This is a genomic window from Nonomuraea sp. B208 (assembly GCF_057536035.1).
Map to the genome: position 1 here is coordinate 611,868 of NZ_BAAJOU010000021.1, position 110,778 is coordinate 722,645.

General features: G+C 69.9%; 114 protein-coding genes and 4 tRNA genes (2 of these 118 running past the window's edge). 64 read left to right on the forward strand and 54 right to left on the reverse strand.

Annotation, left to right across the window (positions count from 1 at the left end; all coding sequences use genetic code 11):
- The 3 genes in view from AC27IY_RS19875 to AC27IY_RS19885 are tightly spaced (at most 50 nt apart) and all read right to left on the reverse strand, a layout consistent with a single transcriptional unit that may run on beyond the window.
- Positions 1–518, reverse strand: partial view of a histidine kinase gene (locus tag AC27IY_RS19875; RefSeq protein ID WP_487178795.1) — the 5' portion only. It extends 265 nt beyond the left edge of the window; only the first 518 of its 783 coding nucleotides appear in the window; the start codon lies at positions 516–518; the stop codon falls past the left edge of the window.
- On the reverse strand, positions 479–808 hold the full coding sequence (locus tag AC27IY_RS19880; RefSeq protein WP_487178796.1) for an AraC-like ligand-binding domain-containing protein: 330 nt from the start codon (positions 806–808) through the stop codon (positions 479–481). The genes AC27IY_RS19875 and AC27IY_RS19880 overlap by 40 nt, the downstream gene beginning before the upstream one ends.
- Positions 809–858: 50 nt before the next feature.
- Positions 859–2,139: an MFS transporter gene (locus AC27IY_RS19885; protein ID WP_487178797.1), complete on the reverse strand. Its 1,281-nt coding sequence runs from the start codon at positions 2,137–2,139 to the stop codon at positions 859–861.
- A gap of 102 nt (positions 2,140–2,241) precedes the next feature.
- Here AC27IY_RS19885 and AC27IY_RS19890 point away from each other — a divergent pair, with 102 nt between their 5' ends.
- Positions 2,242–2,769 carry a CGNR zinc finger domain-containing protein gene (locus tag AC27IY_RS19890; RefSeq protein WP_423477245.1) on the forward strand — a complete coding sequence of 176 codons (528 nt, stop codon included), beginning with the start codon at positions 2,242–2,244 and terminating at the stop codon, positions 2,767–2,769.
- Positions 2,770–2,804: 35 nt separating this feature from the next.
- Here the strand turns inward: AC27IY_RS19890 and AC27IY_RS19895 are convergent, their stop codons facing one another.
- The 5 genes from AC27IY_RS19895 to AC27IY_RS19915 form a co-directional block, all read right to left on the reverse strand.
- Positions 2,805–3,356, reverse strand: coding sequence for a TetR/AcrR family transcriptional regulator (locus AC27IY_RS19895; RefSeq protein ID WP_487178798.1), 552 nt, complete (start codon positions 3,354–3,356; stop codon positions 2,805–2,807).
- 508 nt (positions 3,357–3,864) lie between these two features.
- Entirely contained in the window at positions 3,865–4,155 is a 291-nt protein-coding gene (locus AC27IY_RS19900) for an antibiotic biosynthesis monooxygenase (RefSeq protein ID WP_423451741.1), read from the reverse strand.
- A gap of 25 nt (positions 4,156–4,180) precedes the next feature.
- Positions 4,181–5,131 (reverse strand): saccharopine dehydrogenase family protein, encoded by a 951-nt coding sequence (locus tag AC27IY_RS19905; RefSeq protein WP_487178799.1) that lies wholly within the window; start codon positions 5,129–5,131, stop codon positions 4,181–4,183.
- 133 nt (positions 5,132–5,264) lie between these two features.
- The gene (locus AC27IY_RS19910) at positions 5,265–5,738 is read right to left on the reverse strand and encodes a hypothetical protein (RefSeq protein WP_487178800.1); all 474 of its coding nucleotides are present in this window, start codon (positions 5,736–5,738) and stop codon (positions 5,265–5,267) included.
- Between the two features lie 870 nt (positions 5,739–6,608).
- Positions 6,609–6,809, reverse strand: a complete 201-nt coding sequence (locus tag AC27IY_RS19915) for a hypothetical protein (protein ID WP_487178801.1) — start codon at positions 6,807–6,809, stop codon at positions 6,609–6,611.
- Between AC27IY_RS19915 and AC27IY_RS19920 the strand changes: the two genes are divergently transcribed.
- Entirely contained in the window at positions 6,810–6,947 is a 138-nt protein-coding gene (locus tag AC27IY_RS19920) for a hypothetical protein (RefSeq protein WP_487178802.1), read from the forward strand.
- 60 nt (positions 6,948–7,007) lie between these two features.
- Here AC27IY_RS19920 and AC27IY_RS19925 read toward each other — a convergent pair whose 3' ends face one another.
- From AC27IY_RS19925 to AC27IY_RS19935, 3 genes are read right to left on the reverse strand one after another with little or no spacing between them, the layout of a single operon-like run.
- Complete coding sequence (locus AC27IY_RS19925; protein WP_423477239.1) at positions 7,008–7,214, reverse strand: 4-oxalocrotonate tautomerase family protein; 207 nt, start codon at positions 7,212–7,214, stop codon at positions 7,008–7,010.
- Between the two features lie 26 nt (positions 7,215–7,240).
- The gene (locus tag AC27IY_RS19930; protein WP_487178804.1) at positions 7,241–7,591 is read right to left on the reverse strand and encodes a hypothetical protein; all 351 of its coding nucleotides are present in this window, start codon (positions 7,589–7,591) and stop codon (positions 7,241–7,243) included.
- A complete protein-coding gene (locus AC27IY_RS19935) occupies positions 7,591–8,322 on the reverse strand; it encodes an SDR family oxidoreductase (RefSeq protein ID WP_487178805.1) in 732 nt (243 codons plus the stop codon). The genes AC27IY_RS19930 and AC27IY_RS19935 overlap by 1 nt, the downstream gene beginning before the upstream one ends.
- Before the next feature lie 109 nt (positions 8,323–8,431).
- Here AC27IY_RS19935 and AC27IY_RS19940 point away from each other — a divergent pair, with 109 nt between their 5' ends.
- Complete coding sequence (locus AC27IY_RS19940) at positions 8,432–9,136, forward strand: TetR/AcrR family transcriptional regulator (RefSeq protein WP_487178806.1); 705 nt, start codon at positions 8,432–8,434, stop codon at positions 9,134–9,136.
- A 1,198-nt stretch (positions 9,137–10,334) separates the two neighbouring features.
- Here the strand turns inward: AC27IY_RS19940 and AC27IY_RS19945 are convergent.
- Entirely contained in the window at positions 10,335–10,709 is a 375-nt protein-coding gene (locus AC27IY_RS19945; protein WP_423451732.1) for an Imm51 family immunity protein, read from the reverse strand.
- 33 nt (positions 10,710–10,742) lie between these two features.
- Complete coding sequence (locus AC27IY_RS19950) at positions 10,743–11,156, reverse strand: VOC family protein (RefSeq protein WP_150935602.1); 414 nt, start codon at positions 11,154–11,156, stop codon at positions 10,743–10,745.
- Between the two features lie 556 nt (positions 11,157–11,712).
- Between AC27IY_RS19950 and AC27IY_RS19955 the strand changes: the two genes are divergently transcribed.
- The 3 genes from AC27IY_RS19955 (at position 11,713) to AC27IY_RS19965 (ending at position 14,700) form a co-directional block, all read left to right on the forward strand.
- Positions 11,713–11,919, forward strand: coding sequence for a cold-shock protein (locus tag AC27IY_RS19955; RefSeq protein WP_364193616.1), 207 nt, complete (start codon positions 11,713–11,715; stop codon positions 11,917–11,919).
- 354 nt (positions 11,920–12,273) lie between these two features.
- Entirely contained in the window at positions 12,274–13,701 is a 1,428-nt protein-coding gene (locus tag AC27IY_RS19960; RefSeq protein ID WP_423451731.1) for a DEAD/DEAH box helicase, read from the forward strand.
- 543 nt (positions 13,702–14,244) lie between these two features.
- The gene (locus AC27IY_RS19965; RefSeq protein WP_487178807.1) at positions 14,245–14,700 is read left to right on the forward strand and encodes a tyrosine-type recombinase/integrase; all 456 of its coding nucleotides are present in this window, start codon (positions 14,245–14,247) and stop codon (positions 14,698–14,700) included.
- A gap of 296 nt (positions 14,701–14,996) precedes the next feature.
- On the opposite strand, the gene AC27IY_RS19970 is transcribed toward AC27IY_RS19965, so the two are convergent.
- Positions 14,997–16,139, reverse strand: a complete 1,143-nt coding sequence (locus AC27IY_RS19970; protein ID WP_487178808.1) for a hypothetical protein — start codon at positions 16,137–16,139, stop codon at positions 14,997–14,999.
- 446 nt (positions 16,140–16,585) lie between these two features.
- Between AC27IY_RS19970 and AC27IY_RS19975 the strand changes: the two genes are divergently transcribed.
- The 3 genes from AC27IY_RS19975 to AC27IY_RS19985 all read left to right on the forward strand — a co-directional run bounded on the left by AC27IY_RS19975 (position 16,586) and on the right by AC27IY_RS19985 (position 19,197).
- Positions 16,586–16,930, forward strand: a complete 345-nt coding sequence (locus tag AC27IY_RS19975; protein WP_487178809.1) for a hypothetical protein — start codon at positions 16,586–16,588, stop codon at positions 16,928–16,930.
- 524 nt (positions 16,931–17,454) lie between these two features.
- The gene (locus tag AC27IY_RS19980) at positions 17,455–18,681 is read left to right on the forward strand and encodes a GDSL-type esterase/lipase family protein (protein ID WP_423451728.1); all 1,227 of its coding nucleotides are present in this window, start codon (positions 17,455–17,457) and stop codon (positions 18,679–18,681) included.
- Positions 18,682–18,990: 309 nt separating this feature from the next.
- Positions 18,991–19,197 (forward strand): hypothetical protein, encoded by a 207-nt coding sequence (locus AC27IY_RS19985; protein WP_487178810.1) that lies wholly within the window; start codon positions 18,991–18,993, stop codon positions 19,195–19,197.
- A 30-nt stretch (positions 19,198–19,227) separates the two neighbouring features.
- Here the strand turns inward: AC27IY_RS19985 and AC27IY_RS19990 are convergent, their stop codons facing one another.
- Positions 19,228–20,319 (reverse strand): baeRF10 domain-containing protein, encoded by a 1,092-nt coding sequence (locus AC27IY_RS19990; RefSeq protein ID WP_487178811.1) that lies wholly within the window; start codon positions 20,317–20,319, stop codon positions 19,228–19,230.
- Positions 20,320–20,553: 234 nt separating this feature from the next.
- Here AC27IY_RS19990 and AC27IY_RS19995 point away from each other — a divergent pair, with 234 nt between their 5' ends.
- From AC27IY_RS19995 to cutA, 6 genes are all read left to right on the forward strand, one after another.
- Positions 20,554–20,958: a hypothetical protein gene (locus tag AC27IY_RS19995; RefSeq protein WP_487178812.1), complete on the forward strand. Its 405-nt coding sequence runs from the start codon at positions 20,554–20,556 to the stop codon at positions 20,956–20,958.
- A 364-nt stretch (positions 20,959–21,322) separates the two neighbouring features.
- Positions 21,323–21,778, forward strand: coding sequence for a DUF4383 domain-containing protein (locus AC27IY_RS20000; RefSeq protein ID WP_371252620.1), 456 nt, complete (start codon positions 21,323–21,325; stop codon positions 21,776–21,778).
- Positions 21,779–22,466: 688 nt separating this feature from the next.
- Complete coding sequence (locus tag AC27IY_RS20005) at positions 22,467–22,703, forward strand: site-specific integrase (protein WP_487178813.1); 237 nt, start codon at positions 22,467–22,469, stop codon at positions 22,701–22,703.
- Between the two features lie 709 nt (positions 22,704–23,412).
- Positions 23,413–24,144, forward strand: a complete 732-nt coding sequence (locus AC27IY_RS20010; protein ID WP_487178814.1) for a hypothetical protein — start codon at positions 23,413–23,415, stop codon at positions 24,142–24,144.
- A 382-nt stretch (positions 24,145–24,526) separates the two neighbouring features.
- A complete protein-coding gene (locus AC27IY_RS20015; protein ID WP_487178815.1) occupies positions 24,527–25,138 on the forward strand; it encodes a GtrA family protein in 612 nt (203 codons plus the stop codon).
- A gap of 366 nt (positions 25,139–25,504) precedes the next feature.
- Positions 25,505–25,843, forward strand: a complete 339-nt coding sequence (cutA, locus tag AC27IY_RS20020; protein ID WP_487178816.1) for a divalent-cation tolerance protein CutA — start codon at positions 25,505–25,507, stop codon at positions 25,841–25,843.
- Here cutA and AC27IY_RS20025 read toward each other — a convergent pair.
- Positions 25,803–27,275, reverse strand: coding sequence for a helix-turn-helix domain-containing protein (locus AC27IY_RS20025; protein ID WP_487178817.1), 1,473 nt, complete (start codon positions 27,273–27,275; stop codon positions 25,803–25,805). The genes cutA and AC27IY_RS20025 overlap by 41 nt on opposite strands.
- A 376-nt stretch (positions 27,276–27,651) precedes the next feature.
- Here AC27IY_RS20025 and AC27IY_RS20030 point away from each other — a divergent pair, with 376 nt between their 5' ends.
- The 9 genes from AC27IY_RS20030 (at position 27,652) to AC27IY_RS20070 (ending at position 34,433) form a co-directional block, all read left to right on the forward strand.
- Positions 27,652–27,885, forward strand: coding sequence for a hypothetical protein (locus AC27IY_RS20030; RefSeq protein WP_487178818.1), 234 nt, complete (start codon positions 27,652–27,654; stop codon positions 27,883–27,885).
- Positions 27,886–28,031: 146 nt separating this feature from the next.
- A complete protein-coding gene (locus AC27IY_RS20035; RefSeq protein WP_487178819.1) occupies positions 28,032–28,763 on the forward strand; it encodes a GntR family transcriptional regulator in 732 nt (243 codons plus the stop codon).
- A 127-nt stretch (positions 28,764–28,890) separates the two neighbouring features.
- Positions 28,891–29,307, forward strand: a complete 417-nt coding sequence (locus AC27IY_RS20040; RefSeq protein ID WP_487178820.1) for a plasmid replication, integration and excision activator — start codon at positions 28,891–28,893, stop codon at positions 29,305–29,307.
- Positions 29,304–29,603 carry a hypothetical protein gene (locus tag AC27IY_RS20045; protein WP_487178821.1) on the forward strand — a complete coding sequence of 100 codons (300 nt, stop codon included), beginning with the start codon at positions 29,304–29,306 and terminating at the stop codon, positions 29,601–29,603. Before AC27IY_RS20040 ends, AC27IY_RS20045 begins: the two co-directional genes overlap by 4 nt.
- Before the next feature lie 82 nt (positions 29,604–29,685).
- A complete protein-coding gene (locus AC27IY_RS20050; protein ID WP_487178822.1) occupies positions 29,686–31,104 on the forward strand; it encodes an FtsK/SpoIIIE domain-containing protein in 1,419 nt (472 codons plus the stop codon).
- Positions 31,101–31,250, forward strand: coding sequence for a hypothetical protein (locus tag AC27IY_RS20055; RefSeq protein WP_487178823.1), 150 nt, complete (start codon positions 31,101–31,103; stop codon positions 31,248–31,250). Before AC27IY_RS20050 ends, AC27IY_RS20055 begins: the two co-directional genes overlap by 4 nt.
- Positions 31,247–32,863: a replication initiator gene (locus tag AC27IY_RS20060; protein WP_487178824.1), complete on the forward strand. Its 1,617-nt coding sequence runs from the start codon at positions 31,247–31,249 to the stop codon at positions 32,861–32,863. Before AC27IY_RS20055 ends, AC27IY_RS20060 begins: the two co-directional genes overlap by 4 nt.
- Positions 32,860–33,051 (forward strand): helix-turn-helix transcriptional regulator, encoded by a 192-nt coding sequence (locus AC27IY_RS20065; protein WP_487178825.1) that lies wholly within the window; start codon positions 32,860–32,862, stop codon positions 33,049–33,051. The genes AC27IY_RS20060 and AC27IY_RS20065 overlap by 4 nt, the downstream gene beginning before the upstream one ends.
- Positions 33,048–34,433 carry a tyrosine-type recombinase/integrase gene (locus AC27IY_RS20070; protein WP_487178826.1) on the forward strand — a complete coding sequence of 462 codons (1,386 nt, stop codon included), beginning with the start codon at positions 33,048–33,050 and terminating at the stop codon, positions 34,431–34,433. Before AC27IY_RS20065 ends, AC27IY_RS20070 begins: the two co-directional genes overlap by 4 nt.
- Positions 34,434–34,670: 237 nt before the next feature.
- On the opposite strand, the gene AC27IY_RS20075 is transcribed toward AC27IY_RS20070, so the two are convergent.
- Both AC27IY_RS20075 and AC27IY_RS20080 read right to left on the reverse strand, forming a co-directional pair.
- Positions 34,671–34,746, reverse strand: a tRNA-Lys gene (locus tag AC27IY_RS20075).
- Positions 34,747–34,810: 64 nt separating this feature from the next.
- Positions 34,811–35,965, reverse strand: a complete 1,155-nt coding sequence (locus AC27IY_RS20080) for an acyl-CoA dehydrogenase family protein (RefSeq protein WP_487178827.1) — start codon at positions 35,963–35,965, stop codon at positions 34,811–34,813.
- Positions 35,966–36,075: 110 nt separating this feature from the next.
- Here AC27IY_RS20080 and AC27IY_RS20085 point away from each other — a divergent pair, with 110 nt between their 5' ends.
- On the forward strand, positions 36,076–36,414 hold the full coding sequence (locus tag AC27IY_RS20085) for a PspC domain-containing protein (RefSeq protein ID WP_487178828.1): 339 nt from the start codon (positions 36,076–36,078) through the stop codon (positions 36,412–36,414).
- On the opposite strand, the gene AC27IY_RS20090 is transcribed toward AC27IY_RS20085, so the two are convergent.
- Both AC27IY_RS20090 and AC27IY_RS20095 read right to left on the reverse strand, forming a co-directional pair.
- On the reverse strand, positions 36,415–37,716 hold the full coding sequence (locus AC27IY_RS20090; protein WP_487178829.1) for an MFS transporter: 1,302 nt from the start codon (positions 37,714–37,716) through the stop codon (positions 36,415–36,417).
- Between the two features lie 134 nt (positions 37,717–37,850).
- Positions 37,851–38,201: a metallopeptidase family protein gene (locus AC27IY_RS20095; RefSeq protein ID WP_423451718.1), complete on the reverse strand. Its 351-nt coding sequence runs from the start codon at positions 38,199–38,201 to the stop codon at positions 37,851–37,853.
- 33 nt (positions 38,202–38,234) lie between these two features.
- Between AC27IY_RS20095 and AC27IY_RS20100 the strand changes: the two genes are divergently transcribed.
- The 8 genes from AC27IY_RS20100 to AC27IY_RS20135 all read left to right on the forward strand — a co-directional run bounded on the left by AC27IY_RS20100 (position 38,235) and on the right by AC27IY_RS20135 (position 43,857).
- The gene (locus AC27IY_RS20100) at positions 38,235–39,794 is read left to right on the forward strand and encodes a metallophosphoesterase family protein (protein WP_487178830.1); all 1,560 of its coding nucleotides are present in this window, start codon (positions 38,235–38,237) and stop codon (positions 39,792–39,794) included.
- Between the two features lie 2 nt (positions 39,795–39,796).
- Positions 39,797–39,869 (forward strand) — tRNA-Glu (locus tag AC27IY_RS20105).
- 101 nt (positions 39,870–39,970) lie between these two features.
- Positions 39,971–40,045, forward strand: a tRNA-Asp gene (locus AC27IY_RS20110).
- A 5-nt stretch (positions 40,046–40,050) separates the two neighbouring features.
- A tRNA-Phe gene (locus AC27IY_RS20115) sits at positions 40,051–40,127 on the forward strand.
- 221 nt (positions 40,128–40,348) lie between these two features.
- On the forward strand, positions 40,349–40,495 hold the full coding sequence (locus tag AC27IY_RS20120; protein ID WP_487178831.1) for a hypothetical protein: 147 nt from the start codon (positions 40,349–40,351) through the stop codon (positions 40,493–40,495).
- Between the two features lie 43 nt (positions 40,496–40,538).
- A complete protein-coding gene (locus AC27IY_RS20125; RefSeq protein WP_487178832.1) occupies positions 40,539–40,826 on the forward strand; it encodes a hypothetical protein in 288 nt (95 codons plus the stop codon).
- 38 nt (positions 40,827–40,864) lie between these two features.
- Positions 40,865–42,166, forward strand: a complete 1,302-nt coding sequence (locus AC27IY_RS20130) for a leucine-rich repeat domain-containing protein (protein WP_487178833.1) — start codon at positions 40,865–40,867, stop codon at positions 42,164–42,166.
- 449 nt (positions 42,167–42,615) lie between these two features.
- Complete coding sequence (locus AC27IY_RS20135) at positions 42,616–43,857, forward strand: IS256 family transposase (protein ID WP_487178834.1); 1,242 nt, start codon at positions 42,616–42,618, stop codon at positions 43,855–43,857.
- Positions 43,858–44,230: 373 nt separating this feature from the next.
- Here AC27IY_RS20135 and AC27IY_RS20140 read toward each other — a convergent pair whose 3' ends face one another.
- Positions 44,231–45,181: an ankyrin repeat domain-containing protein gene (locus tag AC27IY_RS20140; protein WP_487178835.1), complete on the reverse strand. Its 951-nt coding sequence runs from the start codon at positions 45,179–45,181 to the stop codon at positions 44,231–44,233.
- Positions 45,182–45,480: 299 nt separating this feature from the next.
- Positions 45,481–45,813 carry a hypothetical protein gene (locus AC27IY_RS20145; RefSeq protein ID WP_487178836.1) on the reverse strand — a complete coding sequence of 111 codons (333 nt, stop codon included), beginning with the start codon at positions 45,811–45,813 and terminating at the stop codon, positions 45,481–45,483.
- 619 nt (positions 45,814–46,432) lie between these two features.
- On the opposite strand from AC27IY_RS20145, the gene AC27IY_RS20150 reads away from it, so the two are divergent.
- Positions 46,433–46,909 carry a hypothetical protein gene (locus tag AC27IY_RS20150; protein ID WP_487178837.1) on the forward strand — a complete coding sequence of 159 codons (477 nt, stop codon included), beginning with the start codon at positions 46,433–46,435 and terminating at the stop codon, positions 46,907–46,909.
- 201 nt (positions 46,910–47,110) lie between these two features.
- On the opposite strand, the gene AC27IY_RS20155 is transcribed toward AC27IY_RS20150, so the two are convergent.
- The 5 genes from AC27IY_RS20155 to AC27IY_RS20175 all read right to left on the reverse strand — a co-directional run bounded on the left by AC27IY_RS20155 (position 47,111) and on the right by AC27IY_RS20175 (position 54,942).
- Entirely contained in the window at positions 47,111–48,373 is a 1,263-nt protein-coding gene (locus AC27IY_RS20155) for an MFS transporter (protein WP_487178838.1), read from the reverse strand.
- 98 nt (positions 48,374–48,471) lie between these two features.
- Complete coding sequence (locus tag AC27IY_RS20160) at positions 48,472–49,113, reverse strand: M15 family metallopeptidase (RefSeq protein ID WP_487178839.1); 642 nt, start codon at positions 49,111–49,113, stop codon at positions 48,472–48,474.
- A gap of 80 nt (positions 49,114–49,193) precedes the next feature.
- A complete protein-coding gene (locus AC27IY_RS20165; RefSeq protein ID WP_487178840.1) occupies positions 49,194–50,756 on the reverse strand; it encodes a DUF8189 domain-containing protein in 1,563 nt (520 codons plus the stop codon).
- 93 nt (positions 50,757–50,849) lie between these two features.
- Entirely contained in the window at positions 50,850–53,864 is a 3,015-nt protein-coding gene (locus tag AC27IY_RS20170) for an AfsR/SARP family transcriptional regulator (RefSeq protein WP_487178841.1), read from the reverse strand.
- 73 nt (positions 53,865–53,937) lie between these two features.
- Positions 53,938–54,942, reverse strand: coding sequence for a GlxA family transcriptional regulator (locus AC27IY_RS20175; protein WP_423451703.1), 1,005 nt, complete (start codon positions 54,940–54,942; stop codon positions 53,938–53,940).
- A 127-nt stretch (positions 54,943–55,069) separates the two neighbouring features.
- On the opposite strand from AC27IY_RS20175, the gene AC27IY_RS20180 reads away from it, so the two are divergent.
- From AC27IY_RS20180 to AC27IY_RS20225, 10 genes are all read left to right on the forward strand, one after another.
- Positions 55,070–55,954 (forward strand): NAD(P)-dependent oxidoreductase, encoded by an 885-nt coding sequence (locus AC27IY_RS20180; RefSeq protein ID WP_487178842.1) that lies wholly within the window; start codon positions 55,070–55,072, stop codon positions 55,952–55,954.
- Complete coding sequence (locus tag AC27IY_RS20185) at positions 55,951–56,574, forward strand: maleylpyruvate isomerase N-terminal domain-containing protein (RefSeq protein WP_487178843.1); 624 nt, start codon at positions 55,951–55,953, stop codon at positions 56,572–56,574. Before AC27IY_RS20180 ends, AC27IY_RS20185 begins: the two co-directional genes overlap by 4 nt.
- A 3-nt stretch (positions 56,575–56,577) precedes the next feature.
- The gene (locus AC27IY_RS20190) at positions 56,578–57,183 is read left to right on the forward strand and encodes a phosphotransferase-like protein (RefSeq protein WP_487178844.1); all 606 of its coding nucleotides are present in this window, start codon (positions 56,578–56,580) and stop codon (positions 57,181–57,183) included.
- Positions 57,184–57,276: 93 nt separating this feature from the next.
- Entirely contained in the window at positions 57,277–57,711 is a 435-nt protein-coding gene (locus AC27IY_RS20195; protein ID WP_423451699.1) for a nitroreductase/quinone reductase family protein, read from the forward strand.
- A gap of 89 nt (positions 57,712–57,800) precedes the next feature.
- Positions 57,801–59,462, forward strand: a complete 1,662-nt coding sequence (locus AC27IY_RS20200) for a hypothetical protein (protein WP_487178845.1) — start codon at positions 57,801–57,803, stop codon at positions 59,460–59,462.
- Between the two features lie 109 nt (positions 59,463–59,571).
- Positions 59,572–60,471: an ABC transporter ATP-binding protein gene (locus AC27IY_RS20205; RefSeq protein WP_344212945.1), complete on the forward strand. Its 900-nt coding sequence runs from the start codon at positions 59,572–59,574 to the stop codon at positions 60,469–60,471.
- Positions 60,472–60,495: 24 nt separating this feature from the next.
- Positions 60,496–61,191: an ABC transporter permease gene (locus AC27IY_RS20210; RefSeq protein WP_344212943.1), complete on the forward strand. Its 696-nt coding sequence runs from the start codon at positions 60,496–60,498 to the stop codon at positions 61,189–61,191.
- A gap of 3 nt (positions 61,192–61,194) precedes the next feature.
- The gene (locus tag AC27IY_RS20215; protein ID WP_423451694.1) at positions 61,195–62,352 is read left to right on the forward strand and encodes a sensor histidine kinase; all 1,158 of its coding nucleotides are present in this window, start codon (positions 61,195–61,197) and stop codon (positions 62,350–62,352) included.
- Positions 62,345–62,989, forward strand: a complete 645-nt coding sequence (locus AC27IY_RS20220) for a response regulator (protein ID WP_020544254.1) — start codon at positions 62,345–62,347, stop codon at positions 62,987–62,989. The genes AC27IY_RS20215 and AC27IY_RS20220 overlap by 8 nt, the downstream gene beginning before the upstream one ends.
- 25 nt (positions 62,990–63,014) lie before the next feature.
- The gene (locus tag AC27IY_RS20225) at positions 63,015–64,052 is read left to right on the forward strand and encodes a P1 family peptidase (protein WP_487178846.1); all 1,038 of its coding nucleotides are present in this window, start codon (positions 63,015–63,017) and stop codon (positions 64,050–64,052) included.
- Here AC27IY_RS20225 and AC27IY_RS20230 read toward each other — a convergent pair.
- A complete protein-coding gene (locus tag AC27IY_RS20230) occupies positions 64,024–66,069 on the reverse strand; it encodes a cellulose binding domain-containing protein (protein ID WP_487178847.1) in 2,046 nt (681 codons plus the stop codon). The genes AC27IY_RS20225 and AC27IY_RS20230 overlap by 29 nt on opposite strands.
- A 134-nt stretch (positions 66,070–66,203) precedes the next feature.
- Here AC27IY_RS20230 and AC27IY_RS20235 point away from each other — a divergent pair, with 134 nt between their 5' ends.
- Positions 66,204–66,794 carry a class I SAM-dependent methyltransferase gene (locus tag AC27IY_RS20235; RefSeq protein WP_423451691.1) on the forward strand — a complete coding sequence of 197 codons (591 nt, stop codon included), beginning with the start codon at positions 66,204–66,206 and terminating at the stop codon, positions 66,792–66,794.
- 17 nt (positions 66,795–66,811) lie between these two features.
- Here the strand turns inward: AC27IY_RS20235 and AC27IY_RS20240 are convergent, their stop codons facing one another.
- The 4 genes from AC27IY_RS20240 to AC27IY_RS20255 all read right to left on the reverse strand — a co-directional run bounded on the left by AC27IY_RS20240 (position 66,812) and on the right by AC27IY_RS20255 (position 70,590).
- Positions 66,812–67,612, reverse strand: coding sequence for a hypothetical protein (locus AC27IY_RS20240; protein WP_487178848.1), 801 nt, complete (start codon positions 67,610–67,612; stop codon positions 66,812–66,814).
- Positions 67,613–67,696: 84 nt separating this feature from the next.
- Positions 67,697–68,185, reverse strand: a complete 489-nt coding sequence (locus tag AC27IY_RS20245) for a hypothetical protein (RefSeq protein WP_344212931.1) — start codon at positions 68,183–68,185, stop codon at positions 67,697–67,699.
- Positions 68,186–68,290: 105 nt separating this feature from the next.
- Positions 68,291–69,733 (reverse strand): hypothetical protein, encoded by a 1,443-nt coding sequence (locus tag AC27IY_RS20250; protein WP_487178849.1) that lies wholly within the window; start codon positions 69,731–69,733, stop codon positions 68,291–68,293.
- A 152-nt stretch (positions 69,734–69,885) separates the two neighbouring features.
- On the reverse strand, positions 69,886–70,590 hold the full coding sequence (locus tag AC27IY_RS20255; RefSeq protein WP_487178850.1) for a Clp protease N-terminal domain-containing protein: 705 nt from the start codon (positions 70,588–70,590) through the stop codon (positions 69,886–69,888).
- Between the two features lie 106 nt (positions 70,591–70,696).
- Between AC27IY_RS20255 and AC27IY_RS20260 the strand changes: the two genes are divergently transcribed.
- On the forward strand, positions 70,697–71,440 hold the full coding sequence (locus AC27IY_RS20260) for an SDR family NAD(P)-dependent oxidoreductase (protein ID WP_487178851.1): 744 nt from the start codon (positions 70,697–70,699) through the stop codon (positions 71,438–71,440).
- Positions 71,437–72,354 (forward strand): RNA polymerase sigma-70 factor, encoded by a 918-nt coding sequence (locus tag AC27IY_RS20265; protein ID WP_364464103.1) that lies wholly within the window; start codon positions 71,437–71,439, stop codon positions 72,352–72,354. The genes AC27IY_RS20260 and AC27IY_RS20265 overlap by 4 nt, the downstream gene beginning before the upstream one ends.
- Positions 72,355–72,423: 69 nt before the next feature.
- On the opposite strand, the gene lpdA is transcribed toward AC27IY_RS20265, so the two are convergent.
- On the reverse strand, positions 72,424–73,803 hold the full coding sequence (gene lpdA / locus AC27IY_RS20270) for a dihydrolipoyl dehydrogenase (protein ID WP_344212923.1): 1,380 nt from the start codon (positions 73,801–73,803) through the stop codon (positions 72,424–72,426).
- A gap of 39 nt (positions 73,804–73,842) precedes the next feature.
- Positions 73,843–74,217 (reverse strand): tautomerase family protein, encoded by a 375-nt coding sequence (locus AC27IY_RS20275; protein ID WP_423451686.1) that lies wholly within the window; start codon positions 74,215–74,217, stop codon positions 73,843–73,845.
- A gap of 19 nt (positions 74,218–74,236) precedes the next feature.
- Here AC27IY_RS20275 and AC27IY_RS20280 point away from each other — a divergent pair, with 19 nt between their 5' ends.
- The 3 genes from AC27IY_RS20280 (at position 74,237) to AC27IY_RS20290 (ending at position 76,657) form a co-directional block, all read left to right on the forward strand.
- Complete coding sequence (locus tag AC27IY_RS20280; protein ID WP_344212919.1) at positions 74,237–74,887, forward strand: response regulator; 651 nt, start codon at positions 74,237–74,239, stop codon at positions 74,885–74,887.
- Positions 74,888–74,893: 6 nt separating this feature from the next.
- Entirely contained in the window at positions 74,894–75,946 is a 1,053-nt protein-coding gene (locus AC27IY_RS20285; RefSeq protein ID WP_344212917.1) for a quinone-dependent dihydroorotate dehydrogenase, read from the forward strand.
- A 150-nt stretch (positions 75,947–76,096) separates the two neighbouring features.
- Positions 76,097–76,657: a GNAT family N-acetyltransferase gene (locus AC27IY_RS20290; RefSeq protein ID WP_423477193.1), complete on the forward strand. Its 561-nt coding sequence runs from the start codon at positions 76,097–76,099 to the stop codon at positions 76,655–76,657.
- Positions 76,658–76,663: 6 nt separating this feature from the next.
- Here the strand turns inward: AC27IY_RS20290 and AC27IY_RS20295 are convergent, their stop codons facing one another.
- The 4 genes from AC27IY_RS20295 to AC27IY_RS20310 all read right to left on the reverse strand — a co-directional run bounded on the left by AC27IY_RS20295 (position 76,664) and on the right by AC27IY_RS20310 (position 80,583).
- Entirely contained in the window at positions 76,664–78,259 is a 1,596-nt protein-coding gene (locus AC27IY_RS20295; protein WP_487178852.1) for a beta-N-acetylhexosaminidase, read from the reverse strand.
- Positions 78,256–79,107, reverse strand: a complete 852-nt coding sequence (locus AC27IY_RS20300) for an N-acetylmuramoyl-L-alanine amidase (protein WP_423451683.1) — start codon at positions 79,105–79,107, stop codon at positions 78,256–78,258. Before AC27IY_RS20300 ends, AC27IY_RS20295 begins: the two co-directional genes overlap by 4 nt.
- A 58-nt stretch (positions 79,108–79,165) precedes the next feature.
- A complete protein-coding gene (locus AC27IY_RS20305) occupies positions 79,166–79,414 on the reverse strand; it encodes a hypothetical protein (protein WP_091081786.1) in 249 nt (82 codons plus the stop codon).
- A 119-nt stretch (positions 79,415–79,533) separates the two neighbouring features.
- Entirely contained in the window at positions 79,534–80,583 is a 1,050-nt protein-coding gene (locus AC27IY_RS20310) for a LacI family DNA-binding transcriptional regulator (RefSeq protein ID WP_364463959.1), read from the reverse strand.
- A 199-nt stretch (positions 80,584–80,782) separates the two neighbouring features.
- On the opposite strand from AC27IY_RS20310, the gene AC27IY_RS20315 reads away from it, so the two are divergent.
- Positions 80,783–81,379 carry a TetR/AcrR family transcriptional regulator gene (locus AC27IY_RS20315; protein ID WP_364463956.1) on the forward strand — a complete coding sequence of 199 codons (597 nt, stop codon included), beginning with the start codon at positions 80,783–80,785 and terminating at the stop codon, positions 81,377–81,379.
- A 133-nt stretch (positions 81,380–81,512) separates the two neighbouring features.
- Here the strand turns inward: AC27IY_RS20315 and bldC are convergent, their stop codons facing one another.
- A complete protein-coding gene (bldC, locus tag AC27IY_RS20320; RefSeq protein WP_013133571.1) occupies positions 81,513–81,716 on the reverse strand; it encodes a developmental transcriptional regulator BldC in 204 nt (67 codons plus the stop codon).
- Between the two features lie 323 nt (positions 81,717–82,039).
- The gene (locus AC27IY_RS20325) at positions 82,040–82,906 is read right to left on the reverse strand and encodes a DUF8083 family protein (protein ID WP_329589124.1); all 867 of its coding nucleotides are present in this window, start codon (positions 82,904–82,906) and stop codon (positions 82,040–82,042) included.
- Positions 82,907–83,016: 110 nt separating this feature from the next.
- Here AC27IY_RS20325 and AC27IY_RS20330 point away from each other — a divergent pair, with 110 nt between their 5' ends.
- Both AC27IY_RS20330 and AC27IY_RS20335 read left to right on the forward strand, forming a co-directional pair.
- Positions 83,017–84,096 carry a Leu/Phe/Val dehydrogenase gene (locus AC27IY_RS20330; protein ID WP_371252627.1) on the forward strand — a complete coding sequence of 360 codons (1,080 nt, stop codon included), beginning with the start codon at positions 83,017–83,019 and terminating at the stop codon, positions 84,094–84,096.
- Between the two features lie 150 nt (positions 84,097–84,246).
- Positions 84,247–84,468 carry a DUF3073 domain-containing protein gene (locus AC27IY_RS20335; RefSeq protein ID WP_329589128.1) on the forward strand — a complete coding sequence of 74 codons (222 nt, stop codon included), beginning with the start codon at positions 84,247–84,249 and terminating at the stop codon, positions 84,466–84,468.
- Between the two features lie 95 nt (positions 84,469–84,563).
- Here AC27IY_RS20335 and AC27IY_RS20340 read toward each other — a convergent pair whose 3' ends face one another.
- On the reverse strand, positions 84,564–85,430 hold the full coding sequence (locus AC27IY_RS20340) for an alpha/beta fold hydrolase (protein WP_487178853.1): 867 nt from the start codon (positions 85,428–85,430) through the stop codon (positions 84,564–84,566).
- A gap of 86 nt (positions 85,431–85,516) precedes the next feature.
- On the opposite strand from AC27IY_RS20340, the gene AC27IY_RS20345 reads away from it, so the two are divergent.
- Positions 85,517–86,062 carry a CGNR zinc finger domain-containing protein gene (locus AC27IY_RS20345; RefSeq protein WP_487178854.1) on the forward strand — a complete coding sequence of 182 codons (546 nt, stop codon included), beginning with the start codon at positions 85,517–85,519 and terminating at the stop codon, positions 86,060–86,062.
- Positions 86,063–86,168: 106 nt separating this feature from the next.
- Here AC27IY_RS20345 and purM read toward each other — a convergent pair whose 3' ends face one another.
- From purM to AC27IY_RS20360, 3 genes are read right to left on the reverse strand one after another with little or no spacing between them, the layout of a single operon-like run.
- A complete protein-coding gene (purM, locus tag AC27IY_RS20350; RefSeq protein WP_487178855.1) occupies positions 86,169–87,209 on the reverse strand; it encodes a phosphoribosylformylglycinamidine cyclo-ligase in 1,041 nt (346 codons plus the stop codon).
- Positions 87,206–88,642, reverse strand: a complete 1,437-nt coding sequence (purF, locus tag AC27IY_RS20355) for an amidophosphoribosyltransferase (RefSeq protein WP_371252596.1) — start codon at positions 88,640–88,642, stop codon at positions 87,206–87,208. The genes purM and purF overlap by 4 nt, the downstream gene beginning before the upstream one ends.
- Positions 88,643–88,693: 51 nt before the next feature.
- Complete coding sequence (locus tag AC27IY_RS20360) at positions 88,694–89,440, reverse strand: SDR family NAD(P)-dependent oxidoreductase (RefSeq protein WP_487178856.1); 747 nt, start codon at positions 89,438–89,440, stop codon at positions 88,694–88,696.
- 102 nt (positions 89,441–89,542) lie between these two features.
- On the opposite strand from AC27IY_RS20360, the gene AC27IY_RS20365 reads away from it, so the two are divergent.
- Positions 89,543–90,214 carry an alpha/beta fold hydrolase gene (locus tag AC27IY_RS20365; RefSeq protein WP_423451678.1) on the forward strand — a complete coding sequence of 224 codons (672 nt, stop codon included), beginning with the start codon at positions 89,543–89,545 and terminating at the stop codon, positions 90,212–90,214.
- A gap of 9 nt (positions 90,215–90,223) precedes the next feature.
- Here the strand turns inward: AC27IY_RS20365 and AC27IY_RS20370 are convergent, their stop codons facing one another.
- Positions 90,224–90,649 (reverse strand): MarR family winged helix-turn-helix transcriptional regulator, encoded by a 426-nt coding sequence (locus AC27IY_RS20370; protein ID WP_487178858.1) that lies wholly within the window; start codon positions 90,647–90,649, stop codon positions 90,224–90,226.
- A gap of 142 nt (positions 90,650–90,791) precedes the next feature.
- Between AC27IY_RS20370 and AC27IY_RS20375 the strand changes: the two genes are divergently transcribed.
- Positions 90,792–91,664, forward strand: a complete 873-nt coding sequence (locus AC27IY_RS20375; protein WP_449950331.1) for a DUF4190 domain-containing protein — start codon at positions 90,792–90,794, stop codon at positions 91,662–91,664.
- Here AC27IY_RS20375 and AC27IY_RS20380 read toward each other — a convergent pair.
- Positions 91,661–92,104 (reverse strand): sterol carrier family protein, encoded by a 444-nt coding sequence (locus AC27IY_RS20380; protein ID WP_423451676.1) that lies wholly within the window; start codon positions 92,102–92,104, stop codon positions 91,661–91,663. The two genes, AC27IY_RS20375 and AC27IY_RS20380, sit on opposite strands and share 4 nt — an antisense overlap.
- Positions 92,105–92,230: 126 nt before the next feature.
- Between AC27IY_RS20380 and AC27IY_RS20385 the strand changes: the two genes are divergently transcribed.
- From AC27IY_RS20385 to AC27IY_RS20400, 4 genes are all read left to right on the forward strand, one after another.
- Positions 92,231–94,279 (forward strand): PhoX family protein, encoded by a 2,049-nt coding sequence (locus tag AC27IY_RS20385; protein ID WP_423477518.1) that lies wholly within the window; start codon positions 92,231–92,233, stop codon positions 94,277–94,279.
- A 35-nt stretch (positions 94,280–94,314) separates the two neighbouring features.
- Positions 94,315–96,195: an ABC transporter ATP-binding protein gene (locus AC27IY_RS20390; RefSeq protein WP_487178859.1), complete on the forward strand. Its 1,881-nt coding sequence runs from the start codon at positions 94,315–94,317 to the stop codon at positions 96,193–96,195.
- Positions 96,196–96,886: 691 nt separating this feature from the next.
- A complete protein-coding gene (locus tag AC27IY_RS20395) occupies positions 96,887–97,183 on the forward strand; it encodes a hypothetical protein (RefSeq protein ID WP_449950335.1) in 297 nt (98 codons plus the stop codon).
- A gap of 51 nt (positions 97,184–97,234) precedes the next feature.
- Entirely contained in the window at positions 97,235–97,639 is a 405-nt protein-coding gene (locus tag AC27IY_RS20400; RefSeq protein ID WP_487178860.1) for a hypothetical protein, read from the forward strand.
- 312 nt (positions 97,640–97,951) lie between these two features.
- Here the strand turns inward: AC27IY_RS20400 and AC27IY_RS20405 are convergent, their stop codons facing one another.
- Entirely contained in the window at positions 97,952–99,373 is a 1,422-nt protein-coding gene (locus AC27IY_RS20405; RefSeq protein ID WP_487178862.1) for an MFS transporter, read from the reverse strand.
- A gap of 73 nt (positions 99,374–99,446) precedes the next feature.
- Between AC27IY_RS20405 and AC27IY_RS20410 the strand changes: the two genes are divergently transcribed.
- Entirely contained in the window at positions 99,447–100,106 is a 660-nt protein-coding gene (locus AC27IY_RS20410) for a TetR/AcrR family transcriptional regulator (RefSeq protein WP_423452202.1), read from the forward strand.
- On the forward strand, positions 100,103–100,849 hold the full coding sequence (locus AC27IY_RS20415) for a methylenetetrahydrofolate reductase (RefSeq protein ID WP_487178864.1): 747 nt from the start codon (positions 100,103–100,105) through the stop codon (positions 100,847–100,849). The genes AC27IY_RS20410 and AC27IY_RS20415 overlap by 4 nt, the downstream gene beginning before the upstream one ends.
- On the opposite strand, the gene AC27IY_RS20420 is transcribed toward AC27IY_RS20415, so the two are convergent.
- The 3 genes from AC27IY_RS20420 to AC27IY_RS20430 are packed head-to-tail and all read right to left on the reverse strand — an operon-like array spanning position 100,810 to position 105,056.
- A complete protein-coding gene (locus AC27IY_RS20420; protein ID WP_423477179.1) occupies positions 100,810–102,291 on the reverse strand; it encodes an MFS transporter in 1,482 nt (493 codons plus the stop codon). The genes AC27IY_RS20415 and AC27IY_RS20420 overlap by 40 nt on opposite strands.
- Before the next feature lie 44 nt (positions 102,292–102,335).
- Positions 102,336–102,998 (reverse strand): Crp/Fnr family transcriptional regulator, encoded by a 663-nt coding sequence (locus AC27IY_RS20425; RefSeq protein ID WP_344212873.1) that lies wholly within the window; start codon positions 102,996–102,998, stop codon positions 102,336–102,338.
- A 33-nt stretch (positions 102,999–103,031) separates the two neighbouring features.
- Positions 103,032–105,056, reverse strand: a complete 2,025-nt coding sequence (locus AC27IY_RS20430) for an adenylate/guanylate cyclase domain-containing protein (RefSeq protein WP_487178865.1) — start codon at positions 105,054–105,056, stop codon at positions 103,032–103,034.
- A 195-nt stretch (positions 105,057–105,251) separates the two neighbouring features.
- On the opposite strand from AC27IY_RS20430, the gene AC27IY_RS20435 reads away from it, so the two are divergent.
- Positions 105,252–106,133 carry a collagen-like domain-containing protein gene (locus AC27IY_RS20435; RefSeq protein WP_423477178.1) on the forward strand — a complete coding sequence of 294 codons (882 nt, stop codon included), beginning with the start codon at positions 105,252–105,254 and terminating at the stop codon, positions 106,131–106,133.
- Positions 106,134–106,197: 64 nt separating this feature from the next.
- On the opposite strand, the gene purL is transcribed toward AC27IY_RS20435, so the two are convergent.
- The 4 genes from purL to purS all read right to left on the reverse strand — a co-directional run bounded on the left by purL (position 106,198) and on the right by purS (position 110,092).
- The gene (gene purL, locus AC27IY_RS20440) at positions 106,198–108,447 is read right to left on the reverse strand and encodes a phosphoribosylformylglycinamidine synthase subunit PurL (protein ID WP_487178866.1); all 2,250 of its coding nucleotides are present in this window, start codon (positions 108,445–108,447) and stop codon (positions 106,198–106,200) included.
- Positions 108,444–109,124, reverse strand: a complete 681-nt coding sequence (purQ, locus tag AC27IY_RS20445) for a phosphoribosylformylglycinamidine synthase subunit PurQ (protein WP_344212865.1) — start codon at positions 109,122–109,124, stop codon at positions 108,444–108,446. Before purQ ends, purL begins: the two co-directional genes overlap by 4 nt.
- Positions 109,125–109,238: 114 nt before the next feature.
- Complete coding sequence (locus AC27IY_RS20450; RefSeq protein ID WP_344214053.1) at positions 109,239–109,625, reverse strand: ATP-binding protein; 387 nt, start codon at positions 109,623–109,625, stop codon at positions 109,239–109,241.
- A 218-nt stretch (positions 109,626–109,843) separates the two neighbouring features.
- Positions 109,844–110,092, reverse strand: coding sequence for a phosphoribosylformylglycinamidine synthase subunit PurS (purS, locus tag AC27IY_RS20455; protein ID WP_020544216.1), 249 nt, complete (start codon positions 110,090–110,092; stop codon positions 109,844–109,846).
- Between the two features lie 225 nt (positions 110,093–110,317).
- On the opposite strand from purS, the gene pdhA reads away from it, so the two are divergent.
- Positions 110,318–110,778 carry the 5' end (the start) of a pyruvate dehydrogenase (acetyl-transferring) E1 component subunit alpha gene (gene pdhA / locus AC27IY_RS20460; protein WP_423451668.1) on the forward strand. It continues 637 nt past the right edge of the window, so 461 of the gene's 1,098 nt are visible here — the first part of the coding sequence; the start codon lies at positions 110,318–110,320; the stop codon falls past the right edge of the window.

Below are 110,778 nucleotides of genomic sequence, written 5' to 3' on the forward strand. Positions count from 1 at the left end.
TCCGCCTTCCGCAGGCACGGTTGCCGGAGCCGGATCACCACGCCGACCAGCCCGGCGGCGATGAACCAGCCGAGCAGCAGGCCCGTGCTTCCGACGAACTCGTGGCCGGGGTGGCCGGAGACGGCGGCCGGGCTCATCGCCGGGCCGGCGCCGAGGAAGACCACGCCGGCCAGCGCGGCGAGCAGCTGATGTCCGGCCCGTGCCGCGGCGAACACTGACACCAGAACCGGGAGAGCGGCCGACAGACCGGCTGGGGCATGGAGCACGTGCGCCAGCATGCAGGCGGTGGTGACGAGTAGCGGCACCAGGGGAGCCCGGCGCCAGGCCACGAGCGCGAGCGAACCGACTACGACGGCGGCGAGGTCGAGAGCGTCCCAACCGGGCGCACAGAACAGGTCGGCCACCAGCGGAACGGCCACCGCAACGGGAAGCAGGCACTCCCCGGCGAACTGCCACCCCCGCCTCAGATGGGTCAGGTTCACGGGTTCACGCGCCTTCCCGGCGATCGTCCCGGCCACGGACGTCGGCTCACCACATGTCCACGCGTACTCTGCACCGACTTAGTGACCAGGATCACCTCCGGATCCGACCGGCGGATGAGCTTGTCCGTTCTTCGCGTGTGGACAGATGAACAAGTCACGCGGCTGATCTGCACAGGACCGAGGTCGAGCAGATGCATGGAGCCCCGGAACCTCGCGGGATCGCGGGTGTACAGATTCGCCGGCATGAGAACCCGGGAGACCGATTCGGTCCAGTACTCGAATCGGTCCGCCTCTGGAAGGTGACTGGTACGGATCACGGTATGCACGGGACCTGCGTTTCAAATCTCTGGATGGACGCGTGTCATGAATGACGTCGTCATGCAGATCGGTTCGCCCGGGCACGATCCGGGTCGTCGTGGTCGTCAGGTGGCGTCGAAGCGGCCGTCGTAGGGCGAGTCGTAGGGCGATAGGCGAGGCCCGCCACGAGCGCGGCCAGCATGGAGACCACCGCCGCGGTGAGGAATGCGGGGCCTGCGTTGTTGTCGGGGCCGGTCAAGCGGCCGGCGACGGCGGTGCCCAGGCCGTACCCGGTCCACATGAAGGTGTTCAGCCATGCGAAGACCTCCGTCCGGTATCGAGCAGGGGTGTGCTCCGCGAGCAGGGCGGGATGTACCGCGTCTCGCGGTCCCGTCAGGAGCCCGATCGCAGTGATCAGCACGGCGAGGGCGAGGAACCCCGAGACATGGGCTCCGGCCAGCATGCTCGCGCTGTCGGCCAGAGACAGCCCGATGAGGAGCAGCTTGGCCGGGACGCCCCAGTCACGGGCCCCGTAGCCCAGCGCGCCGATGAGCGCACCGACCGACAGCAGCCCCATCAGCACGCCGGCCGCGGACGGCGAGTTCAACGCCGTGGCCGCGGCCACCGTGGCGATGCGCAGGCTGCCGAAGGAGAAGGTGCCGAAAGCGGCCAGAACCAGCAGCACCAGAGTCGGGCGGTGGGCGAGCGGTCCGGCCAGGCGACTCAGCCGGCGTCCGGGGATCTGGGGCGACGAGGCAGATGCGGACCGTGCGGACACCGATGCGCGTACAGCTGGGAACAGGAGTAGAAATGCGGTCCCGACCAGCAGGAAGGCACCCGCTGCGGCCACCACGCCGGACGCTGGCATACGCAGCATCAGCAGTGGGACGAGCAACGGGCCGACGATGAACATCACCTCGTTGACGGCGTTGTCCACCGCATAGGCGGCCTGCACCGCGTCAGGCGGGACGACCTCCGGCCAGAGGCCCCTGACGACGGCCGTGACGGGCGGGGTGGTCGCGCCCAGGAGGACCGCCGTGCCGACCATCGCGGCGGACCCGGCTTGGTGGGCCACCAGCAGAAGACCGTAGGACACCGCGTGGGCAGCGAGGTAGACCGTGAGGACCCTGCGCCTGCCGTAGCGGTCAACGAGCCGGCCGCCGAGCGGCGCGGACATGGCGAGCGCCAGGGCATGTCCGGTGAGGACGAACCCGGCTGCCGTGTATGAGCCGAGTCGATCAAGGGCTGCCAGGAGCAGCGCGAGACTGAGCACCGGCGTGCTCAGCTTGACCGTCAGCGCGACGACAAGCAGGTAGGGCACACCTGAGTGGGACAGGAGGCGGCGGTAGGAGGTGACCACGAAGGCTCCGTTACCATCAAAACGTGTTTAGCACATAACGAACCATGAGGGGTGGTTACTGGTCAAGTGGAAATAGCCTGTAACGTCGTACGTCATGCTCCGGTGATCGCCGAGCTGGTCAATGTGGCCACCTCCCCCTGGCGGGGCGGTACCGAGACGCCATGCCTGGAGGGCGATGAGCTGGTGAGGGCATTCGCCGCCATGGTCGGCGAGCGCACCCGGAAAGCGGTGCTGGACGATCTCGACGCGGATGTCCGTCTCGGGGAACTCGCCAGGGAACTACGCGAGGTGCTGGTGGCCGATCAAGCCGCGGATCAGGCGGCGCTCATCAACGCCATGATTCGTAGGTACGGCGCCCAACCGTACCTGGTCGAGGATGCCGGCCAGCCGTTCCACCTGCATTTCCACGGGGCGGGCGGCACCGCCGTGGAAGCGTTGGGAGGCGAGTTCGCCACCGCGCTGGCCCTGATCGTGGACGGCTACGGTCCGGACCGGTTCGGGCAATGCGCAGCTCACCGGTGTGACGCCGTCTATATCGACCTCACCCGCAACGGATCGCGGCGCTACTGCAGTAGCGCGTGCACGGCACGCGCCAAGACCGCCGCCTACCGAAGCCGCCGGCATGCCTGAGTCCGGCCATGGGACGGGCTATGGCCTCGCCGGGCTCAGGACCCGTCCACCAGGAGCTCGGCGAGTGCGCCCAGCAACTGCCGCACCTCGGACAGCGACGGCCGGGGATACGCCTCGCCGGAGACGAGCAGGTTGTGCACCGCTCCGGTCACCAGGAACCCGATCGCGTGCTCGTCCACCCGAGCCCCGATCCTGTCCAGGCGCTTCTCGGCGGCGATGTAGCGGGTGACGGTGGTCGGCAGGGCGTCGACGAACCCGCTGCCCATGGCCGAGTCGTGGAAGCCCCGTTCCTGTACGGGCACCCCGGCGGCCAGCTTGATCACTTCGGCGGCCGGGCCCAGCAGCACCTCGGCGAACCGTCCCAGGTTTTCCGCCACGGTGCCCGTGCCGGCCCGCGCCACGATCTCCTCCAGGCTTGCCGTGAGGTCCCGGAACTGCCGGTCCACGACCGCGAGAACGAGCGCTTCCCGGCTGTCGAAGATCTTGTACAGCATGCCGAGGGAGCATCCCGCCTCCTGGGCCAGCGCCCGCATGGTGAGCGCGTCGGCCCCGTCACGACGGACGAGCCGGGCGGCGTGGTCGATCATCGAAGCGTGCAGCGCCGCCGTCGCGGCGGCCCCACGTCGGGCCGGTGCTATGACCCCTCCAGTGTCGCGACTGCATCGGGACCCCGAAGCCTACCATGAACGATTGTTCATGATAGCTGGCGGCGTTTCCCGAGCGAGCCCGGCGCGTGCGCGGTGACCAGCCACTGCGCACCCGGCAGCAGCACGCCCGCGGAGCTCTCGTACGGCTTCAGCGCGGCCTCCAGCCTGGCCCGCCAGCCGCTGGCAGGTCTCCGTGAAGCCCTGATTCTCGCCCTGCTTCGGAGGTTTGCCCACGCGGAAAGCTTCTTCACCGCGAAGGCGGTACCCTCAGCGAGCCGTTCTCGGTGACGCCGGATTCATGCGCCCGCGGACTTGCACGACCTGCTGGATTCCCTTCCGCGCTTCCCGCAGCGTCACCGGATGCTCTGGGTGGCCGCTGTCGCCTGCCGCGTCCCATTGGGACTATGGGGTCCCCTGAGGTGACATGGCCGGCGTCGGCTGCGGATCGTCAGTGCTCGTCGAGGATCTCGAAGTCTTCTGCGCCGGCCTCCCGGGTCAGCGCGAAGGCGGCGGCGGCTTCAGGGCTGCCGGCCGCTGCCTGCCGGGCCGTCGCCAGGCTGGCGGCCGAGTCCCAGCGCCAGATGCCGGCCCAGTGCTCATCGTCGACTCTGCCCAGCCACGCCTCCTCCAGCCCTGGCGCTGCGGCTCTGGTCGCGGCGACGAGGGCGGCGTGCCGGGCCCGCAACTGTTCGGCGTCGGCGGGATCGATCTGGAACCGGGTGACCGTGATAAGAGGCATGACCGTACCTGTTCTGTAGTGGGCTTCAGTGGTTGGGCTCGGGGGTCGGCGGATACCAGGGATGGAGCCTGATCGGCAGAGCTGCGAGGTCCGATAGATCCAGTACGTGGTGGAGGTGATGGACCCCGCGCGGTAGGTGGGCGGCCTTCAGAGCGGCGATGGCCGCTATCGCGGCGGTGGCATGCGCCTGTACCCGGCCGCCGAGCGTATGGGTGCGGCCGTCGGCGCTGCGCGCCAGGGCCAACCATCGTTGATCGCCTGGGAGGTGCCAGGAAGGCGCCGCGTGAGCGGCCGCGGGAAGACGCGTCAGGGCGGCCAGGGCGGCGGTCGCCAGACGGGACGTGAGCCCGAAGTACGTACGGACGGGCACGCCGAGGTCGCGGTGGAGGACGTGCTGGTCGCTGTAGTCGACCCGAAGCAGCCGGCGCACCCCGTACACGGGCAGGTGGAAGCGCCGGGGACGGCTGTAGTTGCGGACCCTTTCGCCCGTCGCCGGATCGGCGAAGTCCTGACCGAGCAACTGGTACGCCCAGGCGGTGGAAGCCTTGCCGTAGCGCTCACCGGCGCCGAGCAACAAAGCGATGTCGATGGGCTGGGCCGGCGCTTCGTGCTGGACAGCGGCAGCGAGCAGGTTGGTCAAACCTGGGGCCAAGCCCACGCTGAGCAGGATGGGGGCGGACGGCTTGAGGCGTTCGACGGCGGATGTGTATTCCACGCTCGCCGTGATGTCCACGAAAGCCGCGCCATGGCGGGTGACCTGGTCCGCCAGGGCGGCATCTTCTGTGCCGGCGCAGTTGAGCACCACGTCCACGTCCTTCAACACGCGATCGAGGCCGTGGGGATGACCGGCGTCAATCAGCAGATCGGCGCGCTTCGGATCACGTCCTGCGGCCAGGACGTGCGCAGCCATCTCCCGGAGATAAGCGACCGCTTGGGAGCCGACGGCACCGTAGCCGCCCAGGACTATGACCTTCATACGGGTCTCGTCCTGGCTCGTTCGTGAAAGGTCCGGGACCACAGGCTCCCGACGTGGCCTTGCGGGCTGGGCGCTGCCATCAACGGCCTGCCCGCGATCCGGTGCGCATGCCGCCATGCTCTGGTGCCGTTGCTCACGAGGTCACCGCCTGGCCACGCTCGCGCAACAGGCGCACGAGCAGCAGCGCCGTCACGGCGGCGGGGAGGACGTGCAGCACACCGGTGGCCTGGAAGAGCAGGTCGAACGGCTGCCCAGGCGTCACGTAGCCCCCTTGGAGGAGCGGGGAGAGCACGTGGGTGTACAGGCCCTCGAAGAGCCCGAACGAAAGCACGAAACCGACCAGGGACACCGACCAGTGGATCCACCAAGCCACCCGGGCGACAGCATCATCGCCGGCCGGGCGCCGGGCCCAAGCGTATGCGGCCACGTCCAGAGCCAGCAGCAGCGCGGCGGCGAGGACGGCGTGATAACGCCCAGGGGTGCCGTAGATGACGGCGCCGTACACGTGATGAACGGTGGTGATCAGCGCGTTGGCGCTGCACCACGCCAGCACCTGCACGTTCGTCCTGGACGTGGAGACGGTGGGGCTTTTGCGATCAGTGGTCATGTGGCCTCCAACGGGAATCGGGTGCTGGACGCGGCATCCTCGGCCGGTGGGCCTGGCAGATCACTCAGGACGCGAGGGCGTGCCGCGACGAGGTGCGTCGGCTGTTGCGGATGCGCAGGCCCGCCTAGGCATTGAGGCGGTTGCTCGAAGCGTTCACGCCATCGTGAACAACTGTCCACGACAGTAGCATGAACATGCGTTCACAACAAGAGCGCAACGCCTCGGCGCCATCCAGGCCCCTCTTCAGGCACGGCCGCGCGCGATGCTCGACCCGATATCCGTGCCCGTGATGGGTTGCGTCCACGGAAGTGGTGTACGAGTTTGGCCTGGTCATAGGCGTGTTGCCGTGAAATGAGAACGGCCATCGAGTGATGACCTCTGGGAATGCCTCACAGACATCGCCTGCAGGAAGGCCGATCCACGCGTATATCCCGCGAGGCGGAGCCGACCAATCGGCCTTCGTCCGTGCCCGTTGCTGTCACAGCTCCAGCGGCGGCAGTCCCCGCATTTCTCGGTAGCGCCGCCGCTCTTCGGTCAAACCGGCCGACCCGTTGGGGCCAGCATGGGCACGTGTACGGCTGATCGCGAGGCGGTAGCCGGAGGAAGTCTCCGCCCTGTTCCGCCATCACGGACAAAACCCATCGCTTGGTTGGTCGCCGGGCGCGACAGTCGGCGGCGATCTCTCGGGAGGCGACGAGGGAAGATTCGGCCCGTCCGAGCAGCCGGATACAACGTGATGACGTGTTCGAGACAGCGGTCATGACGTCCCCGGGCTCTTTCGTCAACGCCCTCGAACCCGGACCGCGTCACCTGACCCGCGGCGAGCGCGTCGTTGAGCGGCACGTTCGCCGCCATGGTGACCACGCAGCATCACCACCGACAGCGCGAACCCGACCGCGACCGCCGGACGACGCTCCAGATTCCCCTCGCCGCGCCCTGGCGGGCGAAGTCGGCGAAGTCGCGCGGCTCGCGGCCCAGCGCGCGCTGGACCCCGTCGCCGAGCGAGGCGTCGCGGCCGTCGAGCACTGTCGTGAACAGGTAGGTCAGGAAGCCGGCGACGTCCTCGGGCACGTGCTGCACGTACGCGTCGACCGGGATCTGCGTGTAGTCGATCTCGCGCCCGGCGGCCGCGGCAATCTCGTCAGCAGCCTGGGCCCGGTCAGCTCGTGGACCTGCCCCGCCCGGCTCGAACCCGCCCGTGCCAGGTGAGAGAACGGGCGGGCGAGGCCCGGCAGTAGGTCCGGGGGTGCGGCCCTACCACCGGACGGGTCAGCTACGGCCGAGCATCTCGGCGGTCAGGACGTTGCCGCCCACGCCCCAGCCGCCGTCCGGGACCTCCTCCAGGAGGACCAGGGTGGTGGCGCGGGCTCGTTCTCCGTAGACCGCGGCGTAGGCGTCTGTGACGGCGTCGATGAGCTTCTTCTTGGACTCGGGGGTCAGGGTGTCGGCGGGCACCTTGAGGTTGGCGAATGGCATGGTGATGACCTTCCTGTAGTGGTGATTCAGAGCGAGGCGGTTGAGGACAGCAGGTCCTCGATGCCTACACGTCGGTAGAACTCGGTGCGGATGCGGTTGGCGACGATCGGGACGACCTCGCTGCCCTTCTTGCCGGGATCGAGATGGCTGCGGAACGGACGGCCGCCGGCGGGGAGATCGACAATGGGGACGATCTTGTCGGCGATCGACTGCACGTCCAGCTCGGACGCCGGCAACGTGAGGTCTTCGTCGGCGGCGAGCCGTTGCAGGGCAGTGACGGCGGGGGCGTTGCGGTCGGCGGTCCGCCTCATGCCGGCCACGACGGCGTGCCCCGTGCCGGGCCCCGCCCCTGAGCCGACCGCTAGCACGGCGGTCATCAGATGATTCCGCCGTTGGCGCGCACGACCTGGCCGTTGATCCAGTGCCCGGCCGGGCTCGCCAGGAAGGCGACGACCTCGGCGATGTCCTGCGGGGTGCCGAGGCGCTCCAGCGGTGGCTGCTTGGCGAGCCGTTCGACCGTCGCCTCGTCCTTGCCGTCGAGGAACAGTTCGGTGGCGGTCGGGCCGGGCGCGACGGCGTTGACCGTGATGTCCCGTCCGCGCAGCTCTCGGGCGAGCACCAGTGTCATCGCCTCGACGGCGCCCTTGCTGGCGGCGTACGCGCCGTAGCCGGGAAACTGCAGGCCGACCACGGAGGTGGACAGGTTGACGATCGCGCCCCCGGCGCGCACGCGGCGTGCGGCCTCCCTGGCCATGACGAAGGTGCCGCGGATGTTGGTGCGGTGCAGGGCGTCCAACTCGTCGAGGTCGAGGTCGGCGATCGGGGACAGCGACAGCCGCCCCGCCGAATTGACGACCACGTCGATCCCGCCGATGGATTCCGCCACGTCGAACATCTGCGCGACGGCGTCCTCGTCGGCCACGTCGGCCTGGACCGCGATCGCCCGGCCGCCGGATGCCGTGATCTCCTCGGCCACCTGCACCGCGGCGTACTCCGATCCGTGGAAACCCACCGCGACCGCGTAGCCCCGTGCCCCCAGCGCCACCGCGATCGCCTTGCCTATTCCACGGGAGCCGCCGCCGACGACGGCCACACGCTGATCATTCATGGAAGACCCCTTGATCTTATCGCCGATATGGGTGCGCCGTATCGGCGTTACGCCCCGACGGTAGCACAGCTCCGTAACCTCGCTAGCTTTTGCCGCTATCATTGATTGCATGCCAGAGGACGGCTCGCTTCGCGCGGCGATGATCGAGGCGGCGGAGCGGCAGCTCGCGTCGTCCTCCGACCACGAGGTCGCCACACGGGCGGTCTGCGAGGCCGTCGGCGTGAGCCAGCCCGTGCTCTACCGGCTGTTCGGCGACAAGCGGGGCCTGCTGGACGCCGTCGCCGACCACGGCTACGAGCGCTACGCCGCGCTCAAGGCCGCCCAGGAGCAGACCGGCGACCCGGTGGCCGACCTGCACGCCGGCTGGGACGGCCACATGGCCTTCGCACAGGCGAACCCGGCCCTCTATCAGCTGATGTTCACCCCGAGGCCGTGGTCGCGCTCAACAGCTCGAGAGCGCGTGATAGACCTGCTGGTGGCGGCACTCACGCGGTGTGCGGCGGTGGGCGCGCTCAAGGTCGAGCCGCACACCGCCGCCCGGCTCATCCTGTCGGCGAACGTCGGGACCGCCCTCGACCACATCGCCAGACCCGCCCCGTTCGGCGACCCCGCGCTGTCCCACCGCATGAGGGACGCCGTGTTCTCACACGTACTGGCTGAACCGGCCGCCGCGAACGACGCTGACCCGCTGCACACTGCGGCGCTGCGCCTGCACGCACAGCTCGATCTCACCGGGACGCAGGCACTGGAACCGGCCGAGGCCGCCCTTCTGCGGCGATGGCTCGAACGCATCACGCACCCCGCCCGAAGCTGACGGCCACCCGGCCCAGCCGTCCCCGGCCGCGCGTGCATCCAGGTCCCGGGGGGCGCTGTGGCCTTCGTGGGATGGGCGGCGTGGCGCCGCGGCATCTTCCGGTGAATGTCAAGGCACGGGACAACTCGGCGCTCGGCATCCGGCGGCTTCCAGCGGCCTGCGGCTGCCTACGAGGTTCCGGCCTTACAACGGCGAAACCCCAGCTCAGCGGCGTTGGTCGCCTCGATCCACAGCCACCTGCTGATGGAGGCCGCCGTCGAGATGGATGGCACCGGTCAGGAACAGCAAGCCGCACAGACAGAAGCCTAGGGAATCGCCTGGATGAAGATCGGCGATGAGATCCCGGCCGTGCTCATCGCCTACGCGCAGACCCTGACTACCCATCTGCCCGCCGTACGCCGGGCCTGCGCACCGGCCTCGTGACCACGGCATCCGCCCAGCCTGTGGATGCCGAAAATCTTCCGAGCAGATCAAAGCCCTGCCTGGTGATCACATGCCTTGATTCTTGAGGTGTGAGGTCTACGCTGCCGCGGCATGATGATCTGTCGTGCTGCTGCGTCTGGTCTGTTTCAGTGAGTGTTTGAGATCGGTGATCTTCGTCAGTCGCAGACGATTCTGGCCTGTCGCCGAGCGGGGCCCGTGCGGGTGGGACGGCGGGCCATACCGGCGATGGCGGCCCAGCGGATGACGGCCTCGGAGATCTTCGGGTCTCGTTCGTAGTCGCGGGACAGACGGCGACAAGCGGTAAGCCAGGCCAGCGTCCTCTCTACTCACTGAGGCAGTCATCAATTCGATGACCGCATGAGTCACTGCGCCTGGACGGCTCGTGGACACCGAACGCCGCGACCGAGAGCAACCCGTTCGCCGGCAAGGCCAACAGCGCCCGCCTGCACCAACGACATCAGCCACGGTGACCTGGTCCGCAGCAACCCCGACCAGACCAAGACCGTCGACCCCTGCAACCTGCCGCTCCTCTACCAGGGCCGCAGCCCCAGCTCCGGCGGCGACCATGGTCTCCTGCCCTACCGCCCGGGCCTGCTGACCCTGCAGCGCCAAGGCATGACACAGGTCCCGCCCGTACGTCCTGACGTACCAACGCCGGGACCGGGCGGATCCGAAGCGGGCGGGCTCGGCTTCGCCGCCGAGCCCGCCTCGCTCTTCCGCAGTTCAGAGCGCCTGCCATTCAGCGGCAGGCGAGTCAGTCGTCGAACTCGAAACCGTTCGCCTCGGCGGCCGCCACGAGCCGCCGCACGCGGTCGGCGTCCGTCGCGATGGTCGCCATCAGGATGCCGAGTTCCTCCAGCGCGCCGCGGTCCTTTCCGTACGCGCAGAACATGTCGCCTTCGGGGTCGTACGAGAATCGGCCTTCCAGAGCGGGAGCCTCGGTGCCGACGAGCACCTGCGCGACGCCCTCCCAGAAGTATCCGTTCGGCTCATGGCCGAGATCTTCGATCACGTCGTCGACCCGCGTGGTTCCTGCCTCCAGCAACAGTGAGTACTCTCCCGGGGTCGGCTCGATCAGCCTCAATGGATGCACCGGCGCATGCTGCCACTGGTCGATCCACAGCCGCAAGGGGCTTCAGGCCCGCTGGGGCCGCCGGCGGAGTCACTCGGCGTACGGCTGGTCCTGTCCCTGGGCGCTGTAGCCGAGGCTCCAGATGTAGCCGTCCGGGTCGGCGAAGGTGCCGCCGTACCCGCCCCACGGCAGCGCGCCGGCAGGCTTGAGGATCGTGGCACCGGCCTTCTCGGCCTCTGCCATGATCTCGTCGACCCGCGCCTCGCTGCGGACGACGTAAGTGAGGACAAGCCCGCCGAAGCCGCTGCCGTCCCGGCTCGTTCCCACCATGTCGGCCAGGCCGTCGCGGCCGTAGAAGCCGACGGGCGAGGCTCCGTCCGATTCGAAGAACACCGAGACGCCGAAGTCGTTCTTGATCTTCCAGCCGAGCCCCTCGGTGTAGAACCGCTTGGCCCTGTCCATGTCACGGACAGCGAGGAGAATTGAGCTGACGTGCGCTTTCATGCCTTGGCTCCCTTGTGCTTCAGGGTTGTGCTCATGAAGCTCACGCTACGAGGGGTTCCGGGCCCGGCGCTTCTCGATTCGTGACCGGTGTCTGCCGGGTATCGGCGGCCCACCGGTGCCGCCCGGCGGGTGCCGCTCGGCCGCCGGCGCCGGCGTGCCTCATCGAGCGGCTCCCTCAGCCACGGCGAGCAACTCGTCCATCGCCTTCCGGCTGGGCAGTGAGGGGCTGGCGTCGGACGAATCTGGACTCGGCTCGATGAACCCAACGAAAACCTCGCCACGGCTCCGCATGGAGCGACCCCCTCGCAGGTCAAGGCAGCAGCAATGGCGCGGATGATGTCGGCGTTGGCGGGGGCATGCGCGGCACGACGGCACATGTGCTAGATTGGGGTCAGTTGCAGTTGTGGTACCCATAAAGACTTGTGTGCACCTGACGGTATGTAGCCTCAGGTGCATTTTTTGTTCTCCGGTCATCTCCGGGTGTGTGGTCCTATCGCGGCGACGCGGAATCCGTTCGATGCGGATTCCGGCTTTGCACCCATCGAAGGAGATCAACATGGCTTCTGGCACCGTGAAGTGGTTCAACTCGGAAAAGGGCTTCGGCTTCATCGAGCAGGACGGCGGCGGCGCCGACGTCTTCGCGCACTACTCCAACATCGTCGCCAACGGCGGCTACCGTGAGCTGCGCGAGGGCCAGAAGGTGGCCTTCGACGTCACGCAGGGCCAGAAGGGCCCGCAGGCCGAGAACATCGTTCCCGCCTGACACTGCGCACCACGTAGCCGGGGCCCGCGCCGCAGGGCGCGGTCCCCGGCGCGTTGCTTTTGTGGCATCCATCGTGCCGTGATGACTTCACGACCCGAGAAGCACAGCGTGTCTGTTCTTCCGCCGCACACCGGATGCACCACCGATGGCTCCGGTTCGGGCATAGGCCCGCTCCAGTTCTACGGCGCGGCATCACAGCCGCGTTCTTCCCGGCGAAAGCCGACCATTTCGACGTACGAGCCCAGGCTGTTTCCGCCGGTTCGACTCGTCTTTCTTCGGCTCGTGCTAGCTGTTCTTGTGCCGCTCATCGCGCGGAGGATCGCCTGACACGTGCCGCATCGAGGAAGGTTCTGCATGAACCACGCAACTCGCGCGCACGATCGCAACTCTTCGCCCCGTAAGGGCGGCTCCGCCCGAAGCAGGGGCGGCCGATTCAGCTCTCCGGCTCAGGGTCGTTCAGGCGCCTCCAGCCGGTCCGGCAACGGGCGGCGTCCCGCCGCGCTCCAGGGAGAGTTCGCGCTGCCGGTCACCGTAACCCCGGCCCTGCCGGCAGCCGCGACCTTCGCTGAGCTGAGCATGCCGCCCGCACTGCTGAAGGTGCTCACCGGCCTGGGCTTGAACGAACCTTTCCCGATCCAGGCGGCCACGCTGCCGAACTCCCTGGCCGGCCGGGACGTCCTGGGGCGGGGGCGCACCGGGTCGGGCAAGACACTCGCCTTCGGCCTGGCCCTGCTCGTCCGCACCTCCGGACAGCGGGCACAATCGCGGCGGCCGCTTGCCCTGATCCTCGTCCCCACCAGGGAGCTGGCCCAGCAGGTCACCGATGCGCTCACGCCGTACGCCCAAGCACTGAAGCTGCGGCTGGCCACGGTCGTCGGCGGCATGTCGATCAGCCGCCAGGCCCATGCGCTGCGCAACGGTGCCGAGGTCGTCATCGCGACCCCGGGACGGCTCAGGGATCTCATCGAGCGCGGCGACTGCAGCCTGGACCAGGTCGGCATCACCGTGCTGGATGAGGCCGACCAGATGGCCGACATGGGCTTCATGCCGCAGATCACCCACCTGCTCGACCAGGTGCGCCCGGACGGCCAGCGGATGCTGTTCTCCGCCACCTTGGACCGCAACGTCGATCTGCTGGTCCGCCGCTACCTGAGCGACCCGGTGGTCCATTCGGTCGACCCTTCGGCGGGCGCGGTCACCACGATGGAGCACCACGTGCTGCACGTTCAGGGTGCCGACAAGCAGGCCACCACTGTGGAGATCGCTGCTCGCGACGGTCGGGTGATCATGTTCCTGGACACCAAGCACGCTGTGGACCGGCTCACCGAACAGCTGCTGAACAGCGGAGTGCGCGCCGCCGCGCTGCACGGAGGCAAGTCCCAGCCCCAGCGCACCCGCACCCTCGCCCAGTTCAAGAGCGGCCACGTCACGGCGCTGGTGGCGACCAACGTCGCGGCCCGCGGCATTCACGTCGACAACCTGGACCTCGTCGTCAACGTCGACCCGCCGAGCGACCACAAGGACTACCTGCACCGCGGCGGCCGCACCGCCCGCGCCGGCGAGTCCGGCAGCGTCGTCACCCTGGTGCTGCCCAATCAGCGCCGTGACATGACCCGCTTGATGGCCGACGCCGGTATCGTCCCGCAGACCAGCGAGGTCCGTTCGGGCGAGGCCGAGCTGAGGCGTATCACGGGCGCCCAGGCTCCCTCAGGCATTCCCGTGACCATCACCGCACCGGTTGTCAGTCGTCGGTCGGGACGGAACGGCAGACGATTCCGGTAGCAGCGGATGGGGTTCGCTCAAGGCCGGGTAGCTAAGGCGATGTCCCGGGCTGGTCAGGGGCGGTTGGGGTCTTGGTGCAGCAGGGCCAGGACCTGTTGTTGTGTGCGGCGCTCGGCCGGGGCCACGGACGACCGGCTCAAGGTCGAGAAAGATCGAGGCTAGGAGATCAAATTGATCTCCGTTGGACGTAGATGCTGTTGTCGGCGTCATTTCACGTGACCCAAGTGAGGGAGTGAGCGACGATGGCATGCGTTCAAGATCGCCACGGGGTGTATCGGCGTTGTGGCGGCGCCGACGCGGTGACAGGCAAGCGGCTGGGAAAGCGCTGCGCCCCGCTGCGCACTGGTGTGGCGGTGTGGACGATCGAGCAACTGACCGAGTACCTCGCCTTCGTCCGTGATGACCGGCTGTTCGCGCTGTGGTGGCTGATCGCTCTGCGCGGTCTGCGGCGCGCCGAGCTAGCCGGCCTGCGCCGGATCGACCTCGACACCGACCGACGCGAACTCACCATGCCTGCCAGCTTGTCCACACGACCACTGCCTGTTGCCGTGTCCGCCGAAGAGCGCCTCCAGTCAGCGTGGGATCGCTCTGGACCTCGACACTCTCCGGCTTCTGAACCGCCACGAACAAGTCCAGCGCGATGACCTGGGCATCGATCGGTCGCCGTCAACCCCGATGTTCACCCGCGAGAACGGCGGGGCCATTGATCCCAACTACCTCACCCACCGCTTCCACAAGCTGGTCATGGCCAGCGGCCTTCCCCCGGTGCGGCTGCACGATTTGAGACATGGAGCCGCGACGCTGGCCCTGGCGGCAGGAGCGGCTCTGCGCGTGGTGCAAGGCCTGCTCGGACATGCCAGCATCGTGCTCACCGCCGACACGTACACGTCGGTGCTGCCGCAGCTGTATCACGAGAGCGCCCGGGCCGTCGCACGGCTGGTCCTCAAAGCGGCTCGCAAGACCGCGCGCAAGGTGAACAACGCCCGCCGTGATACGTGACTCACAGGTGTCGCACCGTGACTCACGATCATACGACTCGACTACAGGATCGTGGAAAACCGCAGGTCGGAGTGGTAGGGCGCCCGGGGCTCGAACCCGGAACCTACGGATTAAAAGCGTTCGATGCAGGTCAATTGCAACGGCAACTGCAACTGACGGTAGCCGTGCCGACGGTTTCAAAAAGATCAGCACCTCAGCGACGATCATGCGCGAGACCTGCCGAAGCTCGACCTCAGACATCGCCGAGCCGCACGAGCTGGTGAGCAGGCTCGTGGTCCGGCGGCCGCATGGTGCAGCTATGTGATCGTGTAGAGCGCGCCTTCGGCCAGCACGTGCGCCGCCTTGATGCCGTCAGGCACGCCCGGAGCCTCCAGCCACTTCGGCTCCAGGCGGTCCGCCCAATCGATGATCTCGGAGGCGAGGGCCAGCGCATCCGCGTCGCGGCCCTGCACAAGTTCCACGGCGAGCCGCAGGTACGCACCCTGCTGCGTCCCGTCGAGCCCGGCCGCCAACGCAGCGATCCGGTCGGCGACCCTCACGCCGTGCCCGGGATGCTGCGCGGCAAGGACGGCGAGTATGAAACGGATCCCCGGCGGCTCGGCTTCCCACCGTTCCAGCAGCACCGGAACCTGATCGCCGACGGTCCGGTACACCTCCTCGGTCCACGCACCCGGCTGGAGCGGCTCCCCTTCGTCCAGCGCGAGATCGGCGAACGCGACCAGGTTGTCGTTGCGGCGGCCACCAGCCATCATCAGCCACACGTAGAGGTCCCGGCGCTGCCGGGCCGGCACCACGTCGGCGACGATCAGCTGGGTGAGGAACGGCAGCGCGGGAGCTGTGGCCTCGTAGCAGTCGCCCTGGTGCAGCAGGTCGTCGCCGAACAGCTCATCGAGGACCTCGTCCCACTCCTCCGTGCCGTCCGCCAGCTCGCGCAGTAGGCCGGGAATGTCGTCGGCGGGCCCGTGCGCGTGCTCCAAATCGCCCCATGACACGTCGTCGAGACCGGTCAGCTCCACAACCCCCGGGGTGGCGAAGTCCGGTGTGAGCGCCAGTGGTTCCAGAGGTGGTGCCGGGGCGATGGTGACCTCCGGGACCGGCGGTCGCGCCTTTGTCCCCCTCGCCACGATCGGGGCGGTCCAGCTGCGATGCTCGGCTGTCCGGCTGATGTCGAACTGGCTGCCGCTACGGGGCCGGCCGCCGTACGTCCGCGCGATCGCCGCGGCTTCCCGGTTCACCGCATCGAACTGCCGATGACCCACGGTGTCGACCGGGTAGGGACCCTCGTCGAGCGCCATCACCAGCCAGCCGCCATGGGGGTGCGGACGTGCGAAAACGCAGGAGAACCCGTACTCCGCGAGCTGCTCGGCCAACGCGCGCGCGGCCACCTCGTCGGGCACGACGAAGTCATGCATCCCCGCCATCGCGCTCCAGCCGGCCACGCGCTCGTCTCCGTCCTGCCGCTCCTGCTGTCCTCCTGCCACCCTGCCCGATCAACCGTTCTCGTTTCACACGGCTGCCCGGCCTCCCGTGGAAGGTGAACTGGGACGATCACGCTACAGGTCCGCGCGCACATGATCGTACGGCGGAAGCTCGTGCGGCAGAGGTCTTCGCGAAGGCGACCAAGTCAGCGTGACCGGCACTCCACACATAGCTGGGCGGCTCGCTGCTCGTTCGTCATCGAGCGGCCCGGCTCGACATGCCGCGATTCCGCTGCACACCCTGATTCGCCTGGCCGGACGGATCCGCGCCCGGCGTGCCGAGCGCCGCTGCCGGTGACTGCGCCTGGATGTGTCCCGGCAAGCCCTTGCGGATTCGACAATAATCACTCACTGTAACTTTATGAACACGGAAAGTGTTTACGATGTCCCTCGCGAAAGGAAGATCCATGCGTCGGCACTCTGCCCTGGCTGCCGCCGGCTGCGCCCTCATGCTGGTTCTGGCCGTTCCCGGCCCCGCATCGGCCGCCACAGGCCAGTTCCGCTACTCCTACCAGACCGCCGACGGGTACGACGCCGTCGGCTTCATCAACGACCCCCCGAGCAGGAGATGCATCGACATCCAGGGAGCCGGATCTGACGGCACGTCGGCCGCCTACGCGCCGAAGAACCTGACCGACGCAACCGCCACGGTCTTCCTGGAGGCCGGCTGCACAGGGGATGTCTTCTACAGCCTGCGTCCCGGTGCGGGTGCTTCCGATCGCCTGCTGGTGCGCTCCGTCGTCTTCTCCTGAAGCGCGGATCCGGGCGTGGTGCCCTGCGGCCGTCAGCAGGGCGCCGATCGTCGCATCCGCCGCGCGAGAGCTCTCGACCGGGCGGCCAGGAGGCGATCCAGGGCGCCCTTGCCGCTGTGGATCTTCGTGACCGCACAAGGATCGGCTCGGAGACACTTCGCGGGCGCCCACCAGAAAGGACATCGCACACGACGGCAGAGCGGGCGGAGCTGAACAATACCTGGGGTTGGAGTCCGCGGACTGCCTCGTCTCATGCATCCCTCGTGAGCTGGGGAAACGGGCTTAAGCGCATGTTTGTGTGCTTCCACGCGCTGAAGGGCGACATCGCCATCGCCGAAGGCCCCGACCCGGACCACAGACAGCCCGGCAGGACTGGACGCCTTAGCAACACACCACTCATCTGACAAGAAAGCCAGCGGATCTCCGGCAGCCCCGAACACCGAGGTCAGGCGTACGTTCCCGTTCTTCCCCACTCCGAAGGCCGGCTCAAAAGGCGTCTCCCACGCACCGTGAAAGGAACAGCAGTGAGCGCTACCGTCCCGCAGCATCTCCGCAGCGTTCCCGCCGTCCCCCACCGCCCCCGTCACGTGCGCCGTGCCGGGCATGCCGGTCGGGTTCTGGCGATCCTGGCGCTGAGCGCCACGGCCCTGGCCGTTCCCGCACCCGCCCAGGCCCAGGCAACCGAGCAGGTGGCGGTGTCCTTGGGAGACAGCTTCATCTCCGGAGAGGCAGGCCGATGGTGGGGTAACAGCACGGTGTCTGCCGCTGCGGGCTGTACCCGCGGCGGAACCGACCGGGCCGCTTATCGCAGGCGTTTGATCTGCCACTACGACCCCCAGCAGGTGTATGGCGGCACGGCCGTGCAGGGAGAGGGCACCGGGTGTCACCGTTCCGATGCGGCCGAGATCACCGGACTGAGCCGGGCCGGGCTCACCCCGGTCAACCTGGCCTGTTCGGGGGCGGAGACCCGGCACGTCATCAACGAGGCGTTCAAGGAGAACACCGCTTCCCAAGCCGAACTGCTTGCGCAGGTTGCCGCCACCCAGCAGGTCGAGGTGGTCGTGCTGTCGATCGGCGGCAACGACCTGAACCTGTCCGGGATGCTGCGCCGCTGCGCCGCGCTGTACATGGCGGGCGACAAGCGCTCCTGCGCCTCCACCGGCGAGGGCGATCGGTTTGTCGCCGCGCTGCCGGCGGTGGAGCAACAGGTGACCCTGGCGGTGCAGAAGATCCGCCAGGTGATGAGCCAGGCGTCGGCCCGTTCTGCCGGCTACCGGCTGATCCTTCAGTCCTATCCCTCTCCGGTGCCCTCCTCGGCCCGGGTGCGCTATGGCGAGGGCGGTGGCGGCAAGACCGCCACGCGCACGCTCGTGGGCGGTTGCCCGCTGTGGGACGCCGACTTCGACCTGATGCACGACACCCTGGCACCGGCGATCGACGCCATGCTGCGCCGCGTCGCCACCGCGACCGGTGTGGAGTTCTTGAGCATGCTGGGCGCCGTGGAGGGCCACGCGTTGTGCGAGCAGGGCACACGCCAGGCCGGTCCGCTGGACGACGCCGCCGAACTGGGCGACACGATGGAGTGGGTACGGTACGGCACCGCCGGCGCGAGGATCAGTCAAGGACACCAGCAGGAGGCCATGCACCCTAACGCGTTCGGCCAGCAGGCGCTTGGCCGCTGCCTGCTGTCCCTCTACCGCGATCCCGGCACCCAGCCCTGCGACGCGGGCACGCCCAGGAGTCAAACCTGATCCATTCCACAGCCTGCGCATGGTCCTCGAAGGCACCCTCAGCGAACTCGCCCGACGGCCGGCGTTGCACGCGCTTCCGTCCCAGGGGGCGTGTGCCTTGCCGGGGGCGGCCACGTCACCGGACTCGAGCGGGCCCGGTGCGTGGGCGGACTTTTCAACGGGTGGTTCGTGCAGGGCTGTCAACGACGCCTGGTTGTTCGTCCCGAGCACAGGACAGGGCTCACCCCCCGCTGGGGTGAGCCCTGTTCCGGTGCCTCATCCGCCGACGGGCCACACCAGCATCAGATTGCGGAGAAGTCCATGTGAGGCATGCCCGCCCACGCCGCAGGATTCCCGGCAACCTTCCTGAACGGCACCCCAGCACCCGCCGTCGCGGCCACCGTGAACTCCTCCCGCGGCGGGGGCGTCGGGGCCCCTCTCGACCCGACCGCGGCGCTGAGCTGGGCGTTGCAGCGCCGGGCCGTGCTGCCGGCGCGGAGCACCGCAGACGGCTGGCGTGCCGCTGTCCGGCGCTAGGCCGGCGAACCAGCTCGACATGGGTGGTCCTCACCAGCGGAGCATCGCAGCCACTCCGCCCGCCTCGGCGAGCTCCTGCGCCGCTCCGGTCTCCAGCACGGTGACCTCGCCTCCGTACTCGAAGGTGAGCTCGATCATCTCCTCCTCCAGTTCCTCGGGGGTGACGCCCATGGGCTCGGAGTTCCACGGGCCCGCCTCGTCGAGCAGCAGGTGCTCGACCCGGCCCTGCCGCAGTAGGGAGAGGATGTCGTCGAGGCCGACCGCGCCGTCGCCGCCCGACAGGGCCAGGTCCCGGGCGCGCTCGGCCAGGGCGGCGTCGTTCCTGGCCCGCGCCTCGTCTAGAGCGGGGCGGACGAACTCCAGCACCTCCGACGGCGACAGAGCGGGATCGAGCACGGCGTCCATGTGGACGATCTCCGGGCCCGCCGGCAGCGCCTCGCCCAGCACTGAGGTGTCGCGGGGGTTGCCCACCAGCAGCAGCGTCTCCCAGCCCAGCCGCTGGGCCTGGCCCGCCACGTGCGGGACCGCGTCGCGCAGGTACTTGGTCAGGTGCTCCTCGACGCGCTGGTCGAAGCGGTCGGGGTGGATGCCGCGCCGGGAGAGCCCCGGCAGCGTCGCCTCTCCGGACGAGCCTGCGGTCGCCAGGTTGAAGATGACCGGCTCCAGCTCATCGGCCAGGCCGTACCGGCAGTCGAACAGCCGCACGCCGTCACGCCCCACCCTGGCCACCCCGGCGGGCCTGTCGGCCTGTACAGCGGTGACGAGCGGCAGCAGATAAGCGCGTTCCCTGAGGGTGGCGAGGTCACCCACCGGGAGCTGAAGCCACTCGGTGCGTACCTCGTCACCGGCCACCTGCGCGAACAGGGCACGTCCGAGACCGGGACCGGCCGGGTCGAGCAGTTCGTCGATCCGCGGCTCCAGCAGGTCGAGGCGGAGGCCCACGAGCCTGGCCCGCTCCTGGTCGGGGCCCGCGTCCAGGTCCTGGCGCAACGCGGCGATCTCGTTGCGCAGCCGGGTCCGCCCGGCCTGCGTGCCCGGCTCCATCGTCGTGTAGAGCGACAACACGCCGACCTCGTCGCCGAAGACCGCCAGCTCGGGTAGGTCTGCCTGGTCGAACACCATGACTCGCTCACCTCCGTAGGCAGGAGCCCGTTGCGCGGGCCCCAGCGTTGGGGGCTCTCCCATTTTACTGAAGCCGCCCGTCGTCCCGCCCTGGGAACCGGGTTGCGCCGTCGTACGGCCCTCCTCGTTTGTGCCTGATGACCTGGGGAAATAGCGCACTGAGCTGCTTGTCGCGGCGTCCGGTGCCCCAGCCTGCCTGGTCGGCCTTTTCCTCACTCACAGGGAGCATGGACGATGCGTACCCATGCGGCCCCGGCCCCGACAACCGTTGCGCCCGACGCCCAGCTCGCCGACGTGTCGCTCATCAGCCAGGCGGTGGTCGTCGGCGACCGGCGGCCGTACACCGCCGCGCTGATCACCCTGGACGCCGGCGCGCTGGCGTCATGGAAGCGGGCCGCCGGCAGGCCCGGGCAGGCCGGCCCGGCCGAGCTTCGCGACGATCCCGATCTGCTGGCCAGGCTGCAGACGGCCGTGGACGAGGCCAACACGATGGTGAGCCGGGCCGAGTCGATCCGCAGGTTCCGCATCCTTCCGGTGGACCTGACCGAACAGAACGGGTATCTGACCCCGACCCTGAAGGTCAAGCGCGCCCTGGTCCACAAGGACTTCGCGGCCGACATCGAGGAGCTGTACCGCTGAGTGGCGGACGGTGCTGCCGCTGTCACGCGGAGCCGGGTCATCCATCCCCACCGCCAGCTGACCCGCTGCCAAGCGACACCGCCGGTGTTCAAGATTCGCGACGAAGGCCCGAGACCCGGTGCCCGTCATCGAGGCTCGCGTCCGCCGTCCGGCCTTCACCACCACCTTGTGCAGCGCCGGCGGCCCCTGGCGTCGCCGTGGAAGGCCGCTCCCTGGAACCAGGCCACTGTCGCCAGCGACACAGCTCGCGTTGACGGAGTTCAGCCCGGACGGCTTCGAACGACATTCACGCAGGTCATATCGCTTGATGGCTGCCATGAGGGGTAGCCACAGATGGTTATCACCGGTACGACAAGGAGGCGCCATGAGCGGCGTTCTTTCCTCCGCCACCAAAACCCCGGTTCAGCTGGCGGCGCTCATCGTCGGCGCTGTGTTCCTGCTGATCGGCATCCTCGGGTTCATCCCCGGCATCACCACCAATCACGGTCAGATGCAGTTCGCCGGCCACGAGTCGGGCGCGATGCTGCTGGGCCTGTTCCAGGTGTCGGTCCTGCACAACATCGTCCACCTGGTGTTCGGGGTCGCCGGCGTCCTGCTGGCCAGGACGTGGGCAGGGGCACGCTGGTTCCTGCTCATCGGCGGCATCATCTACCTGGTGCTCTGGCTCTACGGGCTGTTCGTCCCGCACGGCAGCGGGGCCAACTTCGTCCCGTTCAACACGGCCGACAACTGGCTGCACCTGGTGCTGGGGGTCGTGATGATCGCGCTCGGGGCGATGGCGACGCGTGCGCAGCTCCAGCACCGCCTGGACACTCACTAGCCGAGCGCGGCGCATGTGGCCGCGCGCTCCAGGTCCCTTTGGTTCGGTGCCGGTCGAGCGGGGAGCCGGAGATGCGTGCCTTGGCGAACGCACAGCGTCTCAATCATCATTCTCGCCGAGTGACGCAGGCGGGTCTCCACCAGCGCGTCGATGTCGGCCAGCACCGCAGCACTGTCGCCTTCCCGGTGTGCGCCAGGCACGTCCCTTTTCGAGCAGTGGGTAGCGGCACCTTCCCGAGAGCTTTTCTGCTAGCAGAAATGGGTGGCTTGAGGCACCAGACCGCCGCCTCCAGCGTCACCATCGGCACTTCGCCACCGACCTCGAAGCACGCCAGCAGGCCGCCGTCCCACTCCTCCGCGAGCCGAAGCGTGTGACGCACCGGAGCCGTCCTCCTGCACGGTGTGCCGCTGCACCATCATCCCCGGGTTGGAGCAGAGCTCGTTCGGGCGTCACGTGCCTGCTCGCGGGGACGACCGTGGCAGGCGGCGGCGTCGGTTCGGCCACCGGGTTGCGCTTCACCACGACGTACTTCCTGGCATCCAGCGCCTGGAGTAGCCAGTCGGCCATGCGCAGCCGGTAGTCCTCCTCAGCGAACGGCCCAGCGCCTCGCTGCGGACCAAGTCGAGGTGCTCATCACACCCTCAGCGCCGTACGGGTGTGGGAAAGCCCCGAATCGCGGCTGTCACCCGTGATGGTGTGGACCCCGGCCCAGCTCGGTGCGTTCTTCGACGTGGCCGCACAGCATCGGCTCTATGCCCTCTTCCATCTCATCGCCTTCCGTGGGCTGCGCCGTGGCGAGGGATGCGGTGTCCGCTGGGAGGACCTCGACACGGACGAGCGCACGCTCAACGTCGCCAAGCAGCTCGTACAGATCGGGTGGAGCTTCGAAGAGGGGAGCCCAAGACAGAATCGAGCGACGGAGTGATCGCCCTCGACACCGGCACGGTCTCCGTACTGAAGGAGCACTGAGCTCGGCAGAACGAGGAGCGGCTGGAGTGGGGAGAGGACTGGACCGACACCGGCCGCATCTTCACTCACGAGAACACGTACACGACGGTCCTGCCGGAGCTGGCGCACGCGGCTGCCGAGGCGAGCGTCGCGATCGTTCCGAGGGCGGTCTCCCTAACTGGCGGTCTCCCCTCGGTCTCCCAAGAGGGCGCTGGCGAGCCTGCGGATTCCGGGGGAGAGGTGAAATCCCTGGTCAGAAGGGTTAAGAGTGGTAGGGCGCCCGGGGCTCGAACCCGGAACCTACGGATTAAAAGTGGAGGAACTACAGGAGTGATCATCCGGCTCTGACCTCGCAAAATGAGCTTCGCATACTCCGGGTATGCGAAGGTCGTTCCGCGCATGGTCCGGATCTTCGTACCGCCTCGAGTCTCCGCCATCCGGATGCCGACGGTTCACAGAACCTTGTCTGAAATGCAGCAGTCATAGCTCCTACCTGCAACAACGGCGCCTTACCTGTTTTCGAGTGAGGGCGACGACGCAGATACGACGCGCTGCATCCTGGTGTTCGTCTCTCAACCCCTCTCGCCTGATTCCCTCCAGCGATTTCACAAGGTCACCTTTTGAGCACGCCGATTGGCCCTGCCGCCGTGATGCGATAGAGACGAAACGTGCGCCGACTCCCCCCATTGTTCCTGGCCGCTCTTCTCGTTCTCAGCGCCTGCGCTGAGGATCCCGCTGCGCGTGCTGCCCGCGCCCACGCCGACCAGATCGCCGAGCAACTCGGCCGTGGCCTCGGCTGGAACGCCGAGGACGTTGGCTGGGTGCTCTCCCGTGACAAAGATGTCGACGTGTACTCCGTGACAGGCACCAGGTACAGCACCACCGATCAGGGGCGTATTCTGCTACGGATCCGCGCCACCAGCCGGGTCGGCGCAGACGGCCAGCCGCAACCAGTGAACGAAGCCACCCGCGCCTACGAGGCAACCCATGGCCCGTTCCCGAGCACCTACCTGGTGGCATCCTTATGCTTCGAAATCTCGGTCTCCTACTCTGACACCGGCGTGGCCGAGGTCGACTGCCCGGCGGGCGAACCGCGAGTCTTCCGCTCCCCAGCGTCGATCCCGGACAACGCCTTCGAATGGCTGAAGATGCACCTCCCCAAGACCCCCGACCTGATGGCCGCCCGTAAGGCGGTCGACCAGCTCGACCTTGACGACCGCATCGGTAAGGACGTAGCCGAGATCGACGGCGTGATTGGCATCGCGCTGCGCGAGCGCCCAGGAGAATGCCTATTCGCCCGTGTCCGCCAGCAGGGCGTCGAGGTCTGGCGCCCCTCCCGCGTGCAGGCAATGCCTGGGGAGAGCAGTTGCAGTGCCGCCGAGGCCGCCAACGGCCACGCTCAGCGCCCGCCTCACTGAAGTAAAGGACGGATCCAACGGAGCCTGCGGATTAAAAGATCCAGTTCGGACCGTTCGAAATCGCTCAATGCAGGCCAGTGGTTGTGTACGGCCTCCCCTGAACGCTCCTGAAAACGGCATAGAATTGCAACGGCAACGGCAACTGGCGGCAGCTGTGCCGACGGGTAGAGTCAGCCAGACCTCCGGTACCTGCCGATTGGAAGATGCCTCGATCAAGGTCTGCGGCTCTGACTCGCTGTTCGGTGTCCGTGGATGTTCGCTGTGTTCCGCCGATATTCGCGCGCTTGGCTATACACGTGGCTGTACAGCCGGTTCTGGCAGGGGGCCTGCTCCGGCGCCTACAGCCGCCCCCAGGTCGGGTCACGGACAGTAGGCTTCGCCGATGACCGAATCCATGCCGCCCGGCGGCGCGGCGCTCGATGTAGACGGGCGAACGAGAAGATCGGGATGCTTCGAAGTCGCAAACACCGTCCTTGCAAGATTGCCGGGACCGCTGCAAGCCCGTGTGCTGAAGCATCATGAGCTGCTGAAGTTCGCGGTGGTGGGTGGAACCGCGTTCCTGGTGGACAACGCGGTGTTCTATGGGCTGAAGCTGACCATTCTGGAGCCGAAGCCGGTGACTGCGAAGGTCATTGCGGTGCTCGTGGCGACAATCGTGTCCTACGTGCTGAACCGTGAATGGTCGTTCAGGACGAGGGGCGGCCGCGAGCGCCATCACGAGGCGGCACTGTTCTTCTTGATCAGTGGCGTCGGTCTGGTGCTCAGCTCCGTGCCGCTATGGATCTCCCGGTACGTATTCCTACTGGAGACCCCGGACGTGAGCCTGGTCACCCAGGAGATCGCCGACTTCATGAGCGCGCAGGTCATCGGCACGCTGATTGCCATGGTCTTCCGTTTCTGGGCGTTCCGGAAGTGGGTCTTCCCCGACGAGGAGACTCCCCCCGACAGCGTGCGGCTGGCTCCAGTTCCCAAGCCTGATGACGAGGCGGTCTGATCACAGCCGGAATCACTAGAGGCTTCAGTCAGCAGCAACTGTTCGGCGGCTATCAGCCACCGCGAACGGTGATCCAGGGTGAGGAACGAACCCTGGATCGTCGATCGCCCCCAGCCATTTACGGCGTCCAGCCATGCAGTGGCGATCGTAGGGCGGTATCTGTGCGGCGGCGGGGCAACCCCGGCCCGTGCGTTCGGTTGGTACGGCGGGGCCGGCGTGCGGTGCCCGGCCCGGTGTCCCGCCCGCCGTCCGGGACCGGCCCCCAGGCCGCACGCCCGGACGGCGGGCGGGCGGAGGGCCGGGGGTACGGCGGCGCGCCGCGCCGCCGCTTGATACCTACAAGAACAATTCGGCAGTGTAAGAGGCGTGGCCGACTACATCGAGGTTCATGTAACCGCTGGTGATCGAGGCGAGGCCGGCAGGATCTGCCGGGTCGTGGTGGAGCGGCGGTTGGCTGCTTGTGCTCAGGTGGTCGGGCCGATCACATCGACATACTGGTGGGAGGGCAAGGTCGAAGAGGCCGAGGAGTGGTTGGTGTTGCTCAAGACCACCGCTGACCTCTTCGACGAGCTGGCCGCGGGCGTGCGGGAGGTGCACTCCTACGATGTGCCGGAGATCATCGCTGTTCCGGTACTGGAGGGAAGCTCGGACTATCTGGCGTGGATTACGCAGGAGACTGGTTCAGGCTCCGATGCGCCGAGTTGATGGCGGCCAGGAGTTCCCGGGCTGAGGGGTCTCGCTTGCCGCTCAGTGCCTTTTCCACTCCGGCGAGTTGCTGGAACGCCCAGCGGGATTCGGTGCGTTGGGCGGTTTCCAGGGCCCGGCGTCCGCTGGTGATGCCTTCGTTGAGGTCGCCGATGCGGAGCTGGGCGGCGGCGATGTCGGCGTGGACTGCGGCGATCTTCTTGTGATCGGTCTCGTGTGACAAGGCGTTGAGGGCTGTTTGGCCTTCGTCGATGACGCGTTGTTCGTCGCCGAGATTCACGTAGGTGGAGAGCCGGTAGGCGGCCATGCGACCGGGGTCCAAGAAGCGCGTCCAAGCTCGTTCGCGGCGCGGGCGTGCGTCGCCGTATATCTCCCTTGCTTGTTCCAGGCGGGTGAGGGCTTGGCGGTCGTTGAGGCCGGCGAGTTCTTCGGCTTCGCGGGCCAGGAGCCAGGCGCGGGTGGCGTTGTCGCCCTCGGCTGGGAGGTACTGCTGGGCGAGGCGGATGTTCTGGAGCGCCGGGCCGCCGCGAGTGGCATAGGAGCGGTAGGCGTAGGCGCAGGCTTGGATGATGGGGTGTCCGCTCTCCTGAGCTGCCAGGGCGGCGATGCGGTCGAATGCGGCGGACTGTGATGGTTGCTTGATCTCCCATGCGATCCACGAAGCCAGTACCGCGGCTTCGCCGGCGGTGGCGGCCAGGCGGCGGCGTAGACGGTCGGGAAGTCCCGCGTGCAGCAGTGTGCTCAGTTCGTTGAGGTGTGCGGTGAGGCCCTGGTAGAGGGAACGGGCGGGCATGACCTCTTCGAGACGGTGGAAGCCGACCGTGCGCGCTTCGAGGCGTTCGACGGTGTCCTCTTGATCGGCTCGTGAGCCGGAGAGGGCCAGGGTCAGCCGCTCCCAGGGGTTCGCGATGGAGGCGGCGCTTTCGGCGGTCAGTCCGGCTGCGATGAGGAGCATTGTTCGGCGGTTCACGTGTGCGTCCAGCCTTCCCACGATCCAGGCCAGCGTCAGTACGTCTACGTCGCAAGCGTCGTTCGGCTGGCGCGAGCCGATGACTACTTGTTCCACGTTAAGAAGGCTGCTTGCTGGTGTTCCATCCCGTGCCGGGATGGGTGGGGGCGGGTGCGGGACGCCGGTGAGAATCCGCGGGGCGAGGCCGAGGAGCATGCGGGCGGGGTCGGGCAGACCCAGGCCGTCGGCGATGCGCTCGAAGACGTCGAGTGCGGTGACTTGGGCCTTGCCTTGCATGTACTCGCTGACTTTGCCCTGGCTGAAGCCGACGGCGACGCCGATGCGGGTCTGGCTGATGCCTGCGTACTGGCGGACGAGCCGGAAGAGGTGGCCGATGTCGCGATTTGTGAGGGCGGTGCGCATTTCGGGGCGTTGCCACAGGTCGGCCGGTATGACGACCGGTTCGGCCCCGTCTGCGGGCATCTGCCGCTTCCCCTCGCGTCCTTGGACTGCTGGTGATTCCACGCTCACGGACCGGAGTCATCCCGTCAAGGGATAGTGCTGATCCCGGTCTTGGATTCCGGCTCGGGATGGGTTGCCTTGTCGCAGGTGAGGACGCTTGTCCCATGACTCGGAGCGATCAACCGACAAGTGAGAGGTGCCGGGCCTGCCGGGCCAAAGGCTGGCGCTGGGTGCGCAAGAGCCGCGCCGACGCGCTGCGCCGTCTCGACGGTGCGGCCGTGGAGCTTGTGCAGGTGACCTGCTTCGAGTGCTCGGGAGTCGGGAGAAAGCGAGCGTCGTAGTGGAGATCATCACGGGCTGCGTCAGTCCGCACGTCCGCGAGGCCAAGGAGGGGCACATGCAGTTGGTCTGGCGTGAGCCGGTGAAGGCCCAGGAACGTGCCCGCGTTGTGGCCTGGTCGTGTCACTGCCGATCGACGGTGTACGAGCTGTGCTGTGTCGGCGGGCAGGCGTACATCCGCCGGACGGAGTACGACGACCGCGGCGGGGAGATGGCCTCCGAGACCTACCGGTGGGCGTACAAGAAGGCTGCCGAGGTCTGGAGCGCCCTGCTACGTGGCCAGGTGGTGTAGGCGGGGTTCGATGGCGCGGTACCCGGAATGGGACCGCGCCATCGCCTTTTCCGGGGTAGGGCTATCTGTCCTGAGAAGGGGTTGCCCAGGCATCATGCGCTGATAGCCTGCTTGGCTAGACAGGCATGCTGAATGCGGGAGCCCTGATGTCCTTTGAGTACACGCCTCCGAAGTACGCGCAACTGATCGCGGAACTTGAGCGGCGCATCGACTCGGGCGAATATCCGCCCGGCTCCCCGCTGCCCAGTGAACATCAGCTCATGGCTGAGTTCGGGATGGCACGCCCGACCGTCGTGAAGGCCCTCGGCGTACTGCGCGATCAGGGCTGGATCGTCACCCATCAAGGCAAGGGCCGCTTCGTACGGGGCAGGCCGGCCATCCCCACCGGTCAGCAGGCCCGCGCCGGACGCGAACTCCTCGACCGCAAGGAAGCCCAGGTTTCCAGCCGCTTGCTGGTGAGCGGTGAGGTTGAGGTGCCGAACCGGATCGCGTCCTATCTGGGACTCAAGCCCGCGTCGCCGGTCATGCTGCGGCGCTCGCTCATCGAGCACGACAACGAGCCGACCGAGATCTCTTCCACTTGGCTGCCGGTCGCGGTGGCGCAGGGCACGGCCCTCGGTGAGCCGGAGGAGCTGAAACAGGGCATTCGGCGTTACGTCGAGAGTGCTGCTGGTACCGCGCTGGACCACATCATCGAGCACGTGACGGCGCGGAACCCGAGCAAGGAGGAATGCTCGCTCTTGGGCATCAAGAACTCGGCTGCGCTGCTGGCCGTGTACGCCGTGGCGTGCGACGCGACAGGCCGGCCGTGGGTCGTGGTGGAGTCTGTCCTTCCTGGTGACCGGCACGAATTGGAAGATGCCTACCCCATTCGGTAGCCGGAGTTCCAACTTCTTCGCGAAGCCCGCTTGGTGCACTTGACTGGCCAAGTGGGCTTCGTGCTTAATGGGCTTACAACTTGGCCAGTCAAGATGGCTGACCGCACAAGAAGAGGAGTAGACGCACATGGCAATCCAGGGACCCATCCCCGTGACGTTCGCCCAGGTCTTCCCGCACGGCTGCTACAGCGTCGGGGAGGTCGAGCCGGTCAAGGACTTCGAGGCTTCGACGAACGGCAGGTTCGTCCAGGCGCGGGACAAGCAGACGGGCGAACTCGTCTGGCAGATCCCCGTCATGGACGCGGACCCGTCGCTCAAGGCGGCTCAGAAGACCGTGGCCGTCAAGATCCTCAGTCCCACCCAGCCGGTCGCCCCGGCTCCCGTCGCGGGGCTGCCGTTCACGCCGGTCGAGTTCGACGGCATGACCGTCACGCCGTACGTCAACGGCTCCGGGCGGCTCGCCTACTCGATCAAGGCGCGGCAGATGCTCGCCCCGCGCACCAACGTCAAGTCCACCAACAGCAGCAAGGAGGTCGCAGCATGAACGACAGTCACAGCTACAGCTACACGGTCATCCGCGTCCGGCCCGACGAGGAGCCCCGCATCGGGGTCTCGATCTACCCCGACAGCTCGGCTCAGGTGACGTACTACCCGGCCGGCAAGGGCTCCCACGCCTTCATCGACATCGCCTTCGCCGCCACTCACGTGAGCATCGGCACGACGAGGGACGCCGAGGTCACGGCCGAACGCGTCACCTTCGCCCGCCAGTTGGCCGACGCGGCGGCGGCCTACCTCGCCGACTGCGAGCGCCTGCACGCCGAACCACAGGCGGCGGCCTGACAAGAAAGCGGGGCCGCTGGAACTGGTCCTTCCGGCGGCCCCTCATCTCCCCTGACGCGAATCACGAGAGGTTTCCAGCCTAATGTTCAAGCGGCTTCCCGGAGACGAGGCGCGCAACCTCGTCTCCACCACCCCGGACACGGCCGTCGTCTTCCGGCCGACCGTCGTCCGCACACCCGCCATCGTCACCCTGGTCATCTACCTCTACCGGTTCCTCGTCGCCCTGGTCCGGACGATCTGGCGGCATCCGGTAGCCGTCAGCGTGCCCGCTGTCCTCGGGTTCGCCTGGTACCAGTACGGCTGGCCGCTCGCCGCCTCCCTGCTGGGCACGACCGTGCTCAGCCTGGCGGCCTGGGCGTCCATCGACCGGCAATCCTTCGCCCGCCTCGTCGGCTGGCGACTGCTCGCCTGGTGGCGGCTCATGTCGGTCTACCACCGTCACTGGCAGTCCGTCATGGACGTCTCCGGCCTCGTCAAGCGCATCAACGGGCGCGTCTACCTGCCCCGGCTGATACGCGTCCAGTGCGACGGCTGGGCCGACCGGATCACCGTACGCATGCTGCGCGGCCAGGCGGTCAAGGACTGGTCCGACCGCATCGACAACCTCGCCCACGGCTTCGGCGCCACTTCCTGCCGCGTGGCGCTGATCAAGGGCGGCAGACTGCTGCTCATCTTCCCGCGCCGCGACCCCTTGGCCAGGCCGATCCCCGCGCTCCCCGTCCCGTTGGAGCCGACCGTGGGACCGGTCGAGATCGGCAAGCAGGAGGACGGCCGACCGCTCCGGCTCAAGGTCCACGGCACGCACGTGCTGATCGCGGGCGCGACCGGGGCCGGCAAAGGCTCGTTCCTGTGGGACACCATCCGCGGCTTGCTCCCCGCGATGCGGGCGGGCTTGGCCGAGGTGTGGGCGCTCGATCCGAAGCTCATGGAGCTGTCCTTCGGGCGTGAACTGTTCCAAGGCCGCTACGCCGCCGATCCGGCTGACTGCGCCGATCTGCTCGACGAGGCCGTTTCCGTCATGCAGAAGCGGGCCGCTCGCTTCGCTGGCCTTCAGCGCTCCCATGTCCCGACCATCGAGGACCCGTTCGTCCTGGTGCTCGTCGACGAGGTGGCGTTCCTGACCGCCTACCAACCCGACAAGCAACTCCGGCAGCGCATCTCCGCCGCGCTGGCCACGCTCGCCACCCAAGGCCGCTCGGTCGGTGTCGGCGTCATGGCCGCCCTCCAGGACCCCCGCAAGGAGGTCATGAACATCCGCAACCTGTTCCCCGACAAGATCGCTCTCCGCCTCGACGAGTCCGAACAGGTGGACATGGTCCTCGGCGACGGTGCACGCGACCGGGGAGCCCTGGCCGATCACATCTCACCCATTCCCGAGCAAGGGGCCGGTGTCGCGTACATGCGCTTGGAGACCTCACCAGAACCGATCCGGGTCCGTGCCGCCTACGTCTCCGATGCCGATATCCGCGCCATGGTCGCCCAGTTCGGGGCGGCCGCATGAGGCACCTTCTCGACGAGCTGCGCTGCGCCTTCTGCGGCTCGCTCAACTCCCTCTGGCTCGACCTGATCCGCGCCCTGGCGGAGTGCTCCGAGTGCGGCCAGACCGCCCTCATTCCCACCGACACCGACGAAGGGAGGTCCCCATGACCCATGCGCACGACCGCGCCCTGCCCCGCGCCGTCCGGCTGGCAATGCCGCTGGCCCGCGATGTCGTCGAAGAGGTCGCCAAGCTCCACGGCGTGTGCATCCGGCCCGTCCCGCTCAAGCGCCTCGACACCCACACCGGCCAGTGGGAGATCATCGACGTCCCGTGCGGCTCGCCGATGGACAGCAAGTGCCCGCCGTGTGCCAAGCGCAACAAGCAGCTCCGCAAGGCCCAATGCCGCGAGGGCTGGCACCTGGAAGAGGAACCCGCCATCACGCCGGACGAGCCGAACGAGGAACAGCGCTGGCTCGTGGAGTTCCGCGCCGATGCCCAGGCCAAGCGCGACGCCGCTGAAAAGGCCGGCGACGACACCACCGACCTGGACGCCCTCATCGAGGGCCTGGACGAGGAGATCAACGCGGCGGGCATGCGCGGCAACGTGCTCGGCCGTACGACCGTCAAGCGTTCCCGCTCCACCCGGCGACGGCAGGACGCGCCGGACCTGCCCAAGCGCAAGATGGCCCACACCACGTTGGGCCGCACCTTCCAGGCTCCGGACGGCAAGACCTACCGGCCCTCGCTGTTCGTCACGCTCACCCTGCCTTCCTACGGCAAGGTCCGTGACGGCGTACCGGTCGATCCCGACACCTACGACTACACGCGGGCGGCCCGTGACGCGCTGCACTTCTCCAAGCTCGTCGATCGGTTCGTGCAGAACCTGCGCCGCGTGGCGGGCTTCGATGTGCAGTACTTCGCGACCGTGGAGCCGCAGAAGCGCCTTGCCCCGCACCTGCACATGGCCATCCGTGGAACGCTCCCACGAGCGGAGATCAAGCAGATCGCGGCGGCCACCTACCACCAGGTCTGGTGGCCGTCCGTCGATCGCGTGGCCTTCGAGGGCGAGCACCTGCCGGTCTGGCAGGACGGGGCCGGCTACCTCGACCCCGACACCGGAGAGGTCCTGCCCACCTGGGACGAAGCCCTCGACGACCTGGACGCCGACGAGGACGCCGAACCTCTGCACGTGATCCGCTTCGGCGACCAGGTGGACGTCAAAGGCGTGCTCGCGGGCACCCAGGACGCCGACCAGTGCATCCGCTACCTGTCGAAGTACCTGACCAAGAGCCTCGGTGACGGGCTGGACAGCCAGACCCAGCAGGAGCACGTGGCCCGCTTCGTCGATGCCCTTCGTTACGAGCCCTGCTCCCCGGCTTGCCCGAACTGGCTCCGCTACGGCATCCAGCCCAAGCATGCCAAGGCCGGGATGGCTCCGGGCCGCTGCCGCTCCAAGGCGCACAAGCCCGAACACCTCGGCTACGCGGGCCGCCGAGTCCTGGTCTCTCGCAAGTGGAGCAACAAGACCCTCGCCGAGCACAAGCAGGACCGCCGCACCTGGGTCCTGGAAGCCCTTGGTCAGACCGACCAGCCCATCGACCCACACCGCTACGTCTGGAAGCCGATCCCGGCCGGAGACGCCAACGTGGCTCCCCTCGCCGTCCGGCTCCTCCGATCCGTCCGCGAACGTCAACGCTGGCGCGCTCACATGGCCGAACTCCAGGCCAGGGCAGACGGTCAAGATCTTTCGGCAACCGAGCGCACGGGGAGGGCCGCATGACCAAGCGGGACGAACTGCTGACCGTGGCTCAAGTCCTCGACGAACTCGGCGGCGTCTCTCGTCGCACCTTCTACCGCTGGCGGGAGATCGGCCGGGCGCCCGAGGGCATTCGCCTGCCCAACGGCGAACTCCGCATCTACCGCAGCGACCTCAACGCCTGGCTCGAATCCCTCCGGAGCACCGCATGAGCACTTCGTACAAGGTCAAGTTCTGGGAGATCAGGACCAACACCAGAGCGGTGGGGGAGGGGAAGAAGGCCCGCACCGTCTCGCACACCGTCCGCTGGACCGTGGGTGCTCGGGAGAGGTCCTTGACGTTCAAGACCAAGGGCCTGGCGGAGAGCTTCCTGTCCGACCTGCGCCAGGCTGCCAAAAAGGGGGAGGCGTTCGATGAGGAAAGCGGCCTGCCGCTCTCCAAGATCAAGACCAAGGACGCCCGCACCTGGTACTCCTTCGCGGTGGCGTACGTGCAATCCTTCTGGCCGCACGCGGCGGCCAAGTCCCGTGAGGGCATGACGGACACCCTCGCGTATGTGACGCCGGTCCTGACCAGTGATCTGCCTGGCCGCCCTGGCGACGAGATCATTCGGCAAGCGCTGCTGACGTACTCCTTCCTGCCTGAAGGCCGACGTCCCGTTCCGACACCGGAGATCGCTCAGGCTGTGCGGTGGCTGGAGAAGGCGTCCCTGCCGCTGAAGGCGCTGGAGGAGGCCAAGCACACACGTGCCGTGCTGGAGCGCTTGTCGCTGCGCCTGGACGGCAAGCCGGCGGCCACCTCGACCTACCGGCGTAAGCGGGCGGTCTTCCATCACGTCTTGGAGTACGCCGTCGAACTGGAGGAACTGTCCGCCAACCCGCTGCACAAGGTCAAGTTCCGCAAGGCCAAGGTCAGCGGTGAAGTGGACCGGCGTGCGGTGGTGAATCCGCAGCAGGCTCGCGCGCTGCTGGTCGCCGTCAGCTATGTAGGCAAGAGCAGGGGGCCGATGCTGGCGGCGATGTTCGCGTGCATGTACTTCGGCGGGGTACGTCCTGGTGAGGCTTCGAGCCTGCGTAAAAAGGACTGTCACCTCCCGGACCAGGGATGGGGCCTGCTCGCGCTGGAGAAGACCCGACCAGAGAGCAACAGGCGCTACACCGACTCCGGCGAGAGCCACGATGAGCGCGGACTGAAGCATCGGGACGAGAAGGCAATACGCCTGGTGCCGATTCCGCCCGAGCTGGTGGAGATTCTGCGCGGCCACATCGACCGGTTCGGGGTGTCCAAGGACGGTCGGCTGTTCAGAACCGGGACGGGCAAGCCCTTCCCCGGCTCGACCGTCTCGAAGGTCTGGCGCGAAGCACGTACGTACGCGCTGACTCCTGACCAGGTGGCCTCACCGCTGGCGGCTCGTCCCTACGATCTTCGACACGCGGCCGTGTCGCTCTGGCTCAATGCGGGGGTCCACGCTCCTGAGGCGGCCGAACGGGCGGGGCATGGTGTCGATGTGCTCCTGCGTGTCTATGCCAAGTGCATCGACGGTCAACGCGAGGTCGCGAACCAGCGCATCCTGGTCGCGCTCAACGCCGCATGACAAGCACCACCATGAAAGGACCCCGGGACGTCTCGGGGTCCTTCGTCGTTGTCGCGGAACGGCTCGGCGAAAGTTCCCGGATTGCCGCCGTGACCTGGGGAAACGCGCCAAGATCCATTCCGTGTATATTCCGGGAAGGGTGGCATCCGGCGGCTTCCAGCGGCCTGCGGCTGCCCACGAGGCTCCGGCCTTGCAGCGGCGAAGCCCCAGGTCAGCGGCGTGATCTGAGGTGGAGGATGGTAGGGCGCCCGGGGCTCGAACCCGGAACCTACGGATTAAAAGTCCGCAGCTCTGCCAATTGAGCTAACGCCCCTAGCAACAGCAAGGGTACAGAGACTACCGCCCCGCCCGCGACGCCCACAGCACCGGTCAAACCGTCACCGGTAGGCGGCCAGGCCGGTGAGCGCCTCACCGAGCACCAGCGTGTGGATCTCCTGCGTACCCTCGTACGTCAGCACACTCTCCAGGTTGTTCATGTGCCTGATCACAGGGTACTCCAGCGTGATCCCGTTGCCGCCCAGGATCGAGCGGGCCTGGCGGGCGATGTCGAGGGCGGCCCGTACGTTCGCCAGCTTGCCGAAGCTGATCTGCCGGTGCTCCAGGGTGCCGGCGTCCTTGAGCTGACCGAGGTGGAGGGCGGTGAGCTGGGCCTGGGCGAGGCCGACGTACATCCAGGCGAGTTTCTCCTGGGTGAGCTGGAACGCCCCGATCGGCTTGTCGAACTGGACGCGCGTCTTCGCGTACTCGACGGCGGACTCCAGGCAGGCGCGGGCGGCGCCGACGACGCCCCACACGATGCCGAAGCGGGCCTCGGACAGGCACGACAGCGGCCCCTTGAGCCCGGTGACGCCGGGCAGGGCGGCGGAGGCGGGCAGGCGCAGGTCGTCGAAGTACAGGGACGAGGTGACGGACGCCCTCAGGGACATCTTCCTGTGGATCTCAGGAGCGGAGAAGCCGGGCGTGGAGGTCGGGACGACGAAGCCGCGTACGCCCTCGTCCGTCTGCGCCCAGACGACCGCCACGTCGGCGATGGACCCGTTGGTGATCCACATCTTGGAGCCGTTGAGTATCCAGTCCGAGCCGTCCTTCTTGGCATATGTCCGCATGTTGGCCGGATCGGACCCGTGGTCCGGCTCGGTGAGCCCGAAGCAGCCGATCGCCTCACCGGCGGACATCCGGGGCAGCCACTCCTCTTTCTGCTCGTCGGAGCCGTACCGCCAGATGGGGAACATCGCCAGCGATCCCTGGACGGATACGAACGAACGCAGCCCCGAGTCGCCCGCCTCCAGCTCCCGGCAGGCCACGCCGTAGGAGACGGCGTCGGTGCCGGCGCAGCCGTACCCCTGCAGGTGCATGCCGAGCAGCCCGAGCGCGCCGAGCTCGGGCGCGAGCTCGCGCGCGGGGAAGGTGGCCTCCTCGAACCAGTCGCCCACGTGCGGCAGCACCCGGTCGGCGACGAACGACCTGACCGTGTCGCGGATGAGCCGCTGGTCGGCGTCGAGCCGCTCGTCGAGCCGGAGCAGGTCGTCCATGGCGGTCGTCCCTTCCTCGGTGTGGCCTCATACGGGCATAGGGGGCTACCAGGGTTCTACCAGGGACAAACCTGATGTGCTAACACCACCCCCACGGGCAGTCTTGAGACATGAGCGAATACCACGGATACGGCACCGAATCGCCCCAGAACCAGAGCCAGAACACTCACGTCAAGAAGCTCCACAGGACGGACCGGGGCAGGATCGTCGCCGGCGTCTGCTCCGGCATCGGCGAGTACGTGGGCATCGACCCCAACCTCATCAGGATCGCCCTGGCGGTCGTGACGCTGTTCGGCGGCCTCGGCGTCGGCGTCTACGCGATCGGCTGGCTCCTCATCCCGGACGAGAAGAGCGACACCTCCGTCCTGCAGAACATCATCGACAAGCAGCAGAGCCGCAACCGCGGCACGACCGACTGGACCGGCGAGCACAAGCCGCCGCAGCAGTGATCAGGCGGGGGCCTCGGCGGACAGGCGGGCGGCCCGGTCGCCCCGGGACTCGGTCCACAGCAGGGCCAGTACGGCCGCGCAGATCACCCCGGCGACGCCGGACAGCGCGACCACCGGCTCGGGACCGAGTCTCTCCGCCGCGTACCCGCCGACGAGAATCCCCGCTCCCTGGACGGCCATGAGCCCGGAGTGCACGATCCCGAACGCCTGGGCGCGACGTTCGGCGGGTACGGCCTGGACGAAGGCGGCATTGGCCGCGAGCTGGTAGGCGCCGCCGATCCCTGACAGGACCCACGCCGCCAGCACGACGACGAGCGGGGGACGCAGCGCGGTCACGATCAGGGGCGCGCAGCTCAGCAGCGCCAGCCATCCCATCAGCCGCAACCGCCGCGCGGGCGTGACGAACCTGCTGAACAGGAACGCGCCGATCACCGTGCCGGTCGGCATGGCGGCCATCAGCAGCCCGGTGATGACGGGCGCCGGCAGCGGGCCGTCCACGGCCAGCCGGGTCGCGTAGGGCGCAGCGATCCCCTCGGGCAGCACGTAAAAGCCGCACAACCAGGCGAACAGCACGAGCGTGCGCAGGTCTCGCGTACCGAAGACGAGCCGCGCGCCGGCCCGGGTCATCGTCCACATGGACGGTTTGGGGCCGTCGTCGGCGCACGGGGCCGGGCGGCGGCGTACGCCGGAGGCCAGGATCAGCGCCGAGCCGAGGAACGTCGCGGCGTCGAGAGCGAGCGCCCGGTAGGGCCCCATGGTGGCGATCAGCGCTCCGCCCACGGCGAAGCCGAGCATCTGGACCGCCTGGTTGGTCATGTTCTGGAGGGCGGAGCCGATGACGTACGTGTCGCCGTCGAGCACCTCGGGCAGCAGCGCCGCCCGCGCGGCCGAGAACGGCGCGCTCAGCAGCACGACCAGGAACACCAGCGCGCACAACGCCCAGAACGGCATGAACGGCAGCGCCATGGCCGCCACCAGCGCGAACCGGATGAGGTCGCAGGCCAGCATCACCCCGCGGCGGACGAACCGGTCGGCCAGCCCGGCCAGCAGCGGCCCGCCGACGATCGAGGGCAGGTAGGTGAGGGCGTAGACCGCGGCCGTGGCCAGCGCCGACTGGGTGCGGTGGTAGACCAGCACGGCGAGCGCCACCTGCGCGAGCTGGTCGCCGAGCAGCGAAAGGCCCTGGGCGTACCACAGGGCCCGGAACTCCCTGATGGCGATGACTTCCCGGTAAGTGGCTCGTTGTCCTTCCGTGCCGGCCTCGCCCCGTCGATGACGTCCTGGCGGCCGCCGCGCCCGCATGGCCCCCATTGGACTCCGCTGTGCCTGACTCTCGATGCGCTCTCGAAGCTTGCTTTGCGTGCTCGCTACGTCACCTAAGGTGCCCGATCATCATGGCAAGCCGCAACCCAAAGAAGCCAACCAAAAGCAAAGGGTTACCAACCCAGCTCGTGCAGCCGTTCGTCGGAGATGCCGAAGTGGTGACCGATCTCGTGGACGACGGTGATGCGTACTTCGTCGACGACGTCTTCTTCCGTCTGGCAAATCTCACATATCGGGTTGCGGTAGATCTCGATCTGGTCGGGCAAGACACCTGAGTACCAGTCGCCACGTTCGGTGAGGGGGACACCGGTGTACAGGCCGAGCAGGTGGGGCTCCGGCGGATCATCGACGACGACCACGACGACGTTGCTCATCGCGGCCGCGAGCTCGCCGGGGATCGTGTCCAAAGCCTCGGCCACGAGCTCCTCGAACTTCTCCCGCGACACCTCGATCACCCTTGCCATTCTGCCCCGCCTGTCAGCTAAGCAAGAAACGGCATGAAGTTCGTTCACATCGCAAACGTCGTCATCCGCTCACGAGCCGCCCGCGTGGCCGGCGTCCTCGCCGTGGCCGCGGTCGGGGCGTGGCTGGGCATCTTCCTCAGCGGCTCCGTACGCGCCGAGGTCGGCCCCGTCGAGACCGCGATGTCGCTCCGGCCGGCCTGGCACGGCGAGACCGTGGTGGACGCGAGCCCCCTGGGGACGCTCACGTTCCGCACCCACGACGCCCCCCTGCGCCTGCGCATCACGCTGGAGAACATCGACCAGGAACGTGCCAAGGCCTTCATCGAGGACCCGCGCCTCGCCGAGCGGCTGCCCCAGGTGATCGAGGAGGACCTCCTGGACGGCGTACGGGCCCTCGCCGTCCGCTCGCTGCTCTGCGCGGGCGCGGGAGCGCTGGCGGCGTCCCTGCTGGTCTTCAGGCGCCCGCGCGTGGCCCTCACGGGCCTTCTGGCGGCCTCCGTGGCCCTCGCGGGCACGGGGGTGCTCGCCGTCGTGACCTTCCGCCCCAACTCGCTCGTGGAGCCGCGCTACTCGGGGCTGGTCGCCGCCGCGCCGTCGCTGGTGGGCAGCGCCGAGTCGATCGTGACGCGGTTCGAGTCGTACCGGTCGCAGCTCACCAAACTCGTCACGAACGTCTCGAAGCTCTACGACACGGTCTCGACCCTCCCGCTGTACGACGCCGACCCCAAATCCATCCGGGTGCTGCACATCTCCGACATCCACATCAACCCCATCGCCTGGAACGTCATCCGCTCGCTCAAGGACCAGTTCAAGGTCGACCTGATCGTGGACACCGGGGACATCTCCGACCACGGCACCAAGGCCGAGAACAAGTTCGTGGACGAGGTCGCCCGGCTCGGCGTCCCGTACGTGTACGTCAGGGGCAACCACGACTCCATGACCACCCAGAAGGCCGTCGAACGGCAGAAGAACGCGATCGTCCTCGACGACCAGGCGCGCAAGGTCGCCGGCCTGACCATCTACGGCCTCGGCGACCCCCGCTTCACGCCGGACAAGTCGGTCAGCGTGGACTCCGACCCGGACGCGCTCAAGCAGTTCGGCCGCGCGCACCTGGGCAAGGTCGGCAAGGCGGACCTGATCGCCGTACACGACCCGGTCATCGGCGAGGGCTTCTCGGGGGCCGCCCCCATGATCCTCGCCGGCCACACCCACGAACGCCGCACCACGATGCTCCCCACCGGCACCCGCATGCTGACCCAGGGCTCCACCGGCGGCGCCGGCCTCCGCGCACTCGAACACGCCCAACCCACCCCCGTCCAGGCGTCCGTCCTGTACTTCGACAAGGAGACCCGCCGCCTCCGGGCCTGGGACGACGTCACGCTCGGCGGGCTGGGGGAGCAGTCGGTGTACATCCAGCGTCACGTGGAGCCCGACCCACAACGTATGATTTCCCCGGAGCCCACGAACGCCCCGTCGCCAACGGGATCGGTCACCGGCTCCGCGTCACCCGACGCCGGACCGCCACTTTGGCATCAGGGGCCATCGTCCCCTATGCTTCAGAGGTCTCCGACGGAAGGCGACAGGGAAACCTAACGGCCCCCATCGTCTAGCGGCCTAGGACACCGCCCTTTCAAGGCGGCGGCACGGGTTCGAATCCCGTTGGGGGCACGCGAGCGCCTAGCGCACGAGCAAAACGGCCGGTCTAAGACCACCGAAGAGCTGGTAAGCTAAGCGAGCGCAAACAGCAAGAAACGCCGAAAGGCAAGCAAGGTCCTGTAGAGCAGTTTGGAGTGCTCGCCACCCTGTCAAGGTGGAGGTCGCGGGTTCAAGTCCCGTCAGGACCGCTCTGGGTCAGGTAGCTCAGTTGGTACGAGCGTCCGCCTGAAAAGCGGAAGGTCGGCAGTTCGACCCTGCCCCTGACCACCAGCTTCAACCAGCAAAAACGCCCCGAAGCGATGATCGCTCCGGGGCTTTCTGCATTTGATACGGCAACCTACAGGCGCGTGAAGACCCTTAAAAGTCCCTTTCTACCCTTGACCCTGTGATCGGGTCCGAGCCTGACCGCCCCCGCCGGCAGCAGATCGCCGACGTCCTTTCGCACACGCATCAGCAGTGGCGAATACCCGCCAAAGTACCTCGTTTCCTAAGTGCGGCTGGTTCGGAAGTCCGGCGTCGCCCGCGACACCATCCGCAAGGCGATCCGCCAGCTTCGCGAGAAGGATCTGCTCTACAAGGTGCCCAGCCTGGGCAACTTCGTCGGCTCGTCCAGCAACGCCAAATCCGGCGAGAGCTGAGAGGCGTACCACCGAAAGACGCACGGCAGGCACCCTCGCACCCATGAGTTCGGGGAGTTTTTGCCGCCCGGGAGCCGGCAGTCGCGAGGCGGCTCAGCCGGCCCGTCGGGCGCCGCGCGGCCTGCTGCGCAACGCCTGGACGAACATCGCCTACGCCCCGGCCACCGGCGCCTGCAACATGTGCGGCTGGCCCGCGATCACCGTTCCTGTGGCCACCCACTTCACGGCGCTGCCGATCGGCAGTCCAGATCGTCACCTCGCCCGACGCGAGCCGCACCTCCTGGGCCTGGCCGCCCATCCGCCGCTCAGACCGCCCGGTTTCTCGTTCTGACCCGGAAGCGTCGGCCCCGCCCCCTATCGTTTCCGGGCATGACCCAGCCACCCGATGTGACCGCCCTGCGCGCCCAATTACCGAACGCGTCCCCGGCCAAGGCATGGACGGCCGTCCGGCAACTCGTGCTGCGCTCGCGCAACGCCCAGGCGCTCGACCTGGCCGCCGACTACGCCGAGATCGCGCAGCGGACCTCGGACGACCTGCTCAATCTCTGGCACCGAGCGCTCGATCCCGATGGCTTCGCCGAGCGCGTGCTCGCCCCTGCCTTCATCGCCGAGGGCCGCACGGAGCTGAGACTGAGCAGGCGCGACTCCCTCGCTGGGCTGCGCCATCTGACCATGCTCGACACCCTCGCCCTGGCGGAGTGCAAGAAGCTGACAGACCTGTCCGAGGTGGCCGCACTGACCGGGCTGCGCGAGCTGGAGCTGCACGAGCTGGAGCTGCACGACTGCGGAAACGTCTGCGACCTCAAACCGCTGTCCGCGCTCGCCGGGCTGACGAACCTCCGCATCGCCCGCTGCCGCAGGGTGGCCGACCTCTCCCCGCTGTTCGCGCTGCGCCACCTGCGCCGGCTCGACTTGACCTACTGCGGGTCCGTCACCGACGTCAGCGGACTGTCGGGGCTGCCCGTACTGACCGAGCTGAACCTTTCGTACCTCGGCATCACCAGCCTGACAGGGCTGCGCGACCTTCACTCCGTCACCAAGCTGACTTTGGACTGCCCCAGCCTCATCGACCTCGACGGCATCGCCGCCATGCCCGCACTCGAGACGCTCGGGCTCTACGGCTGCACCGGTCTGAAGAGCCTGGGCGGCCTCGGCCACCACCCCCGGCTGACGGCCCTCGGCCTGCCACACGCCCCGCTGCCCGACCTGCGCCCGCTGTCACGGCTGCCCGCGCTGACTTCGGTGACCATCCAGAGTCACCAGCGGCTCGCCTCGCTCGACGGGCTCGAGGGCCATCCATCGCTGGCGAGAGTCTCCCTGGTCTACGCGACCAACCTGCGCGACTTTTCCGCGCTCGCCTGTATGCCCGCCCTGCGTGAGGTGACCGTCCAGGGCTTGAACCAGCTCACCGACCTCACCCCGTTCTCCGGGCTGCACCATCTGGAGGAGCTCCGCCTGGTCTACGTCGACAACCTGCGCACCCTCGGCGAAAGCGAGCTCGACCTGCCCGCCCTGCGTACGCTGGACCTCGGCTCCTGCCGCCAGCTGCGCGATCTGGGTCAGGTCGGGGCCCTCCCGTCGCTCCAGAAGGTCCGGGTGCACGACTGTCCCGCGCTGCCGCACGGGCTCATCCTCAAGCTGAAGGCCCGGGGCCTGCTCGTGTCGAGCTGAGGTCCCTCGGAAACTGTCGTCTTGGCCCCCCGCGTGGTACGGCGATCAGCCATACCTGCCGTTCAGAGCGACGTGATGATCCATCAGCCGTCTGCCCTGCCCTCGTAATGAAGTGTTCGGCTGAGGCCGCGACGATCGCCGACTTCGGCACCGTCCATCCGGGCCGGGGCGATCGGGTACCGGTGAATCCGGGACGGCAACGCTGACGGCAACGTCGGCCACCAAGCTCACCTGTGGGGCACCACAGACGGCCGACTGACTTGTGGTAGCAGTTGGGAAGCAGGGCGATTGCTACACCTGAAAAGCGGAAGGTCGGCAGTTCGACCCGGTTGCGTCCACGGAAGTGGTATACGAGTTCGGCCTGGTCACAGGCGTGGCGTCGTGAAATGAAGACGGCCATCGCGTGATCCTTCGAGTAGCAAGATCAAGATTCGAAGGAGAACCAGGCGATGGCCGTAGATCCCAGTGTGACGCCCGAGCAGTGGCTGGCGAAGCAGATCGAGACCACCGACCCGGATCTGTTGCGATCCATGGTGAAGACCATGGCCGAGTCGTTGATGTCGGCCGAGGCCGCCAGCTTGTGCGGGGCGGGCTACGGCGAGCGCAGTAGCGAGCGGACCAACCGGCGTAACGGCTACCGCACCCGCGAGTGGGACACCCGCGCAGGATCAATCGAGCTGGCCATTCCCAAGCTGCGCGAAGGCTCGTACTTCCCCGACTGGCTGCTGGAACGCCGGCGGCGGGCCGAGCAGGCACTGATCAGCGTGATCGCGACCAGCTACCTGCTGGGGGTCTCAACCCGGCGGGTGGACAAGCTGGTCGAGCAGCTGGGCATCAAGCACATCTCCAAGAGCCAGGTCTCACAGATGGCCAAGGTGCTCGATGAACAGGTCGAAGCCTTCCGCACCCGCGCGTTGGACGCCGGCCCCTACACCTTCGTCTGGCTGGACGCGCTGACCCAGAAGGTGCGCGAGGGCGGCCGCATCATCAACGTCCACGTCCTGGTGGCCACCGGCGTCAACGCCGACGGCCGGCGCGAGATCCTCGGCCTGGACGTCACCAGCGCCGAGGACGGCGCGGGCTGGCTGGCCTTCCTGCGCGGACTGGTCGCCCGTGGCTTGTCCGGCGTGCAGTTGGTCATCTCCGACTGCCACGCCGGTCTCGTGGCCGCGATCGGCGCCACCTTGGCGGGCGCCGCCTGGCAGCGCTGCCGCAGCCACTACCTGCGAAATTTGCTGACGGTGGTCCCTCGCTCCGCGCAGCCGTTCGTGGCAACCCTGGTGCGCACCATCTTCGACCAGCCCGACGCCACCTCGGTGCGCGCCCAGCACGCCTGGGTGGTGCAAACGCTCGAGGCCAAACACCCGGCCGCGGCCGAGCATCTGGACGCCGCCCGCGAAGACCTGATCGCCTTCGCCGCTTTCCCTCGCGAGATCTGGCCGCAGATCTGGTCGAATAACCCGCAAGAGCGGCTGAACAAGGAGATCCGCCGCCGCACCGACGTGGTGGGCATCTTTCCCGACCGGCCCGCGATCATCCGGCTGGTCGGGGCCGTGCTGGCCGAGCAGACCGACGAATGGGTCGAAGCCCGCCGCTACATGGGGCTGGACATCCTCGCCAAGGCCCGGATTCGCGTAGTTGCCGGCGACACGCCAGCCCAGAACCCACTCCCGCAGACACTTACCGCTTAACCTGCAGAAACAGGATCACGCGAAGATCGATTCATACACCACGTCCGTGGACGTGACCGTTCGACCCTGCCCCTGACCACCAGCCTTGAACAGCAAGAATGCCCCGTAGCGATCATCGCTTCGGGGTTTTTCTGTCTCTCCTGACGGCAACGCCGTCGTACGGTTCCGTACTTGTCGTGGTCGAAGGCAAGATGATCGGGCATGCCGAGCACAACCGTCAGGTGAGAATCGGGATGGTTGGACACAAAGGCGTCCCGGAGTGAGGACCCCGGGACACTAGGAGAACGGGCGTGCTCCAAGACCAGTGACCGGCATTCACAGGCGTAGGTCAGGACCCGAACTCAACCCGGACGCCGCTCGACCGAGAGGCTTATCAGACCTGATCGGGCAGGCGCAGCCAGGTATCAGGTGCGGTGATCGGCTGGGCGCTTGTCAGCCGCAGGCCTGCGCCAGCGCAGCAGAACGCTACAGGGTGGTGGCGGTAGAGGTGGGCAGCGAGGATTTCGTCGGCCACGGCGTCAGGGGAAATCATGTAGGCGCTGTCCGGCTCCCAGGCTACGACGGCGCCGTCTCGGGCGATGTGCCCGAAGATGCCGCCCTTGGGATTGGAGTACATGCTGTAGCAGACCGTGCCTGGTGAGACGCGCTTGACGACGCCGGGCGTGGACGGGGTGTAACCCCAGGGTTGGCTGATGACGCAGCCGCCGGGCACGTCCGTGATGCCGACGATCACTTCGGCATCCGAGATGTTCCACCAGGCCTCGTAAAGAACGTCGATGTCCACGTCGTCAGCAGGTGCTGCTTCCAGGCGCGCTGTTGCCTCGGCCGCGCTGACATCGGCCACGCAGGCCAGGCTCAGGCCGCCGTAATAGAAGTCTCCCAGCGCGGGGATCAGACGTGCGGCCTCCACTGCTGCGGCGGCTTCGGCCTCGGATAAACCGATCTCCGGGTGTGGGGCGGGGAAGAGGTCGGGTGTGGGGCCGGCCAGGCTGAGCCGGCCGGGGGACCAGCCGTCCATCATGGGGCGCCACGGGTCCGCTCCAGCGGCGAGAAGGACTCGGGCGTTGTCCACGCGGCCTTCGAAGACGGCCATCCAAAGCGCGGTACGGCCTCTATGTTCGGCGTCGACATCGTCGACCCGCATGGCCAGCTCTGCGACCACTTCAGGCGATCCCTGCTCGGCCGCGATGTGTAGCGGCTTGTCGAAGACGAGCACGCCGGAGTTGGGGTCAGCGCCTGCGGCGAGCCGGTCACGGATGAGGTCGAGGTCTGACCACCCGTCATGGCTGACGATCCACCATCCGACGTCATCTGTAGCAGCCATGACGCTCCTTGGACAAGCAGGGACATGTGCGTCACTGATCATGACCTACAGAGCCGACATCTCGGTCGGCACTGGGCATGGCGGTATCTGTGACGGCAACGTCGGCCTTCAAGTCCACACGAAGAGCACTGCGAAAGACTGGCTGGCTCCTAGTGAGGGCTGGGGACTACGGTGATTGCTACACCTGAAAGCGGAAGGTCGGCAGTTCGACCCTGCCCCTGATCACCAGCCTTGAACAGCCAAAACGCCCCGAAGCGAATGTCGCTCCGGGGTGTTGTTGTTCTGACGACAGTGGCCGCTTAGTGAGCTGTTCCGAGCAACGCCTCAATAATTACCTCTTTCCTGGGGCTGGGCGCCTCGTTGAGGCAGCGGCGAACAACGTTGGCGCGCCCATGCCGGGTCAGCACATATGCGAAGTCAGTCGAACGCACAACATCGAAGTGCTCGGGAAGAAGGCCGCACTTGAGATCATCAAGGTCGCACCGGATTGCCTCCATCAGGTTCCGGCTCACCCTGACACGAGTCACCTCAGGGTGATCATCCCGATATGCCGTCATCAGCTCTTCCAGAGTTACCAGAACGAGGCCGTAGCTGACGTTGTGCGCTTGCTCGGCGATGTCCGAAAGTCCCATCACTGCCTCCTCGACTAGGGGTTTGCTTGGTTGCAGTGTTCCTGGATAGGGCGCCGGCTATTGGTGCGAGACGAAGGAGGCATGGAGCCGAACAAGAGAGCGCCCCAAAGAGTCAAACTCTGGGGCGCTCTTGATGAAGAGGCGTCAGATGAGTGCATCTCCGAACTTGCCGAGCGCCTTGCGCTTCTCGTTGAGAGGCGTGGGCATAGATCTTCATCCTGACCTCGATGCTGGAGCGACCGACGATCTCTCGCACGATATGAGGTGGTATGCCCACATCGAGCAGGAAGCTCACGCAAGTGAGTCAGAGGTCGTGAAGACGAACCTGTCCAAGCCCGGGTGCGTTCCGCATTTCGCCCCGGCTACGCCGTAGGGTGTCCGGCTCCATGGGCGTGCCACGGCATGAGGGAAGACGAGCCGACAGTCCCGGCGGAGCGGACCGGGGCGAGCCGACCGATCCGATCACCGGCCAGTGGTCTCCAAGCGAGTCGCAAACGCGCTGCTCCACGCTGACACCATGCCTTCCCGTACGAATGGTCGCCACCCCTTGCGTATGCGTTCCTCCAGCCGGCGCGGAACTCCGCGCGGGAAGTCGGGGCGTAACGCCTCGGAGGAGTCGATGTTCACCAGGGTCGTCCTGGCCCTCGCCGCGACGGCGGCGGCGGTGGGATGGACCCTGACGGCCACCGTTCCCGCGGTGGTCGACATCAGGTTGGCGACCGGCCTCACCGGCGCTCCCGGAACTCTGACCGTCCTGGAGTGCCACGACGGGGGCTCCAGCAGGCGCAGCAGGCAGGTCTGCACGGGGAGCTTCGTGTACGACGCCACGGGCGAGAAGGCGGCGATCCGCGCCTTCTCGTGGGCCGATCCCGGCCATGTCTATCCCGCCCAGATCACCAACGGGGGCGATCGAGCCGGGGTCCGGGGGACGCAGGGAGCCCTGGCAGCGCTCGTCGACCCCTCCATCGGCCTGATCTTGATCATCGCGGTGGGGGTGGCCCTGGAACTTCGGGCCTTCCGCCTGGCCAACGCGGCAGTGATCGGCGCGGTGGCACTCGTGGGGATCGCGGTCGGCACCATAGCGCAGTCAGTATGAGGTTTCGACGCGACGAACCGAGGTCTCGACGCGTCCGGGCAGGCCGATGATGTGCAGGTAGACCACGGCGAGCGGTCACGGTGTTCGGCGTGCCACATCCGCCCGACCACGGGCGTGGACCACGGTGAGGCGTCCGCGCGCAGGTAGTGCCTCGCTGAGTGCCGACGGCAGCCCGGACGGCGACGTCGGCCGCCAAGACGGTCAGCTCGTCGTCGCCATCTTGACGTCCTGCTCGATCTCGTGCCGGGACGTGCGCAGCGGCGAGAGCCACATCACGACCGGACCGATCAGCATCCCGGCCGAGAACACCAGGAGCGTGGCGCGCATGCCGATGCCGGCTCCCAGGGCTCCGGCGAGGATCGCGCCGATCGGAGTGGCCGCCCAGGTGAGCCAGCGGGAGGTGGCCGCCAGGCGGCCCTGCATGTCCTGGGGGGTCAGGAGCTGACGGAGGCTGCGCTGGGTGCTCTGGAAGATGAGCGTGATGATGATCATCATGGTCCAGGAGAAGCCGACGATGAGCTGCCCGGCCAGACCCGGGTCGACCAGGCCGATCGTTGCGGTGGACAGCGGATAGGCGGTGGCGGCTCCAAGGAGCACGCGTGGCATGCCGTAGCGGTCGGTGAGTGGCTTCGCGATCACGCCGGCCGCCAGGCCGCCCGCCATGCTCAGCCCGAGGACCAAGCCCGTGACCAGGCTGGACCAGCCGAGCTCACGTACCACGTAGTTGATCTCAAGTGCTGCGAAACCGGCCAGGCAGAAGCTGACCGTGGCCATGTAGAGAACGAGTGGGCCGATGACGCGGTGGCGGGTGACATAACGCAAGCCCTCGGCGATCTGGGTGCGCAGCTTGGGGGTCTTCTCCGCCTTCTCCGGCTTGGGCTCCGGGGAGCGGATCAGCGCGAGCGTGAGCGCGGCCGCCAGGTAGGAGAGCGCGTCGGCGAGCACCGCCTTGGCCGGGCCGAACAGGGAGATCAGCACGCCGCCGACCGGCTGGCCCGCCATGCCCGCGACCGTGATCGTGCTGGTGAGCTTGGCGTTGCCCTCCATCAGGTTGTCCGGACCGAGCAGGGTGAGGGGGTAGGTCTGGTAAGCGGGGGTGAAGAACACCTCGCAGGTCGCGACCACCAGGGCGACGCCGTACAACTGCCACAGAGTGAGCGAGCCCGCGGCGGCGGCCAGCGGGATCGTCGCCATCGCACAACCGGAGACCAGGAACGTAGTGATCATCACGGGACGTTTGCGCCACCGGTCGCTCAGCGCTCCGGCGGGCAGCGAGGCGAACAGTACGGGCAGGCGGCGCGCGGCGGTCAGCAGACCGAGGTCAAGTGGTGAGGCGTTCAGTACGAGCCCGGCGACCAGCGGTAAGGCCAGGTAGGAGATCTCGTTGCCGAGGGAGCTGGTTGTCTGGCCGCTCCATAAGAGCAGGAAATCCCGATGACGCCACAGCGATACCGTTTTCGACATCCGCGAGATTGTGCCATGCGCCGGGAGCGGGAGTGGCCCGACGCATGGCACGCGGGCCGCGGCGGCCGAGCTGATGCGTCTCCCCGGTCCCTGGAAGATCAGAGGAGGTCCGGTGTCACCGGGCCGTAGCGGGCGGCTGAGGCTCCGGTGATGTGGGCCCAGTAGCGGTCGCCGTAGGACCAGTGCCACCACTCGCTGGGGTAGTTGACCAGTCCGACTCTGGTCAGCACGTCGCCGAGGGTGCGGCGGTGTTCGCGGGCCTCGGGGGAGATCGCCGTGCTGGCGGTGTGGCAGGTGTCGGTGTCGGTGTCGTTGACCTCCGTCCCGAGCCAGAGCTCCGCGCCGTCCGGTCCGCACAGGGTCAGGTCGACGGCGGCGCCGGCCACGTGCGGGGCGACCTCCGGTGGGGAGATGTAGCGGCTGGCCCGCTGGTGGTACCACTTGTCGTCGTGACCCGGGTAGGCGATCCGGAGCCGGTCGACGTGGGCGTCGAAGTACTTGGTCTGCAGGTTCACCGGGCGGAAGCCCTCGACGATCAGGAAGCGCAACCCGGGCTGCAGCAGGGTCTGCGCGGTGACCAGGCGATCCACCACGCCGAGGCGAAGCCGGGCGTAGAAGCCATCCGCGTCGGCCAGGCGGGGGTCGAGGCGCAGGGCCTGGACGGTACGGAGGTCGAGGAGTGCTTCGCCGGACTCTTCCAGCGGCATCCGGCTGATCGCGGGGTCGGAGAGCAGGATCATGTCGTGTCCTTACCGGGTCTGGATGGCGTGACGGGCCGCCCGGCTGAGGTCCGGGCGGCCCGTCTGTGGTCATGGTCGGGTCAGGCGATGCCGGTGCCGGGGACGTCGTACTGCCAGCCGTTGTTCCAGTACCAGTGCTTGAGTGAGCCGTCGGTGCCGCGGGCGAAGACCTGGAGTGCGCCGCTGGCGTCGACGGTGATGGTCGGGGTGCCGGTGATGCCGGTGCCGAGGACGTCGTACTGCCAGCCGTTGCTCCAGTACCAGTGCTTCAGCGAGGAGGCGGTGTCGTTGCCGCTGGCGAAGACGTGGACCATGCCGGCGGGGTCGACGGTCACGGTGGGGGAGCCGTTGATGCCGGTGCCGGGGACGTCGTACTGCCAGCCGTTGTTCCAGTACCAGTGCTTGAGTGAGCCGTCGGTGCCGCGGGCGAAGAGCTGGAGGGCGCCGCCGGCGTCGACGGTGATGGTGGGGGTGCCGGTGATGCCGGTGCCGAGGACGTCGTACTTCCAGCCGTTGGAGTAGTACCAGTGCTTGAGTGATGCGTCGGTGCCGCGGGCGAAGACGTGGACCATGCCGCCGGGGTCGACGGTCACGGTGGGCGAGTTGCTGATGCCGGTGCCGGGGACGTCGTACTGCCAGCCGTTGTTCCAGTACCAATGCTTGAGCGAGCCGTCGGTGCCGCGGGCGAAGAGCTGGAGGGCGCCGCTGCCGTCGGCGGCGATGCTGGGGGTGCCGGTGATGCCGGTGCCGAGGACGTCGTACTTCCAGCCGTTGGAGTAGTACCAGTGCTTGAGCGAGGCGTCGTTGCCGGTGGCGAAGACGTGGACCATGCCGGCGGGGTCGACGGTGACGGTGGGGGAGCTGCTGATGCCGGTGCCGGGGACGTCGTACTGCCAGCCGTTGTTCCAGTACCAGTGCTTGAGTGAGCCGTCGGTGCCGCGGGCGAAGATGTGCAGCGCCCCGGAGGCGTCCATCGCACTGGAGGGGCCCTGCCGGTCGAAACCGTCCGACGAGGCGGAGTCGTCGACGATGTTGTTGTAGCGGATCGGGCGGTAGTTCTGCATGCTCGCCCAACTCTCGCTGCCCACCTGGCCGTGGGAGTTGGCCGTCGGGCCCTTGGCCCAGTCGTCCCGCCAGCCGTCGCCGTCGGGGTCCGCTCCGCCGTTCAGCGAGTACGTCCACGCGCCCTGGCTGTGGTCGGCCGGATTCTTCCATCCGGCGAACAGTTCTGTGTGTTCGGAGTTGAGGATCGCGTCCCCGGGCCGTAAATCATGCAGGCTGGCCAGATATTGCTTTCCGGACCAACTCTGGAAGTCGGTCGTGCTGTTCCCGCCCTTGCCGGAATTGGCGGTGATGTGCCACGCCATGGACACCAGCCCGGAGCAGTCCGGGCCGTATTTGTTGTCTCCTTCGACGTCCGTGATGAGGGTGTTCGGGTACCGGGTCAGGTTGTATCGGACGTTGCGGTCGACCCAGTTCTGGGCGCGGGCCAGCACCTCGGAGCGGGTGATCTGGCCGCCGGGCGTGGAGGCGGCCTGGGCCGGCCCCGCCGTCGTGACCGTGGTGACCACGGCCGCCGTGAAGCCGAGCGCGGCCGCGATCATCGTGCTCAGGGTGCCGGAGATCAGGCGGTTGAATGTCATGATTACCTTCCGGATGAGGAGTGTTTTCGTCCTTGCACCGGAAGGTTCGAACGGCGCGCTGAAAAACCGCTGAAACTCCGTGGAGGCGGGCTTTCAGCGCGCGGCCTCGTGATTGACGAGTTCGGCGTGTTCGCGGGCGCCGTGGTCGCGGAAGACGGTCATCACGCGGGCCCGGATCGTCGCGGCGGTCTCGGGCTCGCCGCGGGCCTCGTGCAGCAGGGCGAGGTCGCGTTCGGTGCGGGCGCGCCAGAGCGGCGCCTCCATGGCCTCCCACACCTCGATCGAGGCGGTCAGGCAGGCGGCGGCGTCCCGCAGGTGGCCGTCGGCCAGGTGGAGCTCGCCCAGGGTACGCAGGGTCAGCGCCAGCCCCCAGCGGTCGCCCATCGCCTGGCAGGTCGCCAGCGCGCCCTCCAGCGGGGCCAGGACCTGCCGGGTCCGGCCCAGCCGGAACCGGGCCTTGGCCCAGGCGCGTACCGCATACGCCTCCATCAGCTTGTCCCCGAGCTGGGCGAAGATGGCCCGCGCGGCCTCGGCGGTCTCGATGGCCGGGCCGTACTCGCCGGTGGCGCGGTGGAACAGGCTCATGGTGCGCAGCGTCACGCCCTCGCCGCGGCGGCTGCCGACGCGACGGTAGGCGGCCAGGGACTCCTCGAGGCCCGACCAGGCGGCGGGGTAGTCGCCGAGCTCCAGCCGTACGGAGGCGGCCAGCCGCCGCAGGTACACGTTCCCCACGTCCTGGCCGAGGCCGAGGCCCGCGAGCAGGGTGCCGGCCTGGTCCAGGAAGTACAGCGCGTCGGTCAGGCGGCCCGCCTCCCGGCAGGTCACGCCCAGCCCCGCCAGGGCGACGGCCTGGCCGCGCGGGTCGCCGAGCTCGCGGAAGGCGCCGAGTGCCTCGCCCAGGAGCTGGCGCGCCTCGGGGAACCGGTCCTGCAGGTAGCGCAGATGTCCCAGCTCGGCCAGCATGGTGGCCTCGTCGTGCCGGTCGCCCGCGTCCCGCGCGGCGGCCAGCGCGGCCTGGTTGATCCGCTCCCTGGACACGAACCTGTTGACGCCGAACAACGACGGGCCCAGCCGGGCCGAGGCGAACTGGCAGACCAGCCGGTGCAGGCCCAGGGCGGCGGCTCGTTCCAGGCCGACCACCAGCGCGGGTTGTTCGATGTCGAACCAGTCGTGCGGGGCCCCGAGCACCTGCTTGACCAGCTCACGGGACACCGGGAAGGCGTCCACGGGGGAGCGCAGCCAGCCGATCTCGTCGGACGGAGCGGTCGCCGCCACCCGGTCGGCCAGCGCCAGCCAGCCGCCGAGCACCCGTTCCACCGCCGACGCCAGCGCCTCGGCCGACTCCTCCTCCTCGGCCCGCTCGCGGGCGTAGATGCGTACCAGGTCGTGCACGCGGTACTTGAGCGTGCCCAGCTCGTCGACCCGGCTGAAGTCCACCACCTGCGCGTCGACCAGCCGTTCCACCGTGATCTCCGCGGCCGTGCCGCCGAGGTCGCACAGCCACGCGACGATCCAGGGCGAGAACTCGGGAACGCCCAGATGGCCCAGCCGCCGCAGCGCGCGGCGCGCGCCCCTGTCGAGCCCTCGATAGCTGAGCTCGAAGCCGGCTCGGACCTCCAGGTCCGCGATGGCCAGCTCGTCCAGCCGGCGCCGTTCGTCGGTGAGCCGATCGGCCAGCAGCCGCAGCGGCCACTGCCGGCGGGTGGCCAGCCGGGCCCCCGCGATCCGGATCGCCAGCGGTAACCGGCCGCAGAGTTCGACGATCTCGCGGGCCGCGGGCTCCTCGGCCGCGGTGCGCTCGGCTCCCGCGATCCGGCCCAGCAGCTCGATCGCCTCGGCGGGGTCGAGGACGTCGAGGTCGGTACGGTGGACGCCGGCCAGCCCGCCGAGCCGGTTACGTGAGGTGATCAGCACGGCGGCACCGGGACCGCCCGGCAGCAGCGGGCGTACCTGCTGCTCGGTGGCGGCGTCGTCCAGCAGCACCAGCACCCGGCGTCCGGCCAGCAGGCTGCGGTACAGCTCGGCCCGCTCCGCGGTGCCGGGCGGGAGGGCGGCCGGCTCCACCCCGAGCGCCTTGAGGAAGCGCCCCAGCACCTCACCCGCGTCGGCGGGCGCATCGCTCATCCCGCGCAGCTCGGCGTACAACTGCCCGTCGGGGAACGCCGACGCGACCTGGTAGGCCACCTGGACGGCCAGGGCGGACTTGCCGCTGCCGGCGCGCCCGCCGATGACCTGGATGGCCCGCGAGGGCCCCGACGTGAGCGCCGTGATCAGGGCGGAGCTCTCCGGCGCGCGGCCGGTGAAGTCGGCCGGCGCCAGCGGCAGCTGAGCCGGTACGACGGCCCCGGCCGTCTCGCCCGACGGCGGCGCGAGCAGGGCCGGGTCACCGCGCAGGATCGCGTGGTGCAGGGCGGTCAGCTCCGGCCCCGGGTCCACGCCGAGGCTCTCGACCAGCACCTCGCGGCCTTCACGGAACGCGGCCAGCGCGTCGGACTGGCGGCCGAGCCGGCACAGGGCGGTCATGTACTGCCCGCGCAGCCGCTCGTTCGTCGGATGGCGTCCGACCAGTCCGGCCAGCTCAGCCACCACCTGGCCGTGCCGGCCGAGCGCCAGATCGGCGGCCATACGTTCCTCGACGGCGGTCAGCCGCAGCTGCTCCAGCCGGGCCGCCTCCCCTGACAGCAGCGAGTCGCCCAGCCCGGCCAGTACGGGTCCCCGCCACAACGCCAGCGCGGCGCCGAGCAGGTCGGACGTCTCCTGCGGCGTGGACGCCGCTCGCGCGTCGGCCAGCAGCCGTTCGAACACGTCCATGTCCAGCGACCCGGCCGGAACCTGCGCCAGGTAGCCGGGGGCGCGCGTGACGATCACCTCCGGCATGCCGGAGCGGGCCAGCGCCTGCCGCAACGTCTTGATGTACGTCTGGATCGCCGCCCTGGCGGTCTCCGGCGGATCGTCCGGCCAGATGATGTCGATCAGGCGGGGCATCGGGACGATGTGCCCGCGTTCCAGCAGCAGCGCGGCCAGCAGCGTCTGCGGCTTGACCCCTCCCAGCGGGACCGCCGCCCCACCGGCCGTCACCTCGACCGGCCCAAGCAGTCGGAACTGCATCGCGACTCCAGGTGCACGAGGGAGGGTGAGGAGGGGGGCGCAGGATCTCACGGCAAAGCATGACAAGATCCGGTTACCCAGGCAAGGCCGGATCTGACCCGGGCGTCGTACGGGGGAAGGCGCGCCGGTAGTCGCTCGGCGAGATGCCGAGGTGCCTGAGGAAGTGGCGGCGGAGGTTGTTGGCCGTGCCCAGCCCGCTGAGCTCCCCGATCTTCTCGATCGGGAGGTCGGTCGATTCCAGGAGGATCCGGGCCCGTCCCAGGCGCTGGTCGAGCAGCCACTGCAGAGGGGTCGTCCCGGTGGCCGCTTGGAGCCGCCGGTAGAACGTGCGCGGGCTCATCGCGGCCCTCCGCGCCAGGTCGTCCACCGTCAGCGGCTGGTCCAGCCGGGTCCGGGCCCAGTCCAGTACGGGAGCCAGCCCCTCGTCGCCGGCGGCGGGCACCGACATGTCGATGAACTGCGCCTGGCCGCCGGGCCGGTGGGCGGGCACCACCATCCGGCGGGCCAGCTGGTTGGCGACGTGCGCGCCGAGGTCGCGTCGTACCAGGTGGAGGCAGAGGTCGAGGCCCGCGGTCAGGCCGGCGCTGGTGAGCACGTCGCCGTCGTCCACGTAGAGCACCGAGTCGTCGACCCGCACCTTCGGGTAGCGCTCGGCCAGCAGGGCGGTGTGCATCCAGTGGGCCGTGGCGGGGCGGCCGTCGAGCAGCCCCGCTTCGGCGAGCGCGAAGGCGCCGGTACACAGGGAGACCATGCGGGCGCCCCCCTCGTAGGCGCGGCGCAGGGCCGTGATCAGCGCCTGCGGCAGCGGCTTCCCCTCCTCGACGCAGGAGTCGGGCACCGAGGGCACGATGACCGTGTCGGCGCCGACCAGGTCGTCGAGTCCGTACGGGGTCCGCAGCAGCAGCCCGGAGTCGGCCGGCGGTTCCCCGGTGCCGCACAGGCGCAGGTCGTACCAGGGGTCGGCCAGGTCGGACTGCGGCTTGCCGAAGACGGTGCAGGGGATGCTCAGCTCGTACAGGTCCCATGAGGGGACCCCGATCCCCTCGGACACGACCACGGCCACGGATCCTGCGCTCATGCCTCGAAGGGTATGGCAGGAATTTGGTGGTGATCGTCATCAGTGTCACTGTTCCCGGACGGCGCGTGCTGCGAGGGTTGCCTGCGACCGATCAACCTTCACGTGCGGACGTACAAGGAGTTGTGGCATGAACACCGACCGCCGATCCGTCACCGTCGTCGGGCTGGGCCTGATGGGCTCGGCCCTGGCCGGTGCGCTGCTGGACCACGGGCACCCGACCACGGTGTGGAACCGTTCCGCGCACAAGGCCCGGCCGCTGGTCGACCGGGGCGCCCGCCTGGCCGCGACGCCCCGGGAGGCGATCGAGGCGAGCCGGCTCATCGTGGCCTGCGTACTGGACTACGAGGCGCTGCGCGCCGTGCTCGAACCCGTCGCCGGGTCGCTCTCGGGCAGGGTGCTGGTCAATCTCACCTCCGGCTCCCCCGAGCAGGCGCACGAGTTCGCCGCCTGGGCGGGCTCCCACGGCGCCGACTATCTCGACGGCGCGATCATGACGACGCCGCCCGGTGTCGGCAGCCCCGAGATGATGTTCCTCTACAGCGGTCCTGACCAGGTCTTCGAGGCGCACCGCTCGACCCTGGCGGCTCTGGGCGACCCCCTCCACCTGGGGGCCGACCCCGGTCTCGCCTCTCTGTACGATGCCGCCCTGCTCGGCCTGATGTGGTCCACCATGACCGGTTGGCTGCACGGCGCCGCGGTGGTCGGCGCGGAGAAGACGCCGGCCGCGGTCTTCACTCCCGTCGCGATCCGCTGGCTGACCGCCGTGGCCGGTTTCCTCAGCGCCTACGCGCCCCAGGTGGACGCCGGCCGCTACCCCGGCGACGACGCCACCGTCGACGTGCAGATCGCGGCCATCGATCACCTCCTCCACGCCGCGGAGGCCCGGCGCGTCGACAACGCCCTGCCCGAGCTCCTGAAGTCGCTCATGGAACGCGCCAAGGCCGCGGGCCACGGCTCCGACAGCTACGCGAGCCTGATCGAGGTCCTGCGGGAACCGGCGGACGGCCGATGACCGCCGCCACGCCATGGGCGGACCTGCTGACGGCCGCCGCCGACGACTGCCTGGCCGTTCTCCGCAAGGGAGCCGACCAGGACTGGTCACGCCCCGCCCAGGGCCTCGACTGGACCTGTCGCCAGACCCTCGACCACCTGGCCCTCGGACTGGTCGGCTACGCCGGCCTGCTCATCGCCCAGCCCGACGACCGCTACATCACGCTTTTCGCCTCGCTCGACCCCGAGGCCCCGATCCCCGGCTGCCTGGACGGGCTCGGCATCGCCGCGTCCCTCCTCACCTCCACCGTCCGCGGCACGGCTCCCCACGTACGGGCCTGGCACCCGTGGGGCCACTCCGACGCCGCCGGATTCGCGGCCATGGGAATCACCGAGCTCATCGTCCACACGTACGACCTCACCCGTGCCCTCGGCCTTCCCTGGGCTCCGCCCGGCGACCTCAGCAGCGCGGTCCTCGCCCGCCTCTTCCCCGACGCGCCGTCAGGGCACGGTCCGACCGACACCCTGCTGTGGTGCACGGGCCGCATCGAACTGCCCGGACGAGCCCGACGCGGGGAATGGCAGTGGGACGGGACCGTGCCCAATCCAGTGGATCACGCGGCCGCTGCCGTCCTACCGTGAGTCATGGACCTTCACCTGGGCAGCCTTCTCGGTCCCGTCCCCGAGCGAGTCGGGCGACTGGTCCTACTCAACGGGACCCCGAGCTCAGGGAAGACGACCGTGGCGAAAGCCCTGCAGGAGGAGCTGGCCGAGCCGTTCTTCCACTGTTCGCTGGACGAGTTGCGCGGCGGCTACCAGGGTCGACACTGGCTGCAGGACCACGGAGGAGTGCTTTTCCGCAGAGTGCTCGATGGCTACCTGCACCTGCTGCGCAGTCTCACGCTGCTCGGCCATGACGTGATCTCGGAGGCGGTGATCACGCCGCAGATGTTGGACCACTACCTCGCTCTGTTCGAGGGGATTCCGGTGCTGTTCGTCGGGATTCGTTGTCCCCTGGAGGAGGTGGAACGGCGTGAGCGGGGGCGAACCGACAGGATGACGTCGGCGCCGCCTCTCGATGAGCCGGTCCACACGCATGGCTGCTACGACCTGGAGGTGGACACCTCCGTCCAGGGGCCTGCGGAAGTCGCCGAGCTGATCAGTGCCGCTCTGGTGAACCCGCCGGTGGTCTCCGCCTTCGAACAGTTGCGTGGGCGTGGCCGTTCCGGGGGAGATTGGCGGACCAATTAGAGAGCACTGCTCTTGACTGTGAGCGGTTCTCCCGGCATGCTTGTCCTTAAGCGAGAGCAGTGCTCTCGGAACTCTCTGCCTGAGGAGCCGGCGATGTCCCGTTACATCGAGCCCACCCGCATGGACCACCTGTTCAACCGCATGGTCGCCGGGCTGACCCGGCTCGGGATCAGCCTCATGGGTTCCCGGATCCTCTACGTCCGTGGCCGGTCCAGCGGCGAATGGCGTACGACGCCGGTCAACCTGCTGACCCTGAACGGCACCCGCTACCTGGTCGCACCCCGAGGCGTCACCCAGTGGGTCCGCAACCTGCGGGTCGCGGGGAACGGCGAGCTGCACGTGGGCCGTCGCGTCGAGACGTTCACCGCCACCGAACTGCCCGACGACGAGAAGCCGGCGATTCTGCGGGCGTACCTGAAGCGCTGGGGCTGGGAGGTCGGCCGGTTCTTCGAGGGGGTCAGCGCGAACGCGTCCGAAGAGCAGGTGCAGGCGGTCGCTCCGGGCTTTCCCGTCTTCCGCATCAACTAGGGAGACCGATGACGCGGCGGTGAAGCGACAATCCGCCGTTGCGGTCCGCCATCAGAAGTCCCAAGTCGCCGGCCGTACTACGATCACGTGTGCGATTACACCGTCTGGCGGCTGCTGCTTATTTCGCCATCGCTCTCGGGTCGGTCGTCCTCGGTCTGGTGGTCGGGTCCGCGACGCCCGCGTGGCTCGTCACCATGTGGTATCCGCCCGGCGAGGCCGTCGGGAGGTCGCCGCTGCTGCCGGTGCTGGGCGGGTTGCTGCTGCTCGGGCTGGTGAACGCGTGGATGTTCTGGCAGGTCCTGCGCAGGCCCGCGCCCGCGGGCGGGCCGATGGGCAGGGCGGCCAGGTGGTTGCGGGTGCTGCTGTACGCGGACGTGGTGTGGCTGCTGATCCCCTCGTACCTGCCGGATCTGGTCGAGACGGTCATCGGGCTGGCGCTCTGGGTGCCCGCGCTCGTGCTGCTCACGGTGGTGGTCACCGGGTCGGGGCGGTTCTTCCGGCTGGCTCTGCTCCTGTTCGGGCTGGTGGAGCCGGTCAGCGCGGGCATGGACGCCCTCGCCGGCGATCCGCAGCCCCTGACCCTCGTGACCCCGGTGCATGTCATGGTCGCGGGAGTGGCCGCGCTCGTCATGATGGTGATGGTTCTGCTCGCGCAGTGGCGCGACGGGCGCTGGAGCCGGGGGACGCTGCTCGTCGGGGCAGGGACGTTCGTGAGCCCGTTCCTGGTGGAACTCGTGGACTTCCTGACGCGCGGCAGCACGATCGAGTCGATCGCCGAGGCGATGGACGTCCTCTACGTCGTCTGGCTGGCGCGTACGGCCCGTGAGCTCAACCGTGAGCTCAACCGGGAGCCGAGGCGGCCGGAGCCGCTGCGCGTGCCCACGGCGGTCACGGCCGTGGCCGCCGTCGCCCTGCTGATGGTCGTCGGGCCCGAGTACGCGCCCCGGCTCACCTACACCTGGCGCAGCGAGGAAGACATGGACTGCCGGCTGCGCTCGGCCCCGCCGCGCGTCGCGGACGTCCCCGTACACGAGCGCGACCGGGCCTATCTGTGCAGCGTGCGCAAGCCCGACCGGGAGGTCTCCGACCAGGAGCTGATCGGCAAGGGGAAGGCGGCGTGCGCCAGGTTCGCGGGCGGGGAGCAGGTCAGGGCGCGGCCCGCGCTGCTCGCGCTGCTCTGCCCGGAGGTGATCGGGCGGAGACATCCGGAGCTGCTGCTGTCGTCAGCGCAGGTGGAGCGGCAACAGGCCGAGGAGAGGAGCCGGCGGCGCGAGCAGTTGAGGCGTGAGGCGCGCGAGGAGGACGCCCGGTGCCGCGATCCGTGGCCGGCGCTGCGCACGCGGTTCCAGGCGACGGCGTCGTACTACGACTGGGACGGTCGGCCCTACGGCATCTACGACGCGGAGGCGGACACCTCGGGGGATGCCGAGACGATCTGGGACGCCTATTCGACCGAGACCCTGGCGGTCAGCGGTCAGCTCGCCCTGGTCTTCACGCCCGCCCAGGACTGGGCGACCTGTGTCACTGCGAAGGCGCTGCGCTCGGCTCCGCCGCCGCTGCGGCGCCGAGGCTGGGACAAGGTGGTCGAGGCGGACATCGTCAGCGGATCGGGCCGCCTGGTCATGCAGACGCTCTCGGCGAGCAGGGTGCGCTTCCCGGATCTCGCGCGCGGCGGCCCCGGTCGTTACCGGCTGCGGCTGTACACGCGGGAGGGCGTGGACCTCATCCTCGTCTATCCGGCCCGGCGGTGAGCGGGCGCGGTATCCACCGTTCGGTGGATTTTCCGGTCAGCAGGGTGCCGGCACGATCGTGGCCGGGCGGTCGATTCGGGGTCGGGGCAGGTCACAGCATGCTTTGAGCATGGCAGTCATCGAAGTCACCGACCTGCGCAAGAGCTACGCGGGGCTGAAGGTTCTGGACGGGGTGTCGTTCTCCGTGGAGGAGGGCGAGATCTTCGGGGTGCTGGGGCCGAACGGCGCCGGCAAGACGACCGCGGTGGAGTGCGTGGAGGGGCTGCGGCGGCCCGACAGCGGGACCGTACGGGTGCTCGGCCTGGACCCGGTCCGTGACGCGCGCAGGATGCGCGAGCAGATCGGGGTGCAGCTCCAGCAGACCCAGCTGCCGGAGAACCTGAAGGTGTGGGAGGCCCTCGACCTGTACGCCTCCTTCTACGCCGACCCGCGGGACTGGCGGGCGCTGCTGGAGGAGTGGGGGCTGGCCGAGAAGCGGAACGCCCGGTTCGGGAAGTTGTCCGGCGGCCAGAAGCAGCGGCTGTTCATCGCGCTCGCGCTGGTGGGCAAGCCGCGGGTGGCGTTCCTCGACGAGCTGACCACCGGCCTGGACCCGCAGGCCCGCCGGGCCACCTGGGAGCTGATCAAGCAGGTACGTGCGAGCGGCGTCACCGTGGTGCTGGTCAGCCACTTCATGGACGAGGTCGAGGAGCTGTGCGACCGGGTGGCGGTGCTGGACCGCGGCCGGATCGTGGCGCTGGACACGCCGGCGGGGCTGCTGGAGGGCGAGCACCGGATGCGTTTCACGCTGAAGGCGGGCGAGGCGCCGGACCTGTCCGGGCTGCCGGGGGTGACCGGGGTGTCCCGTACGGGGGACCGGGTGGTCGTGACCGGCCGCGGCGACTTCGCGACGGCGGTCACCGCGCACCTGGCCCGCCACCAGGTGCTGGTCAGCGATCTGCGGATCGACAAGCGCACGCTGGACGACGCGTTCGCCGCGCTGACCGGCCGTCCCTTCGACGACAACTGAACCCCGAATCTCTAGGACGCGATCATGTTGAAGCTCACCTTCGTCGAGACCAAGCTGCTCGCCCGCGATCCGGGCGCGGTGTTCTCGCTGCTCATCCCGCTGTTCATCCTGGTGGTGTTCGGCAGCTCGATCGAGCCGGGCGACCGGGTGCTGCTGCCGATGGCGCTGGCCATCGCGGTGGGGCTCGTGGGGCTGTACATGGTGCCGACCACGCTGGCCACCTACCGGGAGCGGGGCATCCTGCGGCGCATGTCGGCGACGCCGGTGCGGCCGGGCCGGCTGCTGGTGGTGCAGTTGCTGCTGCAGCTCGTGCTCGCGGTGACCGCCTGCGGGCTGCTGCTGGCCGTGGCGGGGACCGTGCTCGGCGCCCACCTGCCGGACCGGGTGCCGGCGGTCGTGCTGACGTTCCTGCTCGGGACGGCGAGCATGTTCGCGGTCGGCCTGCTCATCGCCGCCCTGGCGCCGAACGGCAGGGCCGCGAACGGGATCGGCGTGCTGCTGTACTTCCCGATGGCGTACCTCGCCGGTCTCATGCAGCCTGCCGATCAGATGCCGGATATGGTGGCTCGTGTCGGGGAGTACACCCCGATGGGGGCGTTCGGGCAGTGCCTGCGGGACGTCTGGGCGGGGGCCGCTCCCGATCCGCTGCTGCTGGCGGTGATGGCGGCCTACGCCCTGGTCGTCAGCGCGGCGGCGGCCAGGCTCTTCCGCTGGGAGTGAGGTATGACCAGCCGGCTCGACCGGTGGGAACGGGTGCTGGAGCGCCAGCTCGCGGCGGCGCCGTACGTGCTGCTGGCGGTCTCCGTGGTGCTCGCCCTGGTCAGCGGCGGCGGGACGGTGTCGTGGGTCACGCTCGGCCTGGCGGCGTCGGCCGCCGGGTGGGTGTGGCTGGTGCCGCGTGGCCCGGTGTACGTGGCGGGGCTCGTCCTGCTGATCGGCGTGCTGAGCACGCAGAGCATCTGGTTCGCGAGCTTCTTCGGCTTCATCGGCTATCTGCACTCCTGGCGCTACCTGAACGGGATGTGGCGCTTCGCCGGCGTGACGGGGGTGGCCGCGTTCAGCGTGGCCGCCTACAGCGGCGGGCTGCCCGAGCCCACGCCGATCGGGATCCTCACGTACGTGTTCTTCACGGGGGCCATCGTGGCCGGGGTCGCGCTGTTCAGCTTCGTCGGCCAGATCACCGACGAGCGCAGCGCGGAGCGCGAGCGCATGGTGGCCCAGCTTGAGGAGGCCCTGCGGGAGAACGCGGGCCTGCACGCCCAGCTCCTCGTCCAGGCCCGCGAGGCCGGCGTGCTCGACGAGCGGCGGCGGATGGCCGCCGAGATCCACGACACCCTCGCCCAGGGGCTGACCGGCATCATCACCCAGCTCCAGGCGGCCGGGCAGGCCGACGACTGGCGCCGGAACGTCGATCTGGCGCTGCGGCTGGCCCGCGAGAGCCTGGCCGAGGCCCGGCGCTCGGTGCACGCGGTGGGGCCTGGCCCGCTGGAGTCGGCGCCGCTGCCGGAGGCGCTGCGGGACGTCGCCGCCCGGTGGGGCGAGCTCAACGGGCTCACGCCGGAGTTCACGGTCACCGGCCCGGCCCGTCCCCTGCACCCCGAGGTCGAGGAGACGCTGCTCCGCACCGCCCAGGAGGCGCTGGCGAACGTCGCCAAGCACGCGCACGCCTCCCGGGTCGGGCTCACCCTGTCGTACATGGAGGATGTGGTCACCCTGGACGTACGTGACGACGGCATCGGCTTCGACCCCCAGCTCACCGCGTTCGGGCTGACCGCGATGCGCAAGCGCGTGGACCGGCTGGCGGGCACGCTGGAGATCGAGTCGGAGAGCGGCGCGGGCACCGCGATCTCCGCGAGCCTGCCGGCGGTGGCGCGTGGCTGAGCGACCGATCCGGCTGCTGATCGCCGACGACCATCCCATCGTCCGCGACGGCATCCGCGGCATGTTCGCCGGCGATCCCGGCTTCGAGGTGCTCGGCGAGGCCGGGGACGGCGCGCAGGCCGTCGAGCTGGCGCGGGCGCTGGACCCCGACGTGATCCTCATGGACCTGCGCATGCCGGGCACGGACGGCGTCACGGCCATCAAACGGCTCGCCGAGCTGGGGATCGGGGCCCGGGTGCTGGTCCTCACGACGTACGACACCGACCGGGACGTCCTGCCGGCCATCGAGGCCGGCGCGACCGGCTACCTGCTCAAGGACACCGGCCGCGACGAGCTGACGCGGGCGGTCCGGACCGCGGCGCGCGGCGAGGCCGTGCTGTCGCCGTCGGTCGCCACCCGCCTGCTCGGGCAGGTGCGTACGCCCGCCGACCCGCTGAGCGCCAGGGAGCTGGAGATCCTGCGGCTCATCGCGGACGGAGCCACCAACCGGGAGGCCGCGGCCCGCCTGTTCATCAGCGAGGCCACGGTCAAGAGCCATGTGCTGCACATCTACGCCAAGCTCGGCGTCAACGACCGCGCCGCCGCCGTCGCGACCGCCTTCCGCCGCGGCCTGCTGACCCTGGACGACGGCCGCTGAGGCGGCGTCGAGCAGAATGTGGCGCATGCATGCTCACGGGGGTGAGCGGGTGCGGGCGCGCTCGCTCGGGGTCGTCGTCGGCGCGCTGCCGACCGGCCCGCTGAACGCGATCACCGACGTCCCCGGCGTCCTGGTGGGGCACACGACCGTGGACGACGGGGCGGACCTGCGCACCGGGGTCACCGCGATCGTCCCCCCGGGTCTGGACGGGGGCGGGCTGCCGGCGGCGGTCCACACCGGCAACGGCTACGGCAAGCTGGTCGGCTCCACCCAGGTGGACGAGCTCGGCGTGCTGGAGTCGCCGGTCGTGCTGACCGCCACGCTGTCGGTGTTCCGCGCGGCCGACGCGGTGCTGACGTACCTGATGGGGCGCCGCCCCGACGGGGTGTCGTTCAACCCGCTGGTGGGGGAGACGAACGACGGGTTCCTGTCCGACATCCGGCGGCGGCCGATCACCGAGCGGCACGTGCTCGACGCGCTGGAAGGGGCCACCGGCGGGCTGCCCGCGGAGGGGTGCGTGGGCGCGGGCACCGGGACGACGGCGCTCGGCTTCAAGGCGGGCATCGGCACCTCGTCTCGCCGCGTGGCGGCGGGCGGGACCGAGGTGACGGTCGGCGCGCTGGCGCAGGCCAACTTCGGCGGCGTGCTGACCGTGCGGGGCGTTCCCGTGCCGGTCGAGGAGGTCGTCCCGGGCTCGCGGCGGCCGGAGCCTCCGGGGAACTCGTGCATGATCGTGGTGGCGACCGACGCGCCGCTCGACGCGCGCCGGCTCGGCCGGCTCGCCCGCCGGGCGGTCTTCGCCATGGGACGGGTGGGGGCGTCGTACGCGCAGGGGAGCGGCGACTACGCGATCGCCTTCAGCACCGCGCCGCCCGGCGGCAAGGCGGTGCCGGACGCGGCGCTCGACCCCTTGTTCGCCGCCGTCATGGACGCGGTCGAGGAGGCGCTGCTCAACTCGCTGTTCATGGCGACGACCACGACCGGGTTCGCCGGCCGTACGGCGCACGCGGTGCCGTACGACCGGCGTTCCCAGGTCACTCCGTTCGGCAGACGGTGCCGTTGAGGGTGAAGACGGCGGGCAGGACGTTCGGGCCGCTGTAGTTGCCGACGTACCCGACCGTGACCGTCGCGCCGGTCGCCAGCGTGGGGCTCGCCGGGTCGTTGACGACCTTGACCTGCGAGCCGGTCTCGGTCCACCCCGCGCCCCAGCCGCTGCCGAGGCTCTGCCACGACCGGGGCCAGGCGAAGCTGAGCGTCCAGCCGTTGAGCGCGGCCCCGCGGTTGGTGATGTCGATGCTGCCGACGTAGCCGCTCGCCCAGTCGGTCTGGTTCGTCAGGCGGACCGAGCAGGAGCTGGTCGCGGGCGTGCCGGTGGTGAACGTCAGCGGCGGTGAGGACCAGGACAGGCCGCCGCCGGCGTCGCGGGCGATCACGTTGACCGTGTAGCGGGTGCCCGGGGTGAGGTTGCCGACGGTGAACGAGGTGCCGGGCGTCTCGCCGAGCTGCTCGGTGATCGCGCCGTTCTGGCGGTGGATCTCGTACTTGGCGATCGGGCGGGCGCCAGGGGAGGCGGCGGGCCAGGTGATCGTCGCGGCCTGGTCCGTGACGTTCGTGGCCTTGGGCTGGCCGGGCGCGCCGGGGAGGCCCGCCTGCGAGGTGGCCGGGCGCAGCACGAGCGTGGTGAGGGAGAGCGGCGGCAGGGTCTGGGCCGTCGCCGTCCCCGACGTGGTGCTGGTGATGGCGGTCGCGCCGTTGGTGTGCGTCAGCACGGTCGGCGCGCCGGAGGCCGGGCGGTAGCCCGCGTAGCCGATCGTGACCGGGTACGAGGTGTCGGACGAGGTGTTGACGAGCATGACCGCGAGGTCGCCGTTGGGCCGGCGGGCGGCGTGCGCGGTGACCTTCGGCTGGTCGGTGGCCGCCTTCACGAACTGGTCGCCGGGCCGGGCGAACCTGCTCACCATCTGCAGCGCGTAGTAGGGCGCGAACGGGGTGTTCAGCGCGGGCTCGCACACCGAGTTGTCGGCGGTGCACGTGCCGCTCGACAGCAGGCCGAAGTCGCCGTAGTCGGTGTGGCCCTCGACCTCGGTGACCGTGCCGATGCCGTTGTGGACGTTCCACCAGTCGACCGTGAACACGCCGTTCGCCAGCAGGGTGGCGTAGGCGTCGGCGGCGGCCAGCGCGCCCGGCTGGGTGTTGGTGCCGTTGCTGCTGCTGCCGGTGTTGAACTCGGTCATCGCGATGCCGATCCGGTCGGCGCCCGCTCCGGCGTACCTGGTGATCTGCTCGCGGGTGAGCCGGATCATGTCGGGAACGTGGCCCGTCCGGTCGAGGGCGCCCGGATACCAGTGCAGGATGACGAAGTCGATCTTGGAGCCGGCGGCGGACAGGACGACCTTGTTCCAGCTTCCGTCGTCACCCTCGCCGGTGATGGCGTCGGGCCAGTTCGCGGGGGTGGTCAGCACGGCGCCGATCTTGATGGTGGGATCGACGGCCTTCATGGCGTCGGCGTAGGCGACGACGTGGCGGGCGTACTCGGCCGGGCTCTTGTCGGCGTGGTCGTCGGCCTCCCAGGCGGTGCCGTAGTGGCCGTTGCCGTAGTTCTCGTTGCCGATCTCCCAGTACTTGACGCCGTAGCCCTTGGTGACGTTGGCCTGACGGACCCAGGCGGCGGCCTCGGCGGCGGTGCCGGTGCCGTAGTTGGCGGTCACCATCGCCTGCGCGCCGGTGCGGCGGACGCCGCGCATGAACGTGTCGAAGTCGGTGTTCGGGGCGACGTACCCGCCGGGGGCGGTGTGCGTCTCCCAGTGGTAGATGTCGGAGTAGGAGCCGCCGGGGTAGCGCAGCAGCTTCACGCCCGCGGCCTTCAGCGAGTCGGCGACGGCGTCGGTGCCCAGGTTCGTGTCCCAGATCGCGTGGTTGGCGCCGATGCCGGTCTCGGGGACGGTGGCGAGGGCGGCCCGCGCGTTGACGGTCACGGCGACCGGGGACGGGTCGGCGGCGGTCGCGTGCGCCGATGGCGCGTTGAGCACGGTCAGCGCCAGCAGGACTGCGGACGCGGCCGGTAACAGGGATCTCGGCATCGAAGCACCTCGCCACGGATAGCGGTCATCACTCGACGCCCCCTCCTGACCAGGAGGCATGAGGATCATGTGGCGCGGCGTCCGGCCCGGTCAACCGGACGTGAAACTTTCACGGCCCCCCTACGATCACGTTCATGCCCTTCGACCACAACGATCACTACCACCGGACGTTGCTGCGACAGGTTCCGCCGGGCTGCGCGCGGGCGCTGGACGTCGGCTGCGGCGCCGGGCGGTTCGCCCGGCGGCTGGCCGCGCGCGGGATCGAGGTCGACGCCGTGGACCCGGCGGCGGAGGTGATCGAGGCGGCGCGGGCGGCGGGCGGCGGGCCCCGGTTCCTGCACGCGGACATCACGGACATGGAGCTGCCCGAGGGGCACTACGACTTCATCTCGTGCCTGGCGAGCATCCACCACGTGCCGTTCGCGACGGTCTCCCGGCTGCGGAGCGCGCTGGCGCCCGGCGGCGTCCTCGCCATCCTGGGCTGCTACCGGGAGACGCCGGCGGACCTCGCGTGGAGCCTGGCCGCCGTCCCGGTCAACGCGGTGGCGCGGGCCGCCGTGGCGGTGCGCGAGCGCGGGCAGGAGGCCGGCGTGCGGGCTCCGGTGCGGCAGCCGGAGATGTCGCTGGCGGAGATCCGGCGGGAGGCGGCCGGGCTGCTGCCCGGAGCGCGGATCAGCCGGCTGCTGTTCTGGCGGTACCTGCTGGTCCACCGCGAGCCCGCCTAGCCGCCTCCCGCCGGGGCTCAGTTGTACCTGTAGAGCTGGTCGGCGACCCGGTGGCGGCCGTCGAAGAGCGCGGCCCGGTACATGCTGATGGCGAGCTCGCCGTGCTCGGCCTTGCCGCACGTGTCGGTGCCCGCGAGCTGGCGGATCTCGAAGCGGGTGGTCGGGTCGCCGCCCACGAAGTACTCGGCGCGGGCCTGGTACTTGTCGGCCCGTACGTCACAGGCGAGGACGTACGCCGACCCGCGCTCGGCGAAGCAGGTCATGGCCGCGCCGCGGGTGGTGGTGCAGACCTTGGCGCGGGCGCGGGCGGCGGCCGGGGTGATCCGGGTGTCCCGCTTAGTTGGATATTTGGCGATGTTCTGGACGGTCTTCCAGCGGCCGTGCTTCACCAGGCGGTCGCCCCGGTAGAGCGCGACCCGGAAGGTGACGACCTTGCCGATCTCCCGGCTGCCGCGCACCTGGCCCTTGCCGGCCAGGTTGTGGATGACGTACTCGGTGCCGAGGTAGCCGTGCTGGTAGTACTCGACGGCGGCGTGCAGCCGGTCGCCGGCGGTGTCCTCGACGGTGATGCCCGGCCGGTCGCTGCCGTCCGGGCCGACGCACGCCTCCGCGCCACGGATCCGTACGCACGCCGGCTCGTCGGGGGCGCTCTCGTACGCTCCCGGGGTGACCCGGGTCTCGGCGACCGGTTGCCGGGGTTCGGCCGCGGTGGCGGCGGTGTTGGTGGCGGTGTTGGTGGCGGCGTTGGCGGCCACGTCGGTGCCGAGCGCGAGGGCCGCCACAGCGGCTACCGCGATGAAGATGCGACCTAATGTCACTTACTTTCACCAGCCTCACATATGCGCTTATTGCACCATGTGACGCCGGTCACGGTCCGGAAGTTCGCCGCCGGGTCCAGAAGGTCAGGAGGCGACGGCCTTCTTCCTCGTGGTCAGGCTGGCCAGCAGGAGCAGCAGCGAGCTCTGGGCGAGCATGCCGGGGGCGAGCGGCGGGGCCGTGCCGACCGTCTTGGTCAGCGCGTACCACCATTGGGAGAGCGGCGAGAGCGTGTCCCACTCGGTGGCCATCGAGCCCATGCCGTGGTTGACCGACACGTGCATGAACACGCCGTACGCCGAGGCGAGCAGCACCACCCCGGCGAGGACCCGCACCGCGGTGACCGCCCGCGGGGCCTCGCTCAGGGCGAGCAGCACCAGCGCGACCGCGAGAAGGGCCAGGGCGACCCAGGGGATGAGCTGGACGGGGGAGCGCCAATGGCGTTCGAAGGCCAGCTCGAACCCGGCTCCCACGATGCCGATCGCGACCAGCGCCAGGAGGCCGAGACGCAGCGAGATCGGGCCTGCTTGAGCGAACCGGCGGCGGTGCGCCGCCCTCTCCGCGGTTGAGGTCATAGTCAGGACCCTGACCTCGAAGGGTCAGAGAAGCCTGTAGGAAACCTGAAAATTAGATGAAAATGTGATTGTCGGCACGTAGAACAATTGTCGGCTCAACCACTTTCAGAACTCGCGCCAGTCGCCGAACCACGCCTCCGCCTCCGACGGCGGGACCCCGGCCCCCTCCGCCAGCAGGAAGAACGCCTCGCCCGCCTCCTCGCGCCGCAGGGTGTCGATCATCTCGTAGCGCTCCTCGATGCCGTTGAGCGCCTCGACGAAGCTCTGCAGGATCGGGCGCGCGTCCGCCACCGCGCCCGGATCATGGACGTCCAGGGCCGCGATCGCGCGGGAGGCCGCCGCGTAGGCCCGGCAGGCGGCCTCGCCGGCCCGCTTGTGGTCGTCCACCCAGTCGCGGAGCGGGTTGTCCAGGTTGGTCGCCAGCCAGCGGTCCGGCTTCGCGCCCCGGATCTCGACGGACACGCCGGTGTCCTGGTAGCGCTGCCGGACGGCCCTGGACCGGCTGCTCCTGAACCCGTCGACGCGCAGGAGCCGCAGCGGCCCGCCGGGGGCGGGCAGCATCGACGGCTCGACGCCGTACGCGTCGGCCAGCTCCAGCGTGTGCAGCCGGGGATGGGCGTCGAGCCCGGCCAGGCCGCCGTACGGCCGGCCCCACCGGACGGACAACCGCTCAAGCCCCTCCACGTCGCCCAGGGACGCGCCGGTGACGTCGCCCGACGCCTCCACCGCCAGATCGCGAACGCCGCGCAACCCTCGCGGCACCCCCGAGCGCGTGGTGAGCCTGATCCACCGGCCCTCGGCGGCCGCCTCGACCGCCTCCGGGGCCCCGCCCTGAAGCCAGAGCGTCATCAGCCCCGGCGGCAGGACCACCCGGCGCGGCCCCGCGCCCGCGACGAGGGTCAGCCCGTGGAGACCGGTCCGGCTCAGGTCGACGATCTCGGGCGGATCCTCCCAGCGCAGGGCGGTGATCAGCGGCCGCGCCTCCAGCGCCGCGAGCAGGCCGCGCTCCGGGCCGCGCCAGCTGAGCTGCGTCAGGCGGGGCAGCGCGTCCAGCCCCTCCCACCGCACGTCTCCCGCGTGGTCTCGCAGGTCGAGCGCGGGCAGGGCGGCCGACCTGGTCACGGCCCCGCCCCCCAGGTCGACCTGGACCCTGCCGTGCCCGGCCCGTTTGTACGCCTCCCTGACCGCGCCGGGCACCTCCAGCTCCCAGCGCCGTTGCAGCACCACCTGCAGCCCGATGCCCGGCCAGGAGCCGTAGGCGGTGGACGCCTCCGGCAGCTCGGGCCGGACCGGAAGGCGGCCGAGGCGCACGGCGTCGGCGGGCAACTGCTCGCCTGCGGGGACGTCGACCACCTCGGGATCGCCGCACCACGAGTGGTGATCGACGTGGAGCGGCCCGGCCGAGCGCACGTCGTCGAGCGCGGGCACCGCGTCGGAACGCCAGTCGAGCACGCACACCGTCAGGCGCTCGCCCGCCGCCGTCACCTGGCAGGCGCCGTAGCCGCCCAGCGGCAGCGGGAAGGCCACCACATCGCCGATCTCCAGCATGTCCGGCACGCTAGCAACCGGCGATGACATTCCCGCCCGCTTCCGGTGGCCCGCCCGCTTCCGACGGCCCCGCTTCCGACGGCCCCGCTTCCGACGGCCCGCCCGCTCCGGTGGCCCGCGCGGCTCCCGGAGGTCCGCGCGGCTCCCGGAGGTCAGCGCGCCGCGACGATCTCGCGCTCCGCGGCCTCCTTGGTGACGCCAAGGTCCGCGAGCGCCCGCGTCAGCGGCCCGTCCTCCAGCCCCAGCACCCCCAGCAGCAGATGCTCGGTGCCCAGATGCTCGTGCCCCAGCCGCAGCCCTTCCCGCAGGGTCAGCTCCAGCGCCTTCTTGCTCTGGGCGGCGAACGGCACCTCCCGGGGCCCGGCCGGCTCGGTGCCCGGCCCGAGCACCCGGGTCACGGCGTCCCTGACCGCCTCGGGCGAGGCGCCGAGCGCCGCCATCGTCCTCGCCCCGAGCCCCTCGGGCTCGTCGGCCAGGCCGAGCACCAGGTGGCCGGGCTCGATGTGGCGGTGCCCGCCGCTCAGCGCGGCCCGCTGGGCCTTCACCACGACGGCCCGCGCCCGGTCGGTGTAGCGGGCGTAGACCCGCAGGTCGTCGGCCATCGACGGCGCGCCCTCCTTGGGCACGAACCGCTTCTGCGCGGCCTGCTTGGTGACGCCCATGCTGCGCCCGATGTCGGTCCAGGACGCGCCCGAACGCCTGGCCTGGTCCACGAAGTGCCCGATGAGGTGGTCGGCCACCTCGCCCATGTGCTCGCCGAGCGCGACGGCGTCGGTCAGCTCGCCCAGGGGGTCACCGTCCGGGTGCCGTTTCCTGATGACGGAGATGAGGTCGTCCAGTCGTACGCTTTCTTCCATGCGTCAACCCTAGGTTGACTATGCCAGAATCGTCAACCCTGGGTTGACGGATGTGAACCCGCTCACACCATGTCACCGGCGGGATGGTCATCTCGTCTCAGAGGGCATGACGAACGCAGAACAGACCACAGTGCTCATCACCGGCGCCAACAAGGGGCTCGGCCTGGAGACGGCCCGGCGGCTCGGCGCGGAAGGGTGGAAGGTGTTCCTCGGCTCGCGCGACGAGGCCCGCGGGCGGGCGGCGGCCGCCAAGCTCGCCGAGGCCGGCGCCGACGTGGTCGTGGTCCCGCTCGACGTCACCTCGGACGCGTCCGTGGCCGACGCCGTACGGCTCGTCCGCGAGCACACCGACCGCCTGGACGTGCTGGTCAACAACGCGGGCGCGCCCGGTAACGTCACCCCGCCCGCGCAGACGACCGCCGAGGAGGTGCACGCCGTCTACGACACCAACGTCTACGGCCCGATCCGGGTCACGAACGCGTTCCTGCCCCTGCTCCAGGCGGCCGACAACCCGCGTGTGGTGATGGTCTCCAGCGGCGGCGGCTCCTTCGCGGTCATGGCCGACCCCACCCAGCAGGTCACGAAGATGCACGAACTCGCCTACAGCTCGTCGAAGGCGGCGCTGAACATGATCACCGTCCGCTACGCCCAGGCGCTCCCGCACGTCAAGGTCAACGCCCTCACCCCGGGGGAGGTCGTGAACCGCAAGTTCACCGCCACCGACATGAACCACCACACCGGCCAGCTCACCGTCACCGAGGGCAGCGACCCGATCATCGAGCTCGCGACGCTGGGCCCGGACGGGCCGAGCGGGATCTTCATCGACCGCCTGGGCCCCGTCGGATGGTGACCAGGGTCCAGGGCTTCGAGCAGTACCGGCCGCTGCTGTTCTCGATCGCCTACCGCCTGCTCGGCAGCGTGGACGACGCCGAGGACGCGGTCCAGGAGACCTGGCTGCGGTACGCCGACGCCGGGGCCGAGCCCGACTCGGTCAAGGCGTACCTGTCGACCGTGGTCACCCGGGTGGCGATCGACCAGCTCCGCTCGGCCCGGGTGCGGCGGGAGTCGTACGTCGGGGAGTGGCTGCCCGAGCCGCTGCTGGAGGACCCGTACGAGGACCCGGAGCGCTCGGCGGAGCTGGCCGAGTCGGTCTCCACGACGGCGCTGCTCATGCTCGAACGGCTGAGCCCGCCCGAGCGGGCGGTCTTCGTGCTGCGCGACGTGTTCGGCTTCGAGTTCCCCGAGATCGCCGCCGCCGTGGGCCGGTCGGAGGCCGCCTGCCGGCAGCTCGCCGTACGGGCCCGCCGGCACATGCACGAGGGCCGTCCCCGGTTCGCGGCCGGCCGGAGGGAGCGCGCGGAGCTCGCCGGGCGCTTCTTCGACGCGATCCGGGGCGGCGACGTGGGCGCGCTGCGCGAGGTGCTGGCCGCGGACGTGCGGACGGTCGGCGACGGCGGCGGCAAGGCGCCGGCGCTCGCGCGGGTCCTCGTCGGCGCGGACAACGTCGCCCGGGTGTTCGCCCGGCTGGTCCCCGCGCTCCTCGCGATCGGCGGCTCGGTCGAGCCGCGCGAGGTGAACGGCGAGCCGGGGGCCGTCTTCCGCGACGCGGAGGGCAAGGTGCTCAACACGCTGGCGCTGGAGATCCGTGACGGCCGGATCGCGACGATCCGCGCGGTCGCGAACCCGGACAAGCTGCGGCATCTGGGCCCGGTGGCGGACGCGTACCAGGTCAGCCGCGAGGCCCGCGAGGCGATGCGGGGATGATCGAGGCAACGTGACCCGATGGCGGGGCATCGGGGTCACGTTGCGCGCGTACGACCTCCGTCGCCGCGATCACATGTTGATCATGTGCCCCGCGAGCCCGTGGATGGCCTCCTTGACCGCCTCGCCGAGCGTCGGGTGCGCGTGGACGTTGCGCGCGACCTCGTGCACGGTCAGGTCCCACTGCTGGGCCAGCGTCAGCTCCGGCAGCAGCTCGGTGACCTCGGGGCCGATCAGGTGGGCGCCGAGCAGCTCGCCGTGCGTGTCGTCACTGATGATCTTGACGAAGCCGGCGCTGTCGCCGAGGCCGTGCGCCTTGCCGTTCGCCGTGAACGGGAACTTCGCCACCTTCACGTCGTAACCCAGGTCGCGGGCCTGCGCCTCGGTGTAGCCGAAGCTCGCCACCTGCGGCTGGCAGTAGGTCGCCCGCGGGATCATGACGTAGTCGAGCTCCATGGTCTCCGCGTTGCCGATCGTCTCGGCCGCGATGATGCCCATGGACTCGGCGGCGTGCGCCAGCATCAGCTTGGCCGTGACGTCGCCGATGGCGAAGATGTGCGGCACGTTCGTGCGGCAGCGGCCGTCCACGGCGATCGCGCCCCGGTCGGTCAGCGCCACGCCGGTCTTCTCCAGGCCGTAGCCGTCGACGCGCGGCTGGAAGCCGATCGCCTGCATGACCTTGTCGGCCTCCAGCACCTGCTGCTGGCCGTTCTTGGTGACGGTGACCTTGACGGAGGAGCCGGTGTCCTCGATGCCGTCCACGCGGGTCGAGGTCAGGATCTCGATGCCGAGGCGCTTGTAGCGCTTGGCCAGCTCGGCCGAGACCTCCTCGTCCTCCAGCGGCACGACGCGGTCGAGGAACTCGACGATGGTCACCTTGACGCCGTAGTTGTGCAGCACGTACGCGAACTCCACGCCGATGGCGCCGGCGCCCGCGATGATGATGCTGCCCGGCAACTCCTCGGTGAGGATCTGCTCCTCGTACGTCACCACCCGCTCCGACAACTGCGTGCCAGGGATCAGCCTGGTGGTGGCCCCGGCCGCGATGATGCAGTGGGAGAAGGTGATGGTCTCGCCGTTCACCTGGAGGGTGTTGGCGTCGAGGAAGGTGCCCCGGCCGTCGTACTCGGTGATGGCGTTCTTCTTCATCAGGTAGTGAACGCCCTTGACCCGGCCGTCGGCCACCTTGCGGCTGCGCTGGAAGGCCGCGCCGTAGTCGAAGGTGACCTCGCCGCTGATGCCGAAGGTCTTGGCCTCGTTGTGGAAGATGTGGGCCAGCTCGGCGTTGCGCAGCAGCGCCTTGGACGGGATGCAGCCCACGTTCAGGCAGACGCCTCCCCAGTATTTCTCCTCGACGACCGCGGTGCGCAGCCCGAGCTGGGCGGCGCGGACCGCGGCCGTGTATCCTCCCGGACCCGCGCCGAGAACGACGACGTCATAGTGAGTGCTCATGAGTCGGACCATACCGCCCGCCCGGAACCACCCCTGACGCTAGACCTCCACCTGGTACGGAAGGCTCAGCTCATCGGCGGGAACCCCGCGAATCCCCCAGTTGACTTGCGGCATCTCGATGATCGTCAGCTCGATGTCCTCGGGGTCGTGCGGCCAGCGGGCGTACAGCTCCCTGATGAGCGTCCGCTTGGCGTAGTCGCTGCGGCCGGTGAAGCAGACGACCTCCACGATGAGGTAGCGCTCGCTGCGCTGAGGGCAGACGAAGTCGTCGGGGTCGAGCAGCAGGAAACGGTGGAACCGTTTGTCCTCCGGCAGGCCCCACGCGCTCACCAGGCATTCCTGCAACAGGTCGGAGAGCTCCCGCTGCCGCCCCGCCCACACGTCCCTGCGTCCGTACACCTTCACCTGCGCCATACCCGCCACTATAGAAGGCGTGATCCGCATCCTCCTCGCCGACGACGAAGCCATGATGCGCGCCGGGGTGCGCGCCATCCTCTCCTCCGACCCCGAGCTCGACGTGGTGGCCGAGGCGGGGGACGGGCGGCAGGCCGTCGACCTGGCCATCAGCCACCACCCCGACGTCGCGCTGCTCGACATCCGCATGCCGAGGCTCGACGGGCTGGCCGCCGCCGCCGAGATCCGCAGGGCCGCGCCGGGCACCGCCGTGGTGATGCTGACCACGTTCGGCGAGGACGACTACATCGCCAAGGCGCTCGACGTCGGCGCGGCCGGGTTCCTGCTGAAGTCGGGCGACCCGCGCGAGCTGATCGCCGGCATCCACGCCGTGGCGGAGGGGGCGGCCTACCTGGCGCCACGGGTCGCCCAGCGGGTCATCGCGCAGTTGTCGGGCGGCCGGATGGCGCGCGGCGCGCAGGCCCGCGACCGCATCGAGGCGCTGACCGAGCGCGAGCGCGAGGTGCTGGCCCTGGTCGGGGCGGGGCTGTCCAACGCGGAGATCGCGAGCAGGCTGCACATCGTGGAGGGCACGGTCAAGGCGTACGTGAGCGCCATCCTGACCCGGCTCGACGTGCGCAACCGCGTACAGGCCGCGATCATCGCCCACGAGGCCGGGTTGGTAGCCTGACGCGTGATGTATCGCCTCGTGTTCACGCAGGTCTTGCGGCGTTTCGACGCCGAGGCCGTGCACCGTCTGACCGTGAGCGCCCTCGCGCTCCTCGCCCGCCTGCCGCTGCTCAAGCGGCTCCTGCACCGGGCGTTCGCGCCGCACGACCCGGTGCTGCGGATCACCGCGTTCGGCGTGCACTTCCCCGGCCCGCTGGGGCTGGCCGCGGGCTTCGACAAGGACGCCGCCTGCGCGGAGGCCGTCGCGGCGCTCGGTTTCGGCCACGTCGAGGTCGGCACCATCACCGCGCACGCCCAGCCGGGCAACCCGCGCCCGCGGCTGTTCCGGCTGGTGCCGCAGCGCGCGGTGATCAACCGGATGGGCTTCAACAACGACGGCGCCAGGGCCGCCGCCCGCCGGCTGCGCCGCCCCCGCGGCGTGCCGGTCGTGGTCGGGGTGAACATCGGCAAGACCAAGGTCGTCCCGGAGTCCGGGGCCGTCGCCGACTACGTCGCCGGCGCGAAGGAGCTGGCGCCGCTCGCCGACTACCTGGTCGTCAACGTCAGCTCGCCCAACACCCCGGGGCTGCGCGACCTCCAGGCGGTCGAGCTGCTGCGCCCGCTGCTCACCGCGGTCAAGGAGGTCGCCGACGGCACCCCGCGCCGCACCCCGCTGCTGGTCAAGATCGCGCCCGACCTCGCCGACGACGACATCGACGCCGTCGCCGACCTGGCCCTGGAGCTGGGCCTGGACGGCATCGTCGCGACCAACACCACGATCAGGCACGGCGGCGAGACCGGCGGGCTGTCCGGCCGCCCGCTGAAGGAGCGCTCGCTGGAGGTGCTGCGCCGGCTGCGCGCCCGCGTCGGCGACAGGCTCACGCTGGTGTCGGTGGGCGGCGTCGAGGACGCCGACGACGTCTGGGAGCGCGTCCTCGCCGGCGCGACCCTGGTGCAGGGCTACACCGGCTGGATCTACGGCGGCCCGCTGTGGGCGGCCGGCATCCACCGGCAGCTCGCCCGCCGGGTCCGCCGCCACGGGATGAAGAGCATCGCCGAGGCCGTCGGCCGCACCGCCTAGCCATCTCGCCGTCCGGCTCCGCCGTCACGGGACGGAGAGCATCGCCGAGGCCGTCGGCCGCACCGCCTAGCCATCTCGCCGTCCGGCTCCGCCGTCACGGGACGGAGAGCATCGCCGAGGCCGTCGGCCGCACCGCCTAAGCTAGGGGGAGTGATCGAGACGGTAGCACTCCCCGACGGCGTCGTCCTGCGCCCGCTCACCGAGCAGGACGACGAGGCCCTGCTCCAGGCCTACACCCGCAACCGTGACCACCTGCGCCGCTGGGAGCCGCGGCGCCCCGCCGAGTTCTACACCCTCGCCGGCCAGTCGCACCGGCTCAAGGACCTGCTGCGGCAGAAGGCCGAGGGCCGGACCATGCCCTGGGTGCTGGCGGACGGCGACGAGATCGTGGGCGGCATGACGCTCAACAACATCGTCCGCGGCCCGTGGCTCAACGCCGACCTCGGCTACTGGACCGACGCCCGCTACACCGGCCGCGGCCTCACCACCAGGGCGGTGCTGGAGGTGTGCCGGCTCGCCGACCAGGAGCTCGGCCTGCACCGGATCGCGGCGGCGACCCTGCTCGACAACGCGGCCTCGCAGAGCGTGCTGCGCAAGGCCGGCTTCGAGCAGGTCGGCACCGCGCCCCGCTACCTGGAGATCGACGGCCGCTGGCAGGACCACCGGCTGTTCCAGCGGATTCTCAACGACCGCCCGGCCTTCACGTTCTGAGCCGGCTCACGACACGCTCGGCCTGGTCGACTCGGGGTCGTGGGTCATGGCCTCGATGTGGGCCATGCGCTCGGTGATCGGCACGGGGCTCGCCCGGTGCGGCCGGCGCCGCTGCCACGGATGCGGCCCGGCCAGGGGCCGGTACTCCACGCCGAGCGCGTCCAGCCGCCCCAGGTGCTCGGCCAGCCGCCCGTCGAAGCCGTCCTGGGCGGAGCCCGACCAGGCGACCTCGGCCAGGGCGCAGGCCCGCGGCCACAGCCGGTAGTCGGCGGTGCGGGGGTCGGTGACCCGCTCGGTCCAGAGCTGCGCCTGCGCGCCGAGCACCCGGGCGCGCTCCTCGTCCGTCCAGTCCTCCGGCGCGGGCAGGAACGCGGCCACGTCCGCGACGGTGATCGCGTCGCCGATCGCCAGCGGCTCGTCAGGCCCGGACGCCTCGGCGTAGTCGAAGTAGAGCGGGAACACCGGCGTCGCCACCACGTCGTGCCCGGCCGCCGCCGCGCGCCGGCCCACGCCCATGCCGCGCCACGGCATGACCACGGTGTCCTGCCGCAGGCCGCCGCTGACGAACGCCTCGTCCCACACCACGGCCCGCGCCCCCCGCTCGGCGAGCGCGTCGGCCAGCCGGCGCAGGAACCACGCCTGCAGCTCGTTGACGGTGGCGAGGCCCAGGGACTCCCGGTACGCGGTGATCTCCGGCGAGGCCGTCCAGTGGTCGAGCACGACCTCGTCGCCGCCGATGTGCACGTACGGGGTCTCGCCGAGCGCCCCGATCACCTCGTCGAAGATCGTGGTCAGGAACTCCACGGTCGGCGGCAGCGGCGACAGGATCGCGGGGGAGATGCCCCATCGGTCCAGCACCTCGTACGGCTCCCCGGTCGCCCCGAACGCCGGATACGCGGCGAGGATCGCCGAGGCGTGCCCCGGCACGTCGATCTCCGGCACGACCGTCACGCAGCGCGCCCGCGCGTACGCCCCGATCTCGGCCAGGTCGTCCAGCGTGTAGTAGCCGCCGTGCGGCACCTCGTCGTAGGCCGCGGGCTCCCCGTGCGGGTGGACGGCGGTGCGCGGCCGGTGCGAGGAGACCTCGTGCAGCAGCGGGTACGCCCGGCTCTCGATCCGCCACCCCTGGTCGTCCACCAGGTGCAGGTGGAGCCGGTTGAGCTTGTGCAGCGCCATGAGGTCGATCAGGCGCAGGACCTCGCGCTTGGGGAAGAAGTGCCTGGCCACGTCCAGGTGCAGGCCGCGCCACGGGAAGCGGGGCGCGTCCTCCACCCGCACGCCGGGCACCGGCCAGGACGCCCGCTCGGTGTGCCGGTAGGAGGCGGCCGGCAGGAGCTGGTGCAGCGTCTGGGCCGCGTAGAACGCTCCCGCCCGCCCGCCGGCCACGATCTCCACGCCCCGCGAGCCCACCGTCAGCCGGTACGCCTCCTCGCCCAGCGCCGGGTCGCGCCGCACGTCGATCTCGCCGGTGTCGCCGGGACGCGGGTCCAGGCGGGGAAGGGCGAGACGGACGGCGTTCACGAGGTCGCCGGACACGGTCGCGCCGATGGTCAGCTCGTACGAACCGGACAGGTGAGAAGAAAGTACGGGACGAGGGATCATGTCCCCAAATAGTGCTGCAATCCGTTCGCCAGCGCCACCGCGATCCGCTGCCGGAACGCCGGGCTCGACAGCTTGGCCGCGTCGCCCGCGTTGCGCATGTTGCCGGTCTCGATGAAGATCTTCGGCACCGTGGACAGGTTGAGCCCGCCGAGGTCCTTGCGGTAGTCGAGCGCGTTCCTGCCGATGTAGGTGGAGTAGGGGATGCCGGTGCCCTTGCGGTAGGCGTCCCGTACGTCGATGCCCAGCCTGGACGACTTGGCCACGACCTTGTCCACCGGGCCGTTGATCTTCTTCGGCATGATGATGTGGAAGCCGTGGTCCCGCGGGCCCGCGCCGTCGGCGTGGATGGAGATCGCGGCGTCCGCGCCGGCCTTGTTGCCGATCGCGGCCCGCTCGGTGATGCAGGGGCCGACGCCGGTGTTGTTGCTCCTGGTGAGCTTGACGGTCGCGCCGCGCTCGCGCAGGATCTTGGCCAGCCGGGTGGAGACGTCCCAGGTGAAGGCGGCCTCGCTGTAGCCGTTGTTGGTCGAGGTGCCGGTGGTGTCGCAGGCCTTCTTCTCGGTCAGCACGTCGACCTGGCGGTTGATGATCTCCGGGTGCCGGTAGTTGTTGCCGTTGTGTCCCGGGTCGAGGACGATCACCTTGCCCTCCAGCGGCTTCGCCTTCGGCGGCGACTGCTTGCCTGGGCTCTGCTCGGCCGGCGAGGTCTCCTGCGTCGTCTGCGCCTGCGGCGAGCCGGCGGTCGCGGGAGCGGCCTGACCGGTCGCGGCGCCGCCGGAACCGGCGCCGCCGCACGCGGAGGCGATCAGGCCGCAAGCGGCGAGGACTGAGGCTGCTAGAGCACGCATGGCGTCCAACTTACGTCAGACCGCGTGCTCAAACCCCGCATACGGCGTGTCCGGCGCGTTACCAGACGTGCTCGCCGACTTCCTGGCGCTCCAGCAGGGCGGCCAGCTCCCGCGCGTCCTCGGCGTCCAGGCCGAGCACGACGCGGGGACGGCCCCACGGGTGGTCGAGGGAGTGGGCGACGTAGCTGGCGACGGATTCGGCACCGCCGTCGGCGCCCCGCCCCCTGTTGGTGCGCCAGTGCCCCCAGGCGCGTTCGAGCTCGGCAGCCGCACGCTGGGCGCAGGACACCAGTTCCGGATCACGCATGACTGTTCCCCCGGATCAGATCGTGGCCGGAACGGATCCGGCCACCAATAGCATGACGCTGCCGAGTTAACCGCCGTGCGGCCGCGCCGCCGCACGGCTTGACCCAGCCTTGATGCTTTTCAGACGCGACCCGTGCTCCGCCTCACGATGAGCTCGGGCCGCACCTCGCGCAGCCGCGCGCCCTTGCCGGGGTCGCCGATCCGGTCGCTCAGCAGCGCCGCCGCCGACCGCCCCATGGTCCGCCTGGCCTGGTCGACGGAGGTCAGCGAGACGTGGCTGGAGGCCGACATCTGGGTGTTGTCGTAGCCGACCACGGACAGGTCCTCGGGGACGCGCAGGCCCAGGCCGGCGGCGGCGGAAAGCACGCCCAGCGCGACCACGTCGTTGGCGGCGAAGATCGCCGTGGGCCTGGGGTCGCGGGTCAGCAGCGCCGTCGCCGCCTCCCGGCCGCCCTCCTCCGAGGCGTCCGCCGCCTCGACCATGATGTACGGCGCCAGCGAGTGCCTGCGCATCGCCACGAGGTATCCCTCGCACCGTGACGAACGCGGCCCCTCGATGTGCGCGATGCGCTTGTGCCCCAGCTCGACCAGGTGGTCGATGGCCAGGCGGGCGCCGAGCTGGTCGTCGTCGACCACGATGTCGACGCCGTCGAGCTCGATGTCACGTTCCCCGACGACGACCGTCGGCGTGTACGCGGTGGCCTCGATCAGCGTCTCGCTGGTCGGGGCGATGCCCAGCAGCACCAGCCCGTCGACCCGCAGCTCCAGGAAGGCCTCGACGGCCTCGTCCTCGAAGGCGGGGTCCCACTGGCTGTTGCCGATGAGCATGCGTAAGCCGTCGCCGTGCAGGCTCTCCTGCAGGCCGTCGAGGAACTCGGCGTAGAACGGGTTGTGCAGGTCGGCCACGAGCGCGCCGACGAGATGCGTACGTCCTTCGACCAGACTGCGCGCCACCGCGTTCGGGCGGTAGCCCAGCTCGCGTGCGGCCTGCAGCACGGCCTGGCGCCGGTGCTCGCTCACGTGCGGGGATCCACGCAGCACGAGTGAGACCAGCGATTTCGAGACGCCGGCTCGCTCGGCGACGTTCCTGATGGTCGGTCTGGGCCGAGGCAAGGCATCTACCTCTCTCAGCTCAGTGATCGTTGAAGTTTTGACGGGCGGTCCTGACATCTGTCTCCCCCGCGATGCGGATACGGGCACCTGTCTCACAAAACGATCGAGTTCGCCGCAGGGTACGGCCTCCATCGCGGTTTGACGGACAGAAGTGGACCTTGACCGGAAACGCACAGGCCAAGGGGTCGGCTACCGTACAGGGGTGACATCCGGGAAGTCAGCCGAGACGGCACGGCCGGCACGGCGCAGGCTCAGCGTGGACCGTCGTCGCGAAGAGCTGATGGCGGCGGCTCTGGAGCTGTTCAGCACCCGCGACGCGGAGGATGTCTCGATCGACGACGTGGCGTCGGCGGCGGGCGCCTCGCGCGCCCTGGTCTACCACTACTTCGGCGGCAAGCAGGAGCTCTACGTGGCCGCGCTGAAGAGCGCGGCGGAGCAACTGGAGTCGCGGCTGCGGCCGCAGGGCGGCGGCCGGCCGCTGGACGACCTGGCCTCCGGGCTCGGCCGCTATTTCGACTTCGTCGAGGAGCACGCGGCCGGCTTCGCGGCGCTGCTGCGCGGCGGCCCCGCCAATCGTTCCGGCGAGGTCGGCGAGATCGTCGACGGCGTGCGGCGCCGGTTGTTCCGCCTCATCCAGGAGCAGATGGGGGTCGAGGAGCCCAGCCCGGTGCTGCGCGCGACCCTGCGCTCGTGGATCGCGTCCGTGGAGACGGCCGGTCTCGACTGGCTGGAGCACCGCGATCTCGAACGCCCCGCCCTCGAACGCATGCTCGTGGACCAGATGGTGGCGTTGCTCGGGGTCGCGGCCGGCTATGACGCCGACGTGGCCGCCCTGCTGGAGCGGCTGGCGTAGCGCGCCCGCGGGCAGGCCGAACGGGAAGGATGGCGCCGGGCGGGCGACGCCAACTCTTCGAGGTGGACCGGGCCCCAGTGCCGGCCTGGCCCACCCTTCACCCCCCTGAGGTTCGTGAAATGACGACCCTCGGTTACTCGGAACGCTGCTGCGGAATCCCCGCGAGCAGTGCCCGGACCTCCGTCTCCCGGTAACGCCGATGGCCACCGAGCGTGCGGATGGACGTCAACTTGCCCGCCTTGGCCCACCGCGTGACGGTCTTGGGGTCGACCCTGAACATGGTGGCGACCTCAGCGGGCGTAAGCAGTGGCTCGGCCTCGGGTGTACGAGCTGACATTTGTGCGGCCTCTCCTCCGTGTGGACCGGCTTCGCGATCCTGTGACTGCCGTTTGCGCGTGTCACGGATGTCCGCCTATGGCGCAGAGCGTGCGGCTTTTCTAAGCCATATGCGGCATCACCCGATGTGACCATACCGCCACGCAGAGCGATTGGCGAGCCCTTCTTTGACCCAACTGCCCGCCCCCGTGGCCATGTCACGCTCGGTGATTCTAGCGACACGTTTCGTGGTATCGCAGTGAAAACGGCAAACTACTCAGTTCGCAGAAGAGAGCAGCCGCGAGCCGTGACCTACTCATGCAGGTCAGACGGCCGTATTGGGGCTCAGTTGGCAGATTCCAGCTGTTGCATTGACTTCCACCGCAGGATGACCCGCTGATACATGGCGTAGGCAAGTTCTTCTTGACCCGTGTCCAGGCCCGTCAGGGCCGCCGCCATCTCCGCGACCGACTGGTCGGCCTGCAGCGCGTCGTCGTCCATCAGGTGCACCAGCCCGCCGTAGTCGAGCTCGACGAGGGAGTGCGGGTGGAACTCCTCCAGCCACCGGGCGATCTCCTCCACCTCGAAGCCGGCCGCGAGGTCGCCGAGGTGCTTGCGCAGGACGTTGAGCGCCCGCGCCGCCCGCCGCCTGGCCTGGGCCATGGAGGTGACGTAGATGAGGTTGCGCCCCGTAGCGGTCGTCTTCACATCCTGTCCAGGAACGGAGGAGCCGAGCACCAGCCAGCGCTCGTTCCCATCAAACGGCACGAACCACGACGGCGGGACGTGCCACGCCGTGGTGCGGATGTGCGTGCGCAACGCCGACGATCCGGCCTTCCGCTTGAACCGGTCGAAGTCGTCGGCGACTTGGTCGGCGACGTTGCGCGGGACGAGGTGGTCCATCAGCTTCTGCGGAGTGGCCCCACGCCGCCGTGAGAAGGCCAGCCAGGAGCGCAACCGGGTCTGCCAGGGGCAGACGTACAGGCGGTCCTCAACGCGGCGTAGATAGGCGTTGGGGCTCTCCTGGGCGGGAACGGGTTGAGGGGGCACGCCGAGCAGGCGCATCACCGACTCGTCGTGCTCCGCACTGAGCGCGTTGGCGCGGCGCGGGCGGTCGCGTGAGTCGGCGTAGTCGGCCCACACCTTGCGCTCGGACTCGGCGAACGCGGTCAGTGGCTCATAGACGCGGAGGTAGGCGGCATAGGGCAGCACGGAGGAATCGTGTCACGAAGCGAACCTCCATCGCATCGTTCCGCCGTCACTACAGTGTCAGTGTGATCTCCGTCGCGAAGATGCGGCGGACCGGACAGGGAGTCACCACCGTGACCGACGTCTTCGGCTCGTCCCACAAGGACGTGCATGAGCAGGTCGTCTTCTGCGCCGACGAGCAGAGCGGCCTGCGCGCCATCATCGCCATCCACAACACCGCGCTCGGGCCGGCGCTGGGTGGCACACGTTTCTATCCCTACGAGAGCGAGCAGGCGGCTCTCGCCGACGTGCTCAACCTGGCCAAGGGCATGGCGTACAAGAACGCCCTCGCCGGCCTCGACCACGGCGGCGGCAAGGCCGTCATCATCGGCGATCCCGCCAAGGACAAGAGCGAGGCGCTGCTGCGCGCGTACGGCAGGTTCGTCGAGTCGCTGGGCGGGCGCTACTACACCGCCTGCGACGTCGGCACCTACAGCGAGGACATGGACGTCATCGCCCGGGAGTCACGCTTCGTGACCGGCCGCACCCTCGCGCACGGCGGCGCCGGCGACTCCTCCATCCTCACCGCGTACGGCGTCTTCCAGGGCATGCGCGCCTCGGCCGAGCTGGTCTACGGCACGCCGTCGCTGCACGGCAGACGGGTGGGCGTCGAGGGCGTGGGCAAGGTCGGCCACCGCCTGGTCGAGCTGCTGCGCGAGGACGGCGCCGAGGTCGTGGTCTGCGACGTCGACCCCAAGGCCGTCGAGCGGCTGCGGGTCCGCCACCCCGAGGTCGAGGTGGTGGCCGACGCGGCGGCGCTGAAGGCGGCCGACCTCGACGTGTTCTCGCCGTGCGCGCTCGGCGGGGCGCTCGACGACACGACGGTGGCGGCGCTGCGCGCGAAGATCGTCTGCGGCGCGGCCAACAACCAGCTCGCCCACGCCGGGGTCGAGAAGCAGCTCGCCGAGCGCGGCATCCTCTACGCGCCCGACTACGTGGTCAACTCGGGCGGCGTGATCCAGGTGGCCGACGAGATCGGCGGCTTCGACATGGAGCGGGCGCGGGCCAAGGCCGCCCAGATCTACGACACGACTTCGAAGATCTTCCGAATCGCTGCCGAGGAGGGAGTTCCTCCCGCCGTCGCAGCGGATAGGCTAGCGGAGCGCAGAATGTCGGAAGTCGGGCGTATTAGGGCCATTTGGCTCGGCCAGTGACGCCCCCCGCCCATCCGACGTACCGAGCTGGGCACAAAACAGGTACGGTAATAGGCGAACGATAGGCTGACGTCCAAAGTCAGGCGGCGTCAGTGTGTGGTGCGTTAGCGACGAGGGGTCGGGGACGACCCCGACGAGGGGGTCGAGCCAATGGGGCGCGGCCGAGCAAAGGCCAAGCAGGTCAAGGTTGCTCGCCAGCTGAAGTACAACAGCGGTGGCACGGATCTTGACCGTCTTCGCGACGAACTCGGGGTCGGAGACTCCAGCAATGACGACGCCGACGACCGCAATGACGAGCTGGCGGATCGCTATGCCGATTACGCCGACGACTACGGCGCCGATGACGACGACCGTCCGTCCGGCCGCCGATAGGCGCACTCTGGATTGACACATGACCGAGGGCCCGGCGTTCGCGCCGGATCCTCGGCTCATGCGCGTCGGGCCCCACGGGTGACCGTGGGGCTTCGTCATGCCCGCGCGGCGTCGAGTTCGCCGTCGCCTTCGGCGTCGAGTTCGCCGAGGAAGCGGGCGATCAGCGGGGCGATCTCCGGCAGTCTCTCCTCCAGCGCGAAGTGCCCGGTGTCCAGCACGTACACCTCGGCCTCCGGCACGTCACGCCGGTAGGCGTGCGCGCCCGCCTCCGGGAAGAACGCGTCGCCCCGTCCCCAGAGCACCAGCGTGGGCGGGCGGTGCTCGCGCAGCCACTCCTGCCAGGCCGGATAGAGCTTCACGTTGTTCGGGTAGTCGCGGGCGAGCGCGAGCTGGGCCTCCTTGCGTCCGGGCAGGTCGAGGAAGTGCTGGTCGAGGGTCCAGCCGTCGGGCGCGACCCGTGACGGGTCGGCGGCGCCGTCCTCGTACTGCGAGCGGGTGACCGCGAGGGTGAACAGCTCGGCGGGCGGCTCGGCGATGGTCCGGCGGGCCTGGTCCGACAGGCCCTCCTCGTAGGCGTTGGCGTTCTGGACGATGAGCGCGGCGATCCATTCGGGGTGCCGCTGGGCCACCCGGAAGCCGACCGGGCCGCCGAAGTCGAAGGCGTACCAGGCGAAGCGGGTCAGGCCGAGGGCCTGGACGAACCCCTCCACGACGTCGGCGAGGCCGTCGAAGGAGTAGACGAAGCCGTCGGGGACGCGGGTGTGCCCGAAGCCCGGGTAGTCCGGGGCGATCAGCCGGAACCGGCCGCCCAGCGCGTCCATGAGCCGTCTGTACTGGTGCGAGGCGGACGGGAAGCCGTGCAGCAGGAGCACGGGCAGGGCGTCGCGCGGGCCCGTCTCGCGGTAGAAGACCTGCACGCCGGCCACGTCCACGAACCCGTGCCGCACCTCGGGGATGTCCATCACTAATGCCTCTTTCGCTCGAAGATGCATTAGTTATAGCCATGCGACAGCTAACGGGTCAATCGCCAGATGTAGCATTAGGTCCTATGGAGTTGCTGATCGGCGAGCCGCTGGCGCTGGACCTGCTCAACACCCGCACCCGCGACCTCGACGTCCTCGACACGCCCGGCGACTTCCAGACGTGGCTGGCCCGCCAGGCCGGGCGGCTCGACCCGCCGTCCGGGCCGCTCGGGCCGGAGGGGCTGGCCGCCGTACGGCGTCTGCGCGGGAACGTGGCGGCGGCGCTCGACGCCGTGCGCGCGGGAGAATCGCCCCCTGCGGCGGCGCTGGCCGCGATCAACGAAGCCGCCCGCGCGGCCCCCGCGCACCGGGTGCTGGAGTGGCACGACGGCGGCCCGCGCGTGCGTGCGGAACGTGACGGTGACGCCCCGGCCGCGCTGCTCGCGCAGCTCGCCGAGGCCGCCGTCGAGCTGCTCGCCGACCCGGCGGCGGGTCGCGTGCGCGGCTGCGAGGGGCCCGGTTGCCTGCTGCTCTTCCTGCCCGCGCACCCTCGCCGCCGCTGGTGCTCGCCCGACCTGTGCGGCAACCGGGTGCGGGTGGCCCGGCACTACCGGCGGCGCAAGGAGGCGTGAGCCCCGGCGGTCGGCGGCAGGGCGTGAGCCCCGGCGGTCAGCGGCAGCGGGCCTGGGGCCGGTCAGCGGTGGCGGACCGGCCGGTCACCGGTGGCGAACCGGTCGGTCAGCGGTAGCGGGCCTGGCCGGAGCCCTCGACGATCTCGCCCAGCACCCAGGCCGGCAGCCCGCGCTCGGCGAGCAGGCGCAGTGCCGCGTCGGCCGCGTCGGCCGCGACCACGGCGGCCATGCCGACGCCCAGGTTGAACGTACGGTCCATGTCCTGCTGCGCCACCCGGCCGTGACCCGCCAGCACCTCGAAGATCGGCGGCGGCGTCCAGGACGAGCGGTCGAGCACCGCGTCGAGGCCGGACGGCAGCGAGCGGGACAGGTTGCCCTCGACGCCGCCCCCGGTGATGTGCGCGTAGGCGTGGACCTCGACGGAGCGGGCCAGCTCCAGGCAGTCGAGCGAGTAGATGCGGGTCGGCTCAAGCAGCTCCTCGCCGAGCGGGCGGTCCAGCTCGGGCAGCTCCGCGTCGAGCGACAGCCCGGCCTCCCGAAGGACGTGGCGGACCAGGGAGTAGCCGTTGGAGTGGACGCCGGAGGAGGCGAGGCCCAGCACGACGTCGCCCGCGCGCACGCGGTCGGGGCCGAGCAGCGCGTCGGCCTCCACGACGCCCGTGCCGGCGCCGGCGAGGTCGTACTCGTCGGCCTCCATCGCGCCCGGGTGCTCGGCCGTCTCGCCGCCCACGAGCGCCGCCCCGGCCAGCCGGCAGCCCTCGGCGACGCCGCCCACGATCTCGGCGACCCGCTCGGGCACCACCTTGCCGCAGGCGATGTAGTCGGTCATGAACAGCGGCTCGGCCCCGCACACCACGAGGTCGTCGAGGACCATGCCGACGAGGTCGATGCCGATCGTGTCATGCTTGCCGTAGCGCTGGGCGATCATCACCTTGGTGCCCACGCCGTCGGTCGAGGTGGCGAGCAGCGGCCGCCGGTAACGCAGCAGCGCCGAGGCGTCGAACAGGCCGGCGAAGCCGCTGGCGTCGTCGACGACCTCGGGCCGGCGCGAGCGCGCGACCTTGTCCTTCATCAGGTCGACGGCCCGCTCGCCGGCGGCGATGTCGACGCCCGCGGCCTCGTAGGTGCTCGCTGTGCGCTCGCTCACGCCTTGCTCTCCAAAACGAACTTGCCGACGTTGTCCTGGTCGATCGCGATCGGGTATTCGCCGGTGAAGCAGGCCCGGCACAGGCGCTCGGCCGGCAGCGTGGTGGCCTTCGTCAGGCCCTCCAGCGAGATGTAGCCGAGCGAGTCGGCGCCGAGCGAGGCCCGGATCTCCTCGACCGTGAGCGAGCCCGCGATCAGCTCGGCGCGGGTGGCGAAGTCGATGCCGTAGAAGCACGGCCAGGCGACCGGCGGCGAGGAGATGCGTACGTGCACCTCGCGCGCCCCCGCCTCGCGCAGCATCTTGACGATGGCCCGCTGGGTGTTGCCGCGCACGATCGAGTCGTCCACGACGACCAGGCGCTTGCCCTCGACGACCTCGCGCAGCGGGTTGAGCTTCAGCCGGATGCCGAGCTGGCGGATGGTCTGCGACGGCTGGATGAAGGTGCGGCCGACGTAGGAGTTCTTGACCAGGCCCTGCCCGTAGGGGATGCCGCTCTCCTCGGCGTAGCCGACGGCGGCCGGGGTGCCGGACTCGGGGGTGGGGATGACGAGGTCGGCCTCCACCGGGTGCTCGCGGGCCAGCACGCGGCCCACCTCGACCCGGGTGACCTGGACGCCGCGCCCGGCGATCGTGGTGTCGGGGCGGGCGAGGTAGACGTACTCGAACAGGCAGCCCTTGGGCTCGGCCAGCGCGAAGCGGCGCGAGCGGACGCCGCGCTCGTCGATGGTGAGCAGCTCGCCGGGCTCGATCTCGCGGACGAACGTGGCGCCCACGATGTCGAGCGCCGCCGTCTCGGAGGCGACCACCCAGCCGCGCTCCAGTCGGCCGAGCACCAGCGGGCGGATGCCCTGCGGGTCGCGGGCCGCGTAGAGCGTCTTCTCGTCCATGAACACCAGCGAGTAGGCGCCCTTGACCTGCGGCAGCAGCTCGGCGGCGGAGTCCTCGATGCTGCGGGTGCGGTCCTGCGCGAGCAGCGTGGTCAGGACCTCGGTGTCGGTGGTGGCCCTGGTGGACCCCGGCGCGAGGCGCTCGGCCAGCACCGGGGTGTTGATCAGGTTGCCGTTGTGTGCGAGCGCGAGCCCGCCGACCTCGGTGGAGCTCAGCGTGGGCTGCGCGTTCTCCCACACGCTCGATCCGGTCGTGGAGTAGCGGCAGTGGCCGATGGCCAGGTGGCCGCGCAGGGTGCCCAGCACCGACTCGTCGAAGACCTGGGAGACCAGACCCATGTCCTTGTAGACGAGAATGCGGCTGCCCTCGCTGGCCGCGATGCCCGCGGACTCCTGGCCGCGGTGCTGCAACGCGTACAGCCCGTAGTAGGTGAGCTTGGAAACTTCCTCGCCTGGTGCCCAGACGCCGAAGACGCCGCAGGCGTCTTTAGGCGCGCGGTCTTGGGGGTCCAGGTCATGGCCGAGCCGGCCGTCGCCCTTCAGCACATGGTTCAGTCTAGGTCGGCGTCTTCCGTGCTCGCGCATCCGGGTCGGTCATCACATCGCGTGCGATGACCTGCCCGCATTCGAGCCGTCGCGGACCAGCTCGCCCGTCACGTTGCGGTTGGCGGCCGAGCCGAGGAAGACGATCAGCGCGGCCATGTCGTCGGCCGTGGAGAGCCGGCGGCTCGGCGTGCGGGCGGCGATCTCGTCGAGCACGGACTGCGGGATCGGCCGCCGGGTGTCGGTGAGCGTGAGGCCGGCGACCGCCACGTTGACCAGGATGCCGTCCCTGCCCGCCTCCCAGGCGAGCGCGCGGGCCATGCCGTGCAGGGCCATCTTGGCGGTGCCGTACGGGCCGGGGCCGGGCACGCCCTCCTCGGCGACCCCCGAGGAGACGAACACGATCCGGCCGAACCCCCGCCGCCGCATCTCCGGCAGCACGCCCTGGACGAGCAGCGCGTTGCCGACGACGTTGGCGTGCATGGCCGCGGTCCACTCGGCGGCGGGCACGTCCTCGAACGGCATGCCGCCGGGCATGACGCCGCCCCAGCGGACGGCGTTGGCCACCAGCGCGTCCACGGGCCCTGCCTGGGCGACGGCGGCGGCGATGGTGGCGTGGTCCGTCAGGTCGAGGTGGACGGCCGCCGCCTCGCCGCCTTCCGCCTCGATGCGCTTGACCACCTCGGCCGCGCGGTCGGGGCCGGTGTTGTAGGTGAGGGTGACGCGGGCGCCGGTCCTGGCGTACGCGAGGGCGGTGGCGGCGCCGATGCCGGACGATCCGCCCGTGATGAGGACGTGCATCTGTGAGCTCCTTGATTAGTCGGCTAATTAGCCAGCTAATCAGAAGGAGGTGTGCGGAGCAAGCCGGGAATCAGCGTCGGCGGGGCCTCGTTCACGCCTTGCATGACGACCTTCGTTCTCGTCCCCGGCGGCTGGCGCGGCGGCTGGTATTTCTCCGAGCCGGCCGACCGGCTGCGCGCCGCCGGACACCGGGCGCTGACCGTCACCCCCACCGGCGTCGGTGACCGCGCCCATCTGAGCTCCGCCACCGTCAATCTCGACACGCACATCGACGACGTGCTCGGCGTGCTCGCCGGCGAGCAGGTCAGGGACGCCGTTCTCGTCGGGCACAGCTACGGCGGCATGGTGATCACCGGTGCCGCCGACCGCGCCCCTTCCGGCGTGGTGCGCCGGCTGGTCTACGCCGACGCGTACGTGCCCGAGGACGGCCAGTCCTGCTGGGACCTGACCACCGACGCCTACCGCAGGCTGTTCCTGGAGGGCGCGGCGGCGGACGGGTTCGCGGTCCAGCCGCCTCCGGGCAGGGACCCGCGCGTGACCGCGCACCCGCTGGCCTCCTTCCTCCAGCGGATCCGGCTGGACGCGGGCGGCCTGCGCGACGTCGAGATCCGGGACTACGTGTATCTGTCCGGGTGGGACGGCACGCCGTTCACCGCCGTCCGTGACCGGCTGGCCGGCGACCCGGACTGGCGGGTCCACACCCTGGACAGCGGCCATGACGTGTGGCGGGACGCTCCCCGGGAGTTCCTGGAGATCCTTCTGCTCGGCGAATAGCGGCCCCGCTCACCGGTCAGGGCGGCGACGCGCGGGCCGGGCGCGGATCAGGCGCGACAGGACGTCGCGTTCGGTGGCGTCGAGGCCGCGCTGCAGGTCCTCGTCCAGCTCGCGCCAGATCCGCTCCACGGGGTCGCGCAGGGCCTTGCCCGCCTCGGTCAGGCGCACGCGGATGAGACGCGGGCGGTCGGGGTCGGGGGAGCGGTGGACGAAGCCGGCGCGTTCGAGGCGCTGGAGGGTCTTCGTGACCGTGGGCGGCTCGACGCCGAGGCGGGCGATCAGCTCGCTCTGGGTCAGGCCGTCCTCGCGCCAGAGCTGGTTGAGCAGCATCTCCTGTCCCGCGTGCAGCCCGAGCGGCACCAGGGCGGCGGCGAGCTGGTTGCGCTGCCGCTTCACGAGGCTGATCAGTGCGTACGACAGGGTCTCGTCCAGCATGCCCTCATCTTGCCCGCCGCGTGCGGGTTGGGCGCATGGTGACCCAAGGATGAGCGCGCTTTTGCCGTGTCGCGTGGTTGGGCGGACGGCCTCCGCGACAGGGTGAAGTGTCCGGAATGCAGACTGGTCGGGAGGCGCAGACGTGACCACATCCGGCGATCCGAACGTCCCGCGGCGCGAGGAGGGATCCGACGCTTCCGAGCCGTACGAGGGGGAGGAGCCCATCGCCCCCGCGCCGCCCGTCGTGCCCCCGCCCCACGAGCCGCCGCACGAGCCGCCGCGCGGGCCCGTGGGGGAGCCCCGGCACCCCGACCTGCCCACGTCACCCGAGACCCCGGAGCCATCCGTGGGCGCGGGATCGGGGGAGGACGCGGAGGAGACGCAGGCGTTCCCCGTGCCGGGCGCGACGCCCGCCTACCCGGGCTGGGAGAGCGCCCCGCGGGAGGAGCCGCCGCCCAGGCCCACGCCCTCCCGGTACGAGCAGCCGCCCGAGGGCCGCCCCTCTGGCCCGCAGCACCCTTACGGCGGCTACGGGCCCTCCGGAGGGGGCGGCGAGGTCCCGCCCGCCGGGCCGCCGCCGGGGCAGCCCGTCCCCGGCACCAGCCCGTCCAGCCCGTACGGCGGCCCGCCCGGCTACAACCCGCCCTCCTACGGCTATCCGGGCGCCCCCTACCAGTACGGAGGCCAGCCGCCGCCCCCGGACCGCACCGGCAACGGCCTGGCCACGGCCTCGCTCGTGCTCGGTGTGGCCAGCCCTTTCCTGGTGTTCGTCTGCTTCACCGGCCTGATCACCGCGATCCTGTCGATCGTGTTCGGCTGCGTGGCCCTCGCGCGGAAGGCGGGCAAGGGCCGGGCCGTCGCCGGGATCGTGATCAGCGCGCTGTCCCTGATCCTGTTCGCGATCGTGGCGATCTGGTTCTGGAACGTCGTGCAGGACTGCGCCCACCTGACCGGCCAGGCGGCCGACCGCTGCTTCGAGGAGCGGTTCCCCTGGATGAAGGGCAGCAGGGGCTAGTCACCCAGGGGCAGGTGCGCTGACAGGTCGGCGCGGGAGCCGCTGGCCGAGACCGCGCCTTTGGCCACGGCCTCCTCCCAGGTCAGCCGCCCGACGGCGAGCTCGATCCAGGTGCGCCCGTCGGTCTCGACCACGTTGGGCGGCGTGCCGCGGGTGTGGCGCGGGCCGGGGATCGCCTGGACGGCCGCGTACGGCGGCACGCGTACCTCGACGGTCCTTCCGGGGGCGGCGGTGGCGAGGCGGTCGAGGAGGTGGCGTACGGCCTGCCTGGCGGCGTCGCGCTCGGGGGTGAGCCCGCGGTCGTAGGCGGCCAGCACGGCCGCGACGAGCGCGCCGGGCAGGGCGGCGGCGGGCCCGTCGTACGGGGGTTCGTCCAGGGCGACGAGCTGCGCGTCGAGAGCGGCTCTCAGTTTCTCCGGGTCCAGCTTACGAGGTGGCACCCCGCCATTGTCTCCCGAGAGCGTTCACCGGGACGGAGGTCGTCGTTCACCTCGGGTTTCGTCGCCGACCGTAACCTCCCGAACGGTACAGACGCGCACATACATGGAGGATCTGTGGCGAACCTCATGGGGGACGGGCGGCGACCGCTGCTGCCGCTGCTCTCCACCCCGCACAAAGGCGGCCGTTCCGCGTTGACCTGCCGGTTCCGATGTGGGGACGCGTGCGCGCACGACGTGGCCAACACCTCGGACAACGCCTACTTCGGCGACGTGGTGCGTGAGGCGATCTCGCGTCGCGGGGTGCTGCGGGCCGGCGCGCTCGGCGCGCTGGTGGCGGGCGTGGGCGTGGCGGGAGCGGCCCCGGCCTTCGCCGACAAGCCGGGGAACGCGCCGGGCCCGCAGGGTGGCGGCAATCTGGCGTTCACCCCTGTGGCGCCGAACACCGAGGACGCGCTGACGATCCCCTCCGGTTACCGCTCCTCCGTGGTCGTCCGCTGGGGCGACCCGGTGCTGCCCGACGCGCCGGCCTTCGACTTCGACAACCAGACGGCCGACGCGCAGGCCAAGCAGTTCGGCTACAACTGCGACTACGTGACGCTGCTGCCGCTCGGCAACGACCGCGCGCTGCTGTGGGTGAACCACGAGTACACCGACGAGAGTCTCATGTTCCGCGGCTACACGGGCGGGGCCGCCGCGACCGAGGAGCAGATCAGGATCGCCCTCGCCGCGCACGGCGGCTCGGTCGTGGAGGTCGAGCGCGCGGGCGGCACCGGCGAGTGGAAGCTGGTCACCAAGGGCCGCCGCCGCTACAACCGGCGCATCACCGCTCAGACGCCCATGAAGTTCACCGGCCCGGCCGCGGGCAGCGACCTGCTCAAGACGGCCGCCGACCCCAAGGGCGTCCAGCCGGTCGGCATGCTGAACAACTGCTCGGGCGGCACCACCCCGTGGGGGACCGTGCTGACCGCCGAGGAGAACGTCGACCAGTACTTCGTCAACGGCGACAAGGTCCCCGAGGCGCAGAAGCCGTACATCACCCGCTACACCATCACCACCGGCACCCCGTCGAGCAGCCGGCGCTTCGACCGCGTCGAGGAGCGCTTCGACCTGGCCAAGCACCCGAACGAGGCCAACCGGTTCGGGTGGATCGTGGAGATCGACCCGTTCGACCCGGACTCCACGCCGATCAAGCGCACGGCGCTCGGCCGCTTCAAGCACGAGGCCGCCACCACGACGCTGTCCCGCGACCGGCGCCTGGTCGTCTACATGGGCGACGACTCACGCTTCGAGTACATCTACAAGTTCGTCTCGAAGAACCGCTACAACCCGGGCAACGACCGGCACAACCGGACGCTCCTGGACGAGGGCACCCTGTACGTGGCCAGGTTCACCGGCAACAGCCCGGCCGCCGAGCTCGACGGCTCCGGCAAGCTGCCCTCCGACGGTGCCTTCGACGGCTCGGGCGAGTGGATCCCGCTGGTGTCGGGCGACCGGTCGTACGTGGAGGGCATGACCGCCCAGGAGGTGCTGGTCTACACCCGCGTGGCCGCCGACAAGGCAGGCGCGACGAAGATGGACCGCCCCGAGGACATGGAGCGCAACCCGGTCACCGGGGGCGTCTACGTGGCGCTCACCAACAACAGCAACCGCACGGCCGCCCAGGTGGACGAGGCCAACCCGCGCCCGTCCAACAAGCACGGCCACGTGCTGGAGCTGGTGGAGAAGCGCGACGACGCGGCCGCGACGACGTTCGCCTGGTCGGTGCCGCTGGTCTGCGGCGACCCCGCCGACCCGGCGACGTACTTCGCCGGCTACGACAAGAGCAAGGTCTCGCCGATCTCGTGCCCGGACAACGTCACCTTCGACCGTGACGGCAACCTGTGGATCTCCACGGACGGCAACGCGCTCGGCTCCAACGACGGCCTGTTCGTCATGCCGGTGCGCGGCAAGGAGCGGGGCCACCTGCGGCAGTTCCTGACCGTGCCGGTCGGCGCTGAGACCTGCGGCCCGCTGGTGACCGAGGACCAGCGCAGCGTCTTCGTGGCCGTGCAGCACCCGGGCGAGCTCGACGGCGCCACGCCCGACAAGCCGGCCAGCCGCTGGCCCGACGGCGACCAGCCGCGCCCGGCCGTGGCCGTGGTCTGGCACGGCAGGAACAAGAAGATCGGCGCTTGACCTCAACATAACTTGAGGCAATAGCGTCCCATGCCATGAGCATGGAGATGACGGCCTGGCACCAGCTGTACTCGATGAACGACCAGCGGGAGCGTCGCCGCCTGTCGCGGGCGACGCTCCGGCGCATCGGCGGCTTCGCCCGGCCCCACCGGGCGAAGCTCGCCCTGTTCGTGCTGCTCAGCGTGGTGCTGGCGGGCCTCGCGGTGGCCGCGCCGCTGCTCGCGGGCCGGGTCGTGGACGCGATCTTCAACGCCGAGCCGTTCGGCGTGGTGGTCGCGGTGGCGGTGGCCATCGCCGGGATCGCGGTCGCCGAGGCGGGGCTCGGGCTGGTCAACCGGTGGCTGTCGGCCGGCATCGGCGAGGACCTGATCCTCGGGCTGCGCACCGCCGTCTTCGACCACGTGCAGCGGATGCCGATCGCCTTCTTCACCAGGACCCGTACCGGCGCGCTGGTCAGCAGGCTCAACAACGACGTGATCGGGGCGCAGCGGGCGTTCACCGACACCCTGTCCGGCGTGGTCGGCAACCTCGTGACGCTGGCGCTGACGCTCACCGCCATGATCGGCATCTCCTGGCAGATCACGCTGCTCGCGCTGCTGCTCCTGCCGGTGTTCGTGCTGCCCGCGCGGCGCATGGGGACGCGCGTGGCCCGGCTGCGCCGCGAGGCGGCCGACCACAACGCCGCGATGGGCACCCAGATGACCGAGCGCTTCTCCGCGCCGGGCGCGACGCTGGTCAAGCTGTTCGGCCGGCCCGACCGCGAGTCGGCCGAGTTCGCCGCGCGGGCCCGCCGGGTCCGCGACATCGGCGTGCGCTCGGCCATGACCCAGTCGGCCTTCGTCACCGCGCTGACCCTGGTCTCCGCGCTCGCCCTGGCCCTTGTGTACGGCCTCGGCGGCTTCTACGCCCTGCGCGAGCAGCTCCAGCCCGGCGCGGTCGTCGCGATGGCCATGCTGCTCACCCGCCTGTACGCCCCGCTGACCGCCCTCGCCTCCGCCCGCATGGACATCATGAGCGCGGTCGTCAGCTTCGAGCGCGTCTTCGAGGTCCTGGACCTCAAGCCGCTCATCCAGGAACGGCCCGGCGCGCGCGAGGTCCCGGCCGGGCCGGTCGCCGTCGAGTTCGACGACGTGCGCTTCGTCTACCCCTCGGCCGACAAGGTCTCGCTGGCCTCGCTGGAGGCGGTCGCCGTGCTCGACTCGCGCGGCGGCGAGGAGGTGCTGCACGGGATCTCGTTCCGTGCCGAACCCGGGCAGGTCGTCGCGCTCGTCGGCTCCTCGGGCGCGGGCAAGTCCACGATCGCCCAGCTCCTGCCCCGCCTGTACGACGTCGACTCAGGCGCGGTCCGGCTCGGCGGCGTGGACGTGCGCGAGCTGTCGTTCGACTCCATCCGCGACACCCTGGGCCTGGTCACCCAGGACGGCCACCTCTTCCACGAGACGATCCGGGCCAACCTGCTCCTCGCCCGCCCCGAGGCGACCGAGGACGAGCTGTGGGACGCGCTCACCCGGGCCCGCCTCGCCACCCTCATCGCCTCGCTGCCGGACGGCCTCGACACGGTGGTGGGCGAGCGCGGCTACCGCCTGTCGGGCGGCGAGCGTCAGCGGCTCACGATCGCCCGCCTGCTGCTGGCCCAGCCCCGGGTGGTGGTCCTGGACGAGGCCACGGCCGCGCTCGACGCGACCTCCGAGGCCGCCGTGCAGGCCGCGCTCGGCGAGGCCCTGGCGGGCCGGACCGCCGTGGTCATCGCCCACCGCCTGTCCACGATCCGCGCCGCCGACCTCATCCTGGTCGTCGAGGACGGCCGGATCGTCGAACGGGGCACCCACGCCGAGCTCCTGGCCGCCGGCGGCCGCTACGAGGAGCTCTACCGCACCCAGTTCGACGACCCCACGACCGCCGAGGCGTTCGCCTAACTGGCTGTCGCGATCAGCGCCGCCGGGGCCAGTGCCTGGGACGCCACCGCTGGGTCGCCGACGAGCGAACGGTCTCCTGGCTGGCCGGCTGCCGCCGACTCACCGAATGAGTCACTGTCTAAGGCCCGCACGTGCTCCCGTCGTGGATCCGTGGTTGACGGTGTTCTACCGACCTGCCGACCTACACGCCCGACCTCGACTCGGCGGATGGTGTGGTCGCACCTCAAACGCGGCCTGGGGCCGACGCAAGCAGATGCAGTACCGCGCCGGCCTCCTGGGCGCCTTCCTGGCACACATCGGCCTGATCTTGAACCCAAGATCGACATGAAAGCTCAAATTTGACTATCTGTACTCAGAATGAAAAGCACTCCTGGACGCCGCCTGCGACAGGAATATTTGGGCTGGACCTGCCGGATCGCTTCCGCGATGAGTGAGCGATGCACCGCTCGGCCATCCGAGCCGCCCTCCACGTAGCCGTTCGGCGATCCGTGCATTGATACGCAGGGGTAGGCAGTCTGGACCCAGTCCCACGTGAGGACGAACTTGTGCTGCGCCCAGACGTTGCCGAGGAGGCCGCCACTGCCCACCCGGGCAACTACTCTCAAGGCACCAGCTTCAGCGGCTAGCCCGCGCGCCTGAATGAAGTGTCCGAACATGAGGGGGCCAAATGTCGCCTCCGGAAGAGGTGGACATGCGAGCAAAACGCGCTGTGAAAGTGGTCGCGCAGATTGCAGCAGGGGCCGGCCTCCTCATGTTCTGGGTCAACTTCATCCTGGCTGCTCCTCTCGCTCTGATCGGGCTAGTTCTTGCGCTCATTGAGACCCGGAGGAACGCCGGCCGCACCAGTATCTACTCTCGTTGGGTGACGGCGATCTGCCTCGTTGTCCTCGTGGCCGTGGCGATTCGCTGGTATCTCTCGTCCCCAATGGAATACGTCATCAATCCGGCTCCACGGCCAGGCGATCCCATTCCCGAGCCCGCGAACTAGTCCAGTCTCCAGAAGACACGCCGTAGCATGCGGCCGAAAGGAAGACTGAATATGCGGATCTCGATCCAGCGCCTTCTCGTACCTGCGGCAGGAGTAACGGCAGTCCTGGGGCTGGCCGCGCTACTTCCGATAACCGCGGCGAGTGCGACGTCCCTCGCCCCCAGCTGCTATTCCGTGACAACCGGCATCGGGTCCGTCAAGGAGGGCGCGGACTCGAAGTGCTCCAACACCGTCGACGGATACGTCCACAAGGTCCGTATTACGTGCGAGGTCAACAACCAAGGCTACCACTACACGTTGGACGGCCCATGGAAGCTCGTCGGAACGGCCACGAGTGATATCTCCAGAGCAGTCTGTGATTGGTGGGATCCCATGACGTGGCATCAGTCGATCGTCGCCGCCGTAGACACGCTCTCCAGCGAAGAACAGGCCGAGCTGTTGGGCAATGCATCCTGAGCCACGCTGACGGCGCTCGGTACCGTCGCCGCTCAGGCCCAGGTGGAGTCCGTCCCCCCGACAGCTGAGTTCCGTTCCAGGACGTCGATGCTCCTGGACGGCGCTCGGATCCGTGTGGGCGCTCGGATCGTGCGACGTCTTTGGCACGATCACCCCTAGAGATCAGTGACAGCCGGACGGCACCGGACGCATGAAGAAGCCCTTGACCGGCGTTCCCGCTGGTCAAGGGCGCTTTATCGCGGGTCGAAGACGGTGCCTCCGGCAGGATTCGAACCTGCGGCACCCGCTTCAGGCCAGGTCGAACGCGCCCTCCTAGGCGGCGCCGTGCCCGGCGGTCGCGGGGGCGGCGGCGCGGGGCTCGTCGGCCGCCGGGGTGCGGCGGGTGCGGAGGGCCCAGAGGGCGACCGGGATGGCGGACAGCATCACGACCGCCGCGATGACCAGCGTGAACCGGTACGCGTCGAGGAAGGCGGCCAGCGCGGGCAGGCCGCTCGCGCTCTGCCGGGAGCTGAGGATCGCCCCCAGGACGGTGATGCCGAGCAGGCCGAAGACCTCGCGCGAGACGTTCAGCATGCCCGAGGCCACGCCGGCGCGCCCGGCGGGCATGCTGTTCAGTACGGCCGCGGTGAGCGGCACGAGCAGGCCCGCGCCGAGGCCGTACAGGATGAACCACGGGCCGACGTCGGCGTAGCCGGCCTCGCCGCCGACGCCGGAGAGCAGGTAGACCGCCGACCCCATCAGGGCCAGGCCGAGCGCGACCGTCGGGCCGAGGCCGAACAGTCGGGTCGCCCGCTGCGACAGCAGCGCGACGACGGCGGTGACCAGGGCCATCGGCACGAACGAGCTGCCCGCCTCCGTGGGGGAGAAACCGAGCACGTTCTGCAGCCACAGGGCGCTGAAGAAGTAGATCCCGAACACCCCGAACGACCAGATCCCGCTGGTCAGCAGCCCGCCGCTGAACACCCGCGACCGGAACAGCGACAGCACGAGCATCGGCTCGGCCGCCCGCGACTCGATCACCAGGAACGCCACGGCCGCCACCGCGGCCACCCCGAACGCGGCCAGGATCTCCGGGGAGGTCCAGCCGGCCGCGTCGCCCTCGATCAGCCCGTACGTCAGCGCGACCAGCGCCAGCGCCGAGGTCACCAGCCCCGGGACGTCCAGGCTGTGCCGCCGCCCACGCGGGGACGGCTTGATCGCCCAGAGCGCGAGCCCGACCGTGGCCACCCCGATCGGCACGTTGACCAGGTAGATCCAGCCCCAGTGCAGGTTCTCGCTGATGAACCCGCCGGTGACCGGCCCGAGCGCCATGGACAGCGCCCCCGTCGCGCTCCACACGCCCACGGCCCGCCCGCGCTCGCCGGGGTCGGGGAAGATCTGCCCGATCAGCGCCAGCGCCGTGGGGGTGAGCAGCGCGGCCCCCACGCCCTGCGCGGCCCTGGCCGTGATCAGCATGCCGCCGCTCGTGGCCAGCCCGGCGGCCAGCGACGAGACGGTGAAGACCGCGAGGCCGGCCAGGAACACCCGCCGGGCCCCGAACACGTCCGCCAGTCGCCCGCCGACCAGCATGAGCCCCGCGAAGACCAGGATGTACGAGCTCACGATCCACTCCAGCCCGGAGACGGTCAGCCCGAGCTCCCGCTGGATCGTGGGCAACGCCACATTGCCCACGTTGTTGTCCAAATAGGTCATGAAGGTGCCCAGAGTCACCGCGACCAACGCCCACCACCGCATGGCGACGCCTTCCTGTACGCCGTACTTGTACGACGTACAGTTCAGCTTGTACGGCGTATAGTTGTCAACCGTGATGGGAAAACTGACCGCGCAGGCGATCGCGGTGCGCGCCCTGGAGATCGGCGACGCCGAAGGACTCGACGCCGTGACGATCAGACGCCTGGCCACCGAGCTGGGCGTGACGCCGATGGCCCTCTACTGGCACTTCAAGAACAAGGACCAGCTCCTCGCGGGCATGGCCGACCACCTCATCGCCGGCTTCGCGCCGAAGCCCGCCGACCAGCGCCCGTGGCAGGAACAGCTCCGCGACCTCATGGTCGGGCTGATCCGCACGCTGCGCACGCATCCCTGCGCGAGGAGCGTCATCGAGCAGGTGGACGTCATCACCGTCCCCAACTTCCTGGCCGTGTGGAACCAGGCGCTCGGCGTCGGCCGCGAGGCCGGGTTCAACGGTGACGAGAGCTGCCTCATCAGCCGCTACCTGCTCAACAGCGCCATCGCCATCGCCGACGCCCCCGCGCACCACCGCGCGGGCCGCGAGGCCGCCTCCGCCGTCCAGGCCAAGCTCATCGGCCTGCAGTCGGTGCCGGTCGAGACCTATCCGCACATCGTGGAGATGGCCGTGCCCCTGGTCGAGGGCCCGGACCCCGCGCTCTACGACACCTTCGGCGTCGATCTCGTCCTGGCGGGCATCGAAGCCCTGGCCGCCCGGCGGCTAGGGTCGTCTTCGTGACCTTCGAGCTGATCTGCGAGATCGAACCCCCCACCAAGCCCGATCTGAAGCACGTCAGGCACCAGATCGGCACCATGAGCACGATCGCCCACTCCTTCCTCATCCCCGACAACCACATCGGCCGCGCGACCGTGTCGAGCGTGGCCGTGGCGCACGAGGTCGAGGCGATGGGCGGGCGTGGCATCGCCTGCCTCAACTCCCGCGACCGCAACCTGCTCGGCTTCCGTCGCGACCTGCTGACCGCCGCCGCGTACGGGGTCGACCAGTTCCTGTTCGTCTACGGCGACAAGCCGACGAGCGGCAACCGGACCAGCGACCTCACCGTGCGCTCGATGATCGAGGAGGCGCGGGCGTTCTCGCCGGACCTCCGGCTCGGCGCGGCGGCCGGGCTGCGCTCCCTGCCGGCCTGGAAGCACACGGCCGACTTCCTGTTCCTCCAGGTCAGCTACTCGGTGGAGGCCCAGCTCCGGTGGCGTGAGGAGCATCCGGCGGACGCGCCGGTCTACGCCGGGGTGATGGTCCTCGCCAGCGAGCGCCACGCCCGCACCCTGGCCTCCGCGATCCCCGACATCGGCATCCCCGACGACCTCGTCAGGCGGGTGGCGGCCGACCGCATGGCGGGCGTCGAGGCCGCCTGCGAGCAGGTGCTCGCGCTGCGCGAGTCGGGCGCGTTCGCCGGGGTGCACCTCATCCCGGTCTCCCGCTACCGCGACGTCGAGTCCAGGCTCTCCGCCCTGCTCTGACCGTCCTGACGGCCCCGCGCCAGCGCCGCCAGCAGCGCGCCCGCCACGGCGACCGCGAACAGCACCGCGTACGCCCGCTGGAAGCCGTCCATGAGCTGCCCGACGGCGACGGGGGAGAGCGTGGACAACGTTCCCGCGTACACCTGGGCGCGCAGTTCCGGCCCCACGGAGGCGGTCACCACGCTGAGCGACAGGCCGACGCTGATCACGACCCCGACGTTCATGATCATGATGCGGAAGCCGTTGACCACGCCCAGGCTGCCGCTCGGCAGCGCCGCCATGACCTGCGTGGTGTTGCCGGTCAGGAACGTGCCGCTGCCGCACCCGGCCACGAACAGGCCGATCCCGGTCACCCAGTACGGCGTGGCCGGATCGGCCGTCAGCATCAGCGTCCCGAGCCCCAGCGCGCTGAGCGTCGCCCCGCCGATCGACAGCGCGTACGGCGACACCCGCCGCCCCAGCAGCCCCACCAGCGGCGAGGCCAGCCCGATCCCGACCGGCACCGGCAGCACGCTGAGCCCCGCCGCGAACGCGTCCAGCCCCCGCGCGGCCTGGAAGTACAGCGCCACCACGAGGATCAGCGCCGAGCGCGCGAGCGCGTTGCAGAACGAGGCCGCGTTCGCGTACGCCAGCAGCCGCCCGCCGAACAGCCGCAGGTCAAGCACCGGGTTCGGGGCCCGCCGCTCGGCCAGCACGACGAGCGGCACCAGCAGCACGAACAGCCCGGCCCCTGCCAGCACCACCGGGCTCGACAGCCCGCGCGAGCCCGCCTCCGACAGCGCCAGCAGCAGCGCCGACAGCGCGGCGAACAGCAGCACGTTGCCCGGCGCGTCCACCGGCTCGCGCGGCCCCCGTGGCATCTTGCGCAGGATCGCCGCGCCCCAGCCGAGCGCGAGCAGCCCGGCGGGGACGTTCACCCAGAAGATCCACTGCCAGCCGGCCGTCTCGGCGATGAGGCCGCCGACCGTGGGCCCGGCCAGCTGCGCCACCGAGAGCGTGCCGATGTAGACGCCCATGCCCTGGCTCAGCCGCTCGGGCGGGAAGGCGTCGGTGATGATCACGGTGCCGTTCGCCAGGATCATCGCCGAGCCGACCGCCTGCACGACGCGCATCGCGATGAGGAACCCCACATCCGGCGACAGCCCCGCGAGCAGCGAGGCCAGCGTGAACAGGGCGAACCCCGCTAAATACACCTCCCGCCTGCCCAGCAGGTCGGCCACCCGGCCGAAGAACACCAGGCTCGCCGTGTTGACCAGGAGGAACGACAGCAGGATCCAGCCGGACTCCGTCGGCCCGGCCGCGAAGTGCCGCACGACGGTGGGTAAGGCCACGTTGAGCGTGCTGCCGGCGATGCCGATGAGGACGAGCCCCAGACTGGTGACCGAGCACGCCTTCCAGGCGTAGCGGAGGCGGTTGTCGTCTTGGGGGGTGACCGCGACCATGCTCCCACTATGACGTACGACGTACGTCCGATTTGGTGGGGGTGTTACCTGGCGCGCTTTCTGAGGCCGTCGAGGTCGTGGATGACCACCCGCCGCCGCCCGGTCTCGATCAGGCCCCGGTCGCGTAGCGTGCGCAGCGCCTTGCTGACCGCCTCCCGCGACGCGCCGGTCCAGCCCGCCAGCTCGTCCTGCGACAGCGGCAGCGCCACGCGCACCCCGCCGTTGGTCTTCTCGCCGTACCGCTCGGCCAGCTCGATCAGGCGGGTCGCGACCCGGCCGGTCGTGTCGTAGGCGCCGTACTCGATGCGCTTCCTGTCGGAGTCGCGCAGCCGGCCGGTGACGAGCTTCATGAGCAGCACCGCGATCCGCCCGTGGGCCTCCAGGAACGCCTGGAAGTCGCGCACCACGATGCCGCTGATCGGCTCCAGCGCGGTGACCGTGGCCGAGCGCGGCGAGCCGTCGATGGCGGACATGTCGCCCAGCAGCCCGCCGGGCCCGCGTACGGCCAGCACCACCTCGGTGCCGCCGCTCGTGTGGGAGGACACCTTGACCCGGCCGTCGAGCAGCACGAGCACCCAGTCGGCGACGTCGCCCTCGTTCATCACCGCGGTGCCGCGATCCCAGCGGCGCAGCCGCCCGGCGGCGCGCAGGGCCTGCGCCTCCTCGTCGGTGAGCATGGACAGGAACTCGCCTGGCTCTGGCTCCATGCGCCCGATTATGTCGGTACGAGCCCCGTCCAGCTACGGCAAACTCGTCAGAACGTACGCCGCGACGAGCTCTTCCTTGCCCTTCAGGCTCAGCCGCCCCAGCGGGCTGACCGCGGCGCCCTCGCCGAGCTGCTTGAGCGTCGTCTCGCCGATGACGACCGTGCCCGGCTCGGCGACGCCCTCCAGCCGGGCGGCCACGTTGACGCAGTCGCCCATCGCGTTGAAGCCGCGCAGCTCGGGGCTGCCGATGTTGCCGACGAGCGCGGGCCCGGTGTTGATCCCCACCCGGAACGTCGGCCACGGCACGTCGTCCACCCGCTTCCACGCCATCTCCTCGGCCACCTCGGCCGCGGCCTGCTGCATGGCCAGCGCGGCCCGGCAGGCGGCCCGCGCGTGGTCCTCCTGCGCGGCCGGGGCGTTGAACAGCGCGAGCAGCGCGTCGCCGACGAACTGCACGATCGTGCCGCCGTTGTCGAGGATGCACGGCACGGCGGCCGTGTGGTAGCGGTTGAGCATCTCGACGATCTCGCCCGGCGTGACCTTCTCCGAGAACGTCGTGAAGCCCTTGAGGTCGGCGAAGAGCGCGGTCAGCTCGCGCAGCTCGCCGCCGAGCGCCGCCTGCGCAGGGTCGGCCAGCAGCGCGTGCGCCACGTCCGGCGACATGTACTGGTGGAACAGCGTGTGCAGCTCGCGGTAGAGGCGGGCGTTCTCCAGCGAGAGGCTGAGCTGACCGGCGAGCGTGGCGGCCAGCGCCTCGTCCTGGTTCGTCCGGCCGATCGGCACCTCCAGCACGCCCGCCAGCCTGCCCTTCACGGTGAGCGGGAAGGCCAGCAGGTGGTCGCGGCGGATCGGCTCGTCACCGGTGAAGGCGTACTCGCGTGAGCCGACCTGGGTCCGGCCGTCGGCCACCAGCCCGATCTTGACGTCCCCGTACGCCTGCCGCACCCGCTCCAGCGACGAGGCCAGCAGCTCGTCCTCCGGCAGGCCGACCTTGGTCCGGGCGCTGACGTCCACCAGGGCCGCCAGCCGGGCCGACAGCTCGCGCTCGTTCGCGAGGGCCGCGCCCGCCCGGTCCAGCACCGCAACCTGGCTCTCGTTGAGCCGGAACTTGCCCGACAGGCGGGTCGCGGCCAGCGGCTCGCCCCTGCGTACGGCCTCGACCAGCTCCTCCAGCGCCCGGTCGTAGTCCTGCCTGATCCGCCGTACGGTCGCCGCGAGCGTCACCGAGTCGAACAGCCCCGCGCTCGACCCCTCGCGCCGGAACTGCAGGTAAGCGCTGTAGGCCACGAACACGAAAGCCAGGGTCAGCAGCAGGTGCCACTCCCACCACGACAGGTGCCAGTTGAGCTGCGACATGCCGGCCACCATCGACTCGGCCAGCAGCGCGTACGCGGTGATGAGGCTGATCAGCATGGCCGACGGCCGCCGCCGGTGGATGAGGAACATCATCACGCTGGCGGCGGCGTACAGCAGCAGGCCGGGGATCGAGCCCCAGGCGAGCCAGGGCACCGGCGTCAGCGAGGGCGGCTCGCTGAGCGCGGTCAGCCCCGGCACCAGCGAGGCGACGCCCCACACCACCATGAAGCCGACCAGCGCCGCGCGGATCACCTGCTGCGCGCCCAGCACCCGCGCGGCCGCCTGCTCGCCGAGCGGCAGGGCCGAGGCGAAGGCGAACGCGGCGGCGGCCGACAGGCCCACCTGCTGCCCGATGTCGAAGCCGAGCGAGCCCGTGTGCAGGATGATCATCGGCGTGGCGAGGCCGTGCATGAAGAAGAAGCCGGCGCTGCTCAGGAAGACCATGGACACGAGGAACAGGCGGGCGTCGCGGCGGCGGCGCGAGGCCTCGCTGATCATCAGGCCGAGCGCCACGTTGATCCCGGCGACCGCGACGATCAGCCAGAAGTGGCTCGGGTTGTGCTGCCAGGGGATGTTGACGGAGTCGTTGGCGAGCAGGAGCCAGAGGCCCAGCATGGGCAGGACCAGGTGGATCGCCCAGACTGCGCCGCGCACCGGCTGGGTGGCCGGCGGCAGGTAGGGGGCGGGTTCGGCGCTAGGCACAAGCCGATTATCCACGCGGGACCGGTGCGGCGACTGTGCCGTTTTACTCACCCAAGTCATCGACAATCGGTCAACCTGGTAAGTAACGCTTTGCAGTGTGACAAATACGTTATGTAGTTTCTGCCAACCTCTGGACCGTTTGAAACGTGCTTCTCATGCATCTCCTCTGAAACATCCGTCGCTGGAAGGACAGCCGTGGCTATCAAGATCCGCGGTGGGCGTGCGCTCACCCTCGCCACTGTCGGAGCGCTCGCCGCCTCGCTCCTCGCGGTCGGTGGCGTCGCCACCGCATCGTCGGCGAGCAACCAGGTCACCGCGTGCGTCAACAAGAAGACCCGCTACGCGCGCATCGTGAACCCGACCACGAAGTGCCGCACCACCGAGATCCGCGTGCTCATCGGCGGCGGCAGCGAGGCCACCACGAACTCCGTCACGGTCGGCCCCAAGGGCGACACGGGCCCGCAGGGCCCGAAGGGTGACGCCGGTCCCCAGGGCCCGCAGGGCCGCCCCGGTCTGAAGGGCGCGACCGGCCCGCAGGGGCCGAAGGGCGACACCGGCCCCGCCGGCCCCCAGGGCCCGCAGGGCCCGAAGGGTGACGACGGCAAGAACGGCCTCCCCGGCAAGGACGGCCAGGACGGCAAGAACGGCCTCCCCGGCAAGGACGGCCAGGACGGCAAGAACGGCCAGCAGGGCCCGAAGGGCGACACCGGCCCGCAGGGCCCCGCCGGCCCCGCCGGCCCGCAGGGCCCCAAGGGCGCGGACGGCAAGGACGGTAAGGACGGTAAGGACGGCGGCGGCACGTACACGACCTACGTCAAGACCACCTCGCTGAACGGCCTCGGCTCCGCCACCGTCTCCTGCAACTACGGCAACACCGCCACCGGCGGCGGCTTCAGCTTCAGCACCCTGAAGAACGCGGTCGTCATGGCCAGCGCGCCGAGCGGCAACGGCACCGGCTGGACCGTCAGCGTCGCCAAGGACGACAACGGCGGCGGCAACGACAACCCGGGCCACGGCGGTGGCAACGGCACGTCCGTCAACGGCTCGGCCTACGTCATCTGCCTGAAGAAGGCGTAACCCCCACGCGCGCGCGAAAGGGCCGGCACGGGAACCCCGTACCGGCCCTTTCTCTCGTCCAGGATCAGCCGAACAGCGCGGGCAGCGCCCCCCGGTGCGTCTCCCGCAGCTCCTCGACCGGCACCTCGAACACGTCCTCGACCACCAGCGACGCCCCGCCGGTGACCCCGAGCCCGTAGCACGGTACGTCGTGCCGCCCGCACAGCGAGGCGAACTCGTCGTACGACTCCGGCCGCACCACGACCAGCGCCCGCGCCGCCGACTCGCTGAACAGGTCGACGAAGGGGTCGCCGGACAGCGTCACCTTCGCCCCGACGCCCCGCGCCAGGCACGACTCGGCCAGCGCGATCGCGAGCCCGCCGTCGGACAGGTCGTGCGAGCCCTCCAGCAGCCCGCGCCTGGCCGCCTCCACGAGCACGGCGCCGAGCGCCTGCTCGGCCTCCAGGTCCGCCTGCGGCGGCAGCCCGCCCAGGTGACGGTGGACGACGTGCGCCCACTCCGAGCCGCCGAACTCCTCGCGCGTGTCGCCGAGCAGCGCCACACGCAGCCCCTCGGCGACGAACCCGGTGGGCACCCGCTTGGCGACGTCCTCGATGACGCCGAGCACGCCCACGACCGGGGTCGGGTTGATGGCGGTCGCGCCCGTCTGGTTGTAGAAGGAGACGTTGCCGCCGGTCACCGGCACCCCGAGGGTCCGGCAGGCGTCGGCGAGGCCGCGCGTGGCCTCGGCGAACTGCCACATGACCTCGGGGTCCTCGGGCGAGCCGAAGTTGAGGCAGTTGGTGACGGCCAGCGGCTCGGCCCCGGTCACCGCGACGTTGCGGTAGGCCTCGGCGAGCGCGAGCTGCGCCCCCGCGTACGGGTCGAGCTTGGCGTAGCGGCCGTTGCCGTCGGTGGCGAGCGCGATGCCCCGGGTCGTCGGCTCGGCGCCGGCGATGGCCTCGGAGATGCGCAGCATGCCGGCGTCGGCCGGCTGCGCCAGGACCGTGTTGGAGCGGACGTAACGGTCGTACTGGTCGGTCACCCACTCCTTGGAGGCCAGGTTGGGCGAGCCGAGCAGCCGCAGCAGCGTCTCCCGCAGGTCCGCGGGCCGCTCCAGGCGGTCGGGGGTGTCGGCGTTGAGCGCGGACTGCCCGGCCGGCTCGTGGTAGGGCCGCTCGTAGACCGGCCCCTCGTCGGCGGCCGTGCCCGGCGGGATGTCCACGATGACCTCGCCGTCCCACGTCATGACGAGCCGGCCGGTGTCGGTGACCTCGCCGATGACGGTGGCGGGGACGTCCCACTTGGCGCAGATCTCCATGAACGCCGGGATGTCGTCGGGCCGGACCACGGCCATCATGCGCTCCTGCGACTCGCTCATGAGGATCTCCTCGGGGCGGAGCGAGGGGTCGCGGAGCGGCACCAGGTTGAGGTCGACCTGCATGCCGCCGGTGCCCTTGGCGGCCAGCTCGGTCGTGGCGCAGGAGACGCCGGCCGCGCCGAGGTCCTGGATGCCGACGACCACGTCGGCGGCGTACAGCTCCAGGCAGCACTCGATGAGCAGCTTCTCCATGAACGGGTCGCCCACCTGCACGGCGGGCCGCTTGGCCTGCGACTCGTCCTCGAACGTGGCGCTGGCCAGCACGCTCGCCCCGCCGATGCCGTCGGGGCCGGTGGACGCGCCGAACAGCACGACCTTGTTGCCCGGGCCGGGCGCGGTGGCGAGCTTGATCTGGTCCTTGCGCAGCAGGCCCACGCACAGGGCGTTGACCAGCGGGTTGCCGAGGTAGCAGGGGTCGAAGACGACCTCGCCGCCGATGTTGGGCAGGCCCAGGCAGTTGCCGTAGCTGCTGATGCCCTCCACCACGCCGGGCAGCACCCGGCGGGTGTCGACCGCGTCGGCCGCGCCGAAGCGCAGGGAGTCCATGACGGCGATCGGGCGCGCGCCCATCGACATGATGTCGCGGACGATGCCGCCGACGCCGGTGGCCGCCCCCTGGTGGGGCTCGACGTAGGACGGGTGGTTGTGCGACTCGATCTTGAACGTGGCCGCCCAGCCGTCGCCGATGTCGACCACGCCCGCGTTCTCGCCCATGCCGACCAGCAGCGCCTCGGACTTGGACGCCTTCGTGGCGAACTGCTTGAGATGCACCTTGGACGACTTGTACGAGCAGTGCTCGGACCACATGACGCTGTAGATGGCCAGCTCGGAGCCGGTCGGGCGGCGGCCGAGGATCTGCTTGACCCGGTCGTACTCGTCCTGCTTCATGCCGAGCTCGGCGAAGGGCATCGGCTCGTCGGGCGTCCCTGACGCCCGCTCAACGGTGTCGGTCATGCGTTCACCAGGCTCTTGAGAATGGAGGTGAAGAAGCCGAGGCCGTCGGTGCTGGGCGCGCCGACGAGGTCCTCGACCGCGTGCTCGGGGTGCGGCATGAGGCCGACGACGTTGCCGGCCGCGTTGCTGATGCCGGCGATGTCGTTGAGCGAGCCGTTGGGGTTGCCGAGGTAACGCACCACCACCTGGCCGCCCGCCTCCAGCTCGGCGAGGGTGTCGGCGGAGGCGACGTAGCGGCCCTCGCCGTGCTTGATCGGCAGTGTGATCTCCTGGCCCTCGTCGAAGGAGTTGGTCCAGGAGGTCGAGGCGCGCTCGACGCGCAGCCGCTGGTCGCGGCAGACGTAGTGCAGCGAGGCGTTGCGGGTCAGCGCGCCGGGCAGCAGGTGCGCCTCGCAGAGGATCTGGAAGCCGTTGCAGGTGCCGATGACCGGCAGCCCGGCCTTCGCCGCCGGGATCAGCTCGTCCATCAGCGGCGCGAAGCGCGAGATGGCGCCGCAGCGCAGGTAGTCGCCGTAGGAGAAGCCGCCGGGCAGGAAGACGGCGTCCACTCCCTTCAGGTCGTGGTCGGCGTGCCACAGCGGCACCGCCTCGGCGCCCACGAGGCGCACGGCTCTGGCGGCGTCCTGGTCGTCGAGAGTTCCTGGAAACGTGACTACGCCCACACGGGCAGCGCTCATGACAGTCGTCCCCTCCGAGGATGCGCACGCGCGCGCCACCGTCGATGCGGGGTGACGGTGGTCTGCGGCGGTCACTTCAGCGTATCGGAGGCGCTTAGATGCGCGGTATCGCGGTCAGACGGCGGCGAGCTCCCGGGGGCGGGCCGCGGCCTCTTCGTCCCAGTCGAGGGATTTACGCAGGTGGACGGTGGTGCCACGGCCCGGCGTGATGCCGAACGAGATCTCGTCCACGACGGAGCGCATGATCAGCAGCCCACGGCCGTTCTCGGTGTCGGGAGGGGGGAAGCCCGGCGGGATCGACGGCACGCCCGTGCCGCTGTCCGCCACCCGGACGTCGCACTGGCCGTAGCCGATCGACGCGCTCACCTCGTAGCGGTTGGCGGGCCCCCCGTGCCGAACCGCGTTGGAGCATGCCTCGGAGACGGCGAGCAGCATGTCGGCGATGCAGGTCTCGCTCACGTTGAGCGACCTCATGGCATCGCCGAGCACCCGCCTGACCATCGGTATGCCGATCGCATCCCGAGGCAGTGCCAACGAGAACTCAATATCCACCGGACTCCTCCGGGCGCCAGAATGTCACCTGGAGTAGATTTCCCTGTGAAAACGGGGCTAACCGCAAAATCACGCTGTTGTTATTCACTGTTGGTGACCCCGTGGCATTGTGGCACGTCGGAACCCGGCTTTAAGCGGCCACGAGGAAAACGGGACGCCAAATCTCCCTACTGCTCCTCGACCCGGACGGCGTAGTCCTCGATCACGGTGTTGGCCAGCAGGGTCTCGGCCATCTTGCGGACCTCGTCCAGCGCCGCCGCGTCGGCCGGGCCGTCCAGCTCGACCTCGAAGCGCTTGCCCTGGCGGACCGACGAGACGCCGGAGAAGCCGAGACGGGGCAGCGCCCGCGCGATCGCCTGGCCCTGCGGGTCGAGGATCTCGGGCTTCAGCATGACCTCGACGATGACGCGCGCCACTGTTCCTCCTGCGTGCGACGGGGTTGGGAAAGCCAGCCTACCGGGGGCGTGTGGCCGACGGCACAACGGGAACGGGGGAGAGATGGGGCTTGCGCGGAGGGCTGTGACGTCTGCCACGATGTTCCCAAACGCGTACGAACCACCACCAGTTGGTTCATCGCCAAGAAGGCTGGCCTAAGGTGGCAACCCCGTCCGGACCAGCCCCGACGCACAGGAGAGTGGCACGTGACACTCGACGCCTCTCGCGGTGCTCACCAAGAAGCACCTCCGGAGCTCGTCCAGCTGCTCACCCCCGAGGGGGAGCGGGTCGAGCACCCTGACTACGACGTCGATCTCACCCCGGAAGAGGTCCGGTCGCTCTACCGCGACCTGGTGCTCGTCCGGCGCATCGACCTGGAGGCCGTGGCGCTGCAGCGCCAGGGCGAGCTCGGCATCTGGGCCTCGCTGCTCGGCCAGGAAGCCGCCCAGATCGGCTCGGGCCGCGCGCTGACCGACAGTGACATGGCCTTCCCCACCTACCGCGAGCACGGCGTGGCGTGGTGCCGCGACGTCGACCCGGTCAAGCTGCTCGGGCTGTTCCGTGGCGTCAACCACGGCGGATGGGACCCCCAGGAGCACAACTTCCACCTCTACACGATCGTCATCGGCAGCCAGACCCTGCACGCCGTCGGCTACGCGATGGGCAT

Bases quoted from the DNA above. Each gene is read 5' to 3' on its own strand.
- AC27IY_RS20015 (WP_487178815.1), top strand. From the start codon at position 24,527: ATGACCGAATCCATGCCGCCCGGCGGCGCGGCGCTCGATGTAGACGGG.
- bldC (WP_013133571.1), bottom strand. From the start codon at position 81,716: ATGTCAGCTCGTACACCCGAGGCCGAGCCACTGCTTACGCCCGCTGAG.
- AC27IY_RS20305 (WP_091081786.1), bottom strand. From the start codon at position 79,414: ATGCGTGATCCGGAACTGGTGTCCTGCGCCCAGCGTGCGGCTGCCGAG.
- AC27IY_RS20140 (WP_487178835.1), bottom strand. From the start codon at position 45,181: ATGGCTGCTACAGATGACGTCGGATGGTGGATCGTCAGCCATGACGGG.
- AC27IY_RS20420 (WP_423477179.1), bottom strand. From the start codon at position 102,291: ATGGTCGCGGTCACCCCCCAAGACGACAACCGCCTCCGCTACGCCTGG.
- AC27IY_RS19910 (WP_487178800.1), bottom strand. From the start codon at position 5,738: ATGACCACTGATCGCAAAAGCCCCACCGTCTCCACGTCCAGGACGAAC.
- AC27IY_RS20340 (WP_487178853.1), bottom strand. From the start codon at position 85,430: ATGGACATCCCCGAGGTGCGGCACGGGTTCGTGGACGTGGCCGGCGTG.
- AC27IY_RS20030 (WP_487178818.1), top strand. From the start codon at position 27,652: ATGCAGTTGGTCTGGCGTGAGCCGGTGAAGGCCCAGGAACGTGCCCGC.
- AC27IY_RS20045 (WP_487178821.1), top strand. From the start codon at position 29,304: ATGAACGACAGTCACAGCTACAGCTACACGGTCATCCGCGTCCGGCCC.
- AC27IY_RS19935 (WP_487178805.1), bottom strand. From the start codon at position 8,322: ATGAATGATCAGCGTGTGGCCGTCGTCGGCGGCGGCTCCCGTGGAATA.
- AC27IY_RS20405 (WP_487178862.1), bottom strand. From the start codon at position 99,373: ATGCGGTGGTGGGCGTTGGTCGCGGTGACTCTGGGCACCTTCATGACC.
- AC27IY_RS20195 (WP_423451699.1), top strand. From the start codon at position 57,277: ATGTCCCGTTACATCGAGCCCACCCGCATGGACCACCTGTTCAACCGC.
- AC27IY_RS20285 (WP_344212917.1), top strand. From the start codon at position 74,894: ATGTATCGCCTCGTGTTCACGCAGGTCTTGCGGCGTTTCGACGCCGAG.
- AC27IY_RS20360 (WP_487178856.1), bottom strand. From the start codon at position 89,440: ATGCACGTCCTCATCACGGGCGGATCGTCCGGCATCGGCGCCGCCACC.
- AC27IY_RS19985 (WP_487178810.1), top strand. From the start codon at position 18,991: ATGCCCGCCCACGCCGCAGGATTCCCGGCAACCTTCCTGAACGGCACC.
- AC27IY_RS19960 (WP_423451731.1), top strand. From the start codon at position 12,274: ATGAACCACGCAACTCGCGCGCACGATCGCAACTCTTCGCCCCGTAAG.
- lpdA (WP_344212923.1), bottom strand. From the start codon at position 73,803: ATGAGCACTCACTATGACGTCGTCGTTCTCGGCGCGGGTCCGGGAGGA.
- AC27IY_RS20085 (WP_487178828.1), top strand. From the start codon at position 36,076: ATGAGCGAATACCACGGATACGGCACCGAATCGCCCCAGAACCAGAGC.
- AC27IY_RS20095 (WP_423451718.1), bottom strand. From the start codon at position 38,201: ATGGCAAGGGTGATCGAGGTGTCGCGGGAGAAGTTCGAGGAGCTCGTG.
- AC27IY_RS20235 (WP_423451691.1), top strand. From the start codon at position 66,204: ATGCCCTTCGACCACAACGATCACTACCACCGGACGTTGCTGCGACAG.
- AC27IY_RS19995 (WP_487178812.1), top strand. From the start codon at position 20,554: ATGCGTACCCATGCGGCCCCGGCCCCGACAACCGTTGCGCCCGACGCC.
- AC27IY_RS20335 (WP_329589128.1), top strand. From the start codon at position 84,247: ATGGGGCGCGGCCGAGCAAAGGCCAAGCAGGTCAAGGTTGCTCGCCAG.
- AC27IY_RS20400 (WP_487178860.1), top strand. From the start codon at position 97,235: ATGCGGATCTCGATCCAGCGCCTTCTCGTACCTGCGGCAGGAGTAACG.
- AC27IY_RS20125 (WP_487178832.1), top strand. From the start codon at position 40,539: ATGAGTTCGGGGAGTTTTTGCCGCCCGGGAGCCGGCAGTCGCGAGGCG.
- AC27IY_RS20180 (WP_487178842.1), top strand. From the start codon at position 55,070: ATGAACACCGACCGCCGATCCGTCACCGTCGTCGGGCTGGGCCTGATG.
- AC27IY_RS20395 (WP_449950335.1), top strand. From the start codon at position 96,887: ATGCGAGCAAAACGCGCTGTGAAAGTGGTCGCGCAGATTGCAGCAGGG.
- AC27IY_RS20245 (WP_344212931.1), bottom strand. From the start codon at position 68,185: ATGACCTCAACCGCGGAGAGGGCGGCGCACCGCCGCCGGTTCGCTCAA.
- AC27IY_RS20070 (WP_487178826.1), top strand. From the start codon at position 33,048: ATGAGCACTTCGTACAAGGTCAAGTTCTGGGAGATCAGGACCAACACC.
- AC27IY_RS20055 (WP_487178823.1), top strand. From the start codon at position 31,101: ATGAGGCACCTTCTCGACGAGCTGCGCTGCGCCTTCTGCGGCTCGCTC.
- AC27IY_RS20275 (WP_423451686.1), bottom strand. From the start codon at position 74,217: ATGGCGCAGGTGAAGGTGTACGGACGCAGGGACGTGTGGGCGGGGCGG.
- AC27IY_RS20295 (WP_487178852.1), bottom strand. From the start codon at position 78,259: ATGATCCCTCGTCCCGTACTTTCTTCTCACCTGTCCGGTTCGTACGAG.
- AC27IY_RS20385 (WP_423477518.1), top strand. From the start codon at position 92,231: ATGGGGGACGGGCGGCGACCGCTGCTGCCGCTGCTCTCCACCCCGCAC.
- AC27IY_RS20040 (WP_487178820.1), top strand. From the start codon at position 28,891: ATGGCAATCCAGGGACCCATCCCCGTGACGTTCGCCCAGGTCTTCCCG.
- AC27IY_RS20100 (WP_487178830.1), top strand. From the start codon at position 38,235: ATGAAGTTCGTTCACATCGCAAACGTCGTCATCCGCTCACGAGCCGCC.
- AC27IY_RS20225 (WP_487178846.1), top strand. From the start codon at position 63,015: ATGCATGCTCACGGGGGTGAGCGGGTGCGGGCGCGCTCGCTCGGGGTC.
- AC27IY_RS20035 (WP_487178819.1), top strand. From the start codon at position 28,032: ATGTCCTTTGAGTACACGCCTCCGAAGTACGCGCAACTGATCGCGGAA.
- AC27IY_RS20310 (WP_364463959.1), bottom strand. From the start codon at position 80,583: ATGTCAGGACCGCCCGTCAAAACTTCAACGATCACTGAGCTGAGAGAG.
- AC27IY_RS20175 (WP_423451703.1), bottom strand. From the start codon at position 54,942: ATGAGCGCAGGATCCGTGGCCGTGGTCGTGTCCGAGGGGATCGGGGTC.
- AC27IY_RS19895 (WP_487178798.1), bottom strand. From the start codon at position 3,356: ATGATCGACCACGCCGCCCGGCTCGTCCGTCGTGACGGGGCCGACGCG.
- AC27IY_RS20060 (WP_487178824.1), top strand. From the start codon at position 31,247: ATGACCCATGCGCACGACCGCGCCCTGCCCCGCGCCGTCCGGCTGGCA.
- AC27IY_RS19905 (WP_487178799.1), bottom strand. From the start codon at position 5,131: ATGAAGGTCATAGTCCTGGGCGGCTACGGTGCCGTCGGCTCCCAAGCG.
- AC27IY_RS19975 (WP_487178809.1), top strand. From the start codon at position 16,586: ATGCGTCGGCACTCTGCCCTGGCTGCCGCCGGCTGCGCCCTCATGCTG.
- AC27IY_RS20300 (WP_423451683.1), bottom strand. From the start codon at position 79,107: ATGCGTGCTCTAGCAGCCTCAGTCCTCGCCGCTTGCGGCCTGATCGCC.
- AC27IY_RS20450 (WP_344214053.1), bottom strand. From the start codon at position 109,625: ATGGTCAGGCGGGTGCTCGGCGATGCCATGAGGTCGCTCAACGTGAGC.
- AC27IY_RS19940 (WP_487178806.1), top strand. From the start codon at position 8,432: ATGCCAGAGGACGGCTCGCTTCGCGCGGCGATGATCGAGGCGGCGGAG.
- AC27IY_RS20150 (WP_487178837.1), top strand. From the start codon at position 46,433: ATGTTCACCAGGGTCGTCCTGGCCCTCGCCGCGACGGCGGCGGCGGTG.
- AC27IY_RS20425 (WP_344212873.1), bottom strand. From the start codon at position 102,998: ATGGAGCCAGAGCCAGGCGAGTTCCTGTCCATGCTCACCGACGAGGAG.
- AC27IY_RS20130 (WP_487178833.1), top strand. From the start codon at position 40,865: ATGACCCAGCCACCCGATGTGACCGCCCTGCGCGCCCAATTACCGAAC.
- purQ (WP_344212865.1), bottom strand. From the start codon at position 109,124: ATGAGCGCTGCCCGTGTGGGCGTAGTCACGTTTCCAGGAACTCTCGAC.
- AC27IY_RS20145 (WP_487178836.1), bottom strand. From the start codon at position 45,813: ATGGGACTTTCGGACATCGCCGAGCAAGCGCACAACGTCAGCTACGGC.
- AC27IY_RS20090 (WP_487178829.1), bottom strand. From the start codon at position 37,716: ATGCGGGCGCGGCGGCCGCCAGGACGTCATCGACGGGGCGAGGCCGGC.
- AC27IY_RS20390 (WP_487178859.1), top strand. From the start codon at position 94,315: ATGAGCATGGAGATGACGGCCTGGCACCAGCTGTACTCGATGAACGAC.
- AC27IY_RS20190 (WP_487178844.1), top strand. From the start codon at position 56,578: ATGGACCTTCACCTGGGCAGCCTTCTCGGTCCCGTCCCCGAGCGAGTC.
- AC27IY_RS20410 (WP_423452202.1), top strand. From the start codon at position 99,447: ATGGGAAAACTGACCGCGCAGGCGATCGCGGTGCGCGCCCTGGAGATC.
- AC27IY_RS20205 (WP_344212945.1), top strand. From the start codon at position 59,572: ATGGCAGTCATCGAAGTCACCGACCTGCGCAAGAGCTACGCGGGGCTG.
- AC27IY_RS20080 (WP_487178827.1), bottom strand. From the start codon at position 35,965: ATGGACGACCTGCTCCGGCTCGACGAGCGGCTCGACGCCGACCAGCGG.
- AC27IY_RS20170 (WP_487178841.1), bottom strand. From the start codon at position 53,864: ATGCAGTTCCGACTGCTTGGGCCGGTCGAGGTGACGGCCGGTGGGGCG.
- AC27IY_RS20160 (WP_487178839.1), bottom strand. From the start codon at position 49,113: ATGATCCTGCTCTCCGACCCCGCGATCAGCCGGATGCCGCTGGAAGAG.
- AC27IY_RS19900 (WP_423451741.1), bottom strand. From the start codon at position 4,155: ATGCCTCTTATCACGGTCACCCGGTTCCAGATCGATCCCGCCGACGCC.
- AC27IY_RS20025 (WP_487178817.1), bottom strand. From the start codon at position 27,275: ATGCCCGCAGACGGGGCCGAACCGGTCGTCATACCGGCCGACCTGTGG.
- AC27IY_RS20210 (WP_344212943.1), top strand. From the start codon at position 60,496: ATGTTGAAGCTCACCTTCGTCGAGACCAAGCTGCTCGCCCGCGATCCG.
- AC27IY_RS20250 (WP_487178849.1), bottom strand. From the start codon at position 69,733: ATGCTGGAGATCGGCGATGTGGTGGCCTTCCCGCTGCCGCTGGGCGGC.
- AC27IY_RS20155 (WP_487178838.1), bottom strand. From the start codon at position 48,373: ATGTCGAAAACGGTATCGCTGTGGCGTCATCGGGATTTCCTGCTCTTA.
- AC27IY_RS20230 (WP_487178847.1), bottom strand. From the start codon at position 66,069: ATGCCGAGATCCCTGTTACCGGCCGCGTCCGCAGTCCTGCTGGCGCTG.
- AC27IY_RS19955 (WP_364193616.1), top strand. From the start codon at position 11,713: ATGGCTTCTGGCACCGTGAAGTGGTTCAACTCGGAAAAGGGCTTCGGC.
- AC27IY_RS20165 (WP_487178840.1), bottom strand. From the start codon at position 50,756: ATGACATTCAACCGCCTGATCTCCGGCACCCTGAGCACGATGATCGCG.
- AC27IY_RS20260 (WP_487178851.1), top strand. From the start codon at position 70,697: ATGACGAACGCAGAACAGACCACAGTGCTCATCACCGGCGCCAACAAG.
- AC27IY_RS20365 (WP_423451678.1), top strand. From the start codon at position 89,543: ATGACGACCTTCGTTCTCGTCCCCGGCGGCTGGCGCGGCGGCTGGTAT.
- purL (WP_487178866.1), bottom strand. From the start codon at position 108,447: ATGACCGACACCGTTGAGCGGGCGTCAGGGACGCCCGACGAGCCGATG.
- AC27IY_RS19930 (WP_487178804.1), bottom strand. From the start codon at position 7,591: ATGACCGCCGTGCTAGCGGTCGGCTCAGGGGCGGGGCCCGGCACGGGG.
- AC27IY_RS20185 (WP_487178843.1), top strand. From the start codon at position 55,951: ATGACCGCCGCCACGCCATGGGCGGACCTGCTGACGGCCGCCGCCGAC.
- AC27IY_RS20050 (WP_487178822.1), top strand. From the start codon at position 29,686: ATGTTCAAGCGGCTTCCCGGAGACGAGGCGCGCAACCTCGTCTCCACC.
- AC27IY_RS20345 (WP_487178854.1), top strand. From the start codon at position 85,517: ATGGAGTTGCTGATCGGCGAGCCGCTGGCGCTGGACCTGCTCAACACC.
- AC27IY_RS19925 (WP_423477239.1), bottom strand. From the start codon at position 7,214: ATGCCATTCGCCAACCTCAAGGTGCCCGCCGACACCCTGACCCCCGAG.
- AC27IY_RS19950 (WP_150935602.1), bottom strand. From the start codon at position 11,156: ATGAAAGCGCACGTCAGCTCAATTCTCCTCGCTGTCCGTGACATGGAC.
- AC27IY_RS20065 (WP_487178825.1), top strand. From the start codon at position 32,860: ATGACCAAGCGGGACGAACTGCTGACCGTGGCTCAAGTCCTCGACGAA.
- AC27IY_RS19990 (WP_487178811.1), bottom strand. From the start codon at position 20,319: ATGGTGTTCGACCAGGCAGACCTACCCGAGCTGGCGGTCTTCGGCGAC.
- AC27IY_RS20000 (WP_371252620.1), top strand. From the start codon at position 21,323: ATGAGCGGCGTTCTTTCCTCCGCCACCAAAACCCCGGTTCAGCTGGCG.
- AC27IY_RS20215 (WP_423451694.1), top strand. From the start codon at position 61,195: ATGACCAGCCGGCTCGACCGGTGGGAACGGGTGCTGGAGCGCCAGCTC.
- AC27IY_RS20255 (WP_487178850.1), bottom strand. From the start codon at position 70,590: ATGGAAGAAAGCGTACGACTGGACGACCTCATCTCCGTCATCAGGAAA.
- AC27IY_RS20135 (WP_487178834.1), top strand. From the start codon at position 42,616: ATGGCCGTAGATCCCAGTGTGACGCCCGAGCAGTGGCTGGCGAAGCAG.
- AC27IY_RS20370 (WP_487178858.1), bottom strand. From the start codon at position 90,649: ATGCTGGACGAGACCCTGTCGTACGCACTGATCAGCCTCGTGAAGCGG.